At 47.2% G+C, this 115,343-nt stretch carries 106 protein-coding genes, 2 tRNA genes and 1 rRNA gene (1 of these 109 running past the window's edge); 74 read left to right on the top strand and 35 right to left on the bottom strand.

The annotated features are described in order from the left end of the window. From trmD to BMZ54_RS29085, 6 genes are all read left to right on the top strand, one after another. Window positions 1-423, top strand: partial view of a tRNA (guanosine(37)-N1)-methyltransferase TrmD gene (gene trmD, locus BMZ54_RS29110; protein WP_089920193.1) — the 3' portion only. It extends 252 nt beyond the left edge of the window; only the last 423 of its 675 coding nucleotides appear in the window; the start codon falls outside the window, past its left edge; the stop codon is at window positions 421-423. Between the two features lie 222 nt (window positions 424-645). After that, on the top strand, window positions 646-993 hold the full coding sequence (gene rplS, locus BMZ54_RS29105) for a 50S ribosomal protein L19 (protein ID WP_089920191.1): 348 nt from the start codon (window positions 646-648) through the stop codon (window positions 991-993). Between the two features lie 189 nt (window positions 994-1,182). After that, the gene (locus BMZ54_RS29100; RefSeq protein WP_089920189.1) at window positions 1,183-1,416 is read left to right on the top strand and encodes a Sec-independent protein translocase subunit TatA/TatB; all 234 of its coding nucleotides are present in this window, start codon (window positions 1,183-1,185) and stop codon (window positions 1,414-1,416) included. 130 nt (window positions 1,417-1,546) lie between these two features. Then, window positions 1,547-3,001: an Asp-tRNA(Asn)/Glu-tRNA(Gln) amidotransferase subunit GatA gene (gene gatA, locus BMZ54_RS29095; RefSeq protein ID WP_089920186.1), complete on the top strand. Its 1,455-nt coding sequence runs from the start codon at window positions 1,547-1,549 to the stop codon at window positions 2,999-3,001. 13 nt (window positions 3,002-3,014) lie between these two features. Next, entirely contained in the window at window positions 3,015-4,325 is a 1,311-nt protein-coding gene (locus tag BMZ54_RS29090; RefSeq protein ID WP_162277698.1) for a lytic transglycosylase domain-containing protein, read from the top strand. A gap of 61 nt (window positions 4,326-4,386) precedes the next feature. Continuing rightward, complete coding sequence (locus tag BMZ54_RS29085; protein WP_089920182.1) at window positions 4,387-5,079, top strand: hypothetical protein; 693 nt, start codon at window positions 4,387-4,389, stop codon at window positions 5,077-5,079. Here BMZ54_RS29085 and BMZ54_RS29080 read toward each other — a convergent pair. After that, window positions 5,057-6,484, bottom strand: coding sequence for a cation:proton antiporter domain-containing protein (locus BMZ54_RS29080; RefSeq protein WP_089920180.1), 1,428 nt, complete (start codon window positions 6,482-6,484; stop codon window positions 5,057-5,059). The two genes, BMZ54_RS29085 and BMZ54_RS29080, sit on opposite strands and share 23 nt — an antisense overlap. A gap of 294 nt (window positions 6,485-6,778) precedes the next feature. Beyond that, a complete protein-coding gene (locus BMZ54_RS29075; RefSeq protein ID WP_089920179.1) occupies window positions 6,779-7,042 on the bottom strand; it encodes a hypothetical protein in 264 nt (87 codons plus the stop codon). Between the two features lie 260 nt (window positions 7,043-7,302). Here BMZ54_RS29075 and BMZ54_RS29070 point away from each other — a divergent pair, with 260 nt between their 5' ends. Then, on the top strand, window positions 7,303-8,184 hold the full coding sequence (locus BMZ54_RS29070; protein WP_089920177.1) for a DUF4349 domain-containing protein: 882 nt from the start codon (window positions 7,303-7,305) through the stop codon (window positions 8,182-8,184). A 129-nt stretch (window positions 8,185-8,313) separates the two neighbouring features. Then, window positions 8,314-11,040 carry a glycoside hydrolase family 78 protein gene (locus tag BMZ54_RS29065; RefSeq protein ID WP_089920176.1) on the top strand — a complete coding sequence of 909 codons (2,727 nt, stop codon included), beginning with the start codon at window positions 8,314-8,316 and terminating at the stop codon, window positions 11,038-11,040. 108 nt (window positions 11,041-11,148) lie between these two features. Here the strand turns inward: BMZ54_RS29065 and BMZ54_RS29060 are convergent, their stop codons facing one another. Then, a complete protein-coding gene (locus tag BMZ54_RS29060; protein ID WP_089920174.1) occupies window positions 11,149-11,475 on the bottom strand; it encodes a hypothetical protein in 327 nt (108 codons plus the stop codon). 127 nt (window positions 11,476-11,602) lie between these two features. Between BMZ54_RS29060 and map the strand changes: the two genes are divergently transcribed. Further along, complete coding sequence (map, locus tag BMZ54_RS29055) at window positions 11,603-12,358, top strand: type I methionyl aminopeptidase (RefSeq protein WP_089920172.1); 756 nt, start codon at window positions 11,603-11,605, stop codon at window positions 12,356-12,358. Between the two features lie 141 nt (window positions 12,359-12,499). On the opposite strand, the gene BMZ54_RS29050 is transcribed toward map, so the two are convergent. Beyond that, window positions 12,500-13,141 carry a cytochrome P450 family protein gene (locus tag BMZ54_RS29050; RefSeq protein WP_089920170.1) on the bottom strand — a complete coding sequence of 214 codons (642 nt, stop codon included), beginning with the start codon at window positions 13,139-13,141 and terminating at the stop codon, window positions 12,500-12,502. Window positions 13,142-13,280: 139 nt separating this feature from the next. On the opposite strand from BMZ54_RS29050, the gene BMZ54_RS29045 reads away from it, so the two are divergent. Continuing rightward, the gene (locus BMZ54_RS29045) at window positions 13,281-14,666 is read left to right on the top strand and encodes a M28 family metallopeptidase (RefSeq protein ID WP_089920514.1); all 1,386 of its coding nucleotides are present in this window, start codon (window positions 13,281-13,283) and stop codon (window positions 14,664-14,666) included. 124 nt (window positions 14,667-14,790) lie between these two features. Here the strand turns inward: BMZ54_RS29045 and BMZ54_RS29040 are convergent, their stop codons facing one another. Beyond that, on the bottom strand, window positions 14,791-15,450 hold the full coding sequence (locus tag BMZ54_RS29040; protein ID WP_089920168.1) for a hypothetical protein: 660 nt from the start codon (window positions 15,448-15,450) through the stop codon (window positions 14,791-14,793). Between the two features lie 357 nt (window positions 15,451-15,807). On the opposite strand from BMZ54_RS29040, the gene BMZ54_RS29035 reads away from it, so the two are divergent. The 10 genes from BMZ54_RS29035 (at window position 15,808) to BMZ54_RS28990 (ending at window position 28,631) form a co-directional block, all read left to right on the top strand. Then, window positions 15,808-16,872, top strand: a complete 1,065-nt coding sequence (locus tag BMZ54_RS29035) for a Fe(II)-2OG oxygenase family protein (protein WP_238386718.1) — start codon at window positions 15,808-15,810, stop codon at window positions 16,870-16,872. A 98-nt stretch (window positions 16,873-16,970) separates the two neighbouring features. After that, complete coding sequence (locus tag BMZ54_RS29030) at window positions 16,971-18,500, top strand: pyridoxal phosphate-dependent decarboxylase family protein (RefSeq protein ID WP_089920164.1); 1,530 nt, start codon at window positions 16,971-16,973, stop codon at window positions 18,498-18,500. A 6-nt stretch (window positions 18,501-18,506) separates the two neighbouring features. Continuing rightward, window positions 18,507-20,327, top strand: a complete 1,821-nt coding sequence (locus tag BMZ54_RS29025; protein WP_089920162.1) for an IucA/IucC family protein — start codon at window positions 18,507-18,509, stop codon at window positions 20,325-20,327. An 11-nt stretch (window positions 20,328-20,338) separates the two neighbouring features. Further along, the gene (locus BMZ54_RS29020) at window positions 20,339-22,162 is read left to right on the top strand and encodes an IucA/IucC family protein (RefSeq protein ID WP_089920160.1); all 1,824 of its coding nucleotides are present in this window, start codon (window positions 20,339-20,341) and stop codon (window positions 22,160-22,162) included. Beyond that, the gene (locus BMZ54_RS29015) at window positions 22,159-22,953 is read left to right on the top strand and encodes a creatininase family protein (RefSeq protein ID WP_089920158.1); all 795 of its coding nucleotides are present in this window, start codon (window positions 22,159-22,161) and stop codon (window positions 22,951-22,953) included. The genes BMZ54_RS29020 and BMZ54_RS29015 overlap by 4 nt, the downstream gene beginning before the upstream one ends. Window position 22,954: 1 nt before the next feature. Further along, window positions 22,955-24,253 (top strand): GNAT family N-acetyltransferase, encoded by a 1,299-nt coding sequence (locus tag BMZ54_RS29010; protein ID WP_089920156.1) that lies wholly within the window; start codon window positions 22,955-22,957, stop codon window positions 24,251-24,253. 1 nt (window position 24,254) lies between these two features. Next, entirely contained in the window at window positions 24,255-25,589 is a 1,335-nt protein-coding gene (locus BMZ54_RS29005; RefSeq protein WP_089920154.1) for a lysine N(6)-hydroxylase/L-ornithine N(5)-oxygenase family protein, read from the top strand. Window positions 25,590-25,605: 16 nt separating this feature from the next. After that, window positions 25,606-27,012 carry an MATE family efflux transporter gene (locus BMZ54_RS29000; protein WP_089920152.1) on the top strand — a complete coding sequence of 469 codons (1,407 nt, stop codon included), beginning with the start codon at window positions 25,606-25,608 and terminating at the stop codon, window positions 27,010-27,012. Window positions 27,013-27,018: 6 nt separating this feature from the next. Beyond that, on the top strand, window positions 27,019-27,261 hold the full coding sequence (locus BMZ54_RS28995; protein WP_089920150.1) for an acyl carrier protein: 243 nt from the start codon (window positions 27,019-27,021) through the stop codon (window positions 27,259-27,261). After that, complete coding sequence (locus BMZ54_RS28990) at window positions 27,261-28,631, top strand: AMP-binding protein (RefSeq protein ID WP_089920148.1); 1,371 nt, start codon at window positions 27,261-27,263, stop codon at window positions 28,629-28,631. The genes BMZ54_RS28995 and BMZ54_RS28990 overlap by 1 nt, the downstream gene beginning before the upstream one ends. Before the next feature lie 53 nt (window positions 28,632-28,684). Here the strand turns inward: BMZ54_RS28990 and BMZ54_RS28985 are convergent, their stop codons facing one another. After that, the gene (locus tag BMZ54_RS28985) at window positions 28,685-31,036 is read right to left on the bottom strand and encodes a TonB-dependent receptor (protein WP_089920146.1); all 2,352 of its coding nucleotides are present in this window, start codon (window positions 31,034-31,036) and stop codon (window positions 28,685-28,687) included. A 205-nt stretch (window positions 31,037-31,241) separates the two neighbouring features. Between BMZ54_RS28985 and BMZ54_RS28980 the strand changes: the two genes are divergently transcribed. Then, window positions 31,242-31,991, top strand: coding sequence for a hypothetical protein (locus BMZ54_RS28980; RefSeq protein WP_143081178.1), 750 nt, complete (start codon window positions 31,242-31,244; stop codon window positions 31,989-31,991). Between the two features lie 78 nt (window positions 31,992-32,069). Here the strand turns inward: BMZ54_RS28980 and BMZ54_RS28975 are convergent, their stop codons facing one another. Next, complete coding sequence (locus BMZ54_RS28975) at window positions 32,070-33,920, bottom strand: helix-turn-helix transcriptional regulator (RefSeq protein ID WP_089920141.1); 1,851 nt, start codon at window positions 33,918-33,920, stop codon at window positions 32,070-32,072. A gap of 227 nt (window positions 33,921-34,147) precedes the next feature. Here BMZ54_RS28975 and BMZ54_RS28970 point away from each other — a divergent pair, with 227 nt between their 5' ends. The 10 genes from BMZ54_RS28970 (at window position 34,148) to BMZ54_RS28925 (ending at window position 40,940) form a co-directional block, all read left to right on the top strand. Further along, window positions 34,148-34,471, top strand: a complete 324-nt coding sequence (locus BMZ54_RS28970; protein WP_089920139.1) for a DUF4870 domain-containing protein — start codon at window positions 34,148-34,150, stop codon at window positions 34,469-34,471. Between the two features lie 54 nt (window positions 34,472-34,525). Further along, window positions 34,526-35,506: a hypothetical protein gene (locus BMZ54_RS28965; protein ID WP_089920137.1), complete on the top strand. Its 981-nt coding sequence runs from the start codon at window positions 34,526-34,528 to the stop codon at window positions 35,504-35,506. A gap of 4 nt (window positions 35,507-35,510) precedes the next feature. Next, the gene (locus BMZ54_RS28960) at window positions 35,511-36,245 is read left to right on the top strand and encodes a hypothetical protein (RefSeq protein WP_089920135.1); all 735 of its coding nucleotides are present in this window, start codon (window positions 35,511-35,513) and stop codon (window positions 36,243-36,245) included. A 43-nt stretch (window positions 36,246-36,288) separates the two neighbouring features. Continuing rightward, the gene (locus BMZ54_RS28955; protein WP_089920132.1) at window positions 36,289-36,861 is read left to right on the top strand and encodes a Crp/Fnr family transcriptional regulator; all 573 of its coding nucleotides are present in this window, start codon (window positions 36,289-36,291) and stop codon (window positions 36,859-36,861) included. A gap of 109 nt (window positions 36,862-36,970) precedes the next feature. Beyond that, entirely contained in the window at window positions 36,971-37,507 is a 537-nt protein-coding gene (locus tag BMZ54_RS28950) for a YceI family protein (RefSeq protein WP_089920129.1), read from the top strand. Between the two features lie 10 nt (window positions 37,508-37,517). Then, window positions 37,518-37,736, top strand: coding sequence for a tautomerase family protein (locus BMZ54_RS28945; protein ID WP_089920127.1), 219 nt, complete (start codon window positions 37,518-37,520; stop codon window positions 37,734-37,736). Window positions 37,737-37,799: 63 nt separating this feature from the next. Then, complete coding sequence (locus BMZ54_RS28940) at window positions 37,800-38,534, top strand: SDR family NAD(P)-dependent oxidoreductase (protein WP_089920125.1); 735 nt, start codon at window positions 37,800-37,802, stop codon at window positions 38,532-38,534. Window position 38,535: 1 nt separating this feature from the next. Then, a complete protein-coding gene (locus BMZ54_RS28935) occupies window positions 38,536-38,988 on the top strand; it encodes a nuclear transport factor 2 family protein (protein WP_089920123.1) in 453 nt (150 codons plus the stop codon). A gap of 11 nt (window positions 38,989-38,999) precedes the next feature. Further along, the gene (locus BMZ54_RS28930) at window positions 39,000-40,085 is read left to right on the top strand and encodes an NAD(P)H-dependent flavin oxidoreductase (protein WP_089920122.1); all 1,086 of its coding nucleotides are present in this window, start codon (window positions 39,000-39,002) and stop codon (window positions 40,083-40,085) included. Between the two features lie 12 nt (window positions 40,086-40,097). Beyond that, window positions 40,098-40,940: an SDR family NAD(P)-dependent oxidoreductase gene (locus BMZ54_RS28925; protein ID WP_089920120.1), complete on the top strand. Its 843-nt coding sequence runs from the start codon at window positions 40,098-40,100 to the stop codon at window positions 40,938-40,940. Window positions 40,941-40,952: 12 nt separating this feature from the next. On the opposite strand, the gene BMZ54_RS28920 is transcribed toward BMZ54_RS28925, so the two are convergent. Continuing rightward, a complete protein-coding gene (locus BMZ54_RS28920; RefSeq protein WP_238386717.1) occupies window positions 40,953-41,759 on the bottom strand; it encodes a sulfite exporter TauE/SafE family protein in 807 nt (268 codons plus the stop codon). Window positions 41,760-41,948: 189 nt separating this feature from the next. Between BMZ54_RS28920 and BMZ54_RS28915 the strand changes: the two genes are divergently transcribed. Further along, window positions 41,949-42,500, top strand: coding sequence for a dihydrofolate reductase family protein (locus BMZ54_RS28915; protein ID WP_089920118.1), 552 nt, complete (start codon window positions 41,949-41,951; stop codon window positions 42,498-42,500). A gap of 77 nt (window positions 42,501-42,577) precedes the next feature. Here the strand turns inward: BMZ54_RS28915 and BMZ54_RS28910 are convergent. Together BMZ54_RS28910 and BMZ54_RS33025 are read right to left on the bottom strand one after the other, a co-directional pair. Beyond that, a tRNA-Glu gene (locus BMZ54_RS28910) sits at window positions 42,578-42,649 on the bottom strand. Window positions 42,650-42,759: 110 nt separating this feature from the next. Then, window positions 42,760-42,930, bottom strand: a complete 171-nt coding sequence (locus tag BMZ54_RS33025) for a hypothetical protein (protein WP_156093032.1) — start codon at window positions 42,928-42,930, stop codon at window positions 42,760-42,762. 163 nt (window positions 42,931-43,093) lie between these two features. Between BMZ54_RS33025 and BMZ54_RS28900 the strand changes: the two genes are divergently transcribed. The 3 genes from BMZ54_RS28900 to BMZ54_RS28890 all read left to right on the top strand — a co-directional run bounded on the left by BMZ54_RS28900 (window position 43,094) and on the right by BMZ54_RS28890 (window position 45,619). Beyond that, window positions 43,094-43,672 (top strand): TetR/AcrR family transcriptional regulator, encoded by a 579-nt coding sequence (locus BMZ54_RS28900; protein WP_089920114.1) that lies wholly within the window; start codon window positions 43,094-43,096, stop codon window positions 43,670-43,672. A gap of 11 nt (window positions 43,673-43,683) precedes the next feature. Then, entirely contained in the window at window positions 43,684-44,163 is a 480-nt protein-coding gene (locus tag BMZ54_RS28895) for a pyrophosphohydrolase domain-containing protein (protein ID WP_089920112.1), read from the top strand. 169 nt (window positions 44,164-44,332) lie between these two features. Then, on the top strand, window positions 44,333-45,619 hold the full coding sequence (locus BMZ54_RS28890; RefSeq protein ID WP_143081177.1) for a hypothetical protein: 1,287 nt from the start codon (window positions 44,333-44,335) through the stop codon (window positions 45,617-45,619). On the opposite strand, the gene BMZ54_RS28885 is transcribed toward BMZ54_RS28890, so the two are convergent. The 9 genes from BMZ54_RS28885 to BMZ54_RS28845 form a co-directional block, all read right to left on the bottom strand. Next, window positions 45,557-46,324: an ABC transporter permease subunit gene (locus BMZ54_RS28885; protein WP_089920107.1), complete on the bottom strand. Its 768-nt coding sequence runs from the start codon at window positions 46,322-46,324 to the stop codon at window positions 45,557-45,559. The two genes, BMZ54_RS28890 and BMZ54_RS28885, sit on opposite strands and share 63 nt — an antisense overlap. Further along, complete coding sequence (locus BMZ54_RS28880; RefSeq protein ID WP_089920105.1) at window positions 46,308-47,048, bottom strand: ABC transporter ATP-binding protein; 741 nt, start codon at window positions 47,046-47,048, stop codon at window positions 46,308-46,310. Before BMZ54_RS28880 ends, BMZ54_RS28885 begins: the two co-directional genes overlap by 17 nt. Beyond that, window positions 47,045-48,277, bottom strand: coding sequence for a nitrous oxide reductase family maturation protein NosD (nosD, locus tag BMZ54_RS28875; RefSeq protein ID WP_089920510.1), 1,233 nt, complete (start codon window positions 48,275-48,277; stop codon window positions 47,045-47,047). Before nosD ends, BMZ54_RS28880 begins: the two co-directional genes overlap by 4 nt. Before the next feature lie 4 nt (window positions 48,278-48,281). Further along, window positions 48,282-48,716, bottom strand: coding sequence for a nitrous oxide reductase accessory protein NosL (locus tag BMZ54_RS28870; RefSeq protein ID WP_162277697.1), 435 nt, complete (start codon window positions 48,714-48,716; stop codon window positions 48,282-48,284). Between the two features lies 1 nt (window position 48,717). Further along, window positions 48,718-49,287: a hypothetical protein gene (locus BMZ54_RS28865; RefSeq protein ID WP_202909391.1), complete on the bottom strand. Its 570-nt coding sequence runs from the start codon at window positions 49,285-49,287 to the stop codon at window positions 48,718-48,720. 53 nt (window positions 49,288-49,340) lie between these two features. Next, window positions 49,341-51,311, bottom strand: coding sequence for a Sec-dependent nitrous-oxide reductase (gene nosZ / locus BMZ54_RS28860; RefSeq protein WP_089920098.1), 1,971 nt, complete (start codon window positions 51,309-51,311; stop codon window positions 49,341-49,343). Window positions 51,312-51,335: 24 nt separating this feature from the next. Next, window positions 51,336-51,848 (bottom strand): c-type cytochrome, encoded by a 513-nt coding sequence (locus tag BMZ54_RS28855; protein WP_089920097.1) that lies wholly within the window; start codon window positions 51,846-51,848, stop codon window positions 51,336-51,338. A 209-nt stretch (window positions 51,849-52,057) separates the two neighbouring features. Continuing rightward, window positions 52,058-52,594: a flavodoxin domain-containing protein gene (locus BMZ54_RS28850; RefSeq protein ID WP_089920095.1), complete on the bottom strand. Its 537-nt coding sequence runs from the start codon at window positions 52,592-52,594 to the stop codon at window positions 52,058-52,060. A gap of 232 nt (window positions 52,595-52,826) precedes the next feature. Continuing rightward, window positions 52,827-53,285 carry an RrF2 family transcriptional regulator gene (locus tag BMZ54_RS28845; protein WP_162277696.1) on the bottom strand — a complete coding sequence of 153 codons (459 nt, stop codon included), beginning with the start codon at window positions 53,283-53,285 and terminating at the stop codon, window positions 52,827-52,829. Between the two features lie 148 nt (window positions 53,286-53,433). Between BMZ54_RS28845 and BMZ54_RS28840 the strand changes: the two genes are divergently transcribed. The 13 genes from BMZ54_RS28840 (at window position 53,434) to BMZ54_RS28780 (ending at window position 65,970) form a co-directional block, all read left to right on the top strand. Then, window positions 53,434-55,242 carry a hypothetical protein gene (locus BMZ54_RS28840; protein ID WP_089920091.1) on the top strand — a complete coding sequence of 603 codons (1,809 nt, stop codon included), beginning with the start codon at window positions 53,434-53,436 and terminating at the stop codon, window positions 55,240-55,242. Window positions 55,243-55,316: 74 nt separating this feature from the next. Then, window positions 55,317-56,279, top strand: a complete 963-nt coding sequence (gene ric / locus BMZ54_RS28835) for an iron-sulfur cluster repair di-iron protein (RefSeq protein ID WP_089920089.1) — start codon at window positions 55,317-55,319, stop codon at window positions 56,277-56,279. 19 nt (window positions 56,280-56,298) lie between these two features. Next, window positions 56,299-57,138 (top strand): DUF2249 domain-containing protein, encoded by an 840-nt coding sequence (locus tag BMZ54_RS28830; protein WP_089920087.1) that lies wholly within the window; start codon window positions 56,299-56,301, stop codon window positions 57,136-57,138. Beyond that, complete coding sequence (locus BMZ54_RS28825; RefSeq protein WP_089920085.1) at window positions 57,131-58,411, top strand: hypothetical protein; 1,281 nt, start codon at window positions 57,131-57,133, stop codon at window positions 58,409-58,411. Before BMZ54_RS28830 ends, BMZ54_RS28825 begins: the two co-directional genes overlap by 8 nt. After that, window positions 58,392-58,718, top strand: coding sequence for a metal-sulfur cluster assembly factor (locus tag BMZ54_RS28820; RefSeq protein WP_089920083.1), 327 nt, complete (start codon window positions 58,392-58,394; stop codon window positions 58,716-58,718). The genes BMZ54_RS28825 and BMZ54_RS28820 overlap by 20 nt, the downstream gene beginning before the upstream one ends. A gap of 207 nt (window positions 58,719-58,925) precedes the next feature. Then, window positions 58,926-59,375 (top strand): Hsp20/alpha crystallin family protein, encoded by a 450-nt coding sequence (locus BMZ54_RS28815; RefSeq protein ID WP_089920081.1) that lies wholly within the window; start codon window positions 58,926-58,928, stop codon window positions 59,373-59,375. 11 nt (window positions 59,376-59,386) lie between these two features. Then, window positions 59,387-59,677: a hypothetical protein gene (locus BMZ54_RS28810; RefSeq protein WP_089920079.1), complete on the top strand. Its 291-nt coding sequence runs from the start codon at window positions 59,387-59,389 to the stop codon at window positions 59,675-59,677. Between the two features lie 292 nt (window positions 59,678-59,969). Beyond that, entirely contained in the window at window positions 59,970-61,022 is a 1,053-nt protein-coding gene (locus BMZ54_RS28805) for an alpha/beta fold hydrolase (protein ID WP_089920077.1), read from the top strand. Between the two features lie 21 nt (window positions 61,023-61,043). Continuing rightward, window positions 61,044-62,396, top strand: coding sequence for a heme-binding domain-containing protein (locus BMZ54_RS28800; RefSeq protein ID WP_089920075.1), 1,353 nt, complete (start codon window positions 61,044-61,046; stop codon window positions 62,394-62,396). Window positions 62,397-62,516: 120 nt separating this feature from the next. Then, on the top strand, window positions 62,517-63,458 hold the full coding sequence (locus tag BMZ54_RS28795; RefSeq protein WP_238386727.1) for a sensor histidine kinase: 942 nt from the start codon (window positions 62,517-62,519) through the stop codon (window positions 63,456-63,458). Beyond that, complete coding sequence (locus BMZ54_RS28790; protein ID WP_089920071.1) at window positions 63,439-64,200, top strand: LytR/AlgR family response regulator transcription factor; 762 nt, start codon at window positions 63,439-63,441, stop codon at window positions 64,198-64,200. Before BMZ54_RS28795 ends, BMZ54_RS28790 begins: the two co-directional genes overlap by 20 nt. Before the next feature lie 123 nt (window positions 64,201-64,323). After that, window positions 64,324-65,094: a DUF1223 domain-containing protein gene (locus BMZ54_RS28785; protein WP_202909390.1), complete on the top strand. Its 771-nt coding sequence runs from the start codon at window positions 64,324-64,326 to the stop codon at window positions 65,092-65,094. A gap of 87 nt (window positions 65,095-65,181) precedes the next feature. Beyond that, window positions 65,182-65,970: an alpha/beta hydrolase gene (locus tag BMZ54_RS28780; protein WP_089920069.1), complete on the top strand. Its 789-nt coding sequence runs from the start codon at window positions 65,182-65,184 to the stop codon at window positions 65,968-65,970. A 160-nt stretch (window positions 65,971-66,130) separates the two neighbouring features. Here BMZ54_RS28780 and BMZ54_RS28775 read toward each other — a convergent pair whose 3' ends face one another. Then, window positions 66,131-66,541: a DoxX family protein gene (locus BMZ54_RS28775; protein ID WP_089920067.1), complete on the bottom strand. Its 411-nt coding sequence runs from the start codon at window positions 66,539-66,541 to the stop codon at window positions 66,131-66,133. A 249-nt stretch (window positions 66,542-66,790) separates the two neighbouring features. Between BMZ54_RS28775 and BMZ54_RS28770 the strand changes: the two genes are divergently transcribed. Further along, window positions 66,791-68,428, top strand: coding sequence for a S41 family peptidase (locus BMZ54_RS28770; protein WP_143081176.1), 1,638 nt, complete (start codon window positions 66,791-66,793; stop codon window positions 68,426-68,428). Between the two features lie 81 nt (window positions 68,429-68,509). Here BMZ54_RS28770 and BMZ54_RS28765 read toward each other — a convergent pair whose 3' ends face one another. From BMZ54_RS28765 to BMZ54_RS28755, 3 genes are read right to left on the bottom strand one after another with little or no spacing between them, the layout of a single operon-like run. Then, window positions 68,510-69,436, bottom strand: a complete 927-nt coding sequence (locus BMZ54_RS28765; protein ID WP_089920507.1) for a helix-turn-helix domain-containing protein — start codon at window positions 69,434-69,436, stop codon at window positions 68,510-68,512. 13 nt (window positions 69,437-69,449) lie between these two features. Further along, window positions 69,450-70,370, bottom strand: a complete 921-nt coding sequence (locus BMZ54_RS28760; RefSeq protein ID WP_089920063.1) for an NAD(P)H-binding protein — start codon at window positions 70,368-70,370, stop codon at window positions 69,450-69,452. Window positions 70,371-70,375: 5 nt separating this feature from the next. Further along, window positions 70,376-71,266 (bottom strand): SDR family oxidoreductase, encoded by an 891-nt coding sequence (locus BMZ54_RS28755; RefSeq protein WP_089920061.1) that lies wholly within the window; start codon window positions 71,264-71,266, stop codon window positions 70,376-70,378. A gap of 187 nt (window positions 71,267-71,453) precedes the next feature. Between BMZ54_RS28755 and BMZ54_RS28750 the strand changes: the two genes are divergently transcribed. From BMZ54_RS28750 to BMZ54_RS28730, 5 genes are read left to right on the top strand one after another with little or no spacing between them, the layout of a single operon-like run. Further along, window positions 71,454-71,981, top strand: coding sequence for a hypothetical protein (locus BMZ54_RS28750; protein WP_089920059.1), 528 nt, complete (start codon window positions 71,454-71,456; stop codon window positions 71,979-71,981). A 54-nt stretch (window positions 71,982-72,035) separates the two neighbouring features. Beyond that, the gene (locus tag BMZ54_RS32825; RefSeq protein WP_143081175.1) at window positions 72,036-72,365 is read left to right on the top strand and encodes a hypothetical protein; all 330 of its coding nucleotides are present in this window, start codon (window positions 72,036-72,038) and stop codon (window positions 72,363-72,365) included. A 41-nt stretch (window positions 72,366-72,406) separates the two neighbouring features. Further along, window positions 72,407-73,240 carry a hypothetical protein gene (locus BMZ54_RS28740; protein WP_143081174.1) on the top strand — a complete coding sequence of 278 codons (834 nt, stop codon included), beginning with the start codon at window positions 72,407-72,409 and terminating at the stop codon, window positions 73,238-73,240. A gap of 4 nt (window positions 73,241-73,244) precedes the next feature. Next, complete coding sequence (locus BMZ54_RS28735; protein ID WP_089920505.1) at window positions 73,245-73,922, top strand: response regulator transcription factor; 678 nt, start codon at window positions 73,245-73,247, stop codon at window positions 73,920-73,922. 2 nt (window positions 73,923-73,924) lie between these two features. Then, the gene (locus BMZ54_RS28730; RefSeq protein ID WP_089920053.1) at window positions 73,925-75,271 is read left to right on the top strand and encodes a sensor histidine kinase; all 1,347 of its coding nucleotides are present in this window, start codon (window positions 73,925-73,927) and stop codon (window positions 75,269-75,271) included. A 185-nt stretch (window positions 75,272-75,456) separates the two neighbouring features. Here the strand turns inward: BMZ54_RS28730 and BMZ54_RS28725 are convergent, their stop codons facing one another. After that, window positions 75,457-76,014, bottom strand: a complete 558-nt coding sequence (locus BMZ54_RS28725) for a hypothetical protein (RefSeq protein ID WP_089920051.1) — start codon at window positions 76,012-76,014, stop codon at window positions 75,457-75,459. Window positions 76,015-76,261: 247 nt separating this feature from the next. Here BMZ54_RS28725 and BMZ54_RS28720 point away from each other — a divergent pair, with 247 nt between their 5' ends. Continuing rightward, the gene (locus BMZ54_RS28720; RefSeq protein WP_143081173.1) at window positions 76,262-76,627 is read left to right on the top strand and encodes a hypothetical protein; all 366 of its coding nucleotides are present in this window, start codon (window positions 76,262-76,264) and stop codon (window positions 76,625-76,627) included. Window positions 76,628-76,843: 216 nt separating this feature from the next. Here the strand turns inward: BMZ54_RS28720 and BMZ54_RS28715 are convergent, their stop codons facing one another. Both BMZ54_RS28715 and BMZ54_RS28710 read right to left on the bottom strand, forming a co-directional pair. After that, complete coding sequence (locus BMZ54_RS28715; protein WP_089920047.1) at window positions 76,844-77,278, bottom strand: VOC family protein; 435 nt, start codon at window positions 77,276-77,278, stop codon at window positions 76,844-76,846. A 530-nt stretch (window positions 77,279-77,808) separates the two neighbouring features. Further along, window positions 77,809-77,880, bottom strand: a tRNA-Glu gene (locus tag BMZ54_RS28710). A gap of 139 nt (window positions 77,881-78,019) precedes the next feature. Between BMZ54_RS28710 and gap the strand changes: the two genes are divergently transcribed. From gap to BMZ54_RS28685, 5 genes are all read left to right on the top strand, one after another. Further along, window positions 78,020-79,036 carry a type I glyceraldehyde-3-phosphate dehydrogenase gene (gene gap / locus BMZ54_RS28705; RefSeq protein WP_089920046.1) on the top strand — a complete coding sequence of 339 codons (1,017 nt, stop codon included), beginning with the start codon at window positions 78,020-78,022 and terminating at the stop codon, window positions 79,034-79,036. A gap of 103 nt (window positions 79,037-79,139) precedes the next feature. Continuing rightward, entirely contained in the window at window positions 79,140-80,336 is a 1,197-nt protein-coding gene (locus BMZ54_RS28700) for a phosphoglycerate kinase (protein WP_089920044.1), read from the top strand. 104 nt (window positions 80,337-80,440) lie between these two features. Then, entirely contained in the window at window positions 80,441-81,682 is a 1,242-nt protein-coding gene (gene dctA, locus BMZ54_RS28695; RefSeq protein ID WP_089920042.1) for a C4-dicarboxylate transporter DctA, read from the top strand. An 18-nt stretch (window positions 81,683-81,700) separates the two neighbouring features. Continuing rightward, on the top strand, window positions 81,701-82,561 hold the full coding sequence (locus BMZ54_RS28690) for an SMP-30/gluconolactonase/LRE family protein (protein ID WP_238386716.1): 861 nt from the start codon (window positions 81,701-81,703) through the stop codon (window positions 82,559-82,561). Window positions 82,562-82,610: 49 nt separating this feature from the next. Next, the gene (locus BMZ54_RS28685) at window positions 82,611-85,775 is read left to right on the top strand and encodes a sensor histidine kinase (protein WP_143081172.1); all 3,165 of its coding nucleotides are present in this window, start codon (window positions 82,611-82,613) and stop codon (window positions 85,773-85,775) included. Window positions 85,776-85,781: 6 nt separating this feature from the next. Here the strand turns inward: BMZ54_RS28685 and BMZ54_RS28680 are convergent, their stop codons facing one another. The 4 genes from BMZ54_RS28680 to BMZ54_RS28665 all read right to left on the bottom strand — a co-directional run bounded on the left by BMZ54_RS28680 (window position 85,782) and on the right by BMZ54_RS28665 (window position 88,754). Further along, on the bottom strand, window positions 85,782-86,735 hold the full coding sequence (locus BMZ54_RS28680; protein WP_089920038.1) for a DUF1835 domain-containing protein: 954 nt from the start codon (window positions 86,733-86,735) through the stop codon (window positions 85,782-85,784). A 31-nt stretch (window positions 86,736-86,766) separates the two neighbouring features. Then, the gene (locus BMZ54_RS28675) at window positions 86,767-87,531 is read right to left on the bottom strand and encodes a TPM domain-containing protein (protein WP_202909389.1); all 765 of its coding nucleotides are present in this window, start codon (window positions 87,529-87,531) and stop codon (window positions 86,767-86,769) included. 14 nt (window positions 87,532-87,545) lie between these two features. Next, a complete protein-coding gene (locus BMZ54_RS28670) occupies window positions 87,546-88,001 on the bottom strand; it encodes a TPM domain-containing protein (protein ID WP_089920034.1) in 456 nt (151 codons plus the stop codon). Between the two features lie 174 nt (window positions 88,002-88,175). Beyond that, window positions 88,176-88,754 carry a LemA family protein gene (locus tag BMZ54_RS28665; RefSeq protein WP_089920032.1) on the bottom strand — a complete coding sequence of 193 codons (579 nt, stop codon included), beginning with the start codon at window positions 88,752-88,754 and terminating at the stop codon, window positions 88,176-88,178. Between the two features lie 324 nt (window positions 88,755-89,078). Between BMZ54_RS28665 and BMZ54_RS28660 the strand changes: the two genes are divergently transcribed. After that, window positions 89,079-89,543, top strand: a complete 465-nt coding sequence (locus BMZ54_RS28660) for a response regulator (protein ID WP_089920030.1) — start codon at window positions 89,079-89,081, stop codon at window positions 89,541-89,543. Window positions 89,544-89,561: 18 nt separating this feature from the next. Here BMZ54_RS28660 and BMZ54_RS28655 read toward each other — a convergent pair whose 3' ends face one another. Continuing rightward, window positions 89,562-90,806, bottom strand: coding sequence for a FecR family protein (locus BMZ54_RS28655; RefSeq protein ID WP_089920028.1), 1,245 nt, complete (start codon window positions 90,804-90,806; stop codon window positions 89,562-89,564). A 30-nt stretch (window positions 90,807-90,836) separates the two neighbouring features. After that, a complete protein-coding gene (locus tag BMZ54_RS28650) occupies window positions 90,837-91,286 on the bottom strand; it encodes an RNA polymerase sigma factor (protein ID WP_089920026.1) in 450 nt (149 codons plus the stop codon). Between the two features lie 361 nt (window positions 91,287-91,647). On the opposite strand from BMZ54_RS28650, the gene BMZ54_RS28645 reads away from it, so the two are divergent. From BMZ54_RS28645 to BMZ54_RS28630, 4 genes are all read left to right on the top strand, one after another. Beyond that, window positions 91,648-93,021 carry a dipeptidase gene (locus BMZ54_RS28645; RefSeq protein ID WP_089920024.1) on the top strand — a complete coding sequence of 458 codons (1,374 nt, stop codon included), beginning with the start codon at window positions 91,648-91,650 and terminating at the stop codon, window positions 93,019-93,021. A 95-nt stretch (window positions 93,022-93,116) separates the two neighbouring features. Next, window positions 93,117-93,524, top strand: a complete 408-nt coding sequence (locus BMZ54_RS28640; protein WP_089920022.1) for an RNA-binding S4 domain-containing protein — start codon at window positions 93,117-93,119, stop codon at window positions 93,522-93,524. Between the two features lie 157 nt (window positions 93,525-93,681). Then, window positions 93,682-94,908 (top strand): diaminopimelate decarboxylase, encoded by a 1,227-nt coding sequence (lysA, locus tag BMZ54_RS28635; protein ID WP_202909388.1) that lies wholly within the window; start codon window positions 93,682-93,684, stop codon window positions 94,906-94,908. A gap of 530 nt (window positions 94,909-95,438) precedes the next feature. Next, window positions 95,439-97,784 carry a GAF domain-containing protein gene (locus BMZ54_RS28630; RefSeq protein WP_089920020.1) on the top strand — a complete coding sequence of 782 codons (2,346 nt, stop codon included), beginning with the start codon at window positions 95,439-95,441 and terminating at the stop codon, window positions 97,782-97,784. Window positions 97,785-97,862: 78 nt separating this feature from the next. Here BMZ54_RS28630 and BMZ54_RS28625 read toward each other — a convergent pair whose 3' ends face one another. Both BMZ54_RS28625 and BMZ54_RS28620 read right to left on the bottom strand, forming a co-directional pair. Beyond that, a complete protein-coding gene (locus tag BMZ54_RS28625; protein ID WP_089920018.1) occupies window positions 97,863-101,507 on the bottom strand; it encodes a BamA/TamA family outer membrane protein in 3,645 nt (1,214 codons plus the stop codon). Window positions 101,508-101,607: 100 nt separating this feature from the next. Further along, window positions 101,608-102,453 carry an SdiA-regulated domain-containing protein gene (locus tag BMZ54_RS28620; protein ID WP_089920016.1) on the bottom strand — a complete coding sequence of 282 codons (846 nt, stop codon included), beginning with the start codon at window positions 102,451-102,453 and terminating at the stop codon, window positions 101,608-101,610. 157 nt (window positions 102,454-102,610) lie between these two features. Here BMZ54_RS28620 and BMZ54_RS28615 point away from each other — a divergent pair, with 157 nt between their 5' ends. The 5 genes from BMZ54_RS28615 to BMZ54_RS28595 all read left to right on the top strand — a co-directional run bounded on the left by BMZ54_RS28615 (window position 102,611) and on the right by BMZ54_RS28595 (window position 108,500). Then, a complete protein-coding gene (locus tag BMZ54_RS28615) occupies window positions 102,611-103,873 on the top strand; it encodes a Pycsar system effector family protein (protein ID WP_089920500.1) in 1,263 nt (420 codons plus the stop codon). A 65-nt stretch (window positions 103,874-103,938) separates the two neighbouring features. Next, window positions 103,939-106,014 (top strand): polyphosphate kinase 1, encoded by a 2,076-nt coding sequence (gene ppk1, locus BMZ54_RS28610; protein WP_089920014.1) that lies wholly within the window; start codon window positions 103,939-103,941, stop codon window positions 106,012-106,014. A gap of 50 nt (window positions 106,015-106,064) precedes the next feature. Next, a complete protein-coding gene (locus BMZ54_RS28605) occupies window positions 106,065-106,571 on the top strand; it encodes a thioredoxin family protein (RefSeq protein WP_089920012.1) in 507 nt (168 codons plus the stop codon). Window positions 106,572-106,579: 8 nt separating this feature from the next. Beyond that, entirely contained in the window at window positions 106,580-107,062 is a 483-nt protein-coding gene (locus BMZ54_RS28600) for a DUF4442 domain-containing protein (RefSeq protein ID WP_089920010.1), read from the top strand. A 34-nt stretch (window positions 107,063-107,096) separates the two neighbouring features. Then, window positions 107,097-108,500: an MBL fold metallo-hydrolase RNA specificity domain-containing protein gene (locus BMZ54_RS28595; RefSeq protein ID WP_089920008.1), complete on the top strand. Its 1,404-nt coding sequence runs from the start codon at window positions 107,097-107,099 to the stop codon at window positions 108,498-108,500. Window positions 108,501-108,588: 88 nt separating this feature from the next. Here BMZ54_RS28595 and BMZ54_RS28590 read toward each other — a convergent pair whose 3' ends face one another. Continuing rightward, on the bottom strand, window positions 108,589-111,153 hold the full coding sequence (locus tag BMZ54_RS28590; RefSeq protein ID WP_089920006.1) for a M1 family aminopeptidase: 2,565 nt from the start codon (window positions 111,151-111,153) through the stop codon (window positions 108,589-108,591). Window positions 111,154-111,277: 124 nt separating this feature from the next. On the opposite strand from BMZ54_RS28590, the gene BMZ54_RS28585 reads away from it, so the two are divergent. The 4 genes from BMZ54_RS28585 to BMZ54_RS28570 form a co-directional block, all read left to right on the top strand. Then, window positions 111,278-111,775: a biotin/lipoyl-containing protein gene (locus BMZ54_RS28585; protein WP_089920004.1), complete on the top strand. Its 498-nt coding sequence runs from the start codon at window positions 111,278-111,280 to the stop codon at window positions 111,773-111,775. 46 nt (window positions 111,776-111,821) lie between these two features. After that, window positions 111,822-113,498: a DUF4476 domain-containing protein gene (locus tag BMZ54_RS28580; RefSeq protein ID WP_143081170.1), complete on the top strand. Its 1,677-nt coding sequence runs from the start codon at window positions 111,822-111,824 to the stop codon at window positions 113,496-113,498. Continuing rightward, window positions 113,495-114,253: a tRNA pseudouridine(38-40) synthase TruA gene (gene truA, locus BMZ54_RS28575; RefSeq protein ID WP_089920001.1), complete on the top strand. Its 759-nt coding sequence runs from the start codon at window positions 113,495-113,497 to the stop codon at window positions 114,251-114,253. Before BMZ54_RS28580 ends, truA begins: the two co-directional genes overlap by 4 nt. Before the next feature lie 889 nt (window positions 114,254-115,142). Continuing rightward, window positions 115,143-115,343: ribosomal RNA gene (locus tag BMZ54_RS28570) — 16S ribosomal RNA — on the top strand; the annotation flags it as partial.

The raw sequence follows: 115,343 nt of genomic DNA, 5'->3' as shown, positions 1-115,343 counted from the left end.
TACCTGACCCCCGATGGCGCTACCCTGAACCAGTCTATGGCCAATCAATTGTCGTTAAAAGGTAACCTGCTGCTATTATGCGGCCATTACAAAGGCATAGATGAGCGGATCCGGGAGCATTTCATTACCATGGAGATCTCCATTGGCGATTATGTGCTGTCCGGCGGGGAGCTGGCAGCTGCCGTGCTGGTAGATGCCATTGGCCGCCTGATACCCGGGGTGCTGAATGATGAAACTTCCGCCCTTTTTGACTCATTCCAGGACCATTTGCTGGCGCCGCCGGTTTATACCCGGCCGGAGGAGTTCCGGGGCTGGAAGGTGCCGGAGGTGCTGCTTAGCGGCGACCACCGCAAAATTGAGGACTGGCGGCATACGCAGGCCCTGGAACGCACGCAACAGCGCCGCCCGGATCTGTTGAAGTAGAGCTATTAGCTTTTAGCCGTTAGCTCTTAGCTGATTGTCGCGGAGCTAACCGCTAAAAGCTAATGGCTAACTGCTATTCCTACGGCTAATGGCCGGCAGCTAAAGCTAACTGCTAATAGCTAACCGCTAAAAGCTGCTACAGCCCTATCAATATTTTTCCGCAATAATTTGGAACTTCTCATTTGTATACTTACCTTTGCCGTCCCATAAATAATTGTAAAGATGAACGCTATTTCTTTTGTTCACGAGCAACTGACAGGAAAAAAAGAATTTCCGAAATTTAAAGCCGGTGACAATGTTACCGTTAACTATAAAATCGTGGAAGGTACCAAGGAAAGGATCCAATCCTTTAAAGGAGATGTGATGAAGATCCAGGGTACTGGTTTTACTGCTTCTTTTACCGTGCGTAAGATCTCTGATGGTGTAGGTGTTGAAAGGGTTTTCCCCCTGTTCTCTCCTAACATTGATTCCATCCTGCTGCATAAAGTAGGTAAGGTAAGAAGGGCAAAACTGTATTACCTGCGTGAGCGCGCTGGTAAAGCAGCCCGTATCAAAGAAAAAAGGGTTTAGTACACAATACAGGGAAATTAGTGAAAACGGGAACCGTTCCTGACGGTTTCCGTTTTCTATTTTTATAACCCTTATTGCTCAGAATGCTGGCCCGGCGCAAGGTTAAAATCTACTTAAACTAATAGCCTGCGTCAGAAAATACCAATTATAAGGTCTATCTTTGTACACTGAACTTTTAAAACTGAGAAAATGACTGCCGTTATTGTAAAATCACCACTTTTACTGTTCCAAGATCTTGGTATGACTGAATTACTGTTAATAGCACTGGTTGTATTATTACTGTTTGGTGGAAGAAAAATTCCCGAATTAATGCGCGGTCTTGGTAAAGGTATCCGTGAGTTTAATGATGCCAAGAACAATGTGCGCCAGGAAATTGAGGATGGCATGAAAGAACAGCCTTCCACTTCTGACGTTAAGAAGTAATTCCCGTTACGCCGCCCGACTACCGGAAAATTGTTACGGAGCTTTATGTTAAATTGCCGGAATAGATCAGCCTATTTGCCAATTTAACCATATCACCAATTTAACATTAAAGAATTTAACTGGTTTAGCATTGTCTGAATTCAGCAGTATATCGTCTTTTCACAAAGCCTTATACGCCGGCAGCACTACCTGTACGGAGGTAGTACGCTATTACCTGCAGCGCATAGCCCAATCTTCACATCTGAATGCCTTCCTGGAAGTATATGAAAAGGAAGCCCTTGAAAAAGCAGCTGAGCTGGACGCCCGCATCCGTAAAGGAGAGCCGGTTGGCCCGCTGGCAGGGGTTGTGGTAGGCAATAAGGATGTGATCTGCTATAAAGGGCATAAAGTAAGCGCCGCTTCCCGCATTTTAGAAGGATTTACCTCTTTGTATTCCGCTACTGCAATTGAAAGATTGCTGGCAGCGGATGCTATTATTATAGGCAGCCTGAACTGCGATGAGTTTGCCATGGGATCTACCAACGAAAACTCATCTTACGGGCCGGTGCTGAATGCGCTGGATAACTCCCGGGTGCCCGGCGGTTCTTCCGGTGGCTCTGCAGTAGCCGTGCAGGCTGGTTTATGCCAGGTAAGCCTGGGAAGTGATACTGGCGGTTCCGTACGGCAGCCGGCCGATTTTTGTGGTATAGTAGGGTTAAAGCCTACCTATGGCCGCATTTCCCGCTATGGGTTAATTGCGTATGCTTCGTCTTTTGACCAGATAGGTATTTTTGGCAGGAATATTGCAGATGTGGCTTCGGTTTTACAGGTTATTGCCGGGCCCGATGAGTATGACAGTACAGTAGCGCAAAAGGAAATTCCTGATTATCAGGCTGCCCTGGTGCACAATAAAACATACAAATTCGCGTATTTAAAAGACGCACTGCATCATGAGGGACTGGATGCCGAAATGCGGGAAGGATTTTCCGGCTTCTTTGAAGAGTTAGAAGCGGCCGGAAACACAGTAACCGCCACAGATTTTGCCTACCTTGATTATATAGTACCCGCGTATTATGTGCTCACCACGGCAGAAGCTTCCTCAAACCTCTCGCGATTTGATGGAGTAAAATATGGCCACAGAACCACCCAAAAAGACCTGGATTTGACCGATTTCTACAAAAAAAGCCGGTCGGAAGGTTTTGGTAAGGAAGTAAAACGTCGTATATTGCTGGGAACCTTTGTGCTAAGTGCAGGCTATTATGATGCCTATTACACTAAAGCACAGCAGGTTCGAAGATTGGTGGTAGACAAGCTATCACAGATATTATCCGAGTATGATGCCATTTTAATGCCAACTGTTCCCAGTACAGCTTTTAAAATTGGAGAAAAAACCGAAGATCCTATTGCCATGTACCTTGCCGACATTTATACGGTACTGGCGAACCTAGCAGGGGTACCGGCTATATCCGTACCACTGCGCCGGCATTCAAACGGAATGCCCTTTGGTGTGCAGATCATCACAAAGCAATTTGACGAAGCGAGCTTGTTAAACATTGCAGATCACGTTATGCAATTGATTTCAGTGAGACAGGTTACTATTGTTTAAAATAAAAATGTGTATGAGGAAAATCTTTTTACTACTGCTATTGCCAGCGATGGGTGCAATGAGTGTGTTTGCGGCAGATGGCGATGTGGTATCTAAAGAGATGGTAGCTCCCCAACTGGCAGCACCGGACACGGCGATCCTTATGAGTAAGGTAAAACTGCCGAAAGATACCACTACTACACCTTTTGGAACAGCTGCTGCTACTGCAGCAGTAAGAAGGGGCGCAGAAAGCCTGCCCTCCAGCGTTCGCAGCCCCAAGGTGTATGAACAGATCAACAACAACCTGGTAGCAGGTTATATTAACACGTATGCTACCCGTTACAGCCAGCATTTACAGATCATGCTTGAAAGAGGTGAACCCTATTTCGTAATGATCGAGAAAATTTTCAGGGAGCATGGTATTCCTGAAGAAATGAAGTACCTGGCGGTAATTGAATCCAGCTTTAATACCAACGCCCGTTCCAGGGTAGGAGCCGTAGGCGCCTGGCAGTTTATGTCCGGTACCGCCCGCATCTTTGGCCTGAGTGTAGGTAAAAAAGTGGATGAAAGAAAAGACTTCTACAAATCCACCCTGGCAGCAGCCAAATACCTGAACGAGCTGTATGAGCAGTTTGGCGACTGGCTGCTGGTAGTAGCCGCTTACAACTGCGGTGGCGGTGGAGTACAACGTGCCATGAAAGCCAGCGGCCGTGAAGACTTCTGGGGCATGCAGTACTTTTTGCCAGCAGAATCCCGTAACCATGTGTACAAGTTCATTGCTACCGGTTATATACTGGATAGGTTCAATAACTTCTTTGGTGTAGGCGATGATGCAGGCAGCAGCAGCCTGGTAGCTTCCATGGAAAAACCGGTTGCTTTCACTACAGCAGCACCCTCTGAGCTTACGGAAGATGATATGTTCAACACCGTAGAGTTCAACATTGCCGGCAAATACCGCATAGAGGCTATTGCCAAAAAGCTGAACATAGAGGTAGCTGAAATGAACCGCCTGAACCCTGGCTTTGCACAGGCACTGGCCGGCCCGGAAAACAGCTATGACCTGCGGGTACCTAAAGACAAAATGAAAGTGTTCATGAACGAGAAGGATGAGATACTGAAAGAATCCATTCAAATGACACTGGATGATAAGGCAGCAGCTTCCACCAGGGCTAAATTCCCGCCCCCGGCCAGGATCCCGGTACGGGAGTCCAGCAGCGCTAAAAAAGCAACAGGCACTGCCAAATCCTACAAAGCTAAAACCTCCGGCAAAAAACACAGCACTGCCAGGAAAAGCACCGCCCAAAAGCGGACTACCACCAGCACTGCTGCTAAGAAAAAGAAATAGATCATTACAGGATATACAGGAAGGACCGCCCAGGCGGTCCTTTTTTATGAATACCATTGTCATGTTCATACAGGAGCAGATCAACGAATTTTTACGCAACAAGCTGTATGCTGCAAGCTGCATTAGCGGCCGGCTGGAGTGCCAGGTAACTTCGGGCACCCTGCTTACGCTGCGTGGGCAAAAGGCAGATGGGAAGAATATTTTTTTCTGGGACCTGGAAATGCCGCTGCAGCGGCTTATTCATCAATACCTGACACTGGAAGCGCCGCAGGCCGCTGCTTTTACTATTGATATAGATCTTGAGCAAAATAATTTTGTGTACCGGCTTACCTCACCGGCGGAAATGAAGGCCATGGAAAAAGCCAATGCACTGCAGGAAAAAGCGGACACAGACCAGCGCCTGCAGGACATGAAAGCCGCTCTGCTGGCTAATAACACGCCCTACGGCCAGGCATTGGCCACCAAGGTTGCGCAGGCCCTTAACCGTGGCGCTCTTATGAACAGCCACCGGGATTACTGCGGTATGGGACTGGAAAAAAATGCGAAAGGGCAGTACCTGTACGGAGAGGTTTGGGATGGCGGTTTTACACCCGGCGCCCGCACCTTCGCGGATAAGGCCAGCTTTATACAATGGCTGGCCGTGCAGTCAGATGCCAGCATGGCCAACCTGCAAAGCCAGGATACCTGGGTGTGGAATAACCAGGTAATTAACCGGCAAAGGCTGGAAGCTTTTATTCAAGGCTTGCCTTCATAGGGCCGGATGCCTTCCAGGATCTTTTATCTTCAAAGTGCTTAACCAAGTCCAGCAGGGGACCGGTCATAAAGGTGGTGGCCAGGGCCATTAACACCAGCATGGCAAATATTTCAGGGGATAAAATGCCAAGGTCATAACCCAGGTTCAGCACAATCAGCTCCATTAGCCCGCGGGTGTTCATTAAAGCGCCCATAGCCATAGAATCAGTCCAGGATTGCCCCATTAGCCGCGCGGTAAGCGCGCTGCCGCCAAATTTCCCGCCCACAGCAACCAGCATGATCAGTCCAAAAACAGCCCACAGGTGCCCGGCGCTTAACAAACCTATCTGTGTACGCAGGCCGGTAAAGGCAAAGAAAATGGGCAGCAGCAACAGCACGCTGATATCTTCTACTTTATCCGTAAGCCAGGTTTTGATAGTTGCATCGGCCGGCATAATTACGCCTGCCAGGAAGGCCCCGAATAATGCGTGAATGCCGATCACCTCTGTGATCCAGGCTGAGAGCAGGACCACCAGGAATACAGTAGCTACGGCCGCTACCTTGTTACCGGCAGCAGTGTACTTCCTGATCTGCTTACCCAGCCAGGGTTTTATAAGATATAACATGATGGCCACAAACAGCAGGGCTGCACCCAGGGTAATAAGCGTACCTGCAAAACCGGTAGCTTTTGCAATGGCTACCACGGCAGCCAGTATACACCAGGCAGTAACATCATCGGCTGCTGCGCAGGTAATAGCCAGTATGCCTAATGGGGTACCGGTAAGCTTACGCTCCTGTACAATACGCGCCAGCACCGGGAAGGCCGTAATACTCATAGCGATACCCATAAACAGGGCAAAGGATATAAACCCAACATTGGCAGGGGCAAAGTTGGGAAAAATATAATACGCCAGCCATACGCCCAGGAAGAACGGGAATACAATGCTTACATGGCTGATCATCACAGCCACATGCGCCTTGTTTTTTACTTTGCTGGCATCCAGCTCCATACCTACTATGAACATGAAAAAGGCCAGGCCTATCTGGCTCAGGAACTGCAGGGTTTTCAGGCTGTCTGCCGGGAACAGGAAGCTGCTGCCGCCAGGTAATAGCCATCCAAGCAGGGAAGGGCCCAGGCAAATGCCTGCCACTATTTCGCCCACCACAGCCGGCTGTTTTATATAACTGGCCAGCTTGCCAAATATACGGGCCGTTACTACGATCAGGATGATCTGCAATAATAAAAGACTGAGGGGATGGTGGATGGTATCCAGCCATTGCTGTCCTAAGCTTAATGGCGCTGCAGTGGTAGCGGGTACAGCGCCCCTGCCATTTACCGGCAAATGATTGCCCTGGTTAATAATGAACCATATTAAGCCGCCAAAAACACCAATGATAACCGGATACAACAGAGTTCGTTTACGCATAAGCCTGTGGTTTGCAGCTACAAGTTAGGGAAATATGCTATTGTATACCAGCTCCGGAGCTGTGGATATATTTATCATTACAACTGACTCGCTGCCTGCCTGAATAACGTATGTCCGTAAACGTTAGTGAAATGATCACGGCTATACGGATGAGTACGACGCACTAACCGTAACACCGGATTAAGTATTGGCCGGGAAGTCACTGGAAAATTATTGGTGAAAAAAATGTCCGGGAAAATAAGTCTCTCGTGATCTGCTGTCCGTTCTTATAACTGGAATGTTGGATAGTTGTGCTTATGCTATTCTCTTAATATAATCCTCAAACTCTTTTACGGTATGAAAAACATTTTGCGGTAATCCCGCGCCACCAGCACGTTTCGTGTCAGGCACCACGGATACGCCAATGTAAGATTCACCATCATACTGGATAGCCACTACATCCCCTGACCTGAACACGTCTATCACGATCACGCCTGAATTAAATGCAGTTATATCTACCTTATAAGAAGGGAAGGATGTATTAATAAAGTCTGTAAGTGTGGTTTTATCTACCTTCATATCATTGTTTTTGTCCTGGTTTAGGGAAGGGGCTTACCCGGTGCATAGGAACGCCGGCGCCTGCTTGGAATAGTGTGATTTATGACTAAGATAATATTATTGATCATTTTCATAACAATTTTTTTGTTATTACGACGTTATCCGGCTTCCCCTTCTCTTACTAATTGTTTACCAATACTAAAAAATGCTTTATGGTTATTTTAACTTTTTACGCAGGTTACTTTTAATGAACCGGGGATATAAAGTGAAAACTACACCCTATGCGTTCTTCATTTTCTTACCTCATGTTGCCGATCCTGGTATTGGCTGCCTGTCAGTCAGCACCGCATAATGGGGAGCCTTCCCAAACTGTTGCTGCTTATGAAGTGCAGGCCGACTCCACCAAATTTGCGAATGACATTACTGCGCTCAATTCCCCGTCGCGGAAAAGGGTGCGCACTGCTGATGTGCGATGCCGTGTGAATAATGTATTCCACGCAGCATCCATCCTGGAGCAGGTAGTTACAGGCCTGAACGGCATTATAGTGGAAAGCCATCTGCAAAATGAGTTCGGGGTGTTAAAAGAGGTTTCCTACACCACGGATTCACTGAAACGCATTCAGCTGTATACGCCCACGGCTAACCTTACATTGCGCGTACCTGCGGCCAGCCTGGATTCAGTAGTGCATGCCCTTACCGGCATGGCAGCGTTTATTGACTACCGTACGTTGAAAGAGCAGGACAAAACCTGGGATTACCTGACCAATGCATTGAAGAACAAAAAGATGGACGCATCCCCTGTAAAACCCGGCAAAGACAGTACTCCGTTGGATGTAATGGCTTACCAGGACAGGAAAAAAGAGTATGCCTTTGACCGTAAGATCATGAACCTGGCCATCCTGGATGATGTGAACTATGCCACTTTCACCGTGCAGCTGTTCCAGCCGCAGGTGGCGGATGTGCAGGTGGTCGTGAACCCGGAGCAGGTGACCCGCGCCGGTTTTGGTACAGAGCTGTTAACGGCGCTGCGTAACGGAGCAGATGCTTTCCGTAGTGTAGTGCTCTTCCTGCTGCAGCTGTGGCCATTCCTGATACTTTTGGGAGTAGGCTGGTATGGCTACCGGAAAATGCAGGGCAGGTATGTGGTGAAAAGTGTGAAGTAATAGCAAGGAAGCAGGTAATAAGTAACAGGAAGCACTAAGTTGCTTCCTGTTACTTTTATGGGACAGTATAGGATACTTTTACAGCGGCGTGTAGGATATTTGTAAATACGTCCATAATATTATAACTGCATGAAAAAGATCCACGTTTTTGCCGCCATAATAGGCGCTATATCACTCTTTTCCTATACCGGCTATTCACAGGTTAAAGTGCAGGAGCTGCGCTGCGAAAATCTGAACAATCCTGTTGGCCTGGATGTGCTGCAGCCACGCTTCAGCTGGCAATTAGCCACCACTCAGCGGAATGTATTACAAACCGCTTATGAATTAAAGATCTCCAAAAACAATACGGTGGTATGGAACAGCGGAAAAGTGAACAGTGATTCTTCCGTACACGTAGCTTACAAAGGCCAGGCCCTGGAGCCGGATACCCGCTACAGCTGGCAGGTACGGGTATGGGATAATAAAGGTAAAACCTCCGGTTGGAGTGCACCTGCTTACTGGCAAACCGGGTTGCTGAATGCCGGTAACTGGAAAGCGCAGTGGATCAGCTCCGGTTTACCGGGCGACAGTGCCGGCGGCGTTGCTCCTTTTTTTCGCAAAACGTTTAGTACCGCTAAAAAAGTACAGTCGGCCACCGCTTACATAACTGCGCACGGATTATATGAGGCGCAGCTGAATGGCAAGCGGGTGGGCGATGCTTTCCTGCCCCCCGGGTGGACCAGCTATAACAAACACCTCACTTATCAAACCTATGATGTTACTTCTCTGCTGCAAAGCGGCAAAAATGCTATTGGGGTAATACTCGGCAGCGGCTGGTACCGTGGACCGCTTACCTGGAGCAAGCTGAAAAATTATTATGGCAAGGATGCTGCTTTGTTGTTCCAGCTGAATATTCATTACACAGATGGTACTACGGAAACAGTAATATCTGATAACTCCTGGAAAGCAGCTACGGGTGGAATTGTATCGTCTGAAATATATGATGGTGAAGTGTTTGATGCCCGTCTGCAAAAAACAGGCTGGGCCGGCGCGGACTTTGATGACAGCCAGTGGGCAGCAGTTAAGATCAAAGATGCACCGCTTAGTAACCTTTCCGCTTCCTATAACGAGCTTATTAAAAAACATGAAACCTTTACGCCCACCAAAGTTATTACCACACCCAAAGGCGACCAGGTGCTGGATTTTGGGCAAAATCTGGTAGGCTGGGTGCAGGTAAAAGTAAAAGGCAAAGCAGGTGATACGGTTAAGATAGCGCATGTAGAAGTGCTGGATAAAAAAGGGGAGCCTTATTATGAAAACCTCCGTTCCGCCAGGGCGGAAGATATGTTCATACTGAAAGGTGATGGTACGGAAGTATTTGAGCCGCATTTTACATTTCATGGTTTTCGTTACATCCGCGTAAAAGGCATTAACGGACCTTTGAACCCCGCTGATTTTACAGCTGTGGCGTTGTATTCCGATATGCCTTTAACCGGGGATTTCAGCTGTTCTGATCCGTTGGTAAACCAGCTGCAGCACAATATCCGCTGGGGCCAGCAGGGTAACTTCCTGGATGTGCCCACGGATTGTCCGCAGCGTGATGAACGTTTGGGCTGGACCGGGGATGCAGCCATGTTTTCCCGCACCGCCACCTTTAACCGTCAGGTAAATAACTTTTTTGCCAAATGGTTAAAAGACGTGGCTTTTGACCAGGCATCCAATGGCGCTGTGCCGTTTGTGATACCTAACTTAACATCGGTGTTCCCGGATCCGGTGGGCGCTACCGGCTGGTCTGATGCAGCGACCATCGTTCCCTGGAACACTTATTTAGCATACGGGGATGCCCGTTTGATCGAAGAGCAATATCCCAGCATGAAAGCCTGGGTAGGTTATATTGAAAAGGCAGCCAAAAATGATCTGTGGAATACCGGCTTCCAGTTTGGCGACTGGCTCTCTTACCGTGCAGAGGAGAATGATGCTTTTAACGCGGTATCAGCTATAACAGACAGTCGCCTGGTGGCGCAGTGTTTCTGGGCCAACTCCACGCAGATCATGATCAATGCCGCTAAGCTATTAGGTAAAACAGAAGATGTAAACTATTACACAGAACAGCTGCGCCGCATTAAAGCTGCTTTTCTAAAGGAATATGTAACACCAAACGGCAGGCTGGTATCCGGCACGCAAACCGCCTATGTGCTAACCCTATATTTTGATATGCTGCCTGAAGCCATGCGCCCGCGTATTGTAGGTGAGCTGGTGGAGAATATTAAGCATTATCATAACCACCTTACTACCGGCTTTTTAGGCACGCCTTTCCTGTGCCATGTGTTAAGCCGTTTCGGGCAAACAGAGGTAGCATATAAGCTGCTGCTGCAAAAAACATATCCGTCGTGGTTATACCCGGTAAAAATGGGCGCTACTACTATCTGGGAGCGTTGGGACTCCATGAAGCCCGACAGTACTTTCCAGGATCCCGGCATGACCTCCTTTAACCACTATGCCTACGGCGCTATTGGCGACTGGATGTATCGTACTATGGCAGGCCTGGATACGTATGACGATGCGCCGGGCTACAAGCATATTAAAGTACAGCCGCACCCCGGTGGTGGTATTACCAGCGCCAATGCCAGCTTAAAAACTTATTACGGTGCAGCAGCTGCCGGCTGGAAAATAAGCGATGGGAAAATTTTACTGAATGTGGAGGTTCCTGCCAACACTACCGCTACTATTTACATACCGGGCAGCAGCGCGGAAAATATCCAGGAAGGCGGGCAGGCTCTTTCATCACAAAAAGATATAAAGGTAAGCGGCACTGAAGGGGGGTATGTGGTGGTAAATGTAGGCTCCGGCAAATATGCGTTCACGGGCGCTTTTTGATCTGCACCAATGTTTTCATTGGCAGGCGTCGATAAATATTTTAATGAAAGAGGGCTGTACCGGTAAATGGTACAGCCCTTGAAATTATAACAACTAAAACCAGATCTTTTATCGTTGCTGTTGCTGAGCATCATGTTTCTGGCGCTTAATGGCACGGCTGTTGCGGTTTTCCTCGCGTTTCAGCTGGCGCCTCTCCTGGCCGGTTACCACACCGTCTGCCTTAGCTTCTTTTTTATTCTGCTGTAGCTTAGCTTCCCTTGTTTCCAGGTGTTTTGTTTCCCGTGCAGTTAGCTCACCGGATTTAACGCCGCCGGCTATACGTTTCTGTTGGTTTACCTGGCGTTGTGTAACGCGCGGTGTGGCAGTTTGCGCGTTGGACATATAACTGATGGCCATACAGGCTATAAAAGCGCTTGCAAAAATAATACGTTTCATACGCATATAGTTTTTAAGGTGTATGTATGATAGACTGCATATAATGCCCATGGTTTAACAGGGCCTCAAAATGAAATTGCGCCCAGCGTATAACCGCCTGATCCTAAATAATTCGTAAATTTGAATTATGTCAATTACATCCAATACAGAGCTTGAAGGCATTAAGAAGGTAAGTGAAGCCGTAGGTACTGTGCTGCGGCAAATGCAGGAATACGCGCAACCGGGCATGACTACCAGCGCGTTAGATGAATATGGCGGGCAGCTGCTGGAAGCAGCAGGCGTAAAATCTGCTCCCAAATTAACTTATGGTTTCCCCGGCTGGACCTGCATTAGCGTGAACAATGAGGTAGCGCACGGCATCCCCTCCAACCGCATACTACAGGAGGGCGACCTGGTGAATGTGGATGTTTCCGGTGAGCTGGATGGTTATTGGGCAGATAATGGCGGCTCTTTTGTGTTAGGAGAGGACCTGCACCAGCATGCCCCGCTGGTGAATACATCTAAGCAAATATTGCATAAAGCTATTCAGCATATTAAAGGCGGCGTTAAGATCGCTGAAATTGGCAGGTTAATAGAAACGGAAGCCAAGAAAGCGGGATACCGTGTAATTAAAAACCTGGTGGGCCATGGCGTAGGCAGAAGCCTGCATGAAGCGCCCAAGGAAATTCCCTGTTTTTACGACCGCTTTAACCTGGACCGTTTCAGGAAGAACGGTATTGTAGCTATTGAAACTTTTATCTCCACCCGCGCAACCTACGCATATAATAAAGGTGATGGCTGGACACTGGTTACCAACGACGGCAGCTTTGTGGCCCAGCATGAACATACCATCATGATCACAGATGGCCAGCCTGTTATTTTAACAGAGTCTAACGGCATCTGAGTGAAAGGTGAATGCTTACAGGTAATCTTGCATTCATTACCGCTTCATAGGCTATGGGCGCACCTGTTAGCGCCACGGCTTTATACTCCGAAAAAAGATATTGCAGCGCAGTAGCCGCTAAGAACACAGTAAAGTGATTGGCTATGCACGCATGTGCCCCGCTGCCAAAGGTGAGGTAGCGCGGCCCGCATCATAGGCCTGTATCAATAATCCTATTAAATTGCTTATAACGCCCACTCCGGGTGGTACATATTTAGCCGCTGGTTCATAGATATGGTTAATCACAGAGGGTTGTGTAAGGGTATCACGAGACAGCATCAGTTGTGTAAGCAGGGGCATATTATCCAGGATGAAAGCACTGTCATCATTTGTAACCCCCAATCCTTTTAATAAATAAAGCACCGGTAATTTTTTACAAACCGCCTGCACCCAGTCTGTTTCCGTTTCATTACCCAGCAGCGTTTGCATTAATGCCGGGATGTTTACCCGGGTATATTGCCTGTACAGCTGTAAGGCAGTTTCCCGTGCAGATGCGTGTTGCGATGTATTGCTTAAGCGTGCCAGCTGGCTGCGGATGAGGTTTGCCGCCGGCGCATTGGTTACAACAGGCAGGGGCGGTATCCAGGCGCTGCTGCTGTCCAATATTGTTTTGCAGGCAGCGTAGCTGTATACCGCCCAAATGCCGTTGTGCGCATCCCAATAAACAGGATTACTGGTTTGCTGTTGTGTATAAATGGCGAAAGGATCGGCAATTTCAGATTGCAGGAACAACGCATGTTTCATGCTGCAAGGTTACAACCTGGTACAAAAAAATACTTCAGCGTGCAATAAAATATGCTTGCAGCTGCTATTGTGCTATGAATTTCTGGGGATACTACCCTATATTAGTGAACCACTTTATCAACGGTCTAATAATAAGTATATGAAATACGCCCTCATAACTGTTTTACTGGCAGTAAGCGTTGGTGCTGCAAAAGCGCAATCACCGGTTATTATACAACAGGATCCTGAAATAGCGCAAATGGTGCAGGAAGTTTCTGCGGATTCCCTGCAGGCGTATGTGCAGGCCATGGTATCCTATGACACCCGCAGTACACTGAGCACGCAGAAAGAGGCTAAACGTGGTATAGGCGCAGCCAGGAATTGGGTGTTAAGTAAGTTCAACCAGTTTGCTACACAATCCAGCGGGCGTTTAACGGCCTATATAGATACTATTACGTATATGCCTGACGGTAAGCGGGTAGATGTGCCGATAAACCTGGGTAATGTAATGGGTGTTTTAAAAGGAACAGATCCTGATGATAAACGCATCTTCCTTATCAGCGGGCACCTGGACAGCCGCCGTACAGATGTAATGGACCGTACCGGCACTGCACCCGGCGCCAATGATGATGCCAGCGGTTGTGCAGCGGTAATAGAATGTGCGCGGGTAATGAGCCGCCATGCGTTTCCTGCTACCGTGATCTTTGTAACCGTAAGTGGCGAAGAACAGGGCTTACTAGGCGCACACTTTTTAGCAGATAAGGCCCGCAAACAGCACTGGGATATTGAGGCTATGCTGAATAATGATATTGTAGGCAGTAATAACAGCAACGAAACCAACATTATTAATAATACGCAGATCCGCGTGTTCAGCGAAGGGCTGCCTTATAAAACAGATTCTGCTACCGCTGCAGCCATCCGGCAAATGGGCCTGGAAAATGATGGTAAGGCCCGGCAGCTGGCCCGCTATGTAAAAGAAACCGGTGAGCGGTATGTGGCGAATTTGGAGGTAGTGCTGATCTACCGTAACGACCGTTTCCTGCGCGGCGGGGATCACTCCCCTTTTGTAGAGAATGGATATGCTGCCGTACGCTTTACAGAAATGAATGAGAACTTTTACCACCAGCATCAGGACCTGCGCACTGAAAATGGCATCGAGTATGGCGACCTGGTAAAATTCATGGACTTTGAATACCTGCGCAAGAATGCCGCCATGAACCTGTCAAACCTTGCCAACCTGGCCAAAGCGCCGTCTATGCCGGAAGAGGTATTGGTAGATGTAGCAGGTTTGGGCAATGCTACTACGCTGCACTGGAAAGCGCCGCTGCACGGGAAAGTAAAAGGTTACTATGTAATGATGCGGGAATCCAGCAGCGCAGTATGGCAAAAGAAATTTTTTACTGCTGATACGAATATCAAGCTCCCTTACTCAAAAGATAATTACTTTTTTGCCGTACAATCTGTAGGCGAAGCGGGGAATGAAAGCCTGCCCGTAGTGCCCAAAGTAGCTGGCCGACAGAGCGTACCGGTAAAACCGGCTAAGTAATAAATGGTTTATCAAGAGCTAACAAGTAGGAATCGAAGCATTTAATTACTCACATCATAATTTATTTTCAATGGCATTCCCCGCTGGGCGGGGCAGGCTGTGCACCGCTTTGGCGGGGGCGTAATTAATCAATGGATAGCTTCATATACACCGCGTGTGTAGAATCTATCTTGTCCTCATAATTAGGTATAGGAACGGAATCTTTCTCCATGGTTGCACTCCAGTAATCTGCTATTCTTACCTTTTTCAACAGCGGGTATGCTTTAACATACAGCTCCTGGTCATTTTTACGCCGGGTGCCTATCACAACACCATAGATCCTGAAATCAAAAGTGCCTTTCCTTTCTCCTATACCATCTGATTTACGGGTAGCGTAGCGTGTAACCGTTGCATACGGAGCCATCTCAGAATAAACCTCTCTTTCACCTCCCTTGTCGTCGCGGGTATAGTGGGGACGAATGCCATTACTAAACTGCCAGCCGTAACCTTTTTCAATATCAGTATAGTAAGAGGGATGATGAAATTGCATAGTATCAAGGCCATATAATTTTATAGAATCCTGCGGTATATAGGTAGCCTTTATTATTAATAGTTCCTTTTTTTCAGGCAGCAGGTCTATGTTTTCTGCAGTATCTATTGTGTTAACAGGTACATATTTATCGGGCAGCGCTGTTAATACAGGCACATCCGGTACTTTATACGCATCTTCTTGTCTTTTATTATTTACACACGAGCAAAGTACAAACAACGATAACAGATATACGTTTTTTTTAATTACTGGCATACGCTTCGCTTTATGGTTTCCTGTCTGATAAAGATATTGAATCCGCTGTTATCTTATCATAAGATAACAGTCATTTAATGCGCGCGTATCAATTTCCTCTTTGCGTAAATTGTTTTCCGCTTTTGATCAAAAGCCTACATCCGGAAGCTGCACATTTGCATTAACCTAATGATACAGCATGTAGCTGTACACACAAACATTATCTTTTTTAAAAAACCAGAAAACCCGAAGTAACCAGACCTCATAGTTTACCTAAAAAATTTTAGTACCATGGAACCCAGGATAGAGACGCTTCCCCGGATTGGCACCAGTATGCAGGCATATTCAACAACAACGTATCCTGCTTTTTCTCCACCTATGCAACCTTTAATTATTGATGTTACCGATGAAGAACGAATGGAGATCACTTACATTGGTAAAAAGCTAAAACGGAAATATCAGGACTACGAGAATCCTGAATTTATTTCCACTTTGCATTTGAACGCATTTAAATTATTGCCGGAACGTATTGCACGTATCTTAAGTAGCTTTGGAACTGATTTCACTGCGCAGCAATACGGCGCCATTGTGCTTAGGGGACTAATAGAAATAGGGCAGGAGGAGCTGGGCCCAACGCCGCCTTCCTGGCAGGAAACAGACTATAATAAGATAGTGGAGTATGGATTTATTTCCTCCTTATTACATGGCGCAGTTCCCTCCAAACCGGTAGAATATTTTGCGCAGCGTAAAGGCGGTGGCTTAATGCATGCCATTATTCCTGATGAAAAAATGATGCATACGCAAACCGGCTCCGGTTCCAGGACCGATCTGTTTGTACATACGGAAGATGCTTTCCTGTACAATGCAGCCGACTTTTTAAGCTTTCTGTTCTTGCGCAATGAGGAACGGGTGCCCTCTATGTTATACTCCATCCGCTCGCATGGAAAGCCTAATGACGTTATGAAAGAGCTGTTCAGGCCCATATATAAATGCCCCAAGGATGCGAATTATGACCAGGATGATGCTACCGGCGAAGAAACCTGCACAGCAGTATTATATGGCAACGAGGATGCGCCTTTTATGCGGTTTGATGCGGCAGAGCAGATCTATAATGTAAATGCAGACCAGACACCGGAAGCCCTCGAAAATTTAAAACGTTTCTGGGAAGAAGCAAAGGGATTGATCTATAATGAGTTTATTCCCGAAGCAGGCGACCTGATATTTGTAAATAACCATTTATGCGCACATGGCCGTAACGCTTTCCTGGCGGGCTTCCGCGAAGAATACGGCCAGTTGGTGAAATGTGAGCGCAGGCTCATGCTGCGGATGATGAGTAAAACCAGCTTAATTAATATCCGGTCCGTTACGCACCCGGAAAATCCTTACCTCATTATGGAAGAACATTATGGTAAGGTGTATCATTCCGCATTAGCGAATATGTAATAATACACACGCCATACTACCCCTTTCCAGGACCGTGATACACGGCCCTGAGCCCAACGTTTTTTTTAATGGAACCATTATAAAAATTAATGCATTATATGAGCAACACAATGTATGCTGAACTCCCGCAATCCGGACCGGATCTTTTAACCAGGGAAAAGGAAACCTATCCTGATATTTTTCATGAAGGTGCGGCTGCTGAATACAGCAAAGCCATTACCGGCGCGCATGACCTGGTAGTGAATTTCCTGCACAGGAATCGCAAACCTTTCAGCGGCATACCCGCAGCAGAACTGAAGGCCGCATTTGCAGCCATTGATTTTGATACACCCCTGCCTGATTATGAAAGCCTGCTGCAGGAAGTGCAGGAGCTGTATGTAAAACATGCTACCGCCTTTCATCTGCCGGAATATATCGCACACCTGAACTGTCCGGTGGTAATACCGGCCATAGGTGCAGAGGTATTGATCGCTGCCATTAACTCCTCACAGGATACCTGGGACCAGAGCGCAGGTGGTACGCTCATGGAGCAAAAGCTTATCAGCTGGACCTGTAATGAAATAGGGTTTGGGAAAGAAGCTGATGGAGTGTTCACTGCCGGTGGCTCGCAAAGTAACCTCATGGGCCTTTTGCTGGCAAGGGATTATTACGCTACCGCATACACGCAGCATAATATTAAAAAAGCAGGATTACCGGCAGAGGCCTCCCGCTACCGCATTTTTATCTCAGAAAAAGCGCATTTCAGCAATCATAAAAACGCTGCCTTACTGGGCCTGGGAGAACAGTCGCTGGTAGAGATAAAAACAGATGAGCGTTTCCGCATGAATGCCCTGCTGCTGCAGGAAGCCATTGAACGGGAGATCAGCCAGGGCAATATACCCATTGCTATTGTAGCTACGGCCGGCACTACAGATTTCGGCAACCTGGATCCCCTGGCAGAAATTGGCCGTATAGCCGCAAGATACAAGCTCTGGTATCATATAGATGCGGCTTATGGCTGCGGGCTGCTGCTGACGGAAAAATACCGCTCCCTGCTGAATGGTATGGAGCTGGCGCATTCTGTTACGATTGATTATCATAAATCATTTTTCCAGCCAATCAGCAGCAGCGCATTTATTGTAAGGGATAAAAAGTACCTGCAATTACTGCGTATGCACGTAGATTATTTAAATCCCAAGGATGAGGATTATGATGACCTGAACCAGATCAATAAATCCGTAACCCAAAGCACCCGCCGTTTTGATGCGCTGAAACTGTGGTTCACCCTGCGTTTGATGGGCAAGCAAAAGCTGGGAGCTTATACAGAAACGATTATTGAAACAGCAGAAAAGGCTGCAGAAGTAATTGCGCTGGATTCTGACCTGGAGCTGCTAAGCTATTCAGACATTGGTGTGATCCTGTTCCGCTACGCGCCGGAAAAGTATAAGGGCAGTGACCTGAGTGCGCTCAATCAATACATTAAAAAGGCGCTGTTTAACAGCGGTGAAGTATTGGTAGCCAGCACGCGGGTGAATGGTGACTTTTACCTAAAATTCACTATGCTGAACCCCCTTACTACGCTGGATCACATCCGCCACATCCTGCAGCTGATCAAACAACACGGCGCAGCCTATCACCCAAAAAACTAATTGCACATGCTACAGGAATCATTGAAAATAGCTGCGGAGGATGCAGTAGCGCACCTGGATCCGGCCACCTGGGCCCGGGTGAACCGCTTACACCTGAAAAAGATCATTGCAGAATTTGCCCATGAGCTGCTGATTGAACCGCAGCTGGAATATATTCATAAAGGCTGGCAGCATTATGTTCTGTCGCCTGCGAAGGCCATCAGTTACAGCTTTCGTGCAAAGATCCTAAGCCTGGATCATTGGTATATAGATACAAACTCCATTGAAAAGTATGTGGATAGTAAACCCGCACCGCTGGAAGCCGTGAGCTTTATTACAGAGTTCAGTGAAAAGCTGGGTTTTGATCCGGAGCTGCTGCCTACTTATTTGGAGGAGATCATCAGCACCTTATATGGCAGCGCCTACATGCACACCTATAACACGCTTACAGCGGAAGCGCTTACACAGGCCGATTACCAGGAAGTGGAACATTCCATGATGGCCGGTCACCCCTGTTTTGTAGCCAATAACGGGCGCATAGGATACGACACCGTTGATTACCGCCGTTATGCGCCGGAAGCAGCCAGCCCCTTCGCAGTAATATGGCTGGCAGGACATGTAAGCAGAACAGAATTTACCGCTATAACGCCGCTGGATTATCAGCAGGTAATGGAACAGGAGCTGGATGCAGCTACCCGCGCAGCCTTCAACGAAATACTGACAGCAAAAGGCCTGGACCCGGCGCAGTATTTATTCTTTCCCACGCACCCCTGGCAATGGTATAACAAGCTGGCCAGCATTTTTGCGCCGGACATTGCGGCTAACTACCTGGTATGCCTGGGATATGGAGCAGATACCTATTTACCCCAGCAATCTGTTCGTACGCTCTTTAACGTGAGTACGCCTGAAAGGTTTTATGTAAAATCGGCGCTGTCTATCCTGAACATGGGTTTCATGCGCGGCTTATCGCCTTATTACATGCGCACTACGCCCGCCATTAATGAATGGGTTAGCGACCTGGTAAACGGTGACGCTTACCTGCAGGAAAAGGGTTTTACCATGTTAAGGGAGGCCGCCACCATGGGTTACACCAACCGGTATTTTGAAACCGCTATTAAAACAGAAAGCGCGTATAAGAAAATGCTGGCCACCTTATGGCGGGAAAGTCCCATGACCAAGCTGCAGCCCGGCCAGCGTTTAATGACCATGGCGGCATTGCTGCATATTGATGCACATGGCACGGCCTTGCTGCCGGTGCTCATTAAATCATCCGGGCTTGATATTACAACCTGGCTGCAGCATTACCTGCAATGTTACCTGAGCCCTTTGCTGCATTGCTTTTACTATTATGATCTGCGTTTTATGCCGCATGGTGAAAATGTGATACTGGTGCTGGAGAACAATGTGCCGGTAAGCGCCATCATGAAGGATATAGCAGAAGAAGTAGCCATTGTGAACAGCAACCTGGAGCTGCCGGGGCATGTAAAACGCATTGTAATACCGGTACCGGAAGAGCTGAAGATCCTGTCCATCTTCACACAGATCTTCGATTGCTTTTTCCGCTTCGTATCGCACATACTGGTGGAGCATGCAGATTACCCGGAAGAAAAATTCTGGGAGCTGGCAGCAGACTGTATACTGGACTACCAGCAGCTGCACCCGGAGCTGGAAGAAAAATTCCGGTGTAGCGATCTGTTTGCGGACGAGATCATTAAAACCTGCCTGAACCGCCTGCAGATCCGCAATAACCAGCGGATGATAGAGCCGAACAACCCGTTCAAAAGCCAGCAATTTGCAGGGACATTTAAAAATCCTTTGGCGGTATTTAAAACAAGTGCTTTAATCTAAACAGCAATATCATGTCTTATTCAATAGATCCCCGGGAAGCGGTGGCCCACCTGCAACCGGCTGTCTGGGAAAAGGTGAACCGCCTGCATATCCGGAAAATGATTGCGGAGTTTGCCCACGAGCAAATTATAACGCCTGCATTTGAGTATGCAAAAGAGGGATGGAATTATTATACGCTGTCTGCAGAAAGTATAAAAGTGGTCTATCATTTCCGCGCAAAAATTTTGCAGCTCCGGCATTGGTATATTGATACACCCTCTATAAAAAAATTGATTGATGGCGTATATGCACCTTTGGATGCGCTGGCCTTCATAGTGGAATTTAATGAACAGATGAACATGGACCCGGCACTGCTGCCGGTGTATATGGAAGAAGTAAGCGCTACGCTGTATGGCAGCGCTTACATCCATACACAGGAAGGGCCTTCCGCAGCATACCTGGCCACCGCAGGTTACCAGGAAATAGAGCATGCCATGACCGGGCATCCCCGCTTTGTAGCCAACAATGGGCGTATAGGTTTTGATGCTACGGACTATAGAAGTTTTGCGCCGGAAGCTGCTACACCATTCTCTTTAATATGGCTAGCCGGCCGCCGGGACTGTACGGAATTTACCAGCATAGCCCCGCTTACCTACGAGCAGGTGCAACAGCAGGAGCTGGGCGCCAAAAAAGTAGCCGCCTTTAATGCAATACTTACCGGGAAAGCATTGGATCCGGCGCAATATATTTTTATGCCGGTGCATCCCTGGCAGTGGTTTAATAAGCTGGCCGGCATTTTTGCGCCGGATATTGCCGCCCATAAGCTGGTATATCTGGGTTACGGGGATGACCAGTATTTGCCCCAGCAGTCTATCCGTACTTTTTTTAATGTAGATCAGCCGCAGAAATACTATGTAAAAACAGCGCTGTCTATTTTAAACATGGGTTATGTACGGGGATTATCGCCCTACTTTATGCGTACCACCCCGGTAATTAATGAATGGGTGCATACGCTGGTAGAAGGAGATGCCTATTTGCAGGAAACAGGTTTTTGTACCCTGCGGGAAATAGCCACCACGGGTTATTCCAATCATATTTATGAGCAGGCCACCAAAACAGATAGCCCTTATAAAAAAATGCTGGCCGCCTTATGGCGTGAAAGCCCAATGCCGAAAGTGCAACCGGGCCAGCGCCTGATGACCATGGCCGCGCTGCTGCATGTAGATGTAAATGGCAATGCCTTACTTCCGGAACTGATCCGCAGCTCCGGGAGGGATACAGATGCCTGGCTGCGTCAATATTTCTACTGTTATATGAGTCCCCTGCTGCACTGCTTTTATAAATACGATATGGTATTTATGCCACATGGGGAAAACCTGATACTGGTGCTGGAGAATAATGTACCGGTAAGGGCCATCATGAAAGACATTGGAGAGGAAGTATCTGTTATGAATGCAGATACCGTACTACCGGAAGCGGCTAAACGCCTGTTGGTACCGGTGGCTGAAGAAGCGCGTACGCTGCCCATCTTTACCCAGGTATTTGATTCCATTTTCCGTTTCATCTCCGCCATTTTGGTGGAGCATGCAGATTACCCGGAAACCCGTTTCTGGGAGCTGGTTGCGGAAACAATATTACAGTACCAGCAGGCGCATCCCGAACTGGCGGCAAAGTTTAAACGCGACGATCTGTTTGTACCGCAGTTTAACCCGGATGCGCTGAATAAGATGCAGATCAGTAATAACCGGCAGCTGCGCAACCGCGCTAATCCTTTTGAGGTGCATTCAGTGGGTAGCTTACAGAACCCGGTGGCTGCTTTTAAAACCAAACTGCGTCCGCAACTGGAAATAGTATGAGAAAGCTAATCAGTATTTGCCTGCTGGCCCTGTTAGTGTGCAGCCGGCTGCATGCGCAGCAGCTGTTCATGGAAGATCTGACCTCGCGGGAGCTGGCTGCCAGGATCCGTGCCGGTGCACAAACGGTATTGATCTTTAGTGGTGGTACAGAGGCATCCGGCCCGCACCTGGTATTGGGTAAGCATAATTACCGGGTGCGCCGGTATGCCGCGCAAATTGCAGATAGTTTAGGGAATACGCTGATAGCGCCTATACTGCCCTTTGCGCCAAATCACCCGGTGCTGGAACGCTTCCCGGGAACTATTTCCCTGAGCGATCAAACATTTACCAGCGTGCATGAAGACCTGGTGCGCAGCATGGTGATGGCTGGTTTCCGGTACATAGTATTGCTCAGCGATCATTTCAACAGCCAGCAGCCTTTAAAAATACTGGCTGCCCGTTTAGACAGCACGCTGCAGCCAAAGGGTGTACGCGTATTTTTTTCCAGCGATGGCTATGCAAAAGCAAGAACGCAAATAGAAGCCATGATTGCCGCCAGGGGCCAGGTGCCCGGCGGACATGGAGGTTTGTGGGATGCTGCAGAAACATGGGCTGCCACACCAGCAGCTGTTAGACACGCTTATTTCGCCAGCGGTGACACTACCAAAGGTGGTAACGGCCCGCTGGATGCTGCCGGTGTTTCCGGTGATCCCTGTATGGCTACACCGGAGCAGGGACAGCTATTCGGCAGGCTGCGCGTGCAGCTGGCAGTAGCTGAAATACGTGCATGGTTAATTAAAATAAAAAATTAAAATGGAGATACAGGTTATTAGTCCGCCAATAACGCAAACACAAAGTGAAAAAATTCCGGCGCTGCTTCATTACTGCTGCCGGGAGCTCAATAACAGCAGTTGTTATGGGGGTATGCCAAAATATGACGCACCGCTGGCCGCGTTCTTTAAAACTACCGGTTATGCATTACACCTGCGCCTGGACTTTTCATCCATTGGGTTGGAAGTGTTTGTACCCCTGAAATATTTTTCAGAGAGCGGGTATCACGTTTATGATCTTCCTGCAGGAGAAAGAGAGGTAGCTACAGGCATAATAAAAGTAATAGATGCAGACCGCCTGGCCGCTATTATTGAGCGCTGTGCACCGTCTGTGAGCGCAACACGCATAGATCCGTTGCCGGATGTACCGCAGGGAATACCTGATCCTATAGCCTGGTTTGAAAGCTATTTGCAGCAATACCTGCCATCGTTAACAGAGAATGGATTAGCCTATGCAGAGGCATTCATTATTGATAACCTGATGCCGGTTATAGGTGCGCTGGGCTATCATTACCAGGCAAATGAAATTCATTTAATTCAGCTGGCGTACCACGCTATTCAAACATTGGAGGCGGCAGATAGCACCGGTGTAATTAAACAGCTGTTATCCAATAACAAGCTGCGAAATACCCCCAACCCTTTACACAAGCACTTCTTTTCCAGGGCGCTCATTAACCCAACAGGCACAGGCACGGTATACAGCCGCTATTTTCCTAAAGAAAATGTAACGGTAAGCATACGCCCGTTTGATATAGACCGTGATCTGGAAATGGTGCACGACTGGTTTAACCGGGAGCATGCTAAAAAGATCTGGAAAATGGACTGGCCTTTACAGCAGCTGGAAACCTACTACCGTACTATGTTACCGGGCAATGCCGCCCATAGCTACATTGGTGAAATAAACGGTGAGCCTACATACAATTTTGAAGTGTACTGGGTAGTGCGCGATATGCTGGCTGAGTACTATGATGCGTTGCCCACTGATTATGGCACGCACCAGTTTATTGCACCTACTGATCCCAGGAAAAAATTTGCCTCCCCATCCACCCAATCCATGCTGGATTTTGTATTTGCGCAACCACAGGTGGGCAAAATGGTGGGTGAAGGATCGGTAGAATCCCTGGCAGCTATTATGAATAAAGCACATGTAGGCTTCAGGATAGAGAAGGTGATTGAGCTGCCGCATAAAAAAGCTAACCTGAATTTCTGTTACCGGGAATGGTATTGGGCCAAATTCCCGGAGGCACAGCACATTACCCCACAAACAGTAAAACAAATTTAAAATGAATAAACAACAGGTATATCATCTCATCGGCATTGGCATTGGTCCTTTTAACCTGGGGCTGGCTGCATTGTTACACCCGGTTAAAAGCGTGCATGCTGTTTTCTTTGACCAGGGTGATGTGTTTGACTGGCATCCCGGGTTGATGTTAGACAATGCTACTTTGCAAACCCCTTTCATGGGCACGGACTTGGTTACCATGGCCGATCCTACCAGCCATTTCAGCTGGCTGAATTTTCTGAAACAAACAAACCGGCTGTACCCGTTCTTTATCCGGGAAAGTTTTTACATGCTGCGCAAGGAATATAACCAGTATTGCAAGTGGGTGATTGAGCAATTACCCTCCTGCCGGTTTTCGCACAAAGTAGTATCAGTAGCTTATAACAATGAGCTGTATGAGGTAAGCGTGCAAAATACTAAAACCGGCCAGTTAACCACCTATTATGCGGAAAGGCTGGTGCTGGGAACCGGTACCCAGCCTTATGTACCGGCATTTGTGAACAGGGCGGTGTTGCCGAACGTGATCCACACATCGGAGTACTTATCTAACAAAGCCAATATTTTGAAGCAAGGAGCGCTTACTATTATTGGTTCGGGGCAAAGCGCTGCGGAGATTTTTCACGACCTGCTGCCGGAAACCAGGAACGGTTTTCAGCTGGACTGGATCACCCGGGCAGAAAGATTTTACCCGATGGAGTACTCCAAACTCACGTTGGAGCTGACCTCCCCGGAGTATGTGGATTATTTTTACAACATGCCGCCAGAAAAACGCCGCAAGATCTTATCGACACAAAACCCATTGTTCAAAGGCATTAATTATGCCCTCATCAACGAAATTTTTGATACCCTGTATGAAATGAGTGTGGGCGGGCAAACCTTAAATGTGCAGCTGAAAACCTGCAGTGAGCTAAACAGCATTACTGCCGGTGCCGGGCAACATGCTTACGCTTTACAATTTACACAGGTGCAGCAGCAACAGCCGTTTACACACCATACCAATGCGGTGGTGCTGGCTACCGGCTATAAGTATAATGAGCCTGCATTTATACAGGGCATTCATGAACGCATACGCCGTATGCCGGATAAGCTGCCGGATGTGCATCGCAACTATACCATTGACATTAACAACAGCGAGATCTTTGTTCAGAACGTGGAGCTGCACACCCATGGCTTTGTAACGCCCGACCTTGGGATGGGCGCTTACCGCAATTCCCGCATCATTAATACCATAGCCGGTAAAGAGATCTACAAGGTAGAGGAACGTATTGCTTACCAGGAATTTGGCGTGGCTGCTGCAAAAGCGCCTGTAGAACAGCTGGTGCAGGAACATTTTTAACGTTAAACCATTGCTCATGAACGCTGTGCTTTTCAGAGCCCGCTCTATATTTAATTTATTGAAACATGCTATTGCCGGCACCGAAAAAGATTTTACCTCCGGTAGTGTGAACCGCGCTACGTTCTTATTATCCGTGCCCACCATGCTGGAGCTGGCCATGGAATCATTGTTTGTAATGGTGGACCTGCTGTTTGTAAGCAGCCTGGGAGAACGGGCTATTACTATTGTAGGTATTACCAATTCTGTGATCATCATTTTCCATTCTGTAGCAATGGGTTTAAGCATTGCAGCTACGGCCATCATATCCAGGCGGGTAGGGGAAAAGAAACCGCAAACCGCCGGCTTGGCTGCTATGCAGGCCATTTACCTGGGCATTGTACTTTCCGTATTGTTTAGTGTGCTGGCTATGTGCTTTAACAAAGGCATTCTGCAGCTGGCAGGCGCTTCACCGTCGCTGGTAGTGGAAGGCGACCTGTTTTCCCGCATTATGTTTGGCTGTATCATTTTTGTGGTGATGCGCGTATTGCTGAACGGTGTGTTCCGCGGGGCCGGTAATGCCGCTATGGCTATGCGCACGCTGATGTTGTCCAATGCGGTGAATGCCGTGTTATGCGCTGTTCTGATCTTTGGGGCAGGACCTATACCTGCCTTTGGTTTGCTGGGCGCCGCTATGGCCACTGGTATTGCCAATTGCATAGGTGTGGGCTACCAATGCTGGTATTTTGCCACGCAGGAAAAAAGGATCGTGATCGGCAAAAAGCAATTGATGCTGGTACCGGACATTATTAAACGGCTGTTAAAGCTGGCGGCTTCCGGTACGGTACAATACCTGGTGCCCTCATCCAGCCGTTTTCTGATGATCATTATTGTAGCAAAGCTGGGGGAGAGTGTGCTGGCCGGTTACATTGTGGCTAACCGCATTATTATGTTCACCGTATTACCGGCATGGGGTATTGCCAATGCCGCCGGTGTATTAACCGGGCAAAACCTGGGCGCAGGTCAACCGGAAAGGGCAGAACAGTCTGTATGGAAAACCGGCACTTTTAACATGTTCTTCCTGGGGGCTATTGCCCTGGTGTTATTGCTGGCCGGGGAAAACATTGTGCATTTATTTACCCGGGAAACCATTGTTGCACAAAACGCAGCGCTGTACCTGCGCTATATGGCCATTGCCTATTTTTTCTTTGGATATACCATGGTCATTTCCCGCTCGCTGAACGCAGCCGGTTCCGTACACGTAGTAACCTTACTGTATGTGCTGATGTTCTACGTTACACAGCTGCCGCTGGCTTACTTACTGGGCCTGCATTACAGCTGGGGCGCACAAGGTATTTTCATTGCCATCCTGGCATCAGAGCTGGTATTGGCCGCTGCCTGTATCACTGTTTTTAAAAGAGGTAACTGGAAAAAAGTAAAAATATAATTTAACATGAACGCAACACAACAATTGCAGGATATATTCGCTGCCGCTTTATCCATCCCCGCAGCGCAGGTCACCAATGAGCTGAGCTATCAAAGCATCCCGGAATGGGATTCGGTATCACACATTTATCTGATCACTGAGCTGGAAGCTGCTTTTAATATTTCTATTGATACGGAAGAAGTGCTGGAAATGAGCAGCGTGGAAAAAGTAAAGGAAACACTGCGCAAACATCAAATAGCTATTGACTGATGACAAAATTGTATGACCTGATAGCCGCCAACCCCCAGCTGGAATATGTAGATGCCGCTACGGGACAGCATTTTGGGGTAAGTGATCTTACACATACCCTGGATCTTGAGCCGCAGCATGGCCTGGCATTCTTATATCTTGATAACAGCATTGCCGCTATTGAAGCTTTATTAAACTTCCTGGATAGCCCGTTCACCATTGCTTTACTGAGCCCTAAGCTAAACATAGCTTACAAGCAGCAGCTGGAGCAGCTGTACAGGCCCTGTTATATCTACGATCCATCCCGCACAGCCGTGGAAGGATTTGAAGCTACTGTCCGCCTGTTCAAGAATACGGTGCAAGCCGGATACTCTATTCACCCGGATATTAAAGTGTTGTTAAGCACTTCCGGCACCACCGGCTCTCCCAAGTTTGTAAAGCTGTCGGAGGATAACCTGGTGCAGAATGCCTTATCTATCATTGACTATTTACCAATACAGCACCATGATGTAACCCCGCTTACCCTGCCGGTATTTTATTCATACGGGTTATCTGTTTTTACCACCAATAGCATAGCCGGCGGGCAGGTGGTATGTACCAGCCGGGATGTAGTGCAAAAAGAGTTCTGGGAAGATTTTAACCGCTATGGTTACACGTCGGTAGCAGGGGTGCCCTATGTATATGAAATGCTGCACCGCATTGGGTTCTGTAAAAAAGAATACGCCTCCCTGCGGTATATGACCCAGGCCGGCGGCAGGCTTAGCCCGGTGTTGGCCAAAACCTTCGGGGAATATATGGCTGTCCGGGATAAACGGTTTTACATTATGTACGGGCAAACGGAAGCCACGGCACGTATGGCCTACCTGCCGCCAGAGGCGCTGCTCAGCAAGGCCGGCTCCATTGGCATACCCGTTAAGAACGGCCGTTTTGATATAAGCCCCGACACGCAGGAGCTGGTATACACGGGCCCTAATGTGTTTGGCGGTTATGCTACCGGCACAGCGGATCTGCAAACCTTTGACCACCACCCCGTTTTGTATACCGGTGATATGGCTGAAAAAGATGCGGACGGCTACTATTACATTACCGGCCGCATGAAACGGTTTGTAAAGCTCTTTGGCACCCGTGTGAACCTGGATGAGGTAGAGGCCATCCTGAAAAATACGCTGAATGGAGGAACAGTGGCATGCATAGGCGTGGAAGATAAGTACCTGCTGGTGCAGCACCTGGGAGCGCTGGATAGTAGCGCCATTAAGCAATTACTAAGCGAAAAGCTGCAGCTGCATGTTAGCGTCTTCCGGATACAGCAGGTGGATGAGTTCTTATTAACGCCCAACGGGAAAGTGGATTATACTGCCATGCAACAAATGGGCCTGGCCGAAAAGGTATAAAACAAAAAAGACCTGAACGCTCAGGTCTTTTTTTGTTTTAATGGAAAAGGCTATCAGAACTTAAAGGCTACACTGGCCAGGAAATTCAGCTGTTTCTGCGGTGTACCATTGGTATTCCAGTATTGTTTATTTAACAGGTTGTTACCTTTTACAGACAGGCGGAACTTAGGCTGGTCGTAAAAGATGGTGGCATTCAATAAGGTATACCCCGGCAGTACAAATGTGTTGGTAGCTTCAAACCAGGAATCGCTTACATAGTTACCGCCTACGCCAAAACCCAGGCCTTTCACTTTACCTTGCGGAATAGCATAGCTTACCCACAGGTTGGCTACATCTTTAGGTGCAAAAGTTACATATTTGCCTTCCAGGGCAGCGGATGCTTTCGTGTATTTGTTCTCGTTATGCGCATAACCCGCTATAATGTTTACGCCGGCAGCGGGGTTACCGATCACTTCTACCTCATAGCCTTTGCTGTGCTGGGTGCCATCCTGCACAGTGAAGTTTTGCCCGTCAATTACTTCTATACGGGTGGAGTTGGTAACTGCAATGTCATAGTAGCTTACAGAGCCGCTTAATTTACCACTGATCACATCAAACTTCACCCCGCCTTCCCACTGGTTGCCATACTGGGGTTTTAGCTCCAGGATGGTATTGTCCGGCTGTGGAACCGGCGCCAGGTTCACAAACCCATTCATGTAGTTACCAAATACGGATACTTTTTCCGGTACCACCTGGTACACTAATCCAAACTTAGGCGACAGGGAGGTTTGGCTGTATTCACCGGCATACTTACCCGTAGCAGGGGTGTACGTGCCTTTTGTGGTGAACCGGTCTACCCGCAAGCTTAACATGGCCATCAGGTTGGGGGTAATGTTCAATACATCGGAAGCATATGCGCTGTAGCTGTAAGCTTTAGTGGTGGTGCTGGCAAAACCTTTCTGAACAGAAAGTGCGTTCAGCTCTTCAACACTAACGTCTTTTACAGGCTGGCGGATATTTACCGCATCCAAATTTAACGTAACACGGTATAAGTCGTTATAGTTATAATTATAATCCAACCCGATCACCATACGGTTGCGCAGTGATCCTATGTTAAAGTCACCGATGAAATTCTGCTGCAGCTCGGTATTACCAAAGGTTTCCGGGGTTTGGTTCCTTACAGAACGGCCCATAGTAGAATCCGTGAGCATTGTAAGGGTTGTCCAGTAAAAATGCTTGTAAAAGCCTTCTGAATACAGGTAGTTGGTTTGTGACTTCCACTTATCGGATATTTTATATTCAACCAGTGCCTGTACATTATTAATACCGTTACTAACGTCTACGCCATTATTGATATAAGAAGCTTTATAATTCAGCTGCAGATCTTTAAAGTTACGGGCGGTTACATTTTTCAGTGATCCAATAGCCAGGGAGGTAGTCGTATAGTTAGCGCGGGTAAGCTCCGCTTCTACCGTAAGCTTCAACCGTTCATTTACCTGGTACGAGAAGCTGGGCGCAACTGTATAGTTCTTTGCATATCCCTGGTCCTGGAATGAACCTTCTGATTGTGCAGCGGCGTTCAGGCGGAACAGTAAGGTTTTATCTTTATTCAGCGGGGCATTTACATCTGCAGCAACCCGGCTTAGCTCGTAGCTGCCGCCGGTATAGCTGATCATACCGCCAAAATCTTCATACGGTTTTTTAGTCACGTAATTAAAAACACCGCCAAAAGTAATGTTGCGGTTACTGCCGAATAAAGTACCGGCAGGCCCTTTAATAGCTTCCACCCGCTCCAGAATGATGGGGTTTAATGGAACTACGGCGCTGGTAACCAAACCATTCCGCATGCCCACGGTATTGGAAAAGCCGCGCATGGTCATACCCTGTGATCCGCCGGCTATAAAATTAGGTACAGCGCCGGGAATGTTCCGGTAAATATCCGTACGCTCAGTGGCTACCTGTTCATCCATCAGCGCTTTACCTACTACCTGGTACACCTGTGGGTTTTCCAGGTTCTTGATAGGCAGGCGTGCAATCTGTTCGCTTTCCTTTTTGGCGTATTTATTTTTGGTATGGGTAATAATGATCTCCTGCAGCTGTGTGCTGGACACCTGCAGCTGTAAGTTAATGGTGGCGGTTTTATTCCTTTCTACGGTTACACTTTCCGTAAGTGTTTCATAACCTACCAGCGATACTTCCAGCTCATAGCTGCCGGGCGCCAGGTGATGAATGGTGAAAGTACCATCCTCGTTACTCAGTGTATTTTTAGCAGTTCCTTTTACTACAATGCTTACCGCTGCTGCAGCCTTGTTATCATTGGTGGTGATTTTCCCTTTAATGGATCCGAAGTCCGTTTCATTTTCATCGTTCATAGCAAAACCAAAGAGAGGGAGCAGGAGGAGTATAAATTGTATAACTCGCTTCATGACAAGATCAGATTTCCGCAAAGGTGCGGTCAGAAATGGGAAGGTATTTTAACAATCGGGAAAAGTTTTTACGGAAAAGGGAAAAATTGAGGCTAACTGCGAAGAATATATGATGGGAAGAAATTGACCGGCATAAACGCATTTTGTTTAATTTTAATGCTTGGGACAATTGCCAGATATACAGGTCAGGACAATAAACATACTTATGAAATTATGCCCATTATTAATAGCAGGGATGCTATTCTTAGGATGCACGCAAAGGGTTCGGCAAAACAATGCAAACGAAGTGAAAATTGATACCCCGGTAGTAGCAACGGCTATCCGGGAAGATGTTGAACGGGTCATTTATGACCTGAATAATGACAACAGGCCGGATACCATTACTTTAACAACGCCGCCCGCAGAAGGCGATCCTGGTCTGTTTCAAACGATCACTATTTCATTTAATGGAATGCACCAACAATCTTTTAAGGCTAAGGATGTTTGGGATTTAGTTGATAGTTCGTTCCTAGCTGTTACTAAGAATGAGGTGCCCTCAAAACAGGTTTTTATTCATAAAGAACCGGGGCAGACTTTGATATTCCTTTTTGGCTATATCTATGGTGCAGGGCGTGGGGAGTTCTCTATTATCCGGATCCGGGATAATAAAGCTAAATTGGTTTTTGACGATCACCTTGACAATCCTCTTCAGCTAACAGACTTTGATAATGATGGAAAAGCTGAGCTGTTAGGAAGGAATGAGGGTGAAATGTATATGGATATTGACAGTATAAACGCCCGGATTGGCGTATATTTCCCATTTTATATTTATTCATTTAAAGACAGCTGTATCATTGATGAAACCATGACACAGCAATATAATGAGGACAATTATGTGTGGGCAGGACTTAAGTATAGAGAAGACATAAAAGTAGCCTATCCTAATGATGGGTCCAGGCCTTACATCATACAATAAGCATACATGCCCAAATGTTTACTCTTTATCACAGCACTTTTGCTGGCACAATTGGTTTTGCCGGTCTAAATAGGCAGCTTATCCCAAATTCTGCAAAAAAACATTCAAATCTTCCTCCTTCCCTAATCCCAGCTTTTGTTTGATCCGGTACCGGCTCATACGCACACTCTTCGGCTCAATATGCAGAATTTGGGCAATCTTCTTTGTATCCATCTTAAGGTGCAGGTAAGCGCACAGCTTCAGATCAAGAGGGGTAAGCTTTTGCTGGGTTCTTTCATTTAACAGGTAAAAGAAATCGGGGTGTACCTGCTGGATCTGTAGTTTCACATCTTCAAAATCATTATCCAGCAGCTGTTCCTCATTCCAGATCTTATTGATGTTTAAGAGGTCGTTATCATTAATTTTTTCTTTGATCTGCAATAACATCTCTTTTTTATGCTCCAATTGCAGCAGGTTGGCCATGGCTTCTTTTTGCAGTTGTTGTTGCTGGGCTTCCAGCAGCTGCTGTTCGGCCTTTAACCTGGATTGCTCCTCTTTTTCCAGCTTCATCTGCAATTCAGCTTCCTGCTTTTCCAGCTGCAGCTGTTTTTCCCGCTGCAGTGAATACCGCAGCCTGAAATGGTAGGATCGGAACATAAAGATGAGGCCTAGTAAAGAAACGGCGGCAATGCCAATATAGAAGTAGTTCTGCATGCGGCTATATTGCTCGCGCTGCTTTAGCATTAGTACTTCGTTATTTTTTTTTTCGGTTTCGTACTGTATTTCCAGCTTTTGGGCATTCAGCGCCTGCTGCCGGTCAAAGAGCTTGGCTTTATATTCAGGTATCTTTTTCTGAAATTCCAGGGCTTTGGGGTAATTCCCGTTTTTCTCATAAAGGTTGGCCAGCGCTGTTACTACATTTATAAGGGTGTAATAATAAGGGTCCTTCTGGTCTTGCATTACGGTGTAAGCCTCCAGCAAATAATTTTCTTCCAGTGCTGTTTTTTTATCCCGCTTAGCGTATTCGCTTAAGATACCCAGGCTGCTGGCCATAATTTCCTGTCCGTATAAAGTACTTTTTGCGGCTGTTTTGGCCATGTTGGCATATTGAATGGCATTTGCCTTCGCCTTTTCGTCTGTTGCGGGAAAATTTCTTAAATAATAATCAGCGCTGTTTATACAGGCTATCGCATAGGTTTTTTGTGCTACTTCCTTAGGGTGTTGCTGATGCAGATCTTCAACTTTTCTTAAATAATAAATAATAAGATCCCGCTGGTCTGTGCTTTGGGATTTTTGATAGTTATAATCAGCAGCGGTTGATTGCGCTATGTAGCAGTTACTTAGCAGGTTATAATCACCGGTTTGCAGGGCATTTTCAGTAGCTTTCTGCGCATAGGTATTCACTTTCTGCACATCATCCCACAGGGTGTTCAAGGCATACAGGAGGTAATATATTTTAGCGGAGATATAAGGTTCCGGGTGTTGCCCCTGTGCCTTAAGGCCCAATTGAGCGTAGTTGGTTACGGAATCGGCATTATCCAGCGCATTATATAACAAGGCCTGGGTGTAATAACCATAAGCCATGGCAATAGGGGTACGCGCCTTTTGGGCAATGGACAGCGCGGTGTCGCTTGTTTTTTTCAATATGGCAAACTGCTTGGTATTGGCGTAAATATTAACCAGCACCGTATAGGCCCTGGTGGCTGCGGTAAGATCATTCAGCTTCAGGGCAATGCCCGCGCCCTGTTGTGCTGTTGCTATAGCGGATGGATAATTTTCGTTTATGCGATAAGCCTCTGCCAGGTGGGTAAGCCGGGCGGCTTGCTCCCTCTGGCCTGACCCGGCAGCCGGTTGTGAACGGTCCGGTGAAGAAGTTTGCGCAGTAGCTATGAAACAATATAAGCTGATACCTATCCAAAAGAATACACCTTTTACTCCGATATATTTCATACCGCAAAAGTAGTATAAAGATTAAAAGACCCGCCCGCCCGGACAAAAAAGTCTACGTCTACAGAAGTTATAACAATTTGATAAACAAGTATTTGAAATTACTGTAGACGCATTGTAGACGGCATTTTAGCCTGGTGTAGATGCTCTGTAGCAGGCTGATATTTGGAAAGGCCTCTGACTAAACCCAGTTTTGTGCAGGCAATTTTAAACTTAAAAAACTAAGCCTTATGAACAGCAAAACACTATCCATTATTTCCTACATCACGCTTATCGGCTGGGCCGTTGCTTATTTTAGTGGAAAAGAAAAGGCAGATCCCCTGCTGAAATATCACCTGCGGCAGGCATTGGGACTGGCCATTGTAAGTATTATATTAAATGTAATATTAAGCGTGATCGCCACTGTAGTGCCTTCCCTGTCTTTTCTGAGCATGATAGGCCTGGTTATTTTCGTGCTTTGGGTAATGGGTATTATTAATGCCGCCAACGGTGCGCAAAAACCCATCCCGGTAATTGGTAAAATGTTCGAGTATAAGTTCTCTTTCATTGGGTAGTCGCCGCTGGCCTTTATATCCATCACCCCTTAACTAAATCCATCCGGGCTGACAATGAAACGTGGCTTTTTATTATTCGCGGCACTTAACGCGGTGTTTTTTGCGATTGTCCTTCCCATGCTTTTGTATTACAACATCAAAAGTGAATATGCACCCAACCTCCGGGAAAGGGACCCCTGGTTTGCGCTGGGTGTTGTAGCCGCATCTGTGGTGATCTGGATCGTAGTGCTGGCAGGATATTTCCGTAAATGGATCATAAATATTTTTATTGCCAGGCGGAATATCACCTACCTGAAAGAGAAGGGGATACCACGGGAAGCTAAGATCATGGCCGTAACAAAAACATCAAAGCCCAATGCCGGTTACGATGCCTATGATCTTAGCCTGTCATTTAAAAACCTGGTAGGCGCCGAAATTTTACAAAAAGCAAGTATAAATGACGCCAAGCCTTATGAACGCCGTTTTGAAGTGGGAAAAAAGATTGAGCTGTTACTTGATAAAGAAGTAAAGCATGAGCCTTATTTCATTTTTGCAACTTCAGAGGCCACTATTAAAAAAGCAGCTATTGCGCTAATCAGCTTAGGCTGGTTAGCGCTTACTGCATTGGTAATTGTCTATTATGGCCTTTCCTATTTATTAGAAAGTGAAGGTATGGGATGGCGTTTTATGAGCCTGGGTCACCCGCTGATCGTTTGCCCGGCCATCCTTTTATTTCTCCGCATTATCATCACACTTATTTACTATAAAATAGCTGGTAAGCCCGGTGATGCAGTATCTATTAAGTTTAAAGGCATACGAACCGATGCCCGCTTACTGAAAGCCAGCCAAACCGGTACTTACATTAATGATCAGCCACAGATAAAATTCGACCTTGAATATACCGATCACCTGAAAAGGACTCATCACGCAAGCCTGAAGAAAATCATAGGCCTGCTTGAGCTGGATACCCTTAAGCAGGAATATGTATCTATTTATTACCTCAAAGAGAAGCCGGAAAAAATAGCATTTGCGAGCGATCTAAATGAATTAAGCTGAACTTATGAAGGCATTACGCGCCGTTATTATTATACTGGCCCTGTGCAGTTCCGGCTGCAAACAGGTATTAAAAAGTGTAGAGGAAACTTTTAAACCGGATAGTGCTGCCCTAAGCCGGCAGGTTCAAAAGCAGGCTGTTGCTGATAGTTCGGCTAAACCGGTGGCAACACAACAGGAAAGCATTAGTATAAAAATAGAAACACATATATCAACGGAAACACATACTTCAACTTCCACCACCCATACTCATGCTCCCACCAGGGAAAGCAAAAAATTCTTAACAGACACGACCCGCCTAAAAAAGGCTGAAAAGGCTTTAAGAGCCCTGCCGCAATTTGCCGGTAAGGAGATCTTCATTTACCGTTCCGTTCATTTTTATGGGGATGGAAATATAATGTTGATGCTCCGGCATCCTGAAAACCCTAAATACGTAGACAATTACACGTACAGCGATGGAAAATGGTCTGCGCCTACCCCTGCGCAAATATTCTTACATGATGATGTAGACAGTAAGCTGGTTTCTTTAGACAGGATCAGCTTTGCCAATGCAGCCAGGGTAGCCCGGATTTATAATGAGAAAGCTGCTGAAGTAGAGGGCGCAAAACCACTGGGCTCTGTTTATGTATCCATCTGGGATAGAAGGATGCGCTGGTTCCCGGGAACTATCAATGGCGCCCGTGAGCGTTATGATATACAGTTTAATGAAGATGGAAGCCTAAAAAGCTTCCGGCAGGAATGATAGCCGATTAGGATGATCAGGAGTTAATTAATAACTTCGGTTCATGAATGCTGAAACTATTCTGAAGGACCATTTATTAAAAATAATTGATCTTAACGACGAGCAGTTTAGTTATGTGTTTTCCCATTTCAAACCCATGTCCTTTAAAAAGGGCCAGGTCATTATTGCAGAAGGGGATAAGGTGAGCTGCGAATACTTTGTAACAGCCGGTTGCCTGAAATCATTCTATATTAACGACGATCTGAAAATGTTCATCCTCCAGTTTGCTATGCCTGGCTGGTGGGCATCCGACTATAATGCTTTATATAATGATATTAAGGCTACCATTAGTGTAGATTGTATTACGGATGCTGAAGTCCTTTGCATATCCAACGCCGACCGCGAAAAGCTGTGCAGCGAGATCCATGCGGTTGAACACTTCTTTCGCTGGCGTACCAATAAAGGTTATGTAGCAGCACAGAAACGGCTTTTATTATTCATGAACAACGATGCCAAACACCGGTACGAAGAGCTGCTTAATACCTATCCACAGTTATATAATATCGTTTCCAAACAACTTATCGCCGCTTACCTGGGTGTTTCCCGCGAAACACTAAGCCGCCTCTACCATGGTTGAAATGTGATGTGGATCACATAAACAGTGCACTATTATAAATGTGATGCAGGTCACATGCTTTCCTCGTTATTCCGCTCCACCTTTGTGTTGTCATTAAAACATAAAGAAAATGGAAACTAAAAAATTTAATATCGTAAGCACCCAAAGCAACATTGATTGGGTGGGCCGTAAAGTAACCGGTGCGCATAATGGCACCATCGGCATCAAAGAAGGTTCATTATTATTTGATAATGACCGTTTGACTGGCGGCAGGTTTGTTGCTGATACCACCTCCATCAAAATACTGGACATAACGGACCCCGCCACCAATGCGCAGTTTGCCGGGCACCTGGCTTCGGATGATTTCTTCAGCTCAGCGCAATATCCCGAGGCAATATTTAACATCACCTCAGTAAATGGCGCCCATATTGAAGGTGACCTCACCATAAAAAACAGTACGCATCCTATCAGTTTTGATGCGCAGATCAATCTTTCGGGCGATGTGATGACCGCATCAGGTATTATTGTAGTGGACCGCACCCAATACGGTATGAAGTTCCGTTCAGGAAGCTTCTTCAAGGACCTGGGCGATATCCTGATCTATAATGATTTTGAGCTGCAGGTGAATATCACTGCTACAGCTGCCAAAGAAAATGTCTTAGCTTAAAACCATAGCCATGCCATATGTAAAAATAGAGGTGACCCGTGAAGGCGTTACCCGTGAACAAAAACAGCAGTTAATAAAAGGCGTTACTGACCTTATTACCAGCACGCTGAATAAGGACCCTCATCTTACCCACGTGGTGATCCAGGAAATAGACCTGGATGACTGGGGCTATGCAGGGGAGCAGGTATCTGTTTTAAGGGAAAAAGGCATAACAGCCGAAAAGAAATAATGCCATGAAACCATTATGAGGATAACTCATAATGGTTTCATGCTCACTTAAAGAATTATTCCAATGAAAAAGCAAACAATAATCGTTACCGGTGCATCATCCGGTATCGGAAAAGAAGTGGCCCGTTATTTTTTAGAGCGGGGCGATAATGTGGTCATTAACTCCACCACCCCCGAAAAGCTGGAGCAGGTTTACCGGGAGCTTGGCGCAGGGCTCAACCTGGCTATGGTTGCGGGTAATGTGAGTGATAAGCGTACCGGCGAAAAGCTGGTAGCCACCGCCGTTGAAAAATTTGGTTCGGCAGATGTGCTGGTGAATAATGCCGGGATCTTTGGCACCAAACCTTTCCTGGAAGTGGATGAAGCTTACCTCGATAATTTTTTAAGTACCAACCTGAAGGGAACCTATTTCACCACCCAGGCAGTTATCCCGCAAATGTTGAAACAGCAGAACGGTGTGGTGATCAACCTTGGTACGCCCATGGTTAACCATGCTTTTGGCGGGGTGCCTGCCAGTGCGGCGGTGTCCAGCAAAGGCGCCATTCATGCGCTTACCCTTCAGCTGGCAGCGGAGTTTGGCAAGTGTAATATAAGGATTAATACCGTGGCCCCGGGCGTAATACGCACGCCTATGCACAATGGACAGGATGATAAAAGCGCTGGCCTGCACCTGCTTAATCGCGTGGGTGAGGTAGAAGACGTAGCGCAAATGGTGTATACCGTAGCTAAGAGCACTTTTATCAATGGCGCCATTATTAATGTGGATGGTGGCATGGCCGCCGGCCATAATTTAAACTGATATGAAAGCAATTTTGTTAACAGCTTTCCTGTTCGGGATAGTACCGGGTTTGAAAGCGCAACAACTAAAGAAAATGCAAACCGATCTGCAAGACAAAGCCGCCATTACACAGGCGCTGGAAAACATTTACTTCAAAGGGATCTATGAAGGTGACGTGAGCCTGTTAGCACAGGTGTACCATCCCGGTACCTTATTGTTCGGCGACGTAAAGGGGCAGCCCTACGCCAAAACCCTGGAACAGTACCTGGATGGCGTGGCGCACCGCCAAAGCCCCAAAGATTCGGGCAAACCGTTTAAGGGCGATATCCTGGCTGTGGATGTGATCAATTCTATCGCCGTAGCTAAAGTGCATGTAAAAATGTATGAGTTTAATTATGACGAGTTCCTGTCATTCCATAAAATTGATGGCAAATGGCTCATCGTAAATAAAATGATCAGCGACGTTAATCTTTAAAATAGCAAGGCATGTGGTACAAAACAAAAGCAAGTGAGATTTTAGGCATCCAGTATCCCATTATGCAGGGACCCTTTGGCGGTGGATTGTCGTCCGTTGAGCTGGTAGCAACGGTATCCAATGCCGGCGGCCTGGGAGGCTATGGCGCTTACACTATGAGCCCGCAGGAGATCTACGCGTTGGACCAGCAATTGAAAGCCGCTACGGATAAGCCCTACAACATTAACCTGTGGGTTTCAGATACCGATGCGGTGAATGGTACAGTTACCACTGAACAATATGAAAAAGTTGCACAGCTGTTCAAACCCTATTTTGACGAAGCCGGCATACCCCTGCCGCCACAGCCGGCGCCTTTCAGATCGAGGTTTGAGAACCAGGTGGAAGTTATACTAACTATTAAGCCTAAAGTATTCAGCTTTATGTTTGGCATACCCACGGCGTATATCCTGGAGCAGTGCCGCAGGCTGGGTATTAAAACCGTGGGAGCGGCTACCACGCTGGATGAAGCAATTGCGCTGGAAAATGCCGGTGTGGATATGATCATTGCCTCAGGTTTTGAATCGGGCGGCCACCGGCCGTCGTTCCTGGCCCCGGCTGAACAATCCACTACAGGCACTTTTGTATTGCTGCAGCTGATCCGGGAAAAAGTAAAGCTGCCCATCATTGCCGCAGGTGGTATTGCTACCGGCCGTGGGATAGCTGCAGCGCTTACCCTGGGCGCCGATGCAGCGCAGATAGGTACTGCTTTCCTGGCCTGTGATGAATCGGGCGCGCTGCCCATTCACCGGGAAATGCTATTCTCTGACGCTGCAAAATATACTACGCTGTCAAGAGCCTTCACCGGCCGTTTAGGCAGGGGCATCACTACGCGTATTGCCAAAGATCTGATAGGAAAGGAAGATAGGATCCTGCCATTCCCGCTGCAAACCAACTTCATGTCATCATTGCGTAAGGCTTCGCTGGAGCAGCAGAAACATGATATGATACTCTTCTGGGGCGGCCAGATAGCGCCGGTATTACGCCACAAAAAAGCGGCTGCGCTGATGCAGTCGCTCATTGAAGAAACCACCGCTCTAACCGGAACATATACACGCTAAAAAGTTAAAACCATGAACACATCAAAAGTATGGTACGTAACGGGCGCTTCCCAGGGATTAGGACTTACCCTGGTGAAAAAGCTGCTGGCAAATGGCTACCGTGTAGCCGCCACCTCCCGTAATGCGCAGCTCCTGAAAGAAGCGGTAGGCCTGAGAGATACGGGACGTTTTCTGCCGCTTTCAGCAGACCTGAATAACCCGGACTGTATTGATGAATCTATACGGCAAACTATAGATGCCTTTGGGCAGATAGACGTGGTGGTGAACAATGCAGGTTACGGCATGGCTGGTACCATTGAGGAGATAGCTGAGCAGGACATTAAAAAGATCTTTGACGTGAATGTGCTTGCAACCATCAACGTAACCAGGCGCATATTACCGGTAATGCGTTTGCAACGGTTTGGCTACATTATAAATATCGGTTCGGTTGCAGGTTTTGTAGGTGCGCCCGGCTGGGCGGCATATGCAGCCACCAAAGCCGCTGTAGCAGCGTTTTCGGAGGTGCTGGCTTTGGATGTAAAAGAATTCGGCATCCGTGTTACGGTAGTTGAACCATCCGGTTTCCGTACCGGCTTTCTCACCCAAAACTCGCTGGCTTATACGGAGAGCAGGATCGATGGTTACCAGGCCGTAAAAGACACACAGGCCCGCTACCTGGCTGGTAACGGCAAACAGCCCGGCGACCCTGGCCGCGCGGCTGAAATACTGATCCAATTATCCGAAAGTGAACAACCGCCGCTGCACCTGTACTTAGGGAAAGATGCCTATAGCCGGGCGTCGGAAAAGCTTAAGGTTATGACGCAGGAGATAGAGGATTGGAGGGAGCTTACTATTTCGGTAGATTTTGAAATCTAACTATAAGGAGTTTTAATGCTTCATTCCCGACAGGGTAAAAATGATCAGTAATAAACCAATAGCGATCAAGCCCCAATAAATATATCTGAAGAATGAGCCATCCTGTAGCTTACGGTTGAAATACCTGCCCAGAAAAATAGCAGGTACTATAGCAGGCAGGCAAAACAGAAAATATCTGATCACTTCTAATCCCAGCAAACCCTGTATAGCATAACCAACAATACCAATAAAGCTGGCAGGCAGGAAGTAAGCCTGAAGGGTGGCCCTGAAATGTTTTGCGCTCCATTTTCTCATATTGCCGTACACTACCAGCGGTGGGCCATTAAGACCGTAAGCCCCGCCAAGCACACCTGATAAAAAACCGCAGGTAAACAGCCAGAAGCGGCTGTCATGTTCAAGCTGTGGTGTGTTCTTTAGCAGTAAGGTATAAGTACTATAGCCTATAATAAGTAATCCTAAAATTATCTTTACCCAGTATTCGTTCCCGTATGTAAGGATCAGTAGGCCCAGCGGTATGCCCAGCATGGCATACAGGATCAGCCACCTGGCACTGTTAAAATGGATCTCCCGGTTATCCTGGATAACAACTACAGATGCCACAAAAACGGACATCAGTACGGATAACGGAACCGCTACATTAAGCGGGAGAAAAAGCACAAATAAGGGAACGGCGATCAGGGATTCCCCAAACCCGAAAGTAGAGCGCACCAGCGTTGCTAAGAAGCTGATGCCTATTATGCATATAAGCGTTGAAAACATAAGCTCATCGAAAAAATGTCCGGCCGGGAAAGTAAGCCATGAAGGCCCCTGAATTTCCATTTCACCCGCGCTTAAATTTGTCAAAATACCTATTATAACGGCAGCGCTGTATTTTTTTATTTGGGAAGTAAAATGTAAGGTTATTCAGATGATGGATTGGGAGATTGGCGTTAAAGACCCTTTATTTGTCGCGGAGTACCCTCATAATATTTAATGACCTTACTTAGTTTTAGCTTAAACACTAATAACATGAGAACTGTAACATTTGGCATGAACATTAGCATAGACGGCTACTGCGATCATACTATTTTTAATCCAAGCGAAGAGCTGATGGATTATTTTACAGAAATGATGGATGATGTTGACCTGCTCTTTTTTGGCCGTGTGATGTACCAGCTCATGTTCCCCTATTGGAGCGATGTTGCGGAAGATCAATCCGGCACAGCAGCTGAAAATAGATTTGCGAAAAGGCTTAGCGCTATTGATAGCGTTGTTGTTTCGCGATCATTGGACAGCGCCGGCGCAAATACGCGGATTATCCGTAGCAACCCTGCGGCAGAGCTCCTGAAGCTGAAACAGCAACCCGGTAAAAAAATTTCAGTAGACAGTGTAAGCCTGCTTCCGGAGTTGATTGCTGCAAGCCTTATCGATGAATTTAACCTGGTTGTTCATCCGGTGATCGTGGGAAAGGGAAGACCATTGCTGGAGGCGGGAAGCCTCCAGGAGAAACTTGATCTAAAGCTGGCCAATACCATACATTTTAAATCGGGATGTGTGGCGCTTCATTATTTGAAACAGTGAGGGGGAATGGCAGGAAGATGATAGGGGACCGGGTTACAACAAAAAAGGCCGCCTTTGGCGACCTTTCAGATTCCTTGTACCGCGTACGGGAATCGAACCCGTGATTCATCCGTGAAAGGGATGCGTCTTAACCCCTTGACCAACGCGGCATTCCGTTTAAGGGATGGCAAAAGTAAGTAAAAGATAGTAAAAAGCAAATTTTTTATACCTTCATTTTCACCACACCGGGCAGCAGCTGGTATCTTGTTTTACCCATATATTACCGGTAGCCGTTCAGGTGTGCCGATAAAAGCCGCTCTTCATCCAGGATCCGCACAACCATCACCTTTTCTTTTTCCTTACCCGGCCCGGCTTTTAGCCGGCGTGCCAGCAGGGAGCGGTCATACCGCAGCAGGTAGGCTGTGCAGCAGTACCAAACACGGCAAGGCATAGCCAGCCTGCCAAGGTCCAGGCAGGTAAAAAAATGAGCACTAACAGGGATAAAAGAAATTTGCAACTCCGGTAAAAGGCTTACCCAGGTTTTCCATGGCGGTGGGTTTATTGGGTGAAGAGAATGCAGGTGAAGGCTCAAAAATATTTATTTTTATGGTATTATGCCACGTAGCCTCGAATTTGATCAGCATGAGAAGTTGGTAAAAGCCCGCGATACCTTTTGGGAAAAAGGTTACCATGCCACCTCCATTACGGACCTGGGACGGTCAATGGACCTGAATCCCGGAAGCATCTACAACACTTATGGCAGTAAGCACGAGCTGTTTGTACAATGCCTTTGTAATTATATTGAATGCACCTTTGCGCATTACCAGCGTATAGCGGCTAATGAACAGTCGCCCATGGCAGCCATTACACATATTATAGATAAGGTAGCGGACAAAATGGTGACAGATCATCATGCCTGCATGATCGGTAAATCATCCTTTGAGCTTTGTGAGGCCGATAAAGAAGTACGCACGCTGCTGAAAGATAATAACGATGCTTTGGTAAGCCTTTTCCGTCAGCTGCTTACCAAAGCGCAGGAGGCTGGGGAAATTACCCCGGATAAAGATCCGGCTACCCTGGCACAATTATTAGTGGCTAGTTTTAGTGGCCTGGGGCAGCATTATCTACTGTACCAGGATAAAACACAGCTGCACACACTGGCTATGCAGCTCATTCATTTAATAAAGGCATAAACGAAAAAGCCATGAAAGATCTGAAAGTATTGACCCAGGTAGCTGATTTTCATAATACATTCAAAGTACCCATAGAGGCCAACCCCGTTATACCATCTGCCCAAAGATGCGCATTAAGGATCCGGCTTTTTGAAGAGGAGCTGCAGGAGCTAAGGGATGCCATTGCCAATAACGACCTGGTAGAGGTGGCAGATGCCCTATGCGACCTGCAATATGTGCTTACCGGCACAGCTTTGGAGTTTGGCCTGGGCGAAAAATTCTGCGAGCTGTTTGATGAAGTGCACCGCTCCAACATGAGTAAAGCCTGCAAAACAGCAGAAGAAGCCGCGGAAACCATAGCGCACTACCGGGCTAACTTAAATACTGAAGCCTACCATAAAGAAATAGACGGCATGTATGTGATTTACCGTGCAGAGGATGATAAAACCCTGAAGTCTGTGAATTACTCCGCACCGGCATTGAAATCCATCCTGGGCGGAAAAGAAGCATAACAGGCCGCGGAATTGGGCGCCCTGCAATCAAAGCTCACCATACTAAACAGGTTCGTTTAATTGAGGAAGGAATAAACGCTGAAATATTAAAAGATAAATTTGTCCTTTATTATGAATGGTCATAACTTAGCCTTACAGATCCTAAAATACATTTCATAAAAATATAGTTATGTTGAAGAGGGAAAGGAGCTGGCTGACCATAGCGCTCATTAACCTGTCGGTGGTGGCGCTGTTAGGGCTATTGCTCAGGAGCAAAATACTATTCCCGATACCTGCTATTAATTTCGGGAACTTATTGCACGCACATTCACATTTTGCATTTACCGGATGGATAAGTCTTGGCCTGTTAACATTAATGACCTACCGCGTACTCCCGGAAAAGTATAGCAGTCAGCTACGGTACAAATGGCTTTTGGCAGGCATTCTGCTAAGCGCAGTTGGAATGCTGTTCAGTTTCCCCTTCCAGGGATACGCGTTCTTTTCAATACTCTTTTCTACACTTTCCATATTAGTATCCTATGCATTTAGCTGGTTTTTTATAAAAGATCTTTTAAAGGCCATGCCCCCTAAACCTGTAATTATATTAGCCGTTTCGTCACTGGTGGCGATGGTGCTTTCGTCAGTAGGGCCGTTTACGCTGGCTTATATGATGGCATCGCATTCCGTGAATACCTTGTTATACAGAGATGCCATCTATACTTACTTGCACCTGCAGTACAACGGCTTCTTTACGCTGGGTGTTTTCTCACTGTTCGTTCATCATTTGGGCCATTCTTCCGCTAAGGTTCCGGAACGCAGTCTGAACCATTTTGCAACGATCCTGTCTGTATCGGTATTACCTACCCTGGCCCTTTCGTACCTGTGGCATTTTCCAAATGCTGTAATACGTGCCATTGCAGTGGCAGGCTGCGGTTGCCTGGTTGTTACACTGGTTAGTTTTATCGTAATGATGCGGGCTGCAAAAGAAGCGCTTAAAACAGTAAGCCCGTTTGCAAAAAGAATAGGTACATTATCAATGATCGCATTTGCGGTTAAGACCGCGGTACAAATTTTTATTGTTTTTCCAGCAGTAGGGGAGATGGTATTCAGTAACAGGCCTGTTATTATAGGTTACCTGCACCTGGTAATGCTGGGATTTGTTACCCTCTATCTTTTTGCTTACCTGCTGCACATAGGTTATTTTGAAACAGGCAGAGACCTGTCAGTACCCGGGATCATCATTTTCACCGTCGCCGTGATCGCTAATGAAATCATATTGGCTATGCAGGGGTTCCCTGCTATCTTCATGTTAAACAGCATCCTGTACCTGTGGCTGTTATGGGCCGCTGCCATTGGTTTGTTCACCGGCGCTTCAGTGATAGCTGCGGCAGCCATTAAGCGTTTGAGGACCCGCTCAGATATCCTTCTTCTTAAATACCCTGGCAGCTATTATCAAAGGAATAACCGTCCAGCATAACATACAGATAACCGTATAGATGCTGCCGGTGGCAGATCCCATGAACTTCTTGAACAAAGCGCCTGAGTAGCCCATCATTACTGCCACATCTAATTGCAGCAGCACCAATACCCGGGCCAGGTCAACGGGGTTTAAAGATATAAGTCCTAATAACGGCTTATCAACCGGATAATCGCTGAATGAATAAATAAAGGAGAGCAGCAGCCCATCAAAGAGCAGGGTAAAGAATAATGCGGTAATGATGGCTGCGCCGATACCTTTTGTTTTGTCTTTAAACAATACAAAGATCAGCAGAGCCAGTGCAGAGAAGATCAGTGTCAGGAATAACCCGCTTACCAGAAGTGTAATGGTAGCTGCGGTATAATAAAGTATACATACCGGAATACCAACTCCTGCCAGGTAAGCAATACTTAACGCAATAGCAATGCCGGCGTACTGAGCCAGGAGCATGGTTTTTCTTCTGATGGGCTGGGCCAGCAGCAGTTCCGTGAACTCTACGGAATTAAAGAAATAAATAGTGGAAAAGAGAATGCTGATAATAGGTACAAATAACAACGTAATGTTTAACAGGCTTAAAAGACCTTTGGAAGCATTGTCGCCCATACCGGATACGCTGATGGTTATGGCCGCCAGTATAAGCGCATAAACAATAATTGTTTTATTCCTCAGCAGGTCAAACAGTACATATTTAATAATTGTTCTCATAGTGCAGGCATTCTTTCGGGTGATTTTTTTGCATGATCGCAGCAATGATCTTATTCAGCTTTTCCTGGCCGGTTACCTTTTTCAGCTCTTCCACTGTTTTATACAATAGCAGCTTTCCTTCCTGCAGGTATACAATATGGCTGGTAATATCATCCAGGTCACTGAGCACATGTGAGGTGATCAGGATCAGCTTTCCGTTGGCGCGTTCCTTTATAATTTTATCTTTCAGCAGCTCGCTGGCTACGGGATCCAATCCCGCGGTGGGCTCATCCAGGATAAAGATCTCCGGAGAAAAAAGGAAGGCAAGGCAGGCGCTAACCTTTTGGCGTGTACCGCCAGACAGGCTTCGCATTGTTTTATGCTGAACAGCGGGTATATTAAATCCTTCGATCAGCTCCTCATCATAGCGCTTACAATCTTTCCGGATCTCTTTGAGCATCTTAATAACCTGGCCGATGGTCATATTTTCAGGATAACGTCCTATCTGCGGCATATAGCCTATCTGTGAGCGGTAATCCCACTGATCTTTTATTACAGCTCCGTTTATTTTGATCGTTCCTTTTCCGGGGATCACTAATCCCAGTATGGATTTTATCAGCGTAGTTTTTCCCGAGCCATTGGGGCCTAATAAGGAAATGGTTTGCCCACGCTCAAAATGCAGGCTGATATCATCTAAAGCCTTAAACTTTCTGAAGGTTTTGGTAAGCTGCGTTATTTCGATCATAACTTCAATTTTTTCATCATTGGCTGATCATCTTTCAGCATATCCGGAATAATGCTGGGCATTACTTTTTCCACCTGCTCCATGATATTGGTAAGAAGGCTGTGGTACAGGATCATTGCCGGTGGTATCTTTTCGGTTATTACTGAATATACACTTACCGGGTAATAGGATACATCCCCCACATTGTTTTTATCCAGGTCATAGCCGTCATATTTGTCCCAGTAATTATGGTTGAATACATTTAGCATCATGGTTCCATTGGTGGTTACATCAAAGGAATTGCCGATGAAATTGTTCTCAACAAAATTGCTCCCGCTGCAGCTGGCCTGTACGCGCACTCCCCATCCGTTCTCACTGAAAAGGTTATGCCGCACATCCACCCGCGTAGTGCTTTCCATATGGATGCCCACGGTGTTTTTTATAAACCGGTTGTGCTCAATTTTACTGTCGGTGATCTCTTTCAATAAAAGGCCATAAGAGGCGTCGCCCCAGTTATGGTTAAAAGCATTGTCATACATGACCACGCCTCTGGAGTACATTACGGCAACGCCTGCACCATTGTCCATAAAGGTGTTCTGCGCATAGCGGTCGTTGTGCGAGAACATGAAGTGCAGGCCATAGCGTGCATTTTCAAAAGAGGTGTTATCAGCAATATATGAATGGGTAACAAACTCAAAATAAATGCCGTCCCGGTGCCCCGATATGGAATTGCCTTTTATTCCCAGCCCCTCACATTTCCATGCATGTATGCCATTGCCGCCGTTTATTTCACCTTTGGTATCTGAGTGGATGGTATTGTTAACAATATAACAGCGGTTAGAATTTTGCAGATAAACACCATACGTGTTATTAATGAAGCGGTTATTCCGGATAGTAACGCATTTTGCATTTATGATCTTAATGCCGGCCATATCTATAACCGATCCTTTTCCTATATGCTGGATCTGCAAGCCCTGTATGAGTACTGAATCGGCGGCAATAATAAAAACCTGGTATTTATTTTCTCCGTCTATCACCGGCAATCCCTGGCCTGTTATCGTCAGCTTTTTGGATACCAGGATATCATGTTCCCTGTAAAAGCCCTGTTGCAATAATAAGGTGTCGCCACTATGCGCCTGCTCTATGGCCTGGTGAATACTGTTGGCGGCAGCATGTACTTTTATAATGGCGGCAAAGCCTCCGGTGGCGGCGTACAGCAGCAATGCGTGTAATAACAGCACTTGTTTCATGGGCTTATTCATTTGGTCCCAGGTCTTCCAGTTTTAACAGGTCATTCTGCAGGCTGTCTTTAAAGGGAGCGGCCTCCTTAGCGGATGCAAAAGCTGCAAAGTTCCCGTTCATAGGACTTTTGAATATTCCGCTATGCAGGTATACCGCCTGGTGTGCATCCAGGAAACTATTATCTGGTTTGCTATAATCGCTTACAAATAATATGGTTCCTGTGCTGTTAAAATTTTCTTCTTCGGTATATTTTAACAGACATGCCAGGTCATCGAATTTGTAGGCCTTACCTTTTTCTGTTACAATTTCTGCCGCAAAACGCTTATCTATTATGGTCATTTTACAATGTGCGCATGCATCATGGCCATAGTCAATGGGCTCAAATTCCTGTTGGCAGGCAGAGAGGCCAATGAGGCCAAGCATACCTATCAGTAGTACCTGTTTCATGTTACTTTTTTTTCCATTCATAGATCGTTATTGCAACCAGTAAAACACCTGTTCCTATGTAAAACCATCCGCCAACATCGGGTTGGGACAGTACTTCAAAGTTTAGCAATTTCTTATACCCGAATAAGGGAGGCTGGTACGACATGCCCGGAACCTGGATAGGGGCGTGAGGATCGAGGTGGTGCCCATAATTATATTCCCACATGTAGAAGTCATAAAATGAAAAGGCAGCAATGCAAATAAATAGGACCGTCCAGATATAATAGTAGAGTTTCCGCTTAAGTATTAATACTACAATCCCCAGCAGGATAAACAGCAGCATGGTGATGGGCAGGAAAATAAATTCCCGGAAATCCTCTTTTTTGATCTCGTTCATGCCTATATAATGATTCAATCCGTTGATGATCGGTACATCGCCTTTTACGTCGTTCAGCCAGATCTGCATGGATAGTCCGCCAGGGTACTGCGGCGCCCGCAGGTCAATCCGCCACATAGGAAATAGCCACAGTGTTCCCAGGAACAGCATAGCGATCACAATACTTATTCTTCCCGGTTTAGTCAGTTTCTTCATAATGAACAGATAAAAAAGGTACTGCTGTCATGCAGTACCTTTTGTGCTTGATCTTATTTTTGTGCGCTGGTATCCGCTACCACACCGGTGCCGAATTTCAGGGGAGTATTGCTTCCTTTGGGAGATACTCTCAGGTAACCGGACATTTCCTGGTGTAAGGCGGAACAAAAGTCCGTACAGTAAAATGGATAGATGCCCTGCTTTTGCGGGGTGAATTTCAGGGTAACGGTTTCACCCGGCATAATTAACAACTCTGCATTCGGGTTGTTCTTAATGGCAAAACCATGCGGAATATCCCAGTCCTGTTCCAGGTTGGTAACATGGAAGTAAACATCATCGCCCACAGATACCCCTTCAATATTATCAGGTACCAGGTGTGAGCGGATAGCGGTCATGTACACGTCTACCCGGTTCCCTTTGCGGACTACATTGGCCTTCTTTTCACCCAGCGTTACAAACTCATTGCCATTCTTGTTAATGTCATAGTACTTCACCTGCTTGCCCTGTATTAAGCTTGCGGGTAAAGCCTGCGCATAGTGCGGCTCGCCGATAGTAGGGAAATCCAGGAGCAGCTGCATTTTATCTCCGGATATATCATAAAGCTGGGCAGATTGCGCCAGTTCCGGACCAGTAGGTAAGAACCGGTCTTTTGTTATTTTATTGTATGCCACCAGGTATTTACCCCAGGGCTTTTTAGTGTCTCCACCGGGGATCATCAGGTGCCCAACAGAATAGTAGGTGGGCGCCCGGTCCAGTACCTTCAGATCTTTTAAGCTCCATTTCACCACTTCTGAAGAAAGGAACATGGAAGTATAGGCATTTCCTTTGCCATCAAATTCTGTGTGTAAAGGACCCAGACCAGGTTTTTGCACCTCGCCGTATAAAGCTGCTTCATATTTTATGATGGGGATACCCTGGAAATCTCCTTCAAATTGTTTGTCGCCGATGGCTTTAATCATTTTACTGAATGAGAACACTGGGATCAATGCTGCCAGTTTTCCGCTGCCCACAATGTATTCCCCGGTAGGATCCAGGTCGCAGCCATGCGGAGATTTAGGGCAGGGGATCATGTAAACCATATCCGGACAATCTTTCGGATCCAGTAACAATACATCGTGTTCAATAACCGAAGTGGCTAGTTGTTTTCCTTCATCAAAGGTATTATGCGCATATTCTGCAGGTACCTTTTTGCCCTTGCCTGCTTTGGCGTATTCTTCTGCTTTTTTCCAGTTAACGGCAATAATATAGTCTTTGTCTTTCTGTGATGCATTCACCTCAAGCAGCGTATAGGCCTGCTCGGTATTGTAGCTGGAAAAGAAGAACCAGTCATGTGAAGGCCCTTTCCCGGCATGGCTCAGATCCAGGTTCATACCCGGCAATACTATCTGAAAAGCAAGGGCCATATTACCGGAGTTCTTATCTACGCTAATAAAGGAGGCGGTGCTATGAAAGTTCTGTTTGAATGAGCTGATGGGCACATCCTCTGAACCCAATGGTACGGAAAAGCGGGTGCCTGCCACTACATATTCCGTATTCTCTGTAATGAAGGGGGAGGAGTGGTTACCGGCACTGTTAGGCATTTGCAGGATCTCCACCGTTTTAAAGGTACTCAGATCTATCCTGGCCACACGGGGCGTATTGTTGGCATTGGCAAACAGCCAGCGCCCATCCTGCTCCCCGTTGGTTTGCGATAATTCCAGGTGGTGCTGATCGTCCCATGGGATCTGGCCGTTAGTGGTATTCAGCATGGCCTTTGTTTCTTCGCTATAGCCATAACCATTTTCAGGGAACATGGAAAATACAGGGATCAGCTTTAGCAGCCGGCCTGAAGGCAAACCGTAAACCGATACCTGGCCGTTGAAGCCACCGGATACAAAGTTGTAATACTCGTCGTATTTACCGGGAGCTACGTATACTTTTGAATCAGCGTCTCCCTGTACGGCAGCTGCGGTGTTCTTCATTTTGCAGCTTTGCAGGGAAGCTATTGCAGCTACAAAGCAAAGCGGAAGGAATATTTTTTTCATAAATATAGATAAAGGTGAGTGTGATTAATTTTTGCCATCATTTTCCCGCATGTATTCCAGTACATGGCGGGCCTCATCATCCGTCAGGTGCTGGTTGGGCATACGCACCATACACTGTTCAAGCATGGCCTGTGCTGCAGGGTCTTTGTCGATCATCTCATCTGTATTGGTTACAAAATTCATGATCCACTCAGGCTTTCTTCTGTCCGTAACACCTTTCCATCCGGGGCCTACCAGTTTTTCACCGGTAAGCTTATGACAGGCCGCGCATTTTACATCGTATACGGTTTTGCCCCCGGCTACCATGGCCTTGTCAAGCGGGTGGGTAAGTTTTACTTCAGTGAACTTGCCTTTGCCTTTGGCTTCATCTGCAGCGCCCTGGCCGGCAGTCTTATTTTCCGGGGCTACCATGCTGGAATCGCCTGCAGCGCTGCCGGAGGAGGATTGGGAATCAGCGCCGGAGCTCGAACCCGAACCGCAGCTGTAAATAAGAAGGCTTACTATAGCTATTGATGCTAAAAGAGATACTTGCTTCATAACTTATTTTTAGGTTGTTACTTCTTTATTATTTATTGATGGAAACAGATTGTGGCAAACGATAGCGCATTCTCCTGACAGATCATATACTTTATAGCCGGAGGTATGATCGTACAAAGCTATCTGCTGTGAGTAAGGAATCTGTTGCTTACGGTCAACGGCAGTACTGATCTTAATCACTGTCCGGCATGATGAAGATCAGCTGCTCCTCAGATCACTTTCTGGTTAACCGGGTTATCCATTGCATAAAGCAGCCGCATGTCGCTTAGCAGCCCGCCGATATGTGACCGGTTCACATCGTTAAAGTCCGATATGTTCAGTGGCTTGTTGCTTAGCTTTGCAATCTGTCCTCCCAGCTTTACTTTAAGTTTATCCATGAGAGATAGTTGATCATAGATTATTTTTCCCGGGAAAAAATAATACCTGCAATTGTCTTCAAAGCATGCTGGGATATTCTGCTGTACATAGCTTCTCAGCTTTTCCTGTTTATCTTTCTTAGTAGCAGTTACAAGGAAAATGAACAATCTCTTTTTCTGCAGTTGGGCGGCATGTTGTTTTAACCAATTCCGCATCAGCAATTTGCCTATGTATATGCTGCTTCCAAGAATGAGGAAGCCGGCATTTGCTATTATTTCCGGAGTGGCCTGCTCTTGCGGTATGGCCGGTATCTTCAGCTCAGCGCTTAGCCATGCAGCGTACTGCCGGGTAGCTCCGTACCTGGATCTGTAAATGATGAACCCATTCATAGCTTAATATTTTATTGGATTTTTATAGTGGCATGAGTAAGTAGGATAATTAAGGACAAATTTATCCTTTTATAATTTACCAGGCAAAAAAAATCAGCAGATGTAACGCTGTTAACGTCATTATTACACGTAACAAGCCTGCAAACAGCGCCTTCGAATAACAGGCCTGCAGCCGTTATACATTATGGTATCAGGGATCTTAGTTGTGAGGAAATAGTGAAGATCAATACGTTCAGCTCCGCTTTTTAGGGGCTTTCTGGTTATTGATAAAGAGGTTCCCTTTATTGGATTCTTCCACCAGCTGCTGGATGGATGTTTTTTCAAATAGTTGTTTCAGCTGTTTCTTAATGGCTTTATATTGAAGGTGCATGGGGCAGGGTCTTGTTTCAGAACATTCTTTCAGGCCAAGCACACATTTGGTGATCACCTCCTCTTCTTCTACCGCTTCCAGGATAGCCCTGACAGGCAACTTCCGTGCACGGTCAGTAAGGTAAAATCCGCCGTTGCGGCCGCGCACCGAGCTTACCACCCGGTCATTCTGAGTGAGCAGCTGCAGGATCTTGGCGGTAAATGACTTCGGAGAGTCAATCCCTTCGGCCACTTCATCAATTCCCAGCTTGTTGTCTTCGGTGCCTTTTTGCGCAATATATATAGTAGCCCTGAGGGCATATTCTGCAGTCTTGGAAAGCATATACCTGATTGAAATCATTGCAAGATAATAATAAAAGAAGTGCCGGTCAAAGGCAGGTCGATTAAATATGATTTTGATCAGGAAACGTATTTGAGGATATTTTTATCCTCTTTTACATTTAGTTTTGCTTTTCTTTAATTCAATAAACATGCATACATTTCATATCCCTGTTATGGGGCTGGCCTATACAATTGACAGCCCTGTTAAAGTGGCCCGCTTTGGCATAACTTCCGTTCTCTCTATTATAGAAGACCGCCTCATTGAAATGATGAGAAGTCATTATTATCCCTCCATAGGGGAGGTCTATGAACCGATCAGCATAAAGGAGCCGGATTACCGGGCCAGGAGGATCACAGATTACCTGAACCTCATGAACCGCATTGTTAAAGAGCAGATGTTGCAGCTGAAGGGTATGGCATTTGAGGCCGGGTCAGATATCGTTAAATACTTTGAGATGCTGCCGGAAAGCAGCCGGTTGAAACAGCTGTACCTGCAAATGGTAAATACAGAATGTGTTGCGGAAAAGGCAAGGCTGGAATCTTTACTGCGCGCGCAAATGCAGCCAGGCAGCATTGAGGTGAACATCATGACAAAAACGGATAGGAACAATTACGATCATGATGGCCGGATTATTGAAGATGGCTCGGATGCTGTAGCTGCTTTAAGAGGATACGTTAACAGTGATCTTTCCAATTCTTCCATTGTTTTCTCCGCCGGTATGAACCCAAGACTTTACAACTACCTGGAAAAATGCCCACAGTTCAATGCCGATGAAGACGGGAATTTCCGGAAAAAGATAACAGTAAAGGTGAGCGATTTCCGTTCTGCGCTTATCCAGGGAAAGTATCTTGCCAAGAAAGGAATATGGGTGAGCGAATTCAGGATCGAATCTGGTCTGAACTGTGGCGGACATGCCTTTCCATCGGAAGGATACCTGATGGGCCCTATCCTCGATGAGTTCAAAGCACGCAAAATAGAGCTGGTGAACGCGTTGTTTGAACTATACAATCAGGCACTGAAAAGCAAAGGCCTCAGGATATTTAAATATCCGCCTAAGCTGGCTATTTCAGCGCAGGGAGGAATAGGTACCGCTGCAGAAGATGCTTTGCTGCATAACTATTATAACCTGGACAGCACAGGCTGGGGCACCCCCTTTCTGCTGGTGCCGGAAGCTACAACAGTAGATGCAGCTACCCTGCAGCAGCTGTGTAAGGCGGAACAAAAAGACCTGGAGCTTAGCAGGCATTCGCCCATGGGTGTAAGATTCTATTATCTGAAAGGAAGCACAGGCCAGGAAGAAAGATTGCAACGCATCCGGGAGGGTAAACCCGGCAGCCCCTGCACGGAAAAGCACCTGTCTTTTAATACGGAGTTCACGGAACAGCCCATTTGCACTGCCTCCCGGCAATATCAAAAAATGAAGATCGCGCAGCTGCAAACCCTGGCGCTACCGGAGCACGACTACCAGGATCAGCTGCAGCAGGTGCTGGATAAAGAATGTTTATGCGTAGGCCTCAGCAACGCCGCTGCTATAAAATACAACAGGGTTTTTCTTAAAAAGCTTCCTGCAGTGAATATTTGTCCGGGACCTAATATTATTCATTTTAACAGGGAGGTTTCCCTGCAAACTATGACGGATCATATTTACGGAAGAACCAATTTGCTGGAGGGCCGCGAAAGACCGCATATGTTCCTGACCGAGCTGGGGCTGTACCTGGATTACCTGGAAGAACAGCTGGTAGAGGATAAGAAAGCAGATCAGCTGATGCAAAAGAAGAAATATTATAACGGCTTCTTCGGGCAGCTGGCCGATGGCATTGCTTATTATCGCGGGTTATCCGCCGCAGCCGTGATCACGGAGAAAAGTTTTTTACCAGGACTGAATGCAGCTGAAATACGCCTGAATGAAATGAAAGAGGGTTATGACATCTGTAGCGTAATGCCTGCTGAAAAATAAAACAACTTAATAAAAGACATTTTTGTCTTTTATTTGATTTGGCTGTATCTTTGAGAATAAATAAACCAGTTTATATGATTACCACATCAACACTGGATGTTACACTGATTGAGCCAAGACTGAAACATCCTGTTATTTTCAATTACTTTGATGCACTACAGCCAGGTGAGAGCTTTATTATTCACAATGATCATGATCCTAAACCACTATACTACCAGCTGCTGGGAGAAAGGGGGAATATTTTTACCTGGGAATACCTGGAACACGGCCCTGAAAGCTGGGAGGTGAAAATTGAGAAGATCCCGGACGATAAAGAGGAGGAAACCGTAGGCGCTCTTGCTGCTGCCGATTACCGCAAAGCTGAAGTGTTCCGGAAAATGGGAATTGATTTCTGCTGCGGAGGGAGTAAAACATTAAAGCAGGCCAGCGAGCAGGCAGGCATTTCCGAAGCGGTATTAAAGCATGCGTTACAGGAAGCGGATAAAGCACCTGCATCGCACTTACAGGATTTTAGTCAATGGGATCCTGGCTTCCTGGCAGACTATATCATTAACACACATCACCGGTATGTAAAAGATAATGCTGCGATCATCAGCGCCCTTGCGCAAAAAGTAGCGCAGCATCACGGTAATACACATCCGGAATTAATAGAGCTGGCCGCCAGGACCGGCGCTTTCTTGAATGACCTGTTAAGCCATTTGGCCAAAGAGGAAGAGAGCGTGTTCCCGGCAATTAAACAGCTGGCCGGCAGGGGACAAGGTCTGTCGGCAATACCGGATGCCTGTACGGTTTCAATAGCAGCTGCAATTGATAATATGGAAGAGGAGCATGAGGCAGCTGGTGATGATCTGCGTTTCTTCCGCGACCTTTCCAACAACTACAGCCTGCCGCCTGATGCCTGTAATTCCTATGCTTATCTCTTTGAAAAGATGAAGGAATTTGAAAGTGACCTGTTCCTGCATATACACCTGGAAAATAATATCCTGTTTCCCAGGGCCATCCGGCTGGAAGAAGAACAGGACCAGCAGCTGCGTTGAAAAAAACTACCTGAAGATCATGTTCACTATTAATCAGCACTCGAAGATCGCCGCTATTATCAGGGCAAATAAAGACAGCATTCCCGCCATCGCCTCCCTTGCCAGGCCGCTTGAAAAATTGAAAAACCCGTTATTGCGAAAATTACTGGCAGCAAGGGTTACCGTTGCAGAAGCGGCAAAAATAGGTGGATGCACTTTGCAGGATTTTGCAGCTGCGCTGGCGCCCCTTGGTTTTACATTTGAATTTACAGACGCTGCCGGGTATGAAGCGGAGGCGCAAAAACCGGCCTGGCTGATACACATCCCTGAAACAGCTATAAAGAGTTTTGATATAAGGCCCCTGCTTGCAGCCGGCAGCGATCCCCTGAAAGCAATATTGCAGCAGTACAGTGAGCTGGAAGGTGGCAGCATACTGCACATTGTTAATTCATTCATCCCTTATCCGCTTATAAAATTACTGGAAAAGAAAAAGGCGCAGTGTTTCACCACAGCTGTAAGTGGGGCAGAGTATCATACCTGGTTTTTAAAACCAGCGGAAGAAAGCTCCCTGCAAACAACCGCTGAGGGAAATGTGTTTGTTGAAACGGAGCAGTCATTTGCGGCCCTTTGCGGTAATTTTTCAGGAGATCAGCTATCGGAAATTGATGTACGCCAGCTGGAAATGCCCGGCCCCATGCAAAGGATCCTGCAATACCTGGAGCAGCAGCAGGATGGGCAGGCTTTGTATGTATACCACAAAAGAGTGCCGGTATACCTGCTGGAGGAGCTGGCAGACAAAGCCTGGCAGGTGCATATCCTTACTTATTCGGCAACAGATACCCGGTTGCTGATCTTTAAAAACTTTCCGGTCAATGGCTGATATTAATATAGAAAAAGCGCCGCAGAATACGGCCGTGCTTCCTTTTTACGGAACAGGCGCTTTTTTCTTTCTCCTGCTTACGCTCCTGCTCTATCTTTCTGCTGATGACCTCCGGGGCTTTTATTTCACGCCTCATTTATTAGCCATCGTACATACAGCAGCGTTAGGCTGGGGAAGCATGGTAATATTTGGCGCCGCTTACCAGCTGCTGCCGGTTATATGTGAAAGAGACCTGTTCAGCGTACGCCTTGCCTTTATTTCGTATATCCTCCTTTTCCTGGGTGTTAGCTGGCTGGTAGCTGCATTCTGGTACTTTATTCCCGGCGGGTTGATGATAACAGGTGGGACATTGGTTTTCAGCGCTGCGGTATGTTACCTGGTGAATCTTGGTTTAACGGCCGGCGCCTGCAAAAAATACACGGTCATAAAGGCTTTCATCTTTAGCTCCGCACTTTGGCTGGTAATAACCACAGGCATAGGTTTGCTGCTGGCTATTAACCTTCGCTATCCATTTATAACAGGTGATCATCTTAATATTTTAAAGCTGCATGCGCACGCCGGGCTGGCAGGATGGTTCCTGCAGCTGATAACCGGGGTAAGCGCCAAAATGGTTCCCATGTTCCTCCTTGGCAAATCAAAAAAAGAAAAGCTGCTGCAAAGCGCTTTCCTGTTGCAGAATGCAGGACTGCTGCTTTTTGAGGCAGATGCTTTTTTTGCAGGCATAACAGCAAGAGTGCTTTTATATGCATTGCTGCTGGCAGCCGGGGTAGTGTGCTGGCTGCTTTATTTATATGATGCGTACCGCCACCGGATGAAAAAAGTGATAGACACAGGGATGAAGCATACAATGCTTTCCTTCATAGGGCTGCTGGCCGCATTGCTGCTTATCCCGGTTATTTATTACAGCACAGCTCCCAAATGGAGCATCCTGTACGGAACACTGCTGTTCCTGGGATGGATTAGCGGTATCATATTGGGCAAAACCTTTAAAACACTGCCATTTATTATATGGAATGAGCATTACAGGAAGTTGAACGGGAAGGTAAAGGTACCCATGCCTAAACATCTCTATGCTGAAGGGCTGCTGAAATACCAGTTCCGTGGTTATATAATTGCTTTGCTATTGCTGGCAGCAGGGATCCTCACGGGCAGCCTGCCTGTCATCAGGGGTGCCCTGCTTGTTTTTATTGGGGTGGCGTGCTGCTATTGCCTGAATGTAGCAAAAGTTTTAATGCATAAAACTAAAACAGCAGATGGAAATATCAGTAAATGAGCCGTTCTATAATGAAAAACTAAAAGCGTTATCTGCTTTGTACGGCGTAATGGATCCTGAGCTGATGGTAAATATTGTTGACCTTGGATTGGTGTATGGCCTGCGCTTTGAAGAAGAAGGCGCGCTGCTGGTAACCATGACGCTTTCAACACCTCATTGCCCCCTTGGGGAGGCTATAACAACCGGCGTCAAAAATGCATTATCCAAGGTATTTCCCGAAAGAACGGTAGGGGTGGAAATTGTATGGGAACCCGCCTGGGATCTGGAAATGCTTACGGCTGAAGGCCGCTGGCAGCTGGGGCGGTAGCTATGATCATGTTTTTGTGTAAAATCAACAGTGTTATGCCCGCCTGACTGACAAAAATTTCGGCTCCGCAGAAAAAATGACAGGATTGCTGAAAAAAGATCAGCCGCTGAGCGCCTGGCATTCCGGTTGCGAAGAACAAAACTGAAAGGTTGGCCAACCAATATTTAAAAACAATTTATTGTTCACTTATTTAAAAGGAGGTTAACTATGTCACTGATCAAAAGGACCGGGAACACATTCCCTGCATACCCTTCGCTGTTCGACGACTTTTTTGGCCGCGAACTTTTTAACTGGGGAAACAATAACTTCTCATCTACCAGCACCACCGTTCCGGCCGTGAATATCAGGGAAACTGCAGACGCTTTCGAAGTGGAAGTAGCCGCGCCCGGTATGGAAAAGAATGATTTTAACATTACGCTGGATGGTAATCTGCTCACCATTTCTTCCACAAAAGAGCAGCAGGAGGAAAAGAAAGAAAAGAACTATACAAGGCGGGAATTCAGCTATCAGTCTTTCCAGCGCAGTTTTGAGCTGGCAAAAGATGTGGTAGACGAAGACAAGATCAACGCCCGCTACGAGAACGGATTATTGCACCTTACTATTCCAAAAAAAGAAGAAGCTAAACAAAAAGGACCGCGCACTATCCAGGTAGCGTAAAAAGTATTCATATGACCTCAGCCAGCTATGAAATCATCATGAATATGCGGGTGCCGGAAGGTTATATTGAAACAGGCCGGTTCTTTATTGGTCCTGATAAAGAAGCGGCCTGCGAAATGTTTGCCCGGTTGCAGGGAAAGCCCGCTCTAACCGGTACTGCTATGCTACGAATGGATCTTGTAGAGCAGGAGGAGGGCATTGCCACCGTGATAGAAGCCCTGGGCTGTACCCTGTGTGAAGTGTCGGAGAATATGAAGACGATACTGAGGGAAACATTTAAAATGCTCAATCTTGAGTCTTAAGAACCTGGTAACAAAATGACTAAAAGCTGTCTGTATAAGGCAGCTTTTTTTATAGGTAGCTGGCCTCATGTTAGTTTATCCCTTATCCATTCAAGCCCCCGGGAAATAAAGCACTGCGTCCCCCTGCGGGACACTCCTCCGTATCCGGCCGGGAGAATGCCCGGTTGAAAGGTTGTTTTGTCTAACTCGCCATAAAACCAGTTCTCATAGCCCCGGCCAGCAGCTACTTTTGTTATGCCTGAGGCACACAGAACAGCTGATGGATAAACGATCAATTAAATCTGAGAACATTATGGCATCCGAAAAAAATTTTAACCGCCGCCGCTTTTTAAGCATGGCCGCTTTAACCTTCACCGCAGCAAAGCTCGCCCCCTTAAATGTACTGGCCTCCACTGGAAACCAGCACAAGGATCATTATAAAAACACTAACCAGTCTCAAACATCCTTTACTGAAATTAAGCAGGTAAAGGCCGGGTTGCTGAATGTTGGCTATGCCGAAACCGGCCCTGCAAACGGCCAACCCGTAATACTCCTGCATGGCTGGCCTTACGACATTCAGAGTTACGCAGAAGCAGCGGGATTACTGGCTGCCAAAGGTTACCGGGTGATCGTGCCTCATTTGCGGGGCCACGGCAGCACGCAATTCCTGTCAGCCCAAACCTTCCGGAACGGACAGCAGGCGGCAGTAGCACTGGATATTATTGCGCTCATGGACGCGCTTAATATTAAAAAAGCCATTATAGGTGGTTTTGACTGGGGCGCACGAACCGCCAACATTATTGCAGCATTATGGCCCGAACGCTGTAAAGCAATGGTCTCTGTAAATGGTTATCTCATCAACAACCTGGAGCGGAACAAACAACCGTTGCCACCTAAAGCAGAATGGGGTTGGTGGTACCAATACTACTTTGCCACGGATCGCGGACAGCTGGGTTATACCGCCAACTGGCACGACTTCAATAAACTGATCTGGAAAAATATTTCTCCGAAATGGGATTTTGATGATGCAACCTATGAACGTTCTGCTGCCTCTTTCAAAAACCCGGATTATGTTGCAATTGTTATTCATAACTATCGCTGGCGGCTGAGCACAGCACCTGGCGAAGCACAGTATGACGTGCTTGAAAAGCAGCTGGCCGCAGCACCGGTTATTACCGTTCCGACAGTTACTTTGGATGGCGACTCAGATGGCGTGGTGCCTGCAAGCGATGGATCGGCCTTTGCCAAAATGTTTACGGGCAAACATGTGCATCACATCATCAAAGGGGCCGGCCATAACCTTCCACAGGAAGCGCCCCGGGCCTTTGCCGATGCGATCATGGAAGCAGATAGTTTTGCAAAATAATACCCGGAAAAGAAACAGATCATGAAATCTCTTACACGAAATACGAAAAGACTAGGCCTGGGAATAACAATATTTGTATTGTTTGTAACCGGCATGCAATTCATTCAGCCGCCCGTTCAAAACCCGCCGGTAAATGCACCTATGGCCGCACCTGGCGAAGTAGTGGAGATACTCCAGCGCGCCTGTTACGATTGCCACTCCAATCAAACTAAGCTAAGCTGGTATGATAAAGTTGCCCCGGTTTCATGGCTTGTTTCAGCGGATGTTAAGGAAGCCCGGTCGCGCTTTAATTTTTCCACCTGGGACACACTCAGCCCTGCCGACCAGCAGGGCAGGGTATGGGAAATGGTGAATATGGTACTGACTAAAAAAATGCCTTTAAGCACCTATGCCGCTATCCATCCCCGGTCTAAGCTCTCTGAAAAAGATCTTGCAGTCTTAAAAAAATATGCGAATGACCTGAGCCCTGTAAATTACCATGACACCGCCATCATTAACGAAGCAGACAAGGAATTTAAAAAGTTCCGGGAGATACCCATCCCCACGGCAGCAGTGCCCGTTGCCGCAAATGGTGTAAAATACATTCCCAACTACCAGGATTGGCAGGTGATCAGCACTACCAACCGGTTCGACAATCACAGTATACGGGTGGTATACGGTAATGCCATTGCAGCAAAAGCCATTAAGGACAACCGGATCAGCCCTTTTCCCGATGGCAGCACCATTGTGAAAGTGGTTTGGAACAGCATTGAAGAAAAGAACGGAGACATTAAACCCGGTTCTTTGAACAGTGTGCAGATCATGACCAAAGACGGAAAAAAGTTCCCGGATAGCAAAGGCTGGGGATTCGCAAAATTCAACGGCATAGGGCTTAAGCCATATGGCAATACACCGCTGTTTAATACCACCTGTTTCAATTGCCATAAGATTGCCAGTGGAAATGATTATGTGTTCAACGTGCCACTGGAACAACAAGCTCCCGGTAAAGCGCCTGCCCGTGCAATGTTTGATGCAGGCAACCTGCAGGTCATTACCTCGTTTGCAAACAGGGAACAGCAAACCATGTCTGTTTTATATGGGAATGTAGCTGCTAAAAGATCTGCGTTGTTCGCATACAACACACACCTCCCCGGTGAAGTATTTAAGCTGGTGGTGTATAAGCAGGCAAATAATAAATACTGGTACGGCAGTTACATAAATGGGCCGGTTGAAAGCGTTGAAACGGTTGCCGGTACTCAATCCGCAGCAGCAGCAGCTACCTTAACCTACCAGCTCGATCAGGGGGCTGCGCCCAGGGATAGCGCAGGTTATAAAATGAGCGCAGCTAACAGGATCGCCTATATATTCTCCCACCGGCCCTCTGTTTTCCCATAATCCCTTTCCGTGCGAATGCGAAAAGTATTAATAACTTTGTGAATAGTGAAAAGATCAGGCCTTAAAATATCTCATGCTACGATTTGGATCAGCTCAATTTTTCTTGGGCTGTTGTCCTCTGTGCCACAAATTGCCGAACGCCATTTTAATGCAGCCGAAGCAGCCGTGAATGCGGGTTTAACAGCCACCTTTGCCCTGCTGATGTGGTACTTCAATATATTTATGATGTCGCGGCCCAATAAAGGCCTGAAGCAAAGCATCTCGTATTCAAAACTTTTGAGCAGCCTGTTATTTGGCCTGGTAGTGATGCTGGGGCTTGCCTGGATCCAGCAGTTGATCCTGGCCCATATCAATTTTGGCCCGGTAATGCTGATGGTGGAGGTGCGGGGTATTCTGATCAACCTGGTATTTTATATGTTCCTACACCTGCTGCAGCAGAATTATGAGAACCAGCACGTGAGCATGGAGCTGGAGCGCATAAAGAACGATCATCTCAGCGCCCAGTACGAGCTGCTGAAACAGCAGGTAAATCCTCACTTCCTGTTTAACAGCCTGAATACCTTAAAGGCAATGGTGGAAAGTGGCGACCAGGAATCGGTGGACTTTATTCTCAAGCTCTCTAATTTTTACCGCTTCACACTGGAAAGCCGCAAGCTGGACCTGATCCATGTTCATGAAGAGATGGATATACTCAACGCTTACCTCTTTCTTCAAAAGGCGCGGTTCGATGATGGGTTCACTTTTGAAAGTACGCTCAGCAAAGCGGCACTGGGTACGCTTATCCCTCCCTTCACGCTGCAGCTGCTGGTTGAAAATTGTATCAAACATAATATTGTTTCCCTGGAAAAGCCGCTGCACATCAGGATCTATGAAGAGCAGGACAAGATCGTGGTCGAAAATCAGATCCAGCAGAAAAAGGGCGAGGATAATTCATTGGGCGTAGGACTTAAAAATATAGACCTGCGCTATAGCCATTTGCTTGACAGGCACATTGAGATTATCGACGACCAAAAGGTTTTCCGGATAAAACTTCCGTTTATTTATGAACATCATCATCATTGAAGACGAGCTGAAAACAGCTAAGTCGCTTGAGAATATTATACTGGGACTGAAGCCGGATGCTAAAATAGCCGGTCAGTACCAAAGCGTGGAAAGCTCCGTGAAGACGCTGTCAGAAGGCCCCATGCCCGATCTGATCTTTATGGATATTCAGCTGGCCGATGGCCTTTGCTTTGAGATCTTCAAATTGGTGAAGGTCACCTGCCCGGTGGTATTCTGTACAGCTTACGACGAATATTCCCTGGAAGCGTTTAAAAATAATGGGGTTGATTATGTACTAAAGCCTTTTTCCAAACAGGATATCCAGGAAGCCTTAAAAAAGGTGGATGAGCTAAAGAACTTCTTTCAGCAAAAGACCCTGCCGGACCTGGGCGATCTGCTCTCAAAGCTGGCTGCTCCCAGCGGGAAAACCAGCTTTCTTATTTTTCAAAACCAGAAGTACAAAACGGTGAACGTTGAAGATATTGCCTTCTTCTATGTACGGCATGATGCTACCTGGATCATGTGCTTCGATAAGCAGCAGTATACCATTAACCAGTCTCTTGACCAGGTAACAAATGCGGTTTCTGCCAAACAGTTCTTCCGCCTCAACCGGCAGTACCTCGTTAGTTTTAAGGCCATTAAGGAAGTGGAGCCTTATTTTCTGCGTAAGCTGTATGTTAAGCTGGTTATTGAAACGCCGGACAAGCTCCTTGTAAACAAAGAAAAATCCCATAGCTTCCTGACCTGGATGGAGGAACGTTAAGCGCGTAAAATGTTCCCGCTCCGTTATTCCGGGTTGGGGGATGGATATGTCTGACTGGAGGCTTTTTCACTTACCGAAGGCACAAACGAGTGATACTTTTGAGTTAAATAAAATTCAAAAGATATGAAAGCAGTAAAATTGTCAGCAATATGCACCGCAATGGTGTGCACGCTATTAACCGCGGTAGCCTTTACCCCGGGTACCGCTTCAAAGAAACCGGATGATTTCGCCAAAGGCAATGGCTTTGCCGTGCTGGAGCTGTTTACTTCAGAAGGATGTTCCAGCTGCCCGCCTGCGGAAGAACTGTTAGCACGGATCCAAAAGGAAGCCGGCAATAAACCCATCTATCTCTTAGCTTATCACGTGGATTATTGGGACCGTCTTGGTTGGAAAGATATCTTCAGCAGTCCTCAATACTCAAAGCGGCAATATCAATACAGCCAGCAGCTGCCCGCTCAGGTATATACACCACAGCTGGTTGTTAATGGCAGCTCAGAGTACATAGGATCAGATGAAACAGCAGTAAGTAATGCTATAAAAGCCGCGCTGAATGGCGCTGGCGGAGTATCCCTGAACATAACAGGGAAGCTGCAATCCGGAAAGCTGGATCTCAATTACCAGGTTACCGGCAACACGGGCAAAAGCCAGCTGCTGGTAGCGGTAGTGCAAAAGCAGGCTGTAAGCGAAGTGAAAAGAGGGGAGAACAAAGGACGCACCCTTACCCATGTGCAGATTGTGCGGGACCTTCAAGTATTTAATATAAAACAGGGCCACCAGGGCACTGAACAAATTAGCCTGCCTGCCGGCTTTAATAAAGAAGAATGGGAATGCATTAGCATGATCCAAAACCCGGGAACAGGAGCAATCGAAGCAGCCACACGGGTTGCTATATAATACCCCATTCATACGGGTAAGCCGTCGCAGAAGTACAGCTTACCCGTTCAATCATCTTCATTTCTTAGATACAAAATCAATAATTCAATGACAACGAGAAACATTTTGAACAGCCTAAAAAAGGTTGTAATAGCTACTGTATTAGTAATGGCGCAGCTTTTAACCGGTTTCAAAAGCGGGAATGCGCAAACCACGCCTGTTAAGAACATTGTACTGGTACACGGCGCATTTGCCGACGGCTCCGGATGGAAGCAGGTATATGATATCCTGACAAAAAAGGGATACCATGTAAGCATTGTGCAAAATCCTTTGACCTCTCTTAAAGATGATGTGAATGCTGCTAACAGTGTGATCGACGCGCAGGATGGCCCCGTGATCCTGGTTGGGCATTCCTGGGGAGGCGCCGTAATTACAGCAGCAGGAGTAAATCCTAAAGTAGCCGGTTTGGTATATGTTGCCGCTTTTGCGCCAGACCAGGGGGAAACTGCCGGTAAATGGGTTGGTGCCGCTCCACAGGCTCCGGAAGCAGGCTTTACCAAACCGGATCAATTCGGGTTTGTATATTTTGATCCTGCAAAATTCCACGGCGGTTTTGCCGGTGATCTCAGCAAAGCGCAAAGCGATTTTCTCTGCGCTTCGCAGGTGCCTATCATAGGCCATTGCTTTGAAGAGCCGGTTGAGCAGGCTGCCTGGAAAACCAAGCCAAGCTATGGTATTGTTGCTACGGAAGATAAGGCGCTGGATCCCGGAACAGAACGTACTATGTACAAACGGGCCAATGCAAAGATCACTGAGATCAAAGGCAGCCATGTTGTTTTTATTTCACAGCCGGCAGCAGTAGCCAGGGTAATTATGGCGGCAGCTGAGAATAAATAGGATCGCTTAGATAGAATCTTTTCCCGGAAGCGTTTACGCAGGATCTGCGTAAACGCTTTTTTGTTTTAAACCATCTCCATATATAAAGCGCAAAAAACAGGAGGCCGTCTCAAATTTGAGACGGCCTCCTGCATTAGTAAAAGATGTTTAGTAAAGAATTTTATAACTCAGGATTGGGATACCGCGAAAATTGCGTATTTAAACCAGGGTACACTTTTCTAAACATGGTGTAAGTTACCGTTACCATAATAAAGGCGATAATGGCATCAAGGGTAGCCGGCAGGCCAAGCACACTCAGTTTGGAAGCAAAGGCAAAAATAATATCGAAAAATATTCCTGCAAACACCCATTCTTTTAACCTGAGCAGCTTGCCTGGAATTAAAAGCACGGCCACTCCGGATAGTTTGGCAATACCAAGTGTATAAATAAAATGCGGTGGGTATCCTAGCTGCTGTGTGATGCCCCACACGATCGGGTTACCGGTGATCTCAAAAAAGCCGCTTGCTCCAAACCACATAGAAGTTAGCGCGGTTCCTGTCCAGTAGATTATTGTAGCTGTTTTCTGTGTCATAAGTTTATTGTTTTATTGGTTAATGACACAAAATTGCTGCAGGGCCGTTGAACATGCCAGGCAATTTGGGTTGAAGTGGACATTTTGAAATGCTGGTTAGACAATACAGGTTGTAAGCATAGAGTCCCTATCTACCAAAAGATCCGGTGTATATTAGATACTACAATTTTTCCTTAAATTACGAAGCCGGAAAAATTGAAGGGTGAGATCATTGTACATTTTTTAAAGCCCAACTTTGTTATTATACCCATGACCAGATCAACATTACTGCTGCTCCTGTTTTCTTTGCTCACAATCCCCTGCTTTTCCCAAAGCCATGAAGAACTTGCCCAAAAGGCGCAGGACGCTTATAACAGGAAGGATTATGCAAACAGCGCAAACCTTTACAGTGAGGCCATTAAAAAAGGCGGCCTTGATGCTAACAATTATTACAATGCAGCATGCTCCTATGCGCTTGCAGGGAATAAGGAGAATGCTTTTAAGTTCCTGGACCAGGCTATCAGGAACGGCTATGTGAATACTGCCCATTTGCAAAAAGATACAGACCTGGATCCATTGCATGCAGATCAGCGCTGGCCCCAAATGGTGGCAAACAGTGAATTCACGGGTAAGAGGCTGAAAAAGTTCTGGGATGGCCCTGCCTTAAAAACTCCTTATAAGCCGGACCTGACGGCAGAGGAAAAGATCGCAGGCCTGTCTAAGCTATGGGCAGAGGCAAAGTTCAGCTTTGTTAATTTCGACCTGGTGCCGGAACTGGACTGGGATTCCCTTTACATGGCTTATCTTCCAAAGATAACTGCCACAAAAAGCACGGCGGAATATTATACCCTTTTATCCGCTATGATAGCACAGCTGCATGATGGCCACAGCAATGTGAACGCACCCGGTGAGCTGAGTAATACTTTGTACGCAAGACCTGCTTTCAGAACACGGCTTGTGGAAGATAAAGTAGTGGTGGTAACCATATGGGACAATGAGCTACGGAAACAAGGCCTTAAAGAAGGCGCAGAGCTGCTGGAGATCAATGGTATGCCTGTTAAAGAGTATGCTGAAAAATATGTGAGGCCCTATCAAAGCGCTTCTACTCCGCAGGATCTGGATACCCGCACCTATGAATATGCCTTGTTTTGCGGTCCACTGGATGCTGTAGTGAATACAGTGTTTACTGATGAAAAAGGAAAGCGTTTTAATTTTCCTGTAAAACGTATCCCCGTAGCAGAAAACGGCAAATACACAAGACCTGCATACCAGCTAACATGGCTGAAAGACAGTATTGCCCTGGTGGCATTGAACACCTTTGCTTCCGATGAAGCAGCCAAAGCATTTCTGAAAGATTTTGATATAATATCCAAAGCATCTGCTATTATTTTTGATGTGCGCAACAATGGAGGCGGCAGCAGTGATGTAGGTTATGAGGTGCTGAGATGCCTTACCCGGGATACCATTGCAACCAGCAGCTGGTATACCCGCGACTACCGCCCGGCCTACAGGGCCTGGGGCAACAATGAAGGAAGGTATGGTTACGGCAGTGGCGGTGTTACGCCTAATGAGAAGTATTGCTACACCAAACCTGTAGCAGTGCTTACCAGCCCCCGGACATTTTCTGCTGCAGAAGATTTTACTGTGGCTTTTGATGCCATGCACCGCGGATTAATTATTGGTGAACCGACAGGAGGGAGCACCGGGCAGCCCATGTTCTTCTCGCTGCCGGGGGGCGGCAATGCAAGGGTTTGCGCAAAACATGATATGTACCCTGATGGGAAGGAGTTTGTAGGGGTAGGCATTCAGCCGGATATACTTGTAAAGCCAACGCTGAGTGATCTTAGAAAAGGGAAGGATACGGTGTTGGAAGCGGCGGTAGCGGAGCTTAGAAAAAAGAGTAAGTAAAGACCTTTCCCATCGGGAACGGCTATATAGTTTGCAATGCCCAGGCACTGCAAACCATTTTTTTTACGGTTCAGGCTAACTTTAATTAAATGAGTGCCGGAATTCCAGCGGCGAAAGGTTGGTCTTGGCCTTGAATAATTTGCTGAATGATTGCAGGTGTTCAAATCCCAGCTCGTAAGCGATCTCGCTTATGGAAAGGTTCGTAGTTGAAAGTTTTTCTTTTGCCAGCTCTATTAGCTTGTCGTGCAAATGCTGTTGTGTACTCTGGCCGGTTAAGGATTTAAGCAGGCTGCTGAGGTAACCCGGTGAAATATTTAAAGTTTCGGCGATGAGCGTAACGCTTGGCAGACCCTTGCTGGCCAATGCTCCGCTGTTGAAATACTCAGATAAGAAATCTTCTAAGCGTGTCAGCAGTTCGTGGCTGGCGACCTTTCTGGTGATAAACTGGCGTTGGTAAAACCTTTCCGAATAGGTCAAAAGGAGTTCCAGCTGGGCAATTATAACGTTCTGACTAAAGTGGTCTATGTTCGCATTGTACTCCTGTTCGATCTGGTTGGCAATGGCCGTGAGCACGGCCTCCTCCTTATCTGAAAGATAAAGCGCTTCATATACTGAATAGCTGAAGAACTCGTATCGTTTGATGTTTTTTGCCAGCGGCGTATTCCATAAAAGATCCGGGTGGATCAGGATCATCCAGCCTTCGGGCCGTTTTGCCTCACTGATATTAACCGGCAGGTCAATACCGAATAGCTGGCCGGGCGACATGAAGAACAATACACCTTCATCAAAGTCACTTGCCTGCTGTCCATACTTATACCTGGTATGATGCGCCTTTTTCAGTGAGATCGAATAAAAGTCGAAGATCATGCTGAAAGGAACCTGGGCGATAGGTACATGGATATCGTCCATATGAACAACGCTGATCAAAGGGTGCGCAGGGTTTGGCAACCCTGCGGCCCGGTGATATTCTGTTATCGTGTTGAAACGAAAAAGTTGAGGACTGTTCATCGGCATAAAATTACTACTTATAAGCTTTCGCAAATTCTTTGGCAAAATCGGCCAGTTTGATCTTACCCATTTTGGGTTTGTTCCGGTGAAAGTTCTCCAACGCTTTACCGCTATGCATAGCCGCCTGCATTTCTACGAGCGTGCCGGCCAGCTTTTCCGGCATTTTGGCCATCTTCAAACCCTGCAGCATTTCCTTGTCTGATAGCAGCACCCATTTTAGCCATGGTTTACCTACAGCGGTGCCGATGATCTTTGCCGCCTCGTTACAGGTCATTTCCTCGCTGCCCACATAACGGATCACTTTCTTTTCAGGATGTAACAACAGTTCCTCCGCAACAGCATCAGCGATATCTTTCGGCGAAACAAAAACAATCCGGTCCTCTCCGCCATAATTTCCCATTAGCAGGCCGGTTTTCCCGGTGATCAAAGCCCAAAGGCCCAGATACCGCAGCGTCAGGAATTTGCCTATTAAGCCTTTGCCTTTGATCAGATCCATGGACTGATAGAAGTTGGTATAAAAAACAGCAGGGCGCATGATTGTAAGAGAAGTTTTCAGATCATCAAAAACATCCTCCACATTTTCACCCTGGGTAAGGTTAGCTGCCCAGCCGCTCAGCAATACTACGCGCCTGGTACCCGCCTGTTTTAAAGCCTGTACATAATTTTGTGCCATCCGGCGTAAATAACTGCCCAGATCAGGCTCCGTAAAACTTAGGGGGATCATGGCGTAAACGGCATCCGCATCTTTGAGCGTGTCCGTTAAAAATTTAACATCGGAGATGGAGCCGATGGCAGGTGTGGCTCCCAGGGCTTCAATAGCCGCCTTCTTTTTCTGATCACTGCTGACCACTGTTACCTGATGTCCCTGCGCAACCAGCGTTTCTGCCAATGGTTTGCTGATGTTCCCTAAGGAACCGGTTACAATAACTTTCATCGCTTTTATTTGGTATAAACGCCATTATCAATATCTAAAAGCAGCGTGGAATGTGTAGGGCGCCAGCTCAAACGTTCCTGCGTTAATTTACTCGATGCCGGGCAGTCGATCGCGGCCATCTGTGAGAACCACCCAAAATGTTCGGCGGCAGCTTCAGGCGCTATTGATCTTACCGGGATATTTAGTTGTCTTCCTATGGCTTCAGCAATAGACCTGACAGTGATCGCTTCTTCTCCAGCGGCATGATAGCGGGCGCCTGGTTCAGCATTTTCTAAGGCCAGGCGGAATAAATGGGCAGCATCCAGCCGGTGCACGGCATTCCACTGATTGAGCCCATCACCGATATAAGCGGAAAAGCCTTTTTGCCGGGCAGTATTGATCAGGATCGGAATAAATCCATGTTTATCATCATCACCATGCACCGACGGTGACAAACGAACGACCGCCGCACGCACGCCCAACCCGCATACCGTATCAGCTGCCTGCTCAGAAGCACGCGGCCATGCCGGATTTAAAGGGGGAATGATATCTTCCGTAGCCAGTTTCCCCGGGCTCACCAGCGCAGTGCCGGAAGTAACGATCAATGGACGATCAGAACCGGCCAGGACTTCGCCAATAGTTTCTATAGCTTTCCTATCTACCTCGCAAACCTCCGGGAACCGGGTAAAGTCATGAATAAAGCCGGCGTGGATAACGCCGTCAGCTCCGGCAGCGCCTGTGCGTAAACTATCCAGGTCTTCCAGGTCACCGCGCAGCATCTCCGCACCTGCTTCAACCAGCTTTTGAGCGGAGGCATCTGAGCGGGCCAGCCCAAGTACCTGGTGGCCGGCGCTTATGAGTTCTTTCACGATGGCAGTGCCAATGAAGCCAGTGGCTCCTGTAACAAATACACGCATAAGTTTTTCTTTTTGATGTTACAAAGCTCACTTACTTGTATCAAAACCATTTATCCAAATCTGCTTTTGGTTTAGCCGGATCTGTTATTAACAATTCGGGGTATACTTTCCGGATTTTCATTTTCTCTTCATCTTCCGCTTTTAGCTTTGTGTTATCATCAAAAATTATTAACCATAAAGCTTGATTATGAGAACTAAAGGATTAATGTTTATCGCGCTCTTCATTTCTGGCGCAGCATTTGGACAAACCACTACTGTAAAACAGGAGCAACAGGTAAAAGCAGGTAGTAATACCGGGGTGAATGCTGCCGCCGGCAACCAGCACGTAACTGCTGCAACCAATACATCATCTGAAGTAAATGCCGGGTCAGCGTCCGCAGTATCTTCAGGCCAGGTGAGTGCACCGGCCAGCATTGCCAATAACCGGGAAAGTGCTGTTACAGTAGATCCATCTGCGGTTTCCGCCGCAAAAGGAGAGGTAAAGGGCAATGTGGAAAGCGGGCTGGAAACGGGTCTTGCAACAGGCGGTCATCTGGAAAAGCAAACGGTGAAGGCTGGCAAAGCGGCTGGCCGGCAGGTAAAGGATGTAACGGCAACAGCGGCGCATAGCGCAGTGCATGTAAACGGCACGGTAAATAATTCACTGAAAGTAAAGGCGGCGCCGGTGAGAGTGAACACAATGACCGCAGGAGCAGTAAGGCTCGGAGGCCTTTAATTTAAAAAATGCGGGTTTTTGCCGGAACGGACAGCGGCAAAAACCTGTATTTTTATGTCAATGAAGCAATTTCTTACATACCAGTTAGCAATCATCATAACATTGGCAATCGTTAAACCGGTTGCTGGTTTTGCGCGGGAAACAGGCGAAGGGAAGGAGAGATTTCTGCCAGGTATCCGTTTAATGCCCCCCGTTGCCGATACGGTGCCGGCCCAGGCAAAGCCGGGTGAAGCACAGCAGGAAGTAAAGGTGCCGGATATTAAAGAAGTGCCGAAATCACGCAGACAGGTAAAGCCGTTGCCGATACCTGCGCCAATACCAGTTAAACCCATCAAGATCATCAAACCTAAGCTGATCAGGCCTAAAGTGGGTTTAACCATTTAGTAAAGAAATTCAATATGGGGAAATACATCTTAACGTTTTTTATGGCGTGGTTATGCAGCATGCCGGCGTTTTCACAAACAGATACTACAACAGAGGACAATAAGAAAGTTACACTTACCATAGGTGCTGTCTACGCCAATGATGTCAGCTATTACGGGCTAAAAGCAGAGGAAAGGATGCCTTACATAGCCGCAAGCGCGTCGCTGAGGTTGCCCTTCGGCCTTTACTTTACCGGTACAGGTTACCGTTTGCTGAATGATTCGGGCAGAGTGGTTTCTGCCAGCAGTGCCGGCATTGGCTTTGCTTTTAACCTGAGCAAAAAGCTGACAGCCGATCTCAGTTACAGCCATACTTTCTTTCCCGAGCATTCGCCCTTTCTGCAGGCGGCCAACCCGGATAACGCCAGTGCGTCCCTTAAGTATGAATACTGGATGACCACAGGCGTAAATGCGGATTACCATTTCGGTAAACAGCAGGACGTATTTGTTACACTCAGTACTGAAAAGCAGATTAACCTGGGGAGCCTTTTTAAAGGAAAAGACCTGATCACCCTTACGCCGCTGATAGAGGTAACAGGTGGTACCCAACGTTTTTATCAGACCTATGTCCGGGAAAAACTGCTACGGGATAGCCTGCTCGGAATATTACCGCTGCCGGGTATCGGAAATCCTGCGGATACGGAAAGCGGATCTGCCATCAGCACTACCACCCAGTTCAACCTGCTTTCTTACAACCTGCGGGTGCCCCTGGCATATAACCGCTCGCATTACATGATAGAAGCGGCCTGCCAGCTTTCGGTACTGGGACCTAAGGCGGAGACAGGGGCAGGAAAATTGAATTCATTTTTTAATTTTAGTGTTTATTACCAGTTCTGATGATATGAAAGTCCTGATCGTAGAAGATGAAAGGTCAATGGCCTCCGAAATGGAGGCATTCCTTAAAAAGGCGTTTTACTTATGCGACCTGGCTTACACAGCAAAACAGGGATTGGAAAAGATGGAGGAGAACGAGTACAATTTTATTTTGCTGGATCTCGGCCTGCCTGATAAAGACGGCTTGCTGCTGCTGCAGGAAGCCAGGAAGAACTGCCCGGATGCATCCTGCATCATCCTTTCGGCCCGGGGGCAGTTAGAAGACAGGATCAGGGGCCTGGACCTCGGAGCCGATGATTACCTGCCCAAGCCTTTTTCTTTGCTGGAGCTGCAGTCGAGGATGCAGGCAGTAATTCGCCGGAAATTCGGCCTGCAGGATTCTACCATTCTTATAGGCGATTTTAAGGTGGACCTGAACAAAAGACTGGTAACCTATAACGATGATGCCGAGATAGAGCTGTCCAAAAAGGAGTTTGACCTGCTCAGTTACCTGTTGCTGCACAAGAACAGGCCTGTTACCAGGATGCAGCTGAGCGAGCACATTTGGGGTGGTTTTTCTGATGATGATTATGATTCCAACTACATTGACGTGCATATAAAGAACATCCGGAAGAAACTATCCACCTGGTCTTCTGTGGAGTGGCTCCAGACGGTTCGCAGCGTAGGTTATAAAGTAAAAATCTGAATGTGAAGCTTTTCACCAAACTCACACTGTTTATTACGCTTTCGAAATTAGCCATCGTAATACTTTTTGTGTGGCTGCTGCCTTTCCTGGTGAATAGAATTGCATATCAGTATAACGATTACTACCTGAAAGAGCAAAAACGGAAAGTGCTGAACGTAATCGGCAGGAGCGGTATAGATGCCTATCTGCAGGGGGAACCGAGTTATGGCAGCTATACCATGCTGAAAGAAGAATATATTTCCCTGGAGCCGGCAGGTAAAACGGCACCGCCGGATACCATCGCCACCCTGCGCCGTGTTGTAGAAGGTGATACCCTCACGTACCGCGTGCTTAGCCACACTTTCAATTATAACAACAGGAATTATTTCCTTGAAGTAGGTAAAACAACCGCCAGTATCGGCCAGTATAACCAGCCATTACAGCGAATGGCCCTGTATGTGCTGATCGGCCTGATCGTAAGCACCATTGTTATAGACCTGGTCTATACCCGCCTGCTCCTGCGCCCACTGGCTACGATTATTAGGAACCGGCTGGTGAACGCCCGTTTTCCTTTCAGGGAAACCACGCCCGCCATTCAAACATCCACCACGGATTTCAGGTACCTGGATGACTCGCTGACGGAGCTGATGGGCAAGATAAGGGAGGCTTTCGAGAAGGAACGCGAGTTCACTTCCAACGCGTCCCATGAACTGATGACCCCTATCAGCATCCTGCAAAGCAAGATGGAAAATCTGATGATGGAGGAAGAACTTCCCGAGGTATTGCAGAAGAAGATCATGGACATGATGAAAACCCTCAACCGCCTGAAAAAAATCGTTCATTCGCTGTTGCTGATCTCGCGCATAGAGAACGATCAGTTTCCCAGATCTGATAGCTTTTCCATAAGGGAGGTGGTGCAGGAGGTAAGGGATGAGCTGGAACACCGCCTGCAGGAGCAGCAGCTGACTTTCCACATACAGCTTTCCGGACAGGTGGTATTAGCGGGACTGAACCACGATCTGATCTTTCAGCTTGTTTATAACCTGTTGAATAATGCCATCCGTTACAACAAACCGGAAGGCCAGATTATTATCCGCGAAAATTATACTCCCCGCAAGCCCTACCGGCTGATCATCCGCGATACAGGTATCGGTATACCGGAACACGAAATAGGCACTATCTTCCAGCGATTTAAAAAGGTGGAGAAAAAGGAGAATGAGGGATATGGGCTGGGGCTTTCCATTGTACATACCATTGCAAGGTATCATGACATAGGGATCGAAGTCAGCTCACAGCCAGGCACCGGTACTGAATTTACGCTTATTTTTCCGCTGCCAATTTCCACTTCCGGTTATAAAAGAGTTATATAAGATCGCTATCTGCCTGGCAGTTTTATTGATCCTACAAGGATAAAGGCATTGATGAAATTTATCTTACGGCCGGATGATCAAAGTAACTACATCAATCAGCCGGGTATGGTTGTTAAGCCAACGGGTGTTGGAAGCAGCGGCAGCGGAGTTTAGGAGAAAGGAAGGTAAAGTCTATTACCGGATTATCACTTGTCATTGGTAGCAAGCACTCTTTGCAACCTCATTGTTATAATGACGATGATGAAATAAACCGTTGCATAAAGTAAAATGTTCAGCCAGAAGCTTATTCCAAAATCCCGGTAATAACTCCAGCTTGAGGGCAGGTAATCCCGGAAAAGGCTTGTCCATAGAATAAATACGTTTTCTATCGTCACACATATATTAAAGACAAGAGCCATCAGCAGGCTGATTATCCATTTTTCCCTTAATTTTTTAGACAGAGAAAACATAGACGCGGCAAATGCCAACAAAATAAAAGGAATAAAAATCCTCAGCCGGTAGGCGAAATATGTGTCATTTATATCTGAAGTTATGTTGTAACTCCTGATCAGATCGCAGATCAGGGTTATTACCAATAAGAGGCCGGCATAAGATGCGATAATATTGGAAAAAGAGATATATCGCTTTGTGTTGTCTGCGGGCAGACGCGAAATTTTTGAGAATATCCCGAAAATGAGAGTGGATGCACCGTATCCCAAAAACAGGAATTGCAGCTTTGCAATAATATAGGGTATTATTTCCATAATGGCCTGCAAGTTAATGTGAGAGTGCTGAAAATAATAAAGGAACAGTACATTTGATTGTAATGTTCCCTTCCTGTACCGCGTACGAGACAACTATCTAACCCAATATGTTCAGGATTGGTGTTTTTTTACGATCTTTTCATATGATAAAATTTAAAACATGAAATATTAGGTAACACTTGTTTGCAAATTATCTAACTATTTGATGTGTAGGTACATTTTGCATAAGGCATCCAATTTATACACTATGAAAATACTTCTAACAATAGGGTTTATTATAACATTATCCGTGGCCGGTGTTTCGCAAAGCATTGAGAAGGCTAATATAGAGAACCGGGCGCAAGATACAATTTACTCTTACGCTTATATTTTAGTTGAGGGTAGAGTATTCTCAAAAAAGCTTAAAGTTGAGGTCGATTTTGGAGATACGCCTGAACAAATAAAAACAGGTAAGGAATATTCCGAAAGACTAACAAATAAGAAATCATATGCTGCAATACTGAATTATATGGTTGAACAACAATTCGAACTTGTGGAAACACTTGAATATGCAGAAAATGTTATGGGCTCGGGAGGGACCACTGGTATTGTTTTCATTATGAGAAGAAAATGAGGAGAATAAAAATCGTTTTTTTTGATAAAAATATCCCGTTGCCAGCGCACGCTCAATGTCATTAAGTTAAGGGAATCCTACAGCAAGATATATATTGATAATTATCGTATCAGAGGTACAGAATACCGGAGTGGTGTACTCGGATGCAGCTTGTCAATCTCTTAATGAACTTCGCGTGCACCAGCGGAGGCGGGTGTAATTTTTTCTCCATTAAATTTACCCGTTGTAATTAGGGTCAAACTCCACAATCCATTCAATGCCGTATCTGTCTCTGAACATTCCGGCGTAGGTACCCCAGGGACTGTCGCCGATCGGTCCTTCAACCTCTCCGCCGGCTGATAATCCGTTAAATATTTTGTCTGCTTCTTCACGGCTTTCAGCGCTCGCATATATTTTAGATCTGTTTTCACTTTCGCTTACCCGTCCCATAAATTCGGGCACATCATTAGCTATCAACACATTGTGCTTGCCAATAGGTAAACCGATATACATTATTTTGTTTTCTTCATTTTCTGCTACCTGAAATTCAGGGCCAGACAGATCTTTGAAGCGGATGATCTTTGTGAACTCTCCGCCAAAAACTGATTTGTAAAAGATGAATGCTTCTTCGGCATTGCCATTGAAGTTGATCCAGGGATTAATTGTCCTCATAATTTAGTTTTTGAATTGTTAAGTTAGTAATAATCGAGGAGTGGGTTAGTATGCGATTTTAATACCCCTCGGGAGTTTGAACCTTTATTTTTAGAACAAGGATCTGAGTTTTGAGGTGTAACCCAAACTAACCCGGATTTCCAGTTCTAACCGCTACAGTTTTGAGGAACACCTCACCGCAGTATTACCTATACCATCGTTGTATCGGGCATACGGAAACGAATATCCCTGAGAATATGCTTCATGCCAAATTTGAGGAGTTGCTTGATGAGATAAGCTTTACCCAGCAGCAGGTTGATTTTATCATGAAGCAATGATACTGTCGGCATGTAAGAGTCAGGTCATGGAAATTGATCGTAAGATAGAAAAGCTGGAAGTGCGGTTAATGGAGGATGAAATAGATGGCATAAGTTTTAAAAAGTGGAAGCAAATTCGATAAAACCGGCTTTCGCCGTAAGTGCGCTGAAAGCAAAAAAAAGGCCCCTCGTTGTCGAGGAGCCCTGATAAATTCGGGAAGCCTTTCCCTTCTGTACCGCGTACGGGAATCGAACCCGTGATTCATCCGTGAAAGGGATGCGTCTTAACCCCTTGACCAACGCGGCAAAACAATTTGGGATTGCAAAGGTAATATCTAACCGCATATTTCCAAAATAAATTTCCTTAACCCAAATTTCTATTGATTAATCCCTGTATAGCTTGTAAATTCGCATCTCTATTTTTCAATTCAAATCACAGTGTAAAATGGGAACGTCTCTTAAAATCGGTATTAACGGGTTCGGTCGTATCGGCCGTTTGGTATACCGCCAGATCTACAAAATGCCCGGTATTGATGTGGTAGCAATCAATGACCTTACCAGCCCTAAGGTGCTGGCTCATCTGCTGAAGTATGACTCCGCGCAGGGTAGATTTGACGCTGATGTAAAGTCTTCTGACAATGCTATCTCCGTTAATGGCGATGAAGTAAAAATATATGCACAGAAAGATCCTGCTCAGATCCCCTGGAAAGACCACGGCATCGACGTTGTGATCGAGTGCACCGGCTTCTTTACCGATAAGGAAAAGGCCGAAGCTCACCTGAAAGCAGGCGCTAAACGCGTAGTGATCTCTGCCCCTGCTACCGGCGACCTGAAAACTATCGTATTCAATGTAAACCACGAAATCCTGGATGGTAGCGAAACCGTTATCTCCTGCGCTTCCTGTACTACAAACTGCCTGGCCCCTATGGCTAAGGTAATGAACGATACATTCGGTATTGTGGCCGGTCAGATGACCACCATCCACGCATATACCAACGACCAGAACACCCTGGATGCCCCGCACCCCAAAGGTGATCTGCGCCGCGCCCGCGCTGCTGCCGCCAACATCGTACCTAACAGCACCGGTGCTGCCAAAGCCATTGGCTTGGTGTTACCCGCGCTGAAAGGTAAGCTGGACGGTGGTGCACAACGTGTACCTACCATCACCGGTTCCTTAACTGAATTAACAACCGTTCTGTCTAAGAAAACATCCGTAGAAGAAGTGAATGCAGCAATGAAAGCCGCTTCCAATGAATCTTACGGCTATACTGAAGACGAGATCGTAAGCACGGATATCGTAGGTATGCACTTCGGCTCCCTGTTCGACGCTACACAGACTAAGATTGTGACTGTAGGCGACGTACAGCTGGTGAAAACCGTATCCTGGTACGATAATGAAATGAGCTACGTATCTCAGCTGGTACGTACCGTTAAGTACTTTGCAGGTCTGATCAGCAAATAATACAGCTTACCATAGTGAAAGGTGGAAAGTGAAAGGTGAATATAGTTCACACTTCGCTTTTCACCTTTTACGTTTTTCCGTTCACTTTATTAATGGAATTGTTATGAGTAAATTCTCCGGTTATAACTTCAAAGGCCATAAAGCCCTGGTGCGCGTGGATTTTAATGTGCCCCTGAACGATAAATATGAGATCACGGACGATAACCGTATGCGTGCGGCCGTGCCCACCATTAAAAAAATATTGAAAGATGGCGGCGCCGTGATCCTGATGTCCCACCTGGGCCGCCCCAAGGACGGACCTACGGAAAAATATTCCCTCAAACACCTGGTATACCACCTGGTAAGCTTGCTGGATGGCGCCACCGTTAAGTTTGCAGAAGACTGTATAGGTCCCAAAGCACAGGAAGCCGCCTCCAACCTGCAGATGGGCGAAGTGCTGCTGCTGGAAAACCTGCGTTTCCACAAGCAGGAAGAAAAAGGCGATGCCGCTTTTGCACAGGAGCTGGCTAAGCTGGGTGATGTGTATGTGAACGATGCCTTTGGCACCGCCCACCGCGCACACGCCTCCACAGCCGTAATTGCACAATACTACCCTGCAGACGCACGTATGTTCGGTTTGCTGATGGAAGCCGAAGTAAATAACGCGGAAAAAGTGCTGCATAACGCTGAAAACCCCTTCACCGCTATTTTAGGCGGCGCTAAGGTGAGCGATAAGATATTGATCATAGAAAACCTGATGGAAAAAGCCAACAACATCATTATTGGCGGCGGTATGGCCTATACCTTCCTGAAGGCGCAGGGGAAAGAGATCGGTAACTCCCTGGTAGAAAACGATAAGCTGGACCTGGCAAAAGAGCTGGAAGCCAAAGCAAAAGCCAAAGGCGTAAACCTGCTGCTGCCGGTAGATTCCGTTGCGGCAGATAAGTTTGCAGCCGATGCCAATACACAGGTAGTATCCAACGACAACATTCCCGCCGGCTGGATGGGACTGGATATTGGCGAAAAGTCCATACAGAAGTTCAGCGAAGTAATTAGCCAGTCTAAAACCATTCTGTGGAACGGGCCGATGGGCGTATTTGAAATGGAAGCCTTCCAGAAAGGCACCAAAGCCGTAGCCGATGCTATTGTAAAAGCTACTTCACAGGGCGCTTTTTCCCTGGTAGGCGGCGGCGACTCCGTAGCTGCGGTGAACCAGTTTGGCCTGGCCGACAAGGTAAGCTATGTATCCACCGGTGGTGGCGCTATGCTGGAGTACTTTGAAGGTAAGGAGCTGCCGGGTATCGCTGCAGTAAATGCCTAAACGAAATACTACTTATACAAGTACAAGCCCTCCGCTTAGCGGGGGGCTTTCTTTTACATGAAAGGGCCTCTCCTGTCTTAAACTTTATTTGTACTTTGGAATATATGAAGAAGTTCTACCAACATCTCTATTTCCAGGTAATAGTAGCTATCATACTGGGTATTATAGCAGGATTACTATTCCCCGGGATAGCCGGCACAGCTAAGCTGATCAGCGATATATTCATTAATCTCATCAAAATGCTGATAGCCCCTATCATCTTCCTCACCATTGTGCTGGGCATTGCCCGCATGGGGGATATGAAAAAGGTAGGCCGGGTAGGAGGTAAGGCTTTATTATACTTTGAGATCGTAACCACCCTGGCCATTATTATTGGGCTGATAGTGGCTAATTGGCTGAAACCCGGCCATGGCGTGGCCTTTACGCATGTGAATGTAGCCGCTGCCGCCAAAATAGAAAAAGATGCAGCCGGCATGAACTGGGTGGAGTTTTTCCTGCACATTGTACCCTCCAACGTATTTGAATCATTTGCCAAAGGCGATATTTTGCAGGTGCTGGTATTTGCCATCCTGTTCGGTTACGGCATTACCCGTATGAAAGATGCCGGTATTCCCCTGTTGCATACCTTTGACCGTATATCACAGGTCTTCTTCAACATCCTGAAAGTGATCATGAAGCTGGCGCCCCTGGGTGCTTTTGGCGGTATGGCCTATACGATCGGTAACTTTGGCGCAGGCGCTTTAATTCCTTTGCTGAAGTTGATGCTCTGCGTGTACCTGACCATGTTCCTGTTTATTTTCCTGGTGCTGGGCAGCATTGCACGTATTTACCGCTTCAGCCTGTGGAAGTATTTAAAGTTTGTAAGTAATGAAATACTGCTGGTGCTGGGCACCTCCTCATCAGAATCCGCATTGCCGGGTATGATGGAGCGCCTGGAGCAGCTGGGCTGCTCCCGCTCAGTAGTAGGGCTGGTAATACCCGCCGGTTATTCCTTTAACCTGGATGGTACCAGCATCTACTTATCCATGGCCGTTATATTCCTGGCGCAGGTATTTGGCGTAAACCTAACCCTGGCGCAGGAGATAACCATCATCGGTATCCTGGTTATTACCTCCAAAGGCGCGGCCGGCATTACCGGCAGCGGGTTTATTGTACTGGCATCCACGCTCACGGTTATTAAAGTAATACCGGTAGAAGGGCTGGCCATCCTGATAGGGGTAGACCGTTTTATGTCCGAAGCCAGGGCTATCACCAACCTGATAGGCAATGGCGTAGCCACTATCGTGGTGGCTAAGAGTGAAAAGGAGTTTGATGAAGCCCGCTACCAGGCAGCTGTAAACACTTAAATTAAAATTTAAACCGTTATGAAAACACAACACAACCCCCTTTTTGCCGGCCTGCTCATAGCCGCCGGCCTGCTGGGCGTATTACCTGCTACAGCCCAGGAAAAACAGGTAACCCTGGAGCAGCAATGGGAAACGGATACTACCCTCCGCGTACCGGAATCCGTTTATTTTGATGCTAAAAGGAATGTTTTATACGTATCCGATATCCAGGGCGATGGCGCCGTTAAAGATGGGCAGGGCTTCATTTCTCGCCTGTCGCCGGAAGGGAAGATGCTGGACCTGGAATGGGTAAAAGGTCTGAATGCGCCCAAGGGATTGGGCGTGTATAAGAACTTTTTATACGTGGCCGATCTTACTGAAATAGTAGTGATTGATATTGATAAAGGGAGCATTGTACAACACGTACCCGTAGAAGGGGCGGTATTCCTGAACGATATTACCCTTGACAATAAGGGCACGGTATACGTGAGTGATACACGCACCGGTAAGGTGCACCAATATAAGAATGGCAAAGTGACCACCCTGCTGGAAGGGCTAAAAGGCCCCAATGGCCTGCTGGCGCTGCCCAACGCCTTTTATGTGCTGGCAGATGGCGCTATGTTTAGCCTGGGAAAAGATAATAGCCTGAAAAAAATAACAGCTGTTAGTAAAAGTGTAGACGGTATAGAACAGGTAAAACCCGGCGAATTCATCGTATCTTGCTGGCCGGGTGAAGTGTTCTATGTAAACGCTTCCAAAGGTACTGCAGTTAAGCTGCTGGATACGCAGGCGCAGAAGCTGAATACGGCAGATATTGGGTACAATCCACAACAGAAGATCGTATATATCCCTACTTTTTTCGGTAATAAGGTCGTAGCCTATGTACTGAAAGGGCTCTAGCAGCAGCAACCTACATCCGTAATCCTGTAAATGTAAACTGTCAAAGTGAGTGAAAGTGTTTAATTGGTTGGCATATATCCCTGGCAACGCGCTGCTGACACGTGTGGCATTTTACATTTCACTCTGGTTATGGACTTGTATGCAGCCCGCATGGGCGCAGGAGCCACAGATATCCTACAAATTCTCCCACCTGAACCTGCGCAACGGACTGGCCAGCAACCACGTATCCGCCATTATGCAGGACCGTAAAGGGTTTATCTGGATAGCCAGCACCGCCCTGCAACGGTATGATGGCAGCAACCTGCTTACCATAGCCAACTTTGACCGGGTACCCGGCACCATTTATTACGATGATATTTGCCTGTGCGAAGACCGCAAAGGCCGCATCTGGATGGGCGCGCCGGATAATATACAATTCTACGACCCTGCCACCAGCGCATTAAAAGCACTGAAGGTAGATATACCACCTTCCTCGCAGGGCAATATACAATGCAGCCATATTGTGGAAGATGCGGAAGGCGTAATATGGGCCACCACCCAGGAAGGCCTGCTGCGCTTTAACGATAGTACCGGCATGTTTGAAAAAGCCACTATTGTCCCCGGGGCAGAACGCCTGCAAATGAGCAGCGCCATTACGGAAGATCATGAAGGTAACCTGTGGATCAGTGGCAGGCAAGGTATTTTCATGCTGGATAAACAACGTAAGCATTTATATAGCGCCAGCCACAACCCGCGGCAGCTGCCGGTTTTCAGCATTGCCACCAGCGTGCGTAAATTTTATATAGACTACCGCCGCCGTATATGGATAGCCGCCCGGGGCCAGGGGCTTTATTGTTACGACCCCGTAAGCCGGCGCCTGCAATCCTACCCGGTAGGAGAGGTGTTTGATATAACCGCAGACCCGGATCATAACATATGGATAGCTACCGACCATAAAGGCATTTACCGGTATGATAACAACCTGGATGCTTTTTCCGTGAACATACGCGCAGAAAATACAGACGACCTGGGCCTGCACTACGACTTTGAAACCAACTGTTTTTTAACGGACCGTGAAGGGCATTTATGGATAGGCACGGACCTGGGCGTAAATATCCTGAGCCTGCATAACCGCAGCTTCCGGATGATGGACCACCGTACCGTTTTTAACAGCACCACGCAGCGCCTGCCCCGCGCGGAAGTAACAGACCTGCTGCAAACCCGCAGTGGCGATGTGTTTGCCGGTTATTGGGGGCAGGGCTTCTGCTGGTTTAATGCAGGTCTTGAGCTAAAGCAGCATTTTACACATAACAGTAATGATCCTGCACATTGCCTGCCGGAGCCCCGTGGCCTGGTATGGAGCTTTGCCGAAATGAAGAACGGGCATGTGCTGGTAGGGCAGGAGAATGGTTTTTTATCAGAATTTGATCCGGAGCAGGGCAAATTTATATCCCACTACAACCCGCGCGCTTTCGAGGAGCAAACCCTGATGAGCATGTACGTGGAAAATGATACCTCCATATGGGTGGGCCTGTATAAAAGAGGGCTGGCCCACTGGAACCCGCGTACGAAAACCGCTGAAGCCTATCCGCAGCTAATGACCAACCTGCAGCGGCAAACCTCCGTCATGGACATTGTGCCGGAGAACGATTCCCTGTTATGGCTGGCCACCAGCACCGCAGGGCTGGTACTGTTCAACAGCCATACCGGCCAGGTAGTGGTAAAGGAAAGTTTTAGCGGGGAGCAGCGGTACGTAAATAACATCACCAGCTTATATAAACAGGATGATACTACGCTGATAGCCGGTACAGATCATGGGCTATGGGTATTTAATCCCCGGCGCACTACCGTAAAACCCTTAAAGGTGAACGGGCTGTTATTTGATGAATGGGTGCTGTGCTTACAGGGCAATGGTAAACATGGTATCTGGTTCACTACTGAATATGGCTTTTACCGTTTTAACCGCCAGCAGTTTAATCTTGAAACATTTATCCAGGGTGATAATATTATTGATAACAACCGTAAAGTACGCCGCCGTATCCTGCCCCTGCAGGATGGGCGCTTACTGGTAGGCGGCTCAGATCATTTCGTAGCCTTTGATCCCGCCGTATTAAAAGTAGCGCCGCCGCCACCGGATGTAAGCATACTGGCGCTTAAAGCGCTGGACAGCAGCATACAGATAGATGCAGCCATTGACACCCGGCAGCCGGTTACATTAAACTATAAGCAGAACTTTATTTCCATTGAGTTCAAAAGCCTGCAATACCATCATGAAAAGATCCGGTATTATTACCAGCTGGATGGGCTGGATGAAGACTGGGTGAACGCAGAAGGGTTATTAATAGCCAAATACACTAACCTGCCACCAGGCAACTATGCCTTTAAAGTGCGCAGCGTGAACACCGCCGGTACTTTTTCTGCCAACACTACCGTACTGCGCATAAACATAAAACCGGCCTTCTGGCAAACGAACTGGTTCCGCCTGCTGATACTGTTGCTGGTAGCAGCCTTTATTTACATTTATTTCCGTGCGCGCATTTACTTCATAAAGAAGGAGGCCAAACGCCGCACGCTCATGCAGCAACGTATGGCACAGCTGGAAATGAAAGCCCTGCGTGCGCAAATGAACCCGCATTTTATTTTTAATGCGCTCAACTCCATTCAAACGTTTATGATGAAGAGCGAAACAGAGCAGGCGCTTGCCTACCTGAATCGCTTTGCCCGCCTCATTCGCAGCGTATTGGACAACTCCCAGCTCAATACCATTCCCATCTCAAAAGAGGTGAACATGCTGGAAAACTATATTGAATTGGAGAAGCTGCGCTTTGCAGACCAGTTTGATTATAAGATCACCATAGATCCTGCTATAGACGCAGACTTCACGGAGATCCTCACCATGATCATTCAGCCTTTTATAGAAAACGCCATCTGGCATGGGCTGCTGCATAAAAAAGAGGAGCAGGGAAAATTATTATTGACCTTCACCAAAATGCAGGATCGTATTTTGTGTACAGTAGAAGATAATGGTATTGGCCGTGAAAGATCGGCCGCGCTGAAACAGCTAAGCGGTTATACCCACGCCTCCCGCGGCCTGCAGATCACCCGCGATCGCCTGTCCCTCTATAACAGCCGTTTTAATGTAGCGGCCTCCTTTGACATTGAAGACCTGTTTGATGCAGAAGGCCAGCCCTGCGGCACCCGGGTTAATTTGTGGTTCCCAATAGCCGAAGACTGAGGTTAATTACTCCCCGCTCACTTTCACTACATGCTTACTGGCATCATCCCATCTCCACGGGTTATCCATTAGCTGCAGCCCGCCCAGCCACCGGTGCTGCAGGGAAATATAGTCTGTATAATTCTCTTCATTATTCAATACTTCCCGCCCCAGGCTGGTAATAGACAGCATTACATCCTGCTGTTCAATTATACCGGCGCTGCGCATACGCTGTATGTAAAGGTCCAGCTGAAAATCGCCAAAGCCGTAGATCCTCATATCATCCCAGAACTGCGCATACAGGTCATACCAGCGCAGGCTTGACAAAGAAAGTTTTCGCAGGAAATAGCTTTGAATGGCATTCAGGCCGTTGTCCACTGCCGGCAAACGTTTCAGGTGCGCGATCAGAGCCGGGCCCAGGTAAGATAAGTGTGAGGTGGTATGTTGGCTGATGGCTTCCAGCTCCGGCGGATTGCCCTTGCAGTAGGCTTCCCAGGCATGTGCTGCCAGCTGCAGGTCTGCTTCATCAAGGTACACCCGCTCCTGCAATAATGCGGGGAAATGGTAAGGCATTAACAGCCCCAGTCCCCGGAAGTCTGTTACTTCAGGATGGTTCTCAATAGATACCAGGCTTATTTTGGGCAGGCGTATCACCTGCGTGCGCAGGTAATGGAGTATAAAAAGAAGGTTGATCTGGCAAAAGAGGTCAAATTCAAACCACAGTACTATTTCATCATATTCACCGGCTGTTTTAAGCTTTTCCAGCTCTTTAACTACATTGGCAAAATAAGTTTGCCGGTCAATGCCATAATGCTGTTCCAGGTGTTTGGCGCGGGTTTCAAAAAATGCCGCCATATCATCCGTACATATCACTTTGCCTTCACACATCATTTCCCGGCACACTACTATCTCACCCGGGATATCACTTTGCCGGAACAAGGTAAGGGTAGCATCGCCGTTAAGAACATGCATATAAGACATGGTGTTATTTTTTTCAATGTCAACAGGGAGCTTACCAGCTGCCACTGGCGCCACCGCCGCCACCGGAGCCGCCGCCAAATCCTCCGAAACCACCACCACCGCCACCGGACGACCATCCGCCGCCTCCGCCGCCGCTACCCCAGCCGCCACCTATGGGAAAACCTCCCAAACCGCCCCAGCCTCTCCGGCTGATGGTAGTATTACCGCCACGGCGGTTGTTGATAATAGATACAATGATGATGATAATAATGATCATCACAAAAATAGCGCCGCCCCCGCCGCTCTTCCTGGCTTTGGGTATGCCTTTATATTCGCCGGCAGCTGCTTTTTCAATAGCATCCACCGCTTCATCCAGCCCCTGATAATAGTGCCCCTGGCGGAAATTGGGCACAATGATCTGATCTATAATGCGGTTGGCTATAGCATCCGGTACGGCGCCTTCCAGCCCGTAACCGGTTTCTATGCGTACTTTCCGGTCGTCAATAGCAGCCAGTATCACCAAACCGTTGTTCTTACCTTTCACACCCACTCCCCAATCGCGTAATATTTTCAACGCTACCTCGCTTATATCATAATCGCCGGTTGTTTTAACCGTTACAATTGCTATCTGGGAAGAGGTGCTGTCGCTATAGGCTACCACTTTACTTTCCAGCGCTTCTGCCTCCTCGCGTAGCAGCACGCCTGCCATATCATTTACCAGCCGGGGTGGGTTAGGCCGGGCGGGTATGTCCTGTGCATAGGTATGTAAGCCTGTAACCAGCAACATACTGAACCATAACCAGCAAAATATCCTCATAAATAATCTATGCTTCATCGGCCAAAAATAATGTCGTCCGGCAATTCGTTTTCGTCGCCGGATGCGTAGGGGAAATGTGTGTGTAACGATTCCCCGATCTCTTTAATACATTCCTCCATACCTTCCACTACCCGTTGCTGGGAGAAATGAACCTTTAATAGATGGGCTTCTTTTTGCCAGAAATGATCACCTACTTTATCATGAATGCCTTTGTCGCCCAGGATGGCAAACTGCCGGTCTTTCAGGGCTACATATAACAGCACTCCGTTATGCTGTTTTGTTTTTTCCATACCCAGCGACAGGAATATTTCCTGCGCCCGGTCCATGGGATCTACATACGAGCAACGGCTTTCTACAAACAGCCTTATTTCGCCGCTGGTAAGCCTTTCCGCGGTACGGATGGCCTGTACCAGCCGCTCTTTTTCAGGCTCCTGCAAAAGCTCTTTTTTACCAAATGGAAATAAACCCATGAGTATTGGGGATTTAGATTTACGATTTTAGATTTTTGGAAGCGCTGGTTCTTCTATTAAAGATCCTGTAGCCCGGCTGCCGTTTACTAAAATGGGGCAGGGCTATACGCGATGATCTTAAATTCCGGAGTACTTCCCAAAATCTAAAATCGTAAATCTAAAATCTAAAATTTTTTAGAACTGAACTTTCGGTGCATTCTCAGACCCGGCCTGCGCCTGGAAATATCCTTTCTGCTGGAAACCACTGATGCCGGCAATAATATTATTCGGGAAAGTACGTACAGAGCTGTTGTAGCCGTTCACCGCCTCGTTAAAATCATTACGGGCCACGGTTATACGATTTTCTGTGCCTTCCAGCTGCGCCTGCAGGTCCAGGAAGTTCTGGTTAGCCTTCAGCTGCGGATAGCTTTCCGCTACCGCCAGCAAACGGCCCAGGGCAGAGCTTAGCTGGCCTTGCGCCTGTTGGAACTGCTGGATCTTTTCCGGAGTCAGGTCATTAGGGTTTACAGTGATCTGGGTGGCTTTGGCGCGGGCTTCAATTACCTGCGTTAAAGTAGTTTGCTCAAAGTTGGCAGCGCCTTTTACCGTGCTTACCAGGTTGGGGATAAGGTCGGCCCGGCGTTGGTATTGGCTTTGTACAGCGCCCCATTTATTCTTTACATTCTCATCCTGCTTTACCAGGCCGTTGTACTTATTGCAGCCGAACATGCCTAATAATACAAGGACAACAACTACAATGATCCATTTTTTCATTTGTTAAACGGTTTAATTTTTATATTCACATTAGAAGATAATGCCGGTACATAGCGCGCTGGTTATGTGTTATTTAACCACGCTAAAGAGATACGAATGCACCAAACCTACACACATTTCACCAAACTGCAAAAACTATCTGTTGTCCCCATATGCTACAAATACCCGCAAAAAATAAGACTAAAAATCCTTTGTTTATCCATAATTTTGTGGAAATATTTTCCCCTCAGGTAACCATACGGGCTATAGTAATTCATTGTAGCAATGGGTTTATTGTTTGTAACTCATTTATTTTTATTAACTTAGAACTAAGGTCTCCTTGAAATGAGTGCGCAACACATCCATATTCTCTATATCGATGATGAGATAAACAACCTGACCGCTTTCAGGGCCGCTTTCCGCAGGCTGTATACCGTATACACCGCCGCATCAGCAGCAGAGGCAGAACAATTGTTACTTGAACACGAAGTTCACATCATTATCTCCGACCAGCGTATGCCTAAAATGACGGGCATAGAATTCTTCGAAACTATTTTGGACAAACATCCGGAGCCTATCCGCATCCTGTTAACCGGTTATGCAGATATTAACGCGGTGATAGATGCTATTAACAAAGGCCAGGTGTACAAGTATTTTTCCAAACCCTGGAATGAGGAAGAGCTGAAGCATAATATTGAAAAAGCGTACGAAGTGTTCTCCCTCCGGCGCGAAAACAAAGAGCTAACTGCTAAGCTGTTGGATGTGAATGAAAAGCTGGAATTCCTGCTCCGGCAAAAATTGATCTCCTGAAAAAATTATTCCTGCAACTTATTTCCGGGTGTTGAAGTGAATGGTGTTATCGTAAATGCGATAATCCAGCCGCAGCACATTGGCCAGCTGGTCCAGGAAGCCGGAAAGGGGTTTGTTTTTCTCCAGGCAGCCGCTGTATTCTGCACCGGCTATTGATTGGGGCTCAAAAGCTAATTTAAGGCCAAACCAGCGCTGTATAACCGGCTGCAGGTCTGCCAGGCGGGTATTGCGGAAACGGTAAATACCTTCCCGCCACGAGAGGGTAATGGATTCATCAAAACGTTTCACCTTAAACCTTTCCCCGGTTCTGTAAATGGCTTCATAACCGGGTTTTAACGTAACATCCAGTGAATCCCCTACATCCGTTACGGCAGCGCCCTGCACCAGGGAGGTAACCACCATATCCGCATTATAAGAGTTAATATTAAAAGCCGTTCCAAGCGCCTTTACAGAAGTGCTGGGGGTATGTACAATAAAAGGCTGGCTGGCATTCTTGGCCACTATAAAGTAAGCCTCGCCATCCAGGTACACTTCCCTTGTTTTGCCCAGGAAAATGAATGGGAACCGCAGTGTAGAGCTGGCGTTCAGATGCACCTCCGTACCGTCGGCCAGCTCCAGCCGGTAATCAGTCCGGGGAGGTACGGTTAAGGTATTCCATTCCACCCTGGCAGGCGCACCTGCATCAGCCACCAATTCATTGTTATTAACGGAATCCGGTAGCTGGCGGGTTAAATAAATACTGTCTGTAGCAGTAGTAGCAGGTGCAACACCGGGCATGGGGCCGGGCGTTACAGGAGCTATATTATTGCTGCCGGCCAGCTGAATGTTTGGCGTTGTATAGTTGCTAACCGGCGCTGCCGCTGGTGCTTTGTTGGTATTAACAGCTGCCAGTGCCGCAGGCTGTGAGTGTGAGTAGTAATGATCATACAGGTAAAATCCCAGGCCGCCGGCTGCCAGCAGGGCTGCAATAATAACTGCAGCAACCGCAATGCGGTATTTTTTTATGAACCGCAGCACGCGGTTGGGGAAAGGAGGTGCGGGCTTTAACAATGTTTCAATTTTACACCATACCAGGTCCGCCCGGAGATCTTCCAGGATATCTTCATTCGTGGCAACTTTGGCATTTTCCAGTTCCAGCCAGCAGTTGCGCACATGCTCATCGTACTTCATTACCTGCTGCAGGTACCGGTCATTCTCTTTACTGATCTCCCCCAGTTGTTTTTCCAGCAGCAATTGGTAAATGTATTCTTGATCAAATTTCATATGAATAAGCTCATAAGAAAGTTTCGAGGTTTAACTGTACCTGATAACGCGCAGGTCTTCCAGCGCCTGTTTTAATTTATCGGCCGGCAGGCGTTCCAGTTCGCTTAACACCTGTTTACGGAGCTCTTGTTGTTCATTAGCATTTGTACCGTTTGTATTTGCATTCTCATTTGCTTGTGGTAAATGTTTTTCATCGCCCGCCTGGCTTTTCGGATCTTTCCTCAGCTGTTCCACACAATCTAAATGTACCTGCTGATAAAGAAAACCACCTACGGATTGTTGTATATCAAGGTATAGCCTTTGCTCCCATATACGTATAAATGTATGCTGCACCAGGTCCTGCGCTCTCCGCATGTTCCCCAGCATCGTGTGCGCTTTCAGGCATAAAGGCTTGTAGTATTTCAGGAAAAAATACTGGTATGCCTTTATATTACCCTGTTTTAGCTCTGATAACACAGCCATATCATCAATACTGGTCATATTGTTTCTTTTTGCGAAAGTGTATACATATTGTAGGAGCTTAGCATATAGGAATGTAACCCCGGTCCCAGACAAAATTTTGGTGTTTCACTCTATTCGGCACCGAAAATTTCCTATTAAAAGTTACAAAAAAAAGTTAACTATTGGTTAATTAAGTTAAATATTTAGATCCTTTACACCACCCGGTTTACAATCCGCCTATTAAGTATAAGATTTATTTATTAATAGTTGATTTAAAATGTTCTGCCGCTGCGCTTATCCCGCGTCAATGTTAGCATTTGCATTCATCCCGCTAGGGGTAAAACGGCGGTTCATACTTTTCCATTAAATTGCACCCCATTGAAACTTAATACTCCTGAATATGCAAGTTTGGAAAGATTACCAGGCACAACACCAAGACCGTTTTCTGGATGAATTATTATCGCTGTTGCGCATACCCTCTATCAGCGCAGATTCCCGTTACAGTCAGGATGTAAAAACATGTGCGGCGGCTGTACAGCAGCGCCTGCAGGAAGCTGGTGCCGATAAGGTGGAAATATGCCCAACCGCCGGCCACCCGATCGTTTATGGCGAAAAAATCATAGATCCACAATTACCTACCGTATTAGTATATGGCCACTATGATGTGCAGCCGCCCGACCCGCTGGAGCTGTGGCACAGCGGCCCTTTTGAGCCGGTAATCAAAGACGGCCGCATTTATGCCCGCGGCAGCGCTGATGATAAAGGCCAGTTCTATATGCATGTAAAAGCATTTGAGATCATGATAAGAACCAACAGCCTGCCCTGTAATATTAAGTTCATGATAGAAGGGGAGGAAGAAGTAGGTTCATCTAACCTGGGCATTTTTATTAAAGAAAATAAAGAGCGCTTAAAAGCAGATGTAGTGCTGATCTCCGACACCGCCATGTTAAGTCTGGAAAATCCCTCCCTGGATACCGGTTTACGCGGCCTGTCATACATGGAAGTAGAGGTTACCGGCCCTAACCGCGATCTGCACAGCGGCGTATACGGCGGCGCAGTTGCTAACCCGGCTACCATACTGGCAAAAATGATCGCTTCCCTGCACGATGAGAATAACCACATTACCATTCCCGGTTTTTACGATAAGGTGCTGGAATTAAGCAAAGCAGAAAGGGAAGCATTGAATAAAGCGCCCTTCAATGAAGCAGAATATAAGCAGGACCTGGGCGTACAGGAGCTGTGGGGCGAAAAAGGCTACAGCACTATTGAGCGTACTGGCATACGCCCTACGCTGGAAGTAAATGGTATCTGGGGCGGTTACACCGGCGAAGGTTCCAAAACCGTGCTGCCCTCCAAAGCATCCGCTAAAATATCTATGCGGCTGGTGCCCAACCAGGACTGGCATGAGATCTCTGACCTGTTCAAAGCACATTTTGAAAAAATAGCGCCTAAGTCCGTTTCCATAAAGGTTACTGCGCACCATGGCGGTAGCCCCTATGTTACGCCAACAGATCATGTGGCCTTTAAAGCTGCCAGCCGGGCTATTGAAAGCACCTTTGGTAAATCGCCCATTCCCGTACGCGGTGGTGGCAGCATTCCCATTGTAGCGCTGTTTGAAAAAGAGCTGGGGTTAAAAACTATTTTAATGGGCTTTGGGCTGGATAGTGATAACCTGCACTCGCCCAACGAAAAATACGACCTGGCTAACTTTTATAAAGGCATAGAAACCATCCCGTATTTTCACCAGTATTTTGCAGAAATGAGTAAAAAATAAAGTAAAAAAGTAAAAAGTAAAAATTAAAAGAAATGCCGCGGATGCAGACCCATGGCTGATTTTAATTTTTACTTTTTTACTTTTAATTTTTTAACATGGCAACAACTCCCGAAAAACTCCGTCTTGATAAATACCTCTGGGCTATCCGCGTGTTTAAAACCCGCACCCAGGCATCTGCCGCCTGCGAGGCCGGCAAGGTAAAAATGAACGGGACCGCCGTAAAAGCTGCCCGCGCCGTAGGTATTGGCGATCAATATGATATTAAAACAGAAACCCGCAAGTGGAAAATAGAGGTCACCGGCCTGCTGCACACCCGCCAGCAATACACGGAGGCCATTAAGTATTACGTGGATAAAACTACGGAAGAGGACCAGCAGTTTAACCAGCGCGTGGCCACTACCTTTTATACCGGTAAGCGCCCCAGCAAAATTGGCCGTCCTACTAAGCGGGAACGCCGCAGCCTGGACGACTTCATGGACGGGGAGGAAGAAAAGCAGCCCTGACCTTTTCCCGCCCCATTACGTTTTCTCGTATTTGCGTAGTAGATTTGCGCATCTTTTTGATTTTAGATCAAAACGAACGTCTGGTCGCCCTTATAAATCCGGGCATCCTCCGCCGCCCAAAATCTAAGATCTGAGGCCTAAAATCGTAAATCAATAAATGCCTAAACAAAGCGACGTGCTCTCCGCCGATTTCCTGGTGAAGATTGCAGAAGAATTTGGTACCCCGGTATACGTGTACCATGCAGAAAAAATAAAGACCCAGTACGAAAAACTGCAAAAGGCCTTTACTAAAACGGAAGCCCGTTTTTTCTATGCGTGCAAGGCACTTACCAATATCAACATCCTGAAATATATTAACTCCCTGGGCTGCGGGCTGGATACCGTATCCATCCAGGAAGTGCAGCTGGGGCTGAAGGCCGGCTTTGACCCTAAGAACATCATTTTCACACCCAACTGTGTGGATCTGCAAGAGATCATTGCCGCCAAGGACCTGGGCGTAAACATCAACATTGACAATATCTCCATCCTGGAGCAGTTCGGCAATAAGTTCGGCAGCAGCTATCCCATCTGCATCCGCCTGAACCCGCACATTATGGCCGGCGGTAACTTCAAAATTTCCACCGGGCATGTGGACAGCAAGTTTGGTATCTCCATTCACCAGCTGCGCCATATAGAGCGTATTGTAAAAAGCACTAAGCTAAAGGTAACCGGCCTGCACATGCATACCGGCTCTGAAATAAAGGATGTGGATGTGTTCCTGCGTGGCGTAGAGATCATGTTTGAAATGGCAGAACACTTCCCGGACCTGGAATCCATTGACCTGGGCAGCGGCTTTAAAGTAGCCTACCAGCAGGGCGATCCGGAAACGGATATTGACCTGTTAGGCAAAAAGCTGTCCGATGCTTTTAATGGTTTCAATAAGAACTACCACCGCCCGCTGCAGCTGTGGTTTGAGCCGGGAAAGTTCCTGGTAAGCCAGAGCGGTTATTTTGTGGTAAAGGCCAACGTGATCAAGCAAACTACGGCCACCGTATTTGTTGGGGTGAACTCCGGGTTTAACCACCTGATCCGCCCTATGTTCTACGATGCTTTTCACCTGATCCGCAACATCTCCAACCCGCATGGTACGGAAAGGATCTATACCGTGGTAGGTAATATCTGCGAAACAGACACCTTTGGCTGGGACCGCAAGATCAATGAAGTACGGGAAGGCGATTTCCTGGTGTTCTATAACGCCGGCGCCTATGGGTTTGAAATGTCGTCTAACTTTAACTCCCGCCTGAAACCGGCAGAAGTGCTGATAAAAGAAGGCAAGCCCCACCTGATCCGCAAAAGAGATACCCTGGATGATATTCTGAAGAACCAGGTAGAGATAACGTTTTAAAGGAATATAAGATCATAATGTAAAAGTCAAATGCAGCGTCTACTTGCCGCATTTGACTTTTGCATTTAAGCCTATTAATTATTAATTATTCATTTTTAATAGCCCTCCACTTGCTGCGCAACTGGTACCCTTCCCTCCTAAAACAGCCCTGTAATCCGTGTGCAACCCGTGCGCAACTCCTCCCCCCTACATAAAACCCTACCCGTAATCCTCCCCATCATTTTACCGCAATTTTCCCATGTCTTTCTCGTGTGTTTCCCGTGACTTTCCCTACTGGATCCCATGTTTTTCCCTAGTGAATCCCTGGTGCATCCCTGGTCACGGTAATCACCCATCGCGGCCGGGGCTATGCCACTATGGCACACACAACCGCACGGCATACTTCTTGGATCATACTGTTCGGAAATATTGTAACTTTGTAGCTAATTACTTCTTCCCAAACTGCTTAATCCTGCACACATACACTGTCACACGATAATTGATGCCGAATCAAATATTCGCAAATGAATTAAACTATACTTAAGTTGACTATGAGAGTTTTAACCGCACAAAAAGGTATTTTTAAGGACGAAGGGATCATCGAAAGCAGGATCTCCTTTGCACCTTTTGTAAGGTTCCTGAAAGAGAAGGCTGCTAACGAAGCAGATACGAGAGCGTTCTACTACCGCAAGCTGGTTGATAAGTTTGAACAGATCCCTGCCGCACTGGTTCCTTTGAATGGACCTGAAGAAGTGGCTGCCCACCAGGAATTACTGGACATTGTGGCGGCCAGTGTTTTCCCCGTTACTGCAGACATGGATAAAGATATTTACGGAATTGGCATGCCTTATAAGTTTGCCATCTTCTATTATTCTGAGCAGTTCAAGAAAGTTTTCACCAAAGACGGAGAGCACCTGGCCACTGTGCCACATGGTTTTGGTACGGATAAGGTAGCAAGAGATAAAAAGGAATGGCTGTATAAGCTCATTCTGCAAAAGGTGTACAAGTTCCCGGTGAACTTTGATACAGAGATCATTCATACCGTAGCCACCCCTGAAAATGGCAGTGGCATTAAAGGATATGTAAAGGTAAAGGTAGACCCGCGCTTTGTAGACGTAAAGGTGAAAGGTGAGATCCCGGAGCTTACCTACGACCAGGTTTGCACCAAAAAGGTATGCCTGGACTGGCTGGAGGAAACATTGCCCCTGAGCATGTTTGCCCTCGAAGGCTTTGTGATCTGGACCGTAAAAGATGTTACCCAGGAGCAGGTGCTGAGCCGTGTGAAAGACCTGGTGATGAACATGAACGAAAACAACGAGCTCCAGAGCTACCGCAAGCTGGAAGAGAACATCCTGGCGGCCTCACAAATGAAAGAAGCTGCGGTGCACCTGCTGCCCGTACCCAAGATCAATGGCCGCTATGTGCTGGAATCCCGCTTTAGTGAAACGGATATTGTGCTGGGCCTGAAAGGGAACGAAAAACAGCAGCAGCACCTGTTTCAGCAGCTGCTGGAATATATGCTGCATAACCCGCAGCCGCTGGTAATACCGGATGTGAACGAAAGCACGGTGCAGCCTTATAACTTCCTGAAATATCTGCCGCTCAAAGGCATTAAAAGCATCATTATTTCGCCTATAATGCATGAAGATGAGCTGCTGGGTATTGTGGAGATGGCATCTACCGTAGAAAATACCATTACACTGGAAGCGCTGGGCCAGCTGGAACCTTTATACCCCATGGCAGTGCTGCTGCTGAGCAGAAGCCTGGATATACTGAAAAGCCGTATAACCGGGGTTATCAAAGAACAGTTCACCGCCCTGCAATCCGCTGTGGAATGGAAGTTCACAGATGCGGCCTGGCAATACCTGCACACGCCTGCCACAGAGCGTAAGGATATTGGCAATATAACTTTTGAAGATGTATACCCTTTATATGGGGCCATTGATATCCGCAACTCCTCTGTAGAGCGCAGCAATGCCATACATGAAGATCTGCGGGAACAATTGCTGCTGATAAAAGATACCCTGCACCAGGTAGATGGTACTATTCACCTGCCTTTGCTGGAAGAAGTGCGTTTTAAGAACGAAGCCCTGCTGGGCGATATCAGCAACACGATGGTATCTGAAGAAGAACAGCAGATCAACGATTTCCTGAACCAGGAAATAGCCCCGCTGTTCAGACATTTATATGATAGTCATACACAGCTGCAACCCGCGCTGGACAAGTACTTTAAAACCATCGACAAATCAGAAGGGCACATTCTTCACCACCGGCAGGAGTATGAGGAAAGTCTGGCCAGCATTAACATGGCCATCAGCAAGTACCTGGATAAAGAGAAGGAGAACATCCAGCTCTCTTTCCCCTGCTACTTTGAAAAGTACCGTACAGATGGTTTGGAGTACAACATTTACATAGGCCAGTCTATTTCACAGCGGCAGAAGTTTGACCTGCTGTACCTGCGTAACCTGCGCCTGTGGCAGCTATCGTCCATGGCAGAAATAGCCAGGCTTACACATAAGCTGAAAGGCGAGCTGAAAGTACCCCTGCAAACAACGCAGCTGATACTGGCGCACAGCAACCCGATAGACATTAGCTTCCGGCAGGATGAAAGACGTTTTGATGTGGAAGGCGCTTATAATATCCGTTACGAGATCATGAAGAAGCGTATAGATAAAGTGCATATTCAACCGGGCGGAGAGCGGCTTACACAGCCTAATACCATTGCAGTAGTATATTCTTATGTAAAGGAAATGGAAGAGTATCGTAAATACATACACTTCCTGCAAAATAAAAATATCCTGAAACCAGGCATTGAAATGCTGGACCTGGAAGAGCTGCAGGGCATCAGCGGTTTAAAGGCCATGCGGGTAGAGGTGAACCTGGAACCGGAAAAATAGTGAAGGCTGGTTATACACCATAAATTAAAAGCCCCGTGTAGCTTATACTGCACGGGGCTTCGTTATTTTATAAAGCGCTTAGAACTTGAAACCAAATGTAATGTAAGGCAGCAGCCCTTCCGGTGAGTTAGCCACTGTAGCGGTAATAATGAACATATTCACCGGTGAGAAGTATAAGCCGCCGCCATACCCATCATGCCATGTGCCGGAGCTTTCGCCTTTTGCCCATACTCGTCCCACATCATTATAGGCAATTAAACCCACCGTAGCGGGGAACAGGTAAGAGCGGAACTGGAACAGCCGCAGACGCAGCTCTGTATTGTTGTACACCATGCTATTGCCCGCAAAGCGGTTATTGCGGTAGCCACGCAGGTTTTGCACGCCGCCCAGCATCATGGCCTGGAAAAATTCATAATGCCCCCATATAACGCCGCCGCCAAAGCGGGTTACAAATACCAGGTTGGCCGGCAGGTTAAAGCTGGTATAAATGCTCATATCTGACTGCAGCTGCAGGTAATGGTGCTGCTCCTGGTTCAGGCCCTGGTTGCCAAACAAGCTGGTGGTCCACAGGATACCACGGGAGGGCAGTATATCATTATTACGGGTATCTATCTGCAAGCCCACCCGCAGGCCGGCGTATTGTTTGGTGGCATACACGCCTATGGAATCCAGCCCGTTCTGGGGGAACTTGCTTACATACCGGTCGCTGTTCTCATCTTTATCCAGCGCATAATAAGTAAAGCTGGGGCCGTAAAAGAACTGTAGCCTGGAAGCCAGCTTGCTTCTCAGCAAAGCCTCTGCATTATACAGGTTATAACGGGAACGGTAGTACCAGATATCTTTCCCCCCGGTTTCATCAAACACGGTTTCATTACCCAGCCCGAAGAAGTTGGTCGTATTGTGCGGTGCTTTGGCGCTGGCCGCCAGTGTAAGGTCTGTGCTGCCAATAAAGTCCGTAAACTCGCCCAGGTAGCGGAACTGGAATGCCTGGGTAGCCAGCGCATGCCCGGCCGTAAAGGTATGCCGTACGGCAAAAGGCTCTTTACGGAACCCCTGTTTGGTGTACTGGAAGCCCAGCCCCAGCAGCACCCCGTCATCCTTATTAAAGGCGGCGGTAGCCAGCGGCATCAGCTTATCGTATTTAAACGCCATCCGGTTGTAACGGATCACATCCGGGTTGGAGGAGAGCATACGTTTATCATTACGGTTCAGGTCAAAGCTATCCTTGCCTTCTTTCAGATCGTATATCAGTATCCGTTTGCCACCGGTGCCGGAGCTGTCCACATAAGTATCTTCATTTTTACCGCCAATTAAGCGAATGCGTATAGGCGTGCTGTTTTGCCCCGTTACTACAAAACGGTCATTACCGCCCATGCCAAATACACGCACCTCTTTGGTAACATCCGGATCAAAGGTGCGGGAATAAATGGGTTGCGCTGTTTCCCCGCTTTTGCTGATCTTATAGCTGGTTACAGCCACCTGCCCGTCAGCTAATTTTTGAATGGAGAACAGCTCATTTTTCTTGGTGCCGGGTATATCCACTTCTTTGGAAAGGAAACGGTAGTATTTCAATCCTTCTTTTTCCAGCACATCGCGGCGGCCTTTTAACCCGGCAATGGTTTTGTCGCCTGCCAGCAGGCGTACGGTATCCGGGAAATGGTGCACCGCATCCTGTAGTACGCTGTCGCTCATTTGCTGTACCAGCTGGTGGGCATGCTGCTGCCAGTCATCCTGCTCCAAAGTGTTCAGGAAAGAGCGGTCAAAATAGCGGGCATTAAAGCCCAGGCCTTCAATATCCTGGAAGTGTGCGCGGAAGCCCTGGAACTTCGGCATGATCCAGCGCCGGGAGGCTATGCGGGGCAATACGCCTTCATTCACAAAAAAGGCCTGGTCGCGGTCGCGGGGAATGGGATAAAAATCTTTACCCTTGTCTTTTCCTTTTTTCACTACGCCCCAGCGCCATTGGTCGTCATGGCGGTCCCAGTCGCCTATCAGTATATCCAGCAGGCGGGCATGTAATACTGCTTCCTGGTCCACACGGTTATCATTATCGCTTTGCAGCTGGTCCAGCAGTTTTTCGGTGTTATAGGTTTTATCCTTTACCGGCTCCCGCTCTTCAAACAGGTACATATCGCCCCCAAAATCATTTTCATATATTCCCAGGGAAGTATCTTTCGGCAGGTATACAAAGGTGGGGTTGGCATGTGGTACGCCCGCAGCTTCGGCCAGGGCGCTTACTACCGGCGGCGCATAGGGGTTGGAGGCAGAGATCTGGTCCTGCACCACTTCCAGGGCCACGGTTTGCCGCAGCTCTTCCGGCAGCGCATTGCGCGGGTCTTTTTTCAGCGAGCGCAATACCCATTCATTTCCTTCCTTATCCTCCAGCCGCAGGGAGCGGGTTTGCATGCCGCCGCCGCGCTTCAGTATTTTCAGGCCGTCTTTTTCCTTATGAATGTCAAATACCGGGAAGTTCAGCGGGGCAGCCCATACGTTGCGGTAGTTATTGCCTAACCAGAAACGCTGCAGGCTGCTGGCTTTTTCATACCGCGTATCAGCGGCCACTTTAATGGCTGCCGGCAATGCGGATGCCGGGGTACCGGAAACGGCTGCACGTTTTATAGTTTGTATGTTAAACAGGTTGGCTGCATATACAGGCTGGGGCAGCTTGTCAACCAGGTAGTACTGTATGCGCAAAGTACCGTCCTGCATAAGTTCCAGGGCACTAAAGCCATTGCCGGAAGTAGCGTATTTGGAGTTTTTGCCCATCTTCACCCGGTCCTGCTTGGCGCCGCTGCCGCTTACCACGTAATAATCCTGCCCATCCTGCAGCAGCTGCAGTGCATGGTCATGGCCGGCCACAAATACAGAGGGCCCATGGCCTTTAAAAGCTTCTTCAATACCTTTTACCATTTGCTGGTACTCCGGGTGGGGCAGGTCCTGTATGCTGCCAAACACGCCGCGGGCCAGCGGATAAATGGAACCTATTACCGGCAGCGGTATGTATAAGGAGGGCTTCAGGTCGGTAAAGGGGAAAATATGCTGTTTAATGGTGTAGTAACCACCATGTATGCCATGGCTGCGCAAAGGGTGGTGGGTGGCAAATACCAGCAGCTTACCGGCATTACGGTTCACAATATCATGCAGGGCGGCCATCACCTCTACCTTATCCTTGCAGTCGCAGGCTGAGCTGGCGCCCGGTTTGGCATATGGGAACAGCCACCATTCACTATCCATTACGATCAGGGTTACATTATCGCTAATGTGCACTTCTACCGGGCCCGGGCAGCCATCCTGCGGCAAAAAACGCACATTGGGCAGCTGCTGGCCATCCACATACTGCTGTTCATTGAGGATGGTTTCCCAGCCATTGGGCTTGCCTTTGGCCCAATCGTGGTTGCCGGGAACAAAAATGGCCTGTGCGGCCTGGTTACGCACCAGGTTCACCTGGTAATCCAGTATTTCTTTGGAAAGGGGGTAACGGGGCGCCGTTTCATCGGGTAACCCATACGGGTATACGTTATCGCCCAGGTAAAGCACGGTATTACGCGCATCCTGCATATTGAATTGCTTACGCACGGCATCCACCACCGGGTTGTGGCCATCCTGGTGCAGCTCGCCTGCATCGCCTATCAGTATAATACGTTGCAATACGCTATCCGTCTGTGCATGCGCTAAAGCGCTACAGCCGGCAGCTATCAACAATAAGGTAAATTTCCGCAGCATGGGATGTTGGTTTTAAGCGATACGTTGGTTGGCATCAATAGCTAAGGTCGTACACCAACCTTAGTTTTTCGATGAATTAATTAATGTTTCCGGTGTATGATTATGGTTTGTAGCTGAACTTTAAAATGTCCGCAACACCGTCTCCTGCCTCATTTGAAACATACATATCCCCGTTGGGTGCAAAGGAAATGCCTTCCGGTTGATTGAACAGCTTATGCTTCAGGTGGTATACCTCCTGTATCTTGCCCTCCCGGCTGGCAATTACCAGCAGGCGGTTAATAGAGGATATAATGTACAAACGATGCTCTATGGGGTGCATGGCTGCGGCAGAAGGCCGGAAATGGTTGATCTCAATACCTGCCAGCCTTTCGATATCATCCACGCTCAGGCGGTAGGCAGCTTCCTTATCAAACTCCATGTTATCCAGCCGGAAGCGGTAGGCGCTGGACACAGATTCGTTCTTATCTTCCGGGCAATCTTTACAGATCATGATTACGCTGTTGGAAGGGGTATCCACATAAACGCTTTCAAATTCCTGCTTGCCTTTTTTGGAGAACTTGTATTCGGTGGCAGATACGCTGTCCGTGAACATATCATGTATATGGAACAGGATACCGTTGCTTTTAAGCACAAACCAGCCCTTGTTGGTTTTCACCAGGTCCTCATAATCACCGCTTTTGCCGAATTTGGTGGTAGGGTAGGGCTTATCCGTATTTACATCAATATCAAATATTTTACCCTGTTCATCATTAATGGAGTAAATATGGCGCTCATCGGGGTTCAGCACAATACCGGATATTTCCTGCATAGACTCCCTGACACGGTACCGGTGAGGTTCCGTAAGTTTATAGCCCTTGGGGGATTGATATTTGCGGTCCTGCCGGTCACTGAAGGCATTACAGGAAATAAAGGCCAATGATAATATCAGGGTAAGGCGTACGCTCATAATACATGAATGCTTATGCCCTATGCTTAACATGAATGCCGCCGTAACTACGGGTTAGCGTGCAACATTGGGCGTTAGGCGTTAAGGCGGTTCTTCAATTTACGGGTAAATTTAAATCAAAAATGCAGTAACTTGCTGTTCTTCAGAATTGTTATTTATGCAAACAGGTTCTCTCATTGAAGCAGCCGGCCAATATGTTAAGACACAATATCAGCAACATCCGCATCCAAACCTGGTTTATCATAACTTACTGCATACCCAGCAGGTAGTACAGGCAGCGGACCAGATAGCTTCTCATTACCGGTTGCAGGAACAGGACCTGATGGTAGTAATGATAGCCGCCTGGTTCCATGATACAGGTTATTTAATGGGCCAGTCCAAAGAACATGAAGAGAACGGCGCCGCCATGGCCCGGGAATTTATGAACAGCCGGCAGGTACCGGCGCCCGTACAGCAGCAGGTGGTGGATTGTATTATGGCTACTAAAATGCCCCAGTCGCCGCATAACCTGTTGCAGGAGATCGTATGTGATGCAGACCTGTTCCACCTGGGCTCCAAACATTATAAGGAACGTAGTAAATTAATGCGGCAGGAAACCGAAGCGGTTACAGGCCAGCATATACCCGGCGTTACCTGGACGGCCAATAACCTCCTGTTCCTGGAAGGCCACCAGTATTTTACAGATTATTGCCGCGTGCTGAACAAACAGCAGAAAGATGAGAACATCCGCTGGCTGCGGCGCAAGCTGGAGAAAAAGTCAGAGGACGGAGAACCTTTACAGATCATACATAACAACGAAGCAGTGGCTACACATAAAGAAAAAGACAAAAAAGAAAAAGACAAGGAGAAAGATAAAGAGCAGGAAAAGGAGAAAAAGCCCAAGAAGCCGGACAGAGGTATTGAAACCATGTTCCGCATGACCTCCACCAATCATATCCGGTTGAGCTCCATGGCCGACAGCAAGGCGCATATCATGATCTCCACCAACTCTATTATCATCTCCATCCTGTTATCAGTACTCCTGCGTAAGCTGGAAGATAACCCAAACCTGATCATACCCTCCTTTATACTGCTGGCCACCAGCGTAGTTACCATCATATATTCCGTGCTGGCCACCCGGCCCAATATTACACAGGGCCGTTTTACCCGGGAGGATATTGAAAAGAAAAAAACCAACCTGTTGTTCTTTGGCAACTTCCATGGCATGGGCCTGGAAGAATATAGCTGGGGTATGCAGCAAATGATGCAGGATGCCGATTTCCTGTATGGCAGCATGATCCAGGATATTTATCACCTGGGCGTGGTGCTGGGACAGAAATACCGCCTGCTGCGTATCGCCTACAACATCTTTATGTTTGGGCTCATCATTTCCGTAATGGCCTTCATTATTGCAGTTATTTTCTTCCCGGTAAAGGAGTAGTGAAGCATGAAAGGTGAAGCCATCCGCTCCATTTTTAATTTTTACTTTTTTACTTTTTACTTTGCATGGCAATCGAAGTTCCTTTATACGATCGTGATCTGAGCTGGCTTTCATTTAACTATCGGGTGTTATGCATGGCCAAAGACCAACGGGTACCCTTATACGAACGTATTCGTTTCCTGTCCATTTTTTCTTCTAACCTCGATGAGTTTTTCCGTGTACGTATGCCCGCCGTGCAGGCCGTAAACCACCTGTTAAGGAAAGATCCCGGCGTAGCAGGGGAGGAGCCTGTATCTGAAGAAACACTGCATGCCATACAGCATGAAATAGACCGACAGCAGCAGGAATTTGGTTCTATACTAACGCAAACCCTGCTGCCGGAGCTGAACCGTCAGCAGGTACATTTATATTATAAAGAAGCCATACCGGAAGTACACCATCCCTTCCTCAAAGAATATTTCCTTACCCGGGCATTGGCTTACCTGCAGCCCGTATGGCTGCACCGCAAACAGAATTTTTTCCTGGAAAATAATATGCTGTACCTGGTAGTAACCCTTACGCCGGATGACAACCCGGATAAGCAGCGCTACGCAGTAGTAAATATTCCCAGCCAGCACCTGCCCCGTTTTATGGAGCTGCCCCCGCAGGAGGATGTGTATTACATTGCCATGCTGGATGATGTGATCCGCGAAAACATCAGCTTCCTGTTCCCGGAATATACCGTTACCGGCTGTTATAGCATTAAAATAACCCGGGACGCAGAAGCAGATATGAACGAGCTGAAAGGGGATGTGCTGGAGCAGGTGGAAACCATGATCAAAAAAAGAGAGCTGGGTATTCCCACCCGCTTTTTGTATGATGCCGCTATACCGGAAGCTGCCCTGCACTACCTGGTAGCCTACTTTAACATACAACCCGGCGAGCCGGTAGCCGGCGGCTGTTATCATAACCTGAAAGACCTGGCAGACCTGCCCATGCCTGTTAAAGCGCCTGCGCTTACCTATGGCAAGCTGCCCCCTGCAAGGGTGCCGGTGCTGGAAAATGCACCGCGTATATGGGATGCCGTTATGCAGCAGGATGTATTGCTGCATGTGCCTTACCAGCGGTATGATTATATACTGCGTTTTTTTAATGAAGCCGCCGCCGACCCGGATGTGCGGGAGATCTATGTTACTTTATACCGCATAGCCTCCGGCTCCCTGATAGCCAGCGCCTTGATCAGCGCCGCCCGTAACGGCAAGCAGGTAACCGTGTTCGTGGAATTAAAAGCCAGGTTTGATGAGGAGAACAACATCCGCTGGTCTAAAAAAATGAAGGAAGCCGGGGTAAAGATCGTATACAGCATACCCGGGCTGAAGGTGCATGCCAAAACCGCGCTGGTAAAACGCAAACGCGGCCACCAGTGGGATTATATGGGGCTGATGGCCACCGGTAACTTTAATGAAAGCACCGCCCGTTTTTATACAGATCATGTGCTGCTGACGGCCCATCCGGATATTACCCGGGAAATGGAGCTGCTGTTCCTGTATCTGCAAAGCCGGGAGCAGCCGAAGGAGTATGGCTTTATGACCTTTAAGCACCTGCTGGTGGCCCAGTTTAACCTGGTGGGCCGCTTTACGGAGCTCATTGACCGTGAAATTGAAAATGCCAAAGCAGGTAAGGAAGCACGCATTACCATTAAGCTCAATAACCTGCAGGAAAAACAAATGATTGCCAAGCTGTATGAAGCCGGGCAGGCAGGTGTACAGGTGCAGCTGATCGTGCGCAGCATTTGCTGCCTGCGCCCCGAGCTGCCGGAAAGTGTGAATATAACGGTAACGCGTATAGTAGATCGTTTCCTGGAACATGCCCGCGTATTCATTTTCCATAACAGCGGCCGGGAAGAGGTTTACATGGGCTCCGCCGACTGGATGAACCGTAACCTGCACCGGCGCATTGAAGTATGCTTTCCTTTATACGATGCCGCTTTACAGCAGCAGGCCAAAGAGATCATACGCCTGCAGCTGGCAGATAATACCAATGCCGTAAGGCTGGATGCCAACATTCAGAATATACCGGTACCTGCACCGGCAGAAGGGCCGGGCGTGAATGCGCAAACGGCTATCCATGCCTATACCATGTCGTTAAGTAACCCGGCATAATACCCCGGCAATTAATACCTACATATGCGTGCCTTTTCTTAAATTGGGATATGATGAAGCTCTTTTGGATCTGCAGCGCCTGTTTGCTGTTACAGCTACCGGTGCTTAAGGCCCAGGCCCCGCTGGACCTGGAACATATTTACAACCCTGCCGCCAATGCATCCGCTGATCTGGAGAAGGTAACCCAACAGGCGGCTAAGGAGCATAAATATGTATTATTACAAATAGGCGGTAACTGGTGCATCTGGTGCAAAAGACTGTACAAGTTTGTACATGACGATGCGGAGCTAACCGCCGCCGTGCAAAAGAATTACATAGTTTATCACCTGAATTACAGCAAGGAGAACAAGAACCTGCCCATCCTGCAAAAGCTGGGTTACCCGCAGCGTTTTGGCTTTCCGGTGCTGGTGATACTGGATGATAAAGGTAACCGGCTGCATACGCAGAACAGCGGCCTGCTGGAATCGGCGGATAGCTATGATAAACAAAAGGTGCTGGAAATGCTGAAGCAATGGTCGCCGGCAGCATTGAACCCCGCCAATTATGTAAATCAATAATACGCACTATGGCTTTTATTGATAAAGTAAAACACCCGCTGCAATTTTCCCTGTTCCTGCTATGGAAGCTGCCCAGCGCCTGGCTTGCAGGCGTAAGGGTAAAAAATATACAGCCGCATACCTGCACCACGATAGTGCCTTACCGCTGGTTATCGCAAAACCCTTTCCGCTCCACTTATTTTGCCTGCCTGGCTATGGCCGCGGAAATGAGCAGCGGCTTGCTGGCCATGCTGCATGTGGCGGAAGCCCCGCAGCGTGTATCCATGTTAGTGACCGGTATGGAAGCAGGTTTTATGAAAAAGGCTAAAGCCAAAACCTGGTTCACCTGCCGGGATGGCGCCGCCATACAGGCAGCTATAGCGCACACCCTGGCCACCGGAGAGCCGGTGACCCTTACCGTGCAAAGCACCGGCGAAAGTGAGGATGGTACATTAATTGCCACTTTCGCCATCACCTGGTCATTTAAGCGGGCTGCTAAAAGTGAAGCCTGACCCACCACAACTATAAACAAAAGCGGATAAGAGAATGAAAATTGCTTTTCACGGCGCCGCCCGTACCGTTACGGGCTCCAAGCACCTGGTTACTTTACAGAACGGAAAAAAGATCTTACTGGACTGCGGTATGTTCCAGGGCATGGGTAAGGATACGGATGCGCTGAACCACGACCTGGGTTTTGATGCTTCGGAGGTGGATTACATGTTGCTGTCACATGCCCACATTGATCATACCGGCTTAATACCCCGCCTGGTAAGGTTGGGCTACAAAGGCCGTATTTACTGCACCTCCGCCACCTACGATCTGACAAGGGTGTTGCTGATGGATTCTGCAGAGATCCAGGAAGACGATATTAAATACACCAATAAAAAACGCGCTAAGGCCGGCCTGCCGCGTATAGAGCCCCTGTATACGGCAGATGATGCAGAACGCAGCCTGCGCGCCTTACAGGCGGTAAAATACCAGCAATGGTTTAATGTATGTGATGGGGCAGAGGCTATGTTCACAGATGCCGGCCATATTATAGGCAGCGCTGCTGTGCATTTACGCGTTACGGAAAATGGTAAAACCATCCAGCTTACTTTCAGCGGGGATATTGGCCGTTATGACGATGCCATCCTCCGCTCCCCGGACGTTTTTCCGCAGGCAGATTATATTGTAATGGAATCAACCTACGGCAGCACCCTGCACGCAGAAGCAACTCCTTCTGACGGTGCGCTGGTGGAGCACATCCGCCAAACCTGCACCGTAAAGAAAGGCAAGCTTATTATCCCGGCCTTTAGTGTGGGCCGCACCCAGGAGCTGTTATATGCCCTGAACCGTGCACAGTTACAGGGCAAGCTGCCTGAAGTGGATATTTTTGTAGACAGCCCGCTGTCCATGGAAGCTACACAGGTAGTACGCACCCACCCGGAATGTTTTAATAAAACGGTGGCCAGGCTGCTGGAAATAGACGATGATCCGTTTGATTTCCCGGGCCTGCATTACATTCATACCATAGAGGAATCCAAATCACTTAACTTTCGTAAGGAGCCTTGTGTTATTATCTCCGCCAGTGGCATGGCGGAAGCGGGCCGTGTAAAACATCATATTGCCCAAAACATTGACGATGACCGCAACACCATTCTGCTGGTAGGTTACTGTGAGCCGGAATCTCTGGGTGGCCGCCTGATGCGCGGTATGAAAGAAGTTTCAATTTACGGCACCTGGCACCAGGTGCGGGCAGATGTAGCTTCCATTCGCTCCATGAGCGCCCATGGCGATTATGAAGACCTGGGCAAGTGGCTCTCCTGCCAGGATCCCGCTGCTGTTAAAAAATTATTCCTGGTGCACGGTGAATACGAAGTACAAACCGTTTTCCGCGAATGGCTGCATAAAAAAGGCTTCCAGGATATCCAGATCCCCGAACGTCACCAAGAAGTAACCTTAACCTGAACTAAGAAATAATAAAAAAGGCCTGCGTTAAACGCAGGCCTTTTCATATGAAGTAATCAATTCGTAATTCGTAATTGACAATTCGTAATTACTCCTGGTCACTCCCGGCAGCACTCGCCTTCAGCTCCTGTATCACTTCTTTAATGTGAGTGCTTTGTTTAGTCAGCTCCTCTTTCACTGCGCCATTGCTGCTATCTGCTTTCTGCTGCTTTTGCTGGGCCATAGGGGTCATCATGCTAACCAGGTAATTGTACACCATGTTATTCTTAAACTGGTCTGCCATTGCTTTTATCTGGTCAATGCCTTTGGTTACGGCAGCAGTATTATCTACATCATTCAATATTTTCAGGTATTGAATGGCTGCCTCAAATTTAGGCTGGCCGTTAGCCGCCTCCTCAAAGGATTTGGCAAAGAAGGCAATATCATTCTTGTCGCCCTTTTTAGCATACACATCGCCAATGCTGGCAGAAAGCGCGCCTTTGGCGGTGCCTTCCATTTGTTTGGCCAGCTTATAAGCCTTATCCATATCCAGCTGAGACAAGCCTACCAGCGCGGCGCCGGCAGCAGCGTAAGAGCTGTCTTTGGTAGCCGTTTCCAGTAAAGAGGTATATTTCGCGTCTTTCAGCTTGCCCAGCTGTTGTAAGGCAGCTGCACGCACCAGCGCATTTTCATCATTTTTGGCCAGGTTTTCCAGGGTGCTCAGGGTAGCTGCTTTTACATCAGCATTATCCAGCTTTAAACCGTTAATGGTAAGCACGCGCAGGCCATGGAACTTATCTTTCAGTGCCGCAGCCACCACCTTACGTGCTTCTGCATTGGAGGTTTGCTGTTTCAGGCAGGCATCAATAGCTTCCCGGCGGTCCATGTACAGGGGCGCATGCGCAAACTGGAAAATGTAGGTATTAATATCGCGGTGGTCTGTTTTGGTGGCCAGGATCACTTTATCCGCATCCACATTCACAAACTCCGGTTTCTTATCGTAAGAGAAGGTAAAGGTATCTGCTGCATCGCTCATGGTCACCAGGTGCCTTTCTTTTTTACTGCCGTTATACACGTCAATGGCCAGGGGCAGCTGGAAGATCTTACCGGTTGTTTGCGTTTGCTTCAGGATCACGCTTACGGTTTTAGCCGCATCATCGTATGCATAGTTAACATCCAGCTGGGGATATCCTTGTCCAAAATACCATTGGTTAAAGAACCAGTTCAGGTCTTTACCGGTTACTTCTTCAAATGCCAGACGCAGCTGGTGCGCTTCCGTAGCTTTAAAGGCATTGGTTTTCAGGTACAGGTTCAGGGATTTGAAGAAGGCATCATCCCCCACATAATTACGCAGCATGTTCAGTATCCGGCCGCCTTTCTGGTAGCTTACCGCATCAAACATATCCTCTTTATCATGGTAGTGAAAACGTACCAGGTCACGGTCGCCGGCGTATTGTGAGAACTGTATATAGTTCTGGGCAGATTTATAGTTGTGATCATCTGCCATATCTTTCCCGTATTTATGCTCAAACCACAGGTATTCGCTGTAGTCTGCAAAAGATTCGTTCAGCGTCAGGTTGCTCCAGGATTCACAGGTAGCCAGGTCGCCAAACCATTGGTGGAACAGCTCATGCGCGATTACGCTCTCGCCCTGTTTGTTATCATCCAGCAGCTCGCGGTTGTTCTTTTGAAGAAAATCGCCGTGCAGGGTAGCGGAAGTGTTTTCCATAGCACCGGATACATAATCCCTTACTACCACCTGTGAGTACTTAGGCCAGGCATAGTCATAACCCAGTGTGGTAGAGTAGAAGGTGAGCATTTCCGGCGTATTCCCAAAAATACTTTTAGCATAAGGCTCGTAGGCATGTTCAACATAATAGTTCACTTCTTTGCCGCGCCATTTATCTTTTACAACAGCAAAATCGCCTATAGCCATCATAAACAGGTAAGGGGCATGGGGCAGGTCCATTTTCCAGGTATCGGTACGGGTACCGTCGGCATTGTTCTTCTGGCTGGCCAGTACACCGTTGGAAAGGGTTACATATTTTTTATCCACGGTCATGCTGATCTCGTCCGTGGTTTTCTGGTTGTTTTTGTCAATAGTGGGGAACCATACAGAGGATGCCTCTGTTTCGCCCTGTGTCCATATCTGGATGGGTTTATTGGGTTCAGTGCCATCGGGGTTAATGAAGTACAGGCCCTTGGCGTCGTTAATAGCCGCGCTGCCTTTAACCTTTAGCTCATTTGGTTTGGAGGTATAGTCTATATATATAACATAAGATTCTGTGTTCTGGTAGGTTTTATCCAGCTTTATGTGCAGCTCCATCCCGTCATAGTCATATTTAAGCGTGCTGTTCTTACCGCCTTTTACCACGGCCACCTGCTTAATGTCCATGCCTTTGGCATCCAGCGTCAGGGAATCAGTGGGGTAGAAATGGGGTTTCAGGGTGATCCAGGCCTTTCCGTACATATATCGTTTGGCATAGTCGAAACGTACATCCAGCTTGGTATGTACCAGGTCATTAACCTTGGTTGCAGAAGCCCGGTATATCTTCAGTAAGGGATCATTCTGTTGGTCCTCTATGTTGCTTTGGGCTGTGGCAGGCGCATAGCAGGCCGCTCCGGCCATTCCTCCCAACAATACGCTCAGCAATGTTTTCTTCAATACATTCATGTAAAAACTGTTTTAAATCAAAAGTAGCAGGTCTGTTTATGGTAAAAGCCCAAATTTAAACAAATGGCCCAAATACGAGGCAAGTGGTTAAAATTCCTATTTTTGTTCATAAGACAAGCAACTAATGATAAAGGCAACCGTTAATGGGCAATCACCTTTTACTATTCAAACAGGTAAGGAAATAAGCTGCAATGAGCAGATCGTGGACTGGTCTGCCATACAGGTGCCGGCAGGGAGCTACAGCATAATTATGGATGGGCATAGCTATATGGCGCAGGTGCTAAAGGTAGACCGGGACGCCAAAACCGTGACCCTGGAAATAGCACAGCAGGTATACGAAGTAAGCCTGGAAGAGCCGATAGACCAGCTGCTGGCCGCTATGGGCATTAAAGATGCCCTGGCCCATAAGGTAAATGATATTAAAGCGCCTATGCCAGGGCTGGTATTAAAAGTACTGGTGGAGCCGGGACAGGCCATCCGCAAAGGCGATCCGGTATTGGTACTGGAAGCCATGAAAATGGAGAATGTATTTAAATCAGCAACAGATGCCGTTGTTAAGGCCATCAAGGTAAACCCCGGGGTAGCCGTCGAAAAAGGGGAAGTCTTAATAGTGCTGGAATAATATTTGCATAGCAGTAGAGCAATAACGCGTTTTTTAGCAATTTTATATGATCCGATATTTTAAAAGAAGCATATATGTGCTGCTTTGCCTGTTGGCAGCAGGTCAGCTGTTTGCCCAGGAGCAGCAGTATTTTGTATATATACAGAACGAGAAGCCACAGCCTTTTTATGTAAAGTATAATGGAAAAGTGCTCAGCTCATCAGACCGGGGCTACATTATTATAGCAGAACTGCCTGCCGGCACCACGCCCTTAACAGTAGGCTTCCCGAAGAATGAAGCACCGGAACAGCAGTTCCAGGTAAAGCTGGGCAAAGGCGACCAGGGATACCTGCTGAAACAAACCGACGAAAAGAATTTTGCCTTATATAACCTGCAAACATTTAGCGTAACCAAAGCCAATACCGCAGAGAAAGCGCCGGAACAGCCGGTAGCCGCTGCAGGCGGAGAAACGTCCGCAGGTTTAACAGATACCAATACCACGCCTGCTGCCCCCGTAGCTGCGGAAACACCGGCAGCAACAGGCGATACCACCGGCCAGGCTATGATGGCCGCCCTGAGAAAAGACCTGGATACCGCGCTGGGAGGTAAAGCAGAAATTACCACTACCGGTAAACCCGCCCCACCTAAAAAAGCCGGTAACAGATTTGCTGAAACCCTGGATAAAGTAGTGCATGACGATCGTCCGGAAGAAATAGCAGTGGAAACACCGGCAGCACCTGCACCCGCCACTGTAGCAACAGGCGCAGTGGTAGATGCCAGTGGGGTGGTATTAACGCCCGAACCTAAAAAGAACCGCCGCAAACGTAAGCAGGAAAGGGCCGCATTAACAGACGAAGAACAGACCCTGTTAAAACAGGTGATGGATGATGAGCATAAAGCTGCCCAGGCAGATAGTACTACTACTGTTGCCGATGCGCCTGCAGCTCCTGCAGAAATACCCGCTGCACCGGCCAATACGGATGCTACTGCGCCGGCAGCAACAGATACCGGGAAACCGGAAGCCGTTGCAGAAACGCCGGCAGTATCGGTTACCGATACCGCTGCAGTGGTAAAGGAAGAAGCGCCCAAAAAGGCAAAGAAGGGCAAAAAGAAAAAATCATCTGATCCGGAGTTCATAGAATTTATGGACGATAGCACCGGGCAGCGTAACACCGTACCCGCTACGGAAGCTGCTGCGCCACCAGCTGCAAAAGAAACCGCAGCCGATGTAGCGGCGCCCGCAGCAAATGCAGCAGCACCGGCAATTACAGACGCTTCGGCCGTTACGCTGGAAACACCCAAAGTATCTAAAAAGAAAAAGCGTAAGCTGGCCGGATTGGCGGATGGAGAAGAGCACCCTAATAATATAGTAACAGACAGTGTTGATTATTCTGCCCCTGTGCGTAAGGAAAAAGCTGCCAAGGAGGAAGGTGTAAAAATGATCAACTCCGACTGCGCCAATACTATGGACGAAACCTCCTTCCGTAAGCTGCTGCGCAAGTTCGTATCAGCGAAGGATGATGATGGGATGATAACAACCTTTCAGCGTAATACCCGTGGCTATTGCCTGGAAACCGCCCAGGTTAAAAGGCTGGCCCAGCTGGTAGGTACAGATGAATACCGCTACAGGCTCCTGGATATGGCCTATCCTAAAGTATATGACTCGGAAAAGTTTGCGGATCTGGGCAGCTTGCTGATCGACAATTATTACCAGAGCCGTTTTAAAGCTATGCTGCGTAAATGACCGGAGCTGTAACCCGCCGTTATTTCATAGATGTTTCCTATAAAGGCACTCAATACAGTGGTTTCCAGGTACAGGAGAATGCGCTTACCGTACAATCTGTGCTGGATAAGGCATTGAGCACATTGCTCCGCGCGCCGGTGGTTACCACAGGCTCCAGCCGTACGGATGCCGGTGTGCACGCCTTGCAGAACTTCCTGCATTTTGATACGGAGCTGCCCCTGCATCCGCAGTTCCTGTATAAGATCAATGCTATTTTGCCGCCGGATATTGTGCTGAAGGCTATTCACGAAGTACCGCCGGAAGCCCATGCCCGCTTTGATGCGCTGGGCCGCTCTTATGAGTATTATTTATATAAAGAGAAAGACCCTTTCATGCGGGACCGTGGTTACTTTTTCCCTTACACGATGGATACCGGGCTTTTGCAGGAAGCCGCCGCTATTATAAAAGAGTATTCGGACTTTACTACTTTCTCCAAACGCAATACACAGGTAAGGACTTTTCTTTGTAAGATCCAGGAATCGTACTGGACCCTGCACGACAAACAGCTGGTATATAATGTAAGCGCCAACCGCTTTTTACGGGGAATGGTGCGGGGCCTGGTAGGAACCATGCTGAGGGTAGGGCGGGGCAAGCTTACGCTGCAGGAGTTTCATGATGTTATTGCCAGCAAAGACTGCACCCGCGCAGATTTTGCCGTTCCTCCGCAGGGGTTGTTCCTGGTAAAGGTTGCTTATCCGGAGGGGTTACTGAAGTGATTGTGCAGAGGTGCCTAGGTGCGGCTGCCCGGCGCCGGTGAGCCTGTTACAGTTTAGGGTGGTGATCATTGTAGGTGTTTCTTCAATGTATTTGTCAGATCTTGTTTATCTCACTGCATCCGCGCAAACGTATTATCAGTATTCCCATACCCACTGGCATATCAGCATATTATCACTTGCATCTTTCCATCTTTTACCAGCCCACCAGCTCTTTAGCCCATCTGCATACTCTCAGCACTTGTTAACCCATCAGGATGTTATCACCTCAGCACATCTTCCTTCTTTTCATTAGCCAACCAGCAAATCTCTGTTCATTAATCCATCTGCATGCCTGCACATCTACATTTTTCCCTCTCTGAACCCTCTCCCAGAGCCCTTCTCTAAAATTATTTTAAAATCGACCGCCAAAATATTTGGAAGTGATCAAAAACTCCTTACCTTTGCGTCCCGCTTTGATAGAAAGCACACCACACAAAGTTCTTCTCACTACTGATTTTTACAAGCATACATGGATAACAGTTATAGGCTGAAAAGCAGGTACCTGTTGGGTTTGATGGATTTTAGCAAGTAAAAAAAGAATCTGAAAAATCTTCAAAAAAGATTTGGAAAGAAAAGAAGAAAATGCATATCTTTGCAACCCCAAAACGACGAATACAAAAGCAAGTTCTTCGAAACAAAATAAGAGATGTGACAGTAAGGTCTAACGGTTCATAACCGTAACATCAACGAAGTTAGTACGCAGGTATTAACGTAAGTTCTTTGAAAGATTGGAACAGCAGAAGTTAAAGCCTTTTATAAGGTTTAGACACACAGGTAATGTACAGCGAAAACATTAATTGAATATCGTCTGATTTTCTTGAGAAAATTAGTCAGTTCAAACAACTTCTTTACAATGGAGAGTTTGATCCTGGCTCAGGATGAACGCTAGCGGCAGGCCTAATACATGCAAGTCGAGGGGCAGCGCGGTAGCAATACTGGCGGCGACCGGCAAACGGGTGCGGAACACGTACGCAACCTTCCTCTAAGCGGGAGATAGCCCGGAGAAATCCGGATTAATACCCCATAGGATTGTGGATTGGCATCAATCAGC

It is taken from the genome of Chitinophaga rupis (assembly GCF_900109685.1).
Classification (GTDB): Bacteria; Bacteroidota; Bacteroidia; order Chitinophagales; family Chitinophagaceae; genus Chitinophaga; species Chitinophaga rupis.
The sequence above is the reverse complement of the archived record's forward strand: the minus strand, read 5'-3'. Positions and strand labels throughout refer to the sequence as shown.

Coding starts and splice junctions, on each gene's coding strand:
- BMZ54_RS28690 (WP_238386716.1), top strand. CDS start 81,701: ATGAAAACACAACACAACCCCCTTTTTGCCGGCCTGCTCATAGCCGCC.
- BMZ54_RS28630 (WP_089920020.1), top strand. CDS start 95,439: ATGAGAGTTTTAACCGCACAAAAAGGTATTTTTAAGGACGAAGGGATC.
- BMZ54_RS29060 (WP_089920174.1), bottom strand. CDS start 11,475: ATGAAACGTATTATTTTTGCAAGCGCTTTTATAGCCTGTATGGCCATC.
- BMZ54_RS29005 (WP_089920154.1), top strand. CDS start 24,255: ATGAATAAACAACAGGTATATCATCTCATCGGCATTGGCATTGGTCCT.
- BMZ54_RS28735 (WP_089920505.1), top strand. CDS start 73,245: ATGAAAGTCCTGATCGTAGAAGATGAAAGGTCAATGGCCTCCGAAATG.
- ric (WP_089920089.1), top strand. CDS start 55,317: ATGATTACCACATCAACACTGGATGTTACACTGATTGAGCCAAGACTG.
- nosD (WP_089920510.1), bottom strand. CDS start 48,277: ATGAAACAAGTGCTGTTATTACACGCATTGCTGCTGTACGCCGCCACC.
- BMZ54_RS28645 (WP_089920024.1), top strand. CDS start 91,648: ATGCAAGTTTGGAAAGATTACCAGGCACAACACCAAGACCGTTTTCTG.
- BMZ54_RS28675 (WP_202909389.1), bottom strand. CDS start 87,531: ATGAGGATATTTTGCTGGTTATGGTTCAGTATGTTGCTGGTTACAGGC.
- BMZ54_RS28650 (WP_089920026.1), bottom strand. CDS start 91,286: ATGACCAGTATTGATGATATGGCTGTGTTATCAGAGCTAAAACAGGGT.
- BMZ54_RS29000 (WP_089920152.1), top strand. CDS start 25,606: ATGAACGCTGTGCTTTTCAGAGCCCGCTCTATATTTAATTTATTGAAA.
- BMZ54_RS28790 (WP_089920071.1), top strand. CDS start 63,439: ATGAACATCATCATCATTGAAGACGAGCTGAAAACAGCTAAGTCGCTT.
- ppk1 (WP_089920014.1), top strand. CDS start 103,939: ATGGCAATCGAAGTTCCTTTATACGATCGTGATCTGAGCTGGCTTTCA.
- BMZ54_RS28870 (WP_162277697.1), bottom strand. CDS start 48,716: ATGAAACAGGTACTACTGATAGGTATGCTTGGCCTCATTGGCCTCTCT.
- BMZ54_RS28785 (WP_202909390.1), top strand. CDS start 64,324: ATGAAAGCAGTAAAATTGTCAGCAATATGCACCGCAATGGTGTGCACG.
- BMZ54_RS28930 (WP_089920122.1), top strand. CDS start 39,000: ATGTGGTACAAAACAAAAGCAAGTGAGATTTTAGGCATCCAGTATCCC.
- BMZ54_RS28865 (WP_202909391.1), bottom strand. CDS start 49,287: ATGAAGAAACTGACTAAACCGGGAAGAATAAGTATTGTGATCGCTATG.
- BMZ54_RS28945 (WP_089920127.1), top strand. CDS start 37,518: ATGCCATATGTAAAAATAGAGGTGACCCGTGAAGGCGTTACCCGTGAA.
- BMZ54_RS28925 (WP_089920120.1), top strand. CDS start 40,098: ATGAACACATCAAAAGTATGGTACGTAACGGGCGCTTCCCAGGGATTA.
- BMZ54_RS28810 (WP_089920079.1), top strand. CDS start 59,387: ATGACCTCAGCCAGCTATGAAATCATCATGAATATGCGGGTGCCGGAA.
- BMZ54_RS28895 (WP_089920112.1), top strand. CDS start 43,684: ATGAAAGATCTGAAAGTATTGACCCAGGTAGCTGATTTTCATAATACA.
- BMZ54_RS29015 (WP_089920158.1), top strand. CDS start 22,159: ATGAGAAAGCTAATCAGTATTTGCCTGCTGGCCCTGTTAGTGTGCAGC.
- BMZ54_RS28890 (WP_143081177.1), top strand. CDS start 44,333: ATGTTGAAGAGGGAAAGGAGCTGGCTGACCATAGCGCTCATTAACCTG.
- BMZ54_RS28880 (WP_089920105.1), bottom strand. CDS start 47,048: ATGATCGAAATAACGCAGCTTACCAAAACCTTCAGAAAGTTTAAGGCT.
- BMZ54_RS28605 (WP_089920012.1), top strand. CDS start 106,065: ATGATGAAGCTCTTTTGGATCTGCAGCGCCTGTTTGCTGTTACAGCTA.
- BMZ54_RS28940 (WP_089920125.1), top strand. CDS start 37,800: ATGAAAAAGCAAACAATAATCGTTACCGGTGCATCATCCGGTATCGGA.
- BMZ54_RS28980 (WP_143081178.1), top strand. CDS start 31,242: ATGAAATTATGCCCATTATTAATAGCAGGGATGCTATTCTTAGGATGC.
- BMZ54_RS28760 (WP_089920063.1), bottom strand. CDS start 70,370: ATGAAAGTTATTGTAACCGGTTCCTTAGGGAACATCAGCAAACCATTG.
- BMZ54_RS28850 (WP_089920095.1), bottom strand. CDS start 52,594: ATGAATGGGTTCATCATTTACAGATCCAGGTACGGAGCTACCCGGCAG.
- BMZ54_RS28815 (WP_089920081.1), top strand. CDS start 58,926: ATGTCACTGATCAAAAGGACCGGGAACACATTCCCTGCATACCCTTCG.
- BMZ54_RS28715 (WP_089920047.1), bottom strand. CDS start 77,278: ATGAGGACAATTAATCCCTGGATCAACTTCAATGGCAATGCCGAAGAA.
- BMZ54_RS28920 (WP_238386717.1), bottom strand. CDS start 41,759: ATGGAAATTCAGGGGCCTTCATGGCTTACTTTCCCGGCCGGACATTTT.
- BMZ54_RS29100 (WP_089920189.1), top strand. CDS start 1,183: ATGACTGCCGTTATTGTAAAATCACCACTTTTACTGTTCCAAGATCTT.
- BMZ54_RS28825 (WP_089920085.1), top strand. CDS start 57,131: ATGGCTGATATTAATATAGAAAAAGCGCCGCAGAATACGGCCGTGCTT.
- BMZ54_RS29065 (WP_089920176.1), top strand. CDS start 8,314: ATGAAAAAGATCCACGTTTTTGCCGCCATAATAGGCGCTATATCACTC.
- nosZ (WP_089920098.1), bottom strand. CDS start 51,311: ATGAAAAAAATATTCCTTCCGCTTTGCTTTGTAGCTGCAATAGCTTCC.
- BMZ54_RS28830 (WP_089920087.1), top strand. CDS start 56,299: ATGTTCACTATTAATCAGCACTCGAAGATCGCCGCTATTATCAGGGCA.
- BMZ54_RS28665 (WP_089920032.1), bottom strand. CDS start 88,754: ATGAAAAAATGGATCATTGTAGTTGTTGTCCTTGTATTATTAGGCATG.
- BMZ54_RS32825 (WP_143081175.1), top strand. CDS start 72,036: ATGTCAATGAAGCAATTTCTTACATACCAGTTAGCAATCATCATAACA.
- BMZ54_RS29040 (WP_089920168.1), bottom strand. CDS start 15,450: ATGCCAGTAATTAAAAAAAACGTATATCTGTTATCGTTGTTTGTACTT.
- gap (WP_089920046.1), top strand. CDS start 78,020: ATGGGAACGTCTCTTAAAATCGGTATTAACGGGTTCGGTCGTATCGGC.
- BMZ54_RS33025 (WP_156093032.1), bottom strand. CDS start 42,930: ATGCCTTGCCGTGTTTGGTACTGCTGCACAGCCTACCTGCTGCGGTAT.
- BMZ54_RS28780 (WP_089920069.1), top strand. CDS start 65,182: ATGACAACGAGAAACATTTTGAACAGCCTAAAAAAGGTTGTAATAGCT.
- BMZ54_RS28885 (WP_089920107.1), bottom strand. CDS start 46,324: ATGAGAACAATTATTAAATATGTACTGTTTGACCTGCTGAGGAATAAA.
- BMZ54_RS29045 (WP_089920514.1), top strand. CDS start 13,281: ATGAAATACGCCCTCATAACTGTTTTACTGGCAGTAAGCGTTGGTGCT.
- BMZ54_RS28750 (WP_089920059.1), top strand. CDS start 71,454: ATGAGAACTAAAGGATTAATGTTTATCGCGCTCTTCATTTCTGGCGCA.
- BMZ54_RS28725 (WP_089920051.1), bottom strand. CDS start 76,014: ATGGAAATAATACCCTATATTATTGCAAAGCTGCAATTCCTGTTTTTG.
- BMZ54_RS28740 (WP_143081174.1), top strand. CDS start 72,407: ATGGCGTGGTTATGCAGCATGCCGGCGTTTTCACAAACAGATACTACA.
- BMZ54_RS28985 (WP_089920146.1), bottom strand. CDS start 31,036: ATGAAGCGAGTTATACAATTTATACTCCTCCTGCTCCCTCTCTTTGGT.
- BMZ54_RS28820 (WP_089920083.1), top strand. CDS start 58,392: ATGGAAATATCAGTAAATGAGCCGTTCTATAATGAAAAACTAAAAGCG.
- BMZ54_RS28840 (WP_089920091.1), top strand. CDS start 53,434: ATGCATACATTTCATATCCCTGTTATGGGGCTGGCCTATACAATTGAC.
- dctA (WP_089920042.1), top strand. CDS start 80,441: ATGAAGAAGTTCTACCAACATCTCTATTTCCAGGTAATAGTAGCTATC.
- BMZ54_RS28990 (WP_089920148.1), top strand. CDS start 27,261: ATGACAAAATTGTATGACCTGATAGCCGCCAACCCCCAGCTGGAATAT.
- BMZ54_RS28580 (WP_143081170.1), top strand. CDS start 111,822: ATGATCCGATATTTTAAAAGAAGCATATATGTGCTGCTTTGCCTGTTG.
- BMZ54_RS28855 (WP_089920097.1), bottom strand. CDS start 51,848: ATGAAGCAAGTATCTCTTTTAGCATCAATAGCTATAGTAAGCCTTCTT.
- lysA (WP_202909388.1), top strand. CDS start 93,682: ATGCCTAAACAAAGCGACGTGCTCTCCGCCGATTTCCTGGTGAAGATT.
- BMZ54_RS28995 (WP_089920150.1), top strand. CDS start 27,019: ATGAACGCAACACAACAATTGCAGGATATATTCGCTGCCGCTTTATCC.
- BMZ54_RS28915 (WP_089920118.1), top strand. CDS start 41,949: ATGAGAACTGTAACATTTGGCATGAACATTAGCATAGACGGCTACTGC.
- BMZ54_RS28615 (WP_089920500.1), top strand. CDS start 102,611: ATGCAAACAGGTTCTCTCATTGAAGCAGCCGGCCAATATGTTAAGACA.
- BMZ54_RS29090 (WP_162277698.1), top strand. CDS start 3,015: ATGAGGAAAATCTTTTTACTACTGCTATTGCCAGCGATGGGTGCAATG.
- BMZ54_RS28775 (WP_089920067.1), bottom strand. CDS start 66,541: ATGACACAGAAAACAGCTACAATAATCTACTGGACAGGAACCGCGCTA.
- BMZ54_RS28950 (WP_089920129.1), top strand. CDS start 36,971: ATGGAAACTAAAAAATTTAATATCGTAAGCACCCAAAGCAACATTGAT.
- BMZ54_RS29010 (WP_089920156.1), top strand. CDS start 22,955: ATGGAGATACAGGTTATTAGTCCGCCAATAACGCAAACACAAAGTGAA.
- BMZ54_RS29070 (WP_089920177.1), top strand. CDS start 7,303: ATGCGTTCTTCATTTTCTTACCTCATGTTGCCGATCCTGGTATTGGCT.
- map (WP_089920172.1), top strand. CDS start 11,603: ATGTCAATTACATCCAATACAGAGCTTGAAGGCATTAAGAAGGTAAGT.
- BMZ54_RS28620 (WP_089920016.1), bottom strand. CDS start 102,453: ATGAGCGTACGCCTTACCCTGATATTATCATTGGCCTTTATTTCCTGT.
- BMZ54_RS28720 (WP_143081173.1), top strand. CDS start 76,262: ATGAAAATACTTCTAACAATAGGGTTTATTATAACATTATCCGTGGCC.
- BMZ54_RS28970 (WP_089920139.1), top strand. CDS start 34,148: ATGAACAGCAAAACACTATCCATTATTTCCTACATCACGCTTATCGGC.
- BMZ54_RS29035 (WP_238386718.1), top strand. CDS start 15,808: ATGCAACCTTTAATTATTGATGTTACCGATGAAGAACGAATGGAGATC.
- BMZ54_RS28935 (WP_089920123.1), top strand. CDS start 38,536: ATGAAAGCAATTTTGTTAACAGCTTTCCTGTTCGGGATAGTACCGGGT.
- BMZ54_RS28770 (WP_143081176.1), top strand. CDS start 66,791: ATGACCAGATCAACATTACTGCTGCTCCTGTTTTCTTTGCTCACAATC.
- BMZ54_RS28700 (WP_089920044.1), top strand. CDS start 79,140: ATGAGTAAATTCTCCGGTTATAACTTCAAAGGCCATAAAGCCCTGGTG.
- BMZ54_RS28765 (WP_089920507.1), bottom strand. CDS start 69,436: ATGAACAGTCCTCAACTTTTTCGTTTCAACACGATAACAGAATATCAC.
- BMZ54_RS29075 (WP_089920179.1), bottom strand. CDS start 7,042: ATGAAGGTAGATAAAACCACACTTACAGACTTTATTAATACATCCTTC.
- rplS (WP_089920191.1), top strand. CDS start 646: ATGAACGCTATTTCTTTTGTTCACGAGCAACTGACAGGAAAAAAAGAA.
- BMZ54_RS28755 (WP_089920061.1), bottom strand. CDS start 71,266: ATGCGTGTATTTGTTACAGGAGCCACTGGCTTCATTGGCACTGCCATC.
- BMZ54_RS28955 (WP_089920132.1), top strand. CDS start 36,289: ATGAATGCTGAAACTATTCTGAAGGACCATTTATTAAAAATAATTGAT.
- BMZ54_RS28975 (WP_089920141.1), bottom strand. CDS start 33,920: ATGAAATATATCGGAGTAAAAGGTGTATTCTTTTGGATAGGTATCAGC.
- BMZ54_RS29050 (WP_089920170.1), bottom strand. CDS start 13,141: ATGAAACATGCGTTGTTCCTGCAATCTGAAATTGCCGATCCTTTCGCC.
- truA (WP_089920001.1), top strand. CDS start 113,495: ATGACCGGAGCTGTAACCCGCCGTTATTTCATAGATGTTTCCTATAAA.
- BMZ54_RS28585 (WP_089920004.1), top strand. CDS start 111,278: ATGATAAAGGCAACCGTTAATGGGCAATCACCTTTTACTATTCAAACA.
- BMZ54_RS28845 (WP_162277696.1), bottom strand. CDS start 53,285: ATGCTTTCCAAGACTGCAGAATATGCCCTCAGGGCTACTATATATATT.
- BMZ54_RS28625 (WP_089920018.1), bottom strand. CDS start 101,507: ATGCTGCGGAAATTTACCTTATTGTTGATAGCTGCCGGCTGTAGCGCT.
- BMZ54_RS28680 (WP_089920038.1), bottom strand. CDS start 86,735: ATGTCTTATATGCATGTTCTTAACGGCGATGCTACCCTTACCTTGTTC.
- BMZ54_RS28900 (WP_089920114.1), top strand. CDS start 43,094: ATGCCACGTAGCCTCGAATTTGATCAGCATGAGAAGTTGGTAAAAGCC.
- BMZ54_RS28590 (WP_089920006.1), bottom strand. CDS start 111,153: ATGAATGTATTGAAGAAAACATTGCTGAGCGTATTGTTGGGAGGAATG.
- BMZ54_RS28800 (WP_089920075.1), top strand. CDS start 61,044: ATGAAATCTCTTACACGAAATACGAAAAGACTAGGCCTGGGAATAACA.
- BMZ54_RS29025 (WP_089920162.1), top strand. CDS start 18,507: ATGCTACAGGAATCATTGAAAATAGCTGCGGAGGATGCAGTAGCGCAC.
- BMZ54_RS28640 (WP_089920022.1), top strand. CDS start 93,117: ATGGCAACAACTCCCGAAAAACTCCGTCTTGATAAATACCTCTGGGCT.
- BMZ54_RS29030 (WP_089920164.1), top strand. CDS start 16,971: ATGAGCAACACAATGTATGCTGAACTCCCGCAATCCGGACCGGATCTT.
- BMZ54_RS28595 (WP_089920008.1), top strand. CDS start 107,097: ATGAAAATTGCTTTTCACGGCGCCGCCCGTACCGTTACGGGCTCCAAG.
- BMZ54_RS28660 (WP_089920030.1), top strand. CDS start 89,079: ATGAGTGCGCAACACATCCATATTCTCTATATCGATGATGAGATAAAC.
- BMZ54_RS28600 (WP_089920010.1), top strand. CDS start 106,580: ATGGCTTTTATTGATAAAGTAAAACACCCGCTGCAATTTTCCCTGTTC.
- BMZ54_RS29020 (WP_089920160.1), top strand. CDS start 20,339: ATGTCTTATTCAATAGATCCCCGGGAAGCGGTGGCCCACCTGCAACCG.
- BMZ54_RS28805 (WP_089920077.1), top strand. CDS start 59,970: ATGGCATCCGAAAAAAATTTTAACCGCCGCCGCTTTTTAAGCATGGCC.
- BMZ54_RS28960 (WP_089920135.1), top strand. CDS start 35,511: ATGAAGGCATTACGCGCCGTTATTATTATACTGGCCCTGTGCAGTTCC.
- BMZ54_RS28655 (WP_089920028.1), bottom strand. CDS start 90,806: ATGAAATTTGATCAAGAATACATTTACCAATTGCTGCTGGAAAAACAA.
- BMZ54_RS28670 (WP_089920034.1), bottom strand. CDS start 88,001: ATGGGTTTATTTCCATTTGGTAAAAAAGAGCTTTTGCAGGAGCCTGAA.
- BMZ54_RS28965 (WP_089920137.1), top strand. CDS start 34,526: ATGAAACGTGGCTTTTTATTATTCGCGGCACTTAACGCGGTGTTTTTT.
- BMZ54_RS29085 (WP_089920182.1), top strand. CDS start 4,387: ATGTTCATACAGGAGCAGATCAACGAATTTTTACGCAACAAGCTGTAT.
- BMZ54_RS29080 (WP_089920180.1), bottom strand. CDS start 6,484: ATGCGTAAACGAACTCTGTTGTATCCGGTTATCATTGGTGTTTTTGGC.